Source organism: uncultured Roseobacter sp., from assembly GCF_947496515.1.
In the GTDB taxonomy this organism is placed as follows: domain Bacteria; phylum Pseudomonadota; class Alphaproteobacteria; order Rhodobacterales; family Rhodobacteraceae; genus Roseobacter.
Genome location: NZ_CANMDB010000002.1, coordinates 452842 through 565977 on the forward strand (window position 1 = coordinate 452842; position 113136 = coordinate 565977).

Here is a 113136-nt window from a genome sequence, read left to right on the forward strand (position 1 = left end):
CCTGGAAAATATCGCTGAGACCGAACGTGATGTGCCCTGGGGCAATGGCAATAGCCGTCGCCTGCTCATCCAGAAAGACAACATGGGCTATTCGCTGACCGACACCGTCATCAACGCGGGCACGGAATCGCTGCTGGAATACAAAAACCACCTGGAGGCCTGCTACTGCATCGAAGGCGAAGGCGAGGTCGTGGACACCACCACCGGCGAGACCCACAAGATCACCCCCGGCACGATGTACGCACTCGACAAGCACGAGGCGCATTGGCTGAAAGCGAGCAAGACCATGCGGCTCGTCTGCGTGTTCAACCCCCCACTGCGCGGCGACGAGCGCCACAGTCTCGGAGGCGGCAGCTCCGCCTACTAAGGCGGACAACCCTCTCCACACTTGCCAAAGGTGCGTCTTTCCATGTCAGATACCATCATCATATCCGGTTCCATTGCCGACCTTCCTCAAACGGCTTCTCCCACCGTGGCAGGATACCCGGCAGCGACCGATGGACAGACCGCCTTTGGCTTTTCTGGTCTACAGTTTCTCGACCACACGGACTTCGACGCGCTGCCAGCGCGCCAGCGTGGCCGACTGACCCGACCCTACGCACGGCTGAGCCAGATGATCAGCAGGTTGCTGGCCCAGACTGGTCTGTCCCCTTCAGACATCGCAGGGCAACGGACCGGGCTCGTCTCGGGCTCCATGTTCGGGTGCAGCCAGGTCTACGAGATCCACGCAAGGCTCCGCCATCTCGGTCCCCGAGGCGTCGATGCCATCCGCTTTGCCCAGGCCACCCACAGCTACCCCATCTCGGCCTGCGCCATCGACTTTCAGATCCAGGGACCCTGCTTTGCGGTGGTCAACACCCAGGCCGCCAGTCTTCAGGCGCTGCTGTGCGCCTGGGACTGGCTGCGCGATGGTCGCTGCGACCGCGTCCTTGTCGCGGCCTATGAGGACTTCACCGCACCGGTCAGCACCCATCTGGCCCACCGCGCCCGCGCAACCCCCGGGCTGGTGTTCGGCGAGAGCATGGTGCTCGTGATGCTCGAACGGGACAGCCTCGCCACAAGGGCAAAGAGCGCCCCGGTTCTGCTGGATGTGGCAGCGGGCCAGCCGACCGACAGCGCGCGCGCCTGCGGCACCATGGCGGTCGACCATCTTGGCGCCGAAGGGCTGCTGGCCCTGCACCGGTCGATAAGCATACCGGAACCCGCGCCGGATGGCGCGCAGATCCGACTACCGGCCTGCCCGGCTGGCATCGCGGTCACACTCGCCTTTAACGCAATGGAGCTTTGCTAATGGACCGCCGCGTCGCCATCACCGGTATGGGCGTCATCACCCGCGACGCGCCCGATCTGGATGCCTTCCGTCAGGTGCTGGGCCAGGGCGGCAACCCCCCCGGGCTTCCCTGCCAGTTCGACAGCACGGCCTTCCGCTCGAAACTTGGGTATCCCACCGATCCCGAAAAGACCGCGCGTCTGCTCGATGCCGCCCTGCGGCGGCACGGTGAGGTGCTGGCGGCACAGCCCTCCGACGCGGAAGCCGCCTGTGCTGCCAACGGCCTGTTGGCCGCCCTCGATGCGGTGGCCCGCGCCGGGCTTGACGCCGCCACACTGCGCGGGGCGGGCTGTGCGATCGGCACCACGTCCGGCGGGATGATGGACAGCTTTGCCGACCTGATGGAGACGGACAGCCCCGACGCGCTGGCCCAGGTCGTGGCACCGGCCAGTGCGGTCGACATCCTCGCTCGCGTGCTGGGGTTGAGCGGACCTTTGTGCAGCTTTTCCTGCGCCTGCATCTCGTCGCTGGCCGCCCTCTCCTACGCGTTTGCGCGGATCCGGTCGGGCGACGTGGACATCATGCTGGCTGGCGGCTCCGACCGCATGCGTGAGGCGGATTTTGCGGGCTTCAACGCCCTGCGCGCCATGGACCGCGACAGCTGCCGACCCTTTGACGAAACCCGCAACGGGATGATGATCGGCGACGGTGCCGCCATCCTTGTGCTGGAGGAAGAGCAGGCGGCGCGGGCGCGGGGGGCAACACCCCTGGCGTGGCTCTCCGGCATGGGGCTTGCGACTGATTCCCACCACATCACCAGCCCCAACCCCCACGGTCTGACCCGGGCCATGCAACAAGCGCTGGCCCAGGCACGGCGCGCACCGGGCGACATCGATTATGTCAACTGCCACGGCACGGCGACGCCGCTCAACGATGTGGCCGAGGCAGAAGCCTTGCGCGCCGTCTTCGGCAGCCACCGGCCACGGCCGATGATCAGCTCCACCAAAGGAAGCACCGGGCATCTGCTGGGCACCGCCGGTGCCATCGAGACGGTGGCGACCGTTCTGGCGCTGCAAACCGGCGATGCTCCCGTGATGACCACGACCCATACCCCGCTGGAGACAGGATTTCCCCTGCCGCTCAGCGGCGCGGACCGACGCATTGGCGGCAGGATCGCCATGAAGAACTCTCTGGGGTTCGGCGGGCTCAACGCCAGCCTGATCCTCGAACGCTGCCCAGAAACGGAGGCCCGCTGACAGATGCGCATCTATCCCCAAATATCTCTGGCCACGCCCGGCGACAGCTTTCGCGCGGATCTGGTGCAGACCCTGACGGACGGGCTCTCCCGCTGGAAGGACGCGCTCAACGCCGGGTGGATCGAGGATGACCAGCAAGGCTGCTTCGGAACCGGCCGCTGGCAGGCGCTGGTGGACGCAGGCCTGACCGGGCTGGTGACATCCGAGGACTTCGGCGGCATGGACCTCGCCGCCGCCGAACTGGCGGAGGTATTGGAGCATCTGGGCTACATCTGCGAGGATGCGGGCCTTGGCTTTTCGCTGGCCACGCATCTGTGCAGCACCTGTGTACCGCTGAAAACCTTCGGCTCGGACGCGCTGCGAGAGGAGCTGCTGCCAGATCTGGTCTCCGCTTCCCGCGTCGGCGCCCACGCCATCACCGAGGCGCACAGCGGCTCCGACGCCTTTGCGATGAAAACAACGGCTGTCCGGGACGGCGACGCCTATGTGATCTCGGGCGACAAGTGCTTTATCTCCAACGCGCCCATCGCGGATATCTGCGTGATCTACGCGCGTACCCACCCGACAAAGGGCGCGCTTGGCGGCTTTTCCGCCTTTGCGGTTGATTGCGACAGCCCGGGTTTCACCATCGGGAAACCCCGCAAAAAGATGGGCCTGCGCACGGCACCGATGGCAGACCTCTACCTGTCGGACGTTCGCGTGCCCGCCTCTCGCCTGATCGGGCGGGAAGGGCAAGGCTTCGTCATGCTCGACGCAGTCATGCGGTGGGAGATCCTCTGCGTCTTCGCCATTCAGGTGGGCGAGATGCGCCGCCAGTTCGAGGCCTGCCTCGCCTACGCCAAGGAGCGCCAGCAATTCGGCGCGCGCATCGGCTCCTTTCAGGCGGTCTCGCACCGCATTGCCGACATGCACATGCGCCTGCAATCGGCGCGCAGCTGGCTGGCGCGGATGGTCGCGGCGCTGGAAGGCGGCGGCCAGGCCTCGCTGGAATTCGCCGGTGCCAAGCTCGCCATTTCCGAAGCGCATGTGGCCAACGCCATGGACGCCGTCACCCTGCACGGCGGCACCGGCTACATGAGCGAGACAGGCATCGAGGCGCAGATGCGCAACGCCATGGGAGGGCTAATCTACTCCGGCACCTCCGACATTCAGAAAAATCGTATCGCCGCCATTCTCGGCCTGTGAGGACCAGCAGATGACCCACCACCCCCTTCTCGATCAGACCGCCCAACCCGGCATCCGCGGCCCCCGCGCCCTCTTCGAGGCCATTGCCGAGGCGATCGCGGCAAGGCCCGCTGCCACGGTCATCAGCGCGGGCGGCAGGCGGCTCAGTCACGCCGACCTTCTGGCGCGCGCGCGCGATGTGCAGGGGTGCCTGCCGCAACCTGTCGGTACGGGCGAAGATGTGGTGGCCATCTGCACCGAAAAGACCCCCGAGGCGATCGCCGCAATCCTCGGTGTGCTGGCCTCGGGTCGTGCCTACGCGCCGCTCGATCCGACACATCCCGGCGCGCGTCTGATGGGGATCCTGAGTGATCTGCGCCCCGCCGCCCTGATCGTCGATGCGGCCACCCGGGCCACCCTCGCGCCCTGGGCCGAAGGCGCCGGAGTGCCTCTGATTGATCTGGCCCGCGGGCCCGCCCCCGGCACAACCGGTCAGCTCTATCCACCCTCCGCGCAGGCTCTATGTGCCGTGCTCCATACGTCAGGCTCCACCGGCAAACCCAAACGGGTCGAGATCTGTGCCCCCGCCATCGACGCCTTTCAGGACTGGGTGACGGAGGCCTTCCGCATCGCACCGAGCGACTGTCTGGTGAGCCACGCGCCGCTGGCGTTCGATCTGTCCTTTCTCGATCTCTTTGTGCCCCTGATGACGGGCGCCGATCTCGCCCTTGCCGATGCCGCCTGCGCCCGCAACGGCGGCGCGCTCCTGCGGATGCTGGAAGCGACCGAAGCCACCGTCTGGCACTCAGCCCCTTCGGCATTGACCCTTCTGGCCCAGGCGGGCCGAAACACCCAGCTGCCCCATATGCGCCGAGTGCTCTTTGCCGGCGAGCCGATGCCCGCGCACACGCTGCAGGCACTCTTTCATCTCTTTCCGAACGCGCGCTTTGTGAACATCTACGGCTGCACGGAAACAAACGACACGTTCTATTATGAGGTGCCGCGCACCAATCCACCCGATCCGCTGCCGCTGGGACACAAGCTGCCCTATGTAGATTACCTGATCGTGGACGCCGCCGACCAACCGCTGGGGGGCCCCTGCGAAGGCGAGCTGTGGGTCACCTGCCCCACCATGATGCGCGGCTACGCAGATCCGCAGCTGACACGCAAAGTCACGGTGCGGCACGGCGGGCAACTCTACTACCGGACCGGCGACATCGTCGTGCGGAACGACGCGGGCCTGCTGACCTTCATCGGCAGACGCGATGCGGTGGTCAAGCTCAATGGCGTGCGCGTCGATCTGGGCGAGGTGGACCGCGCCCTGCAAGGTCATCCTCAGGTGAGCGAGGCCGCGACCTTTCTGTTTCCCACGGCGGCGGGGCTGGTGCTCTATGCTTGGGTCACGCCGGAAGATGCCAGCCTGAACAGCCTTGATCTGCGCCAGTATCTGGCACAGCTGCTGCCCGCCGCCGCCCTGCCCAAACGCTACATCCTCGATGACGCAGGGCTGCCCAAGAATTCCAATGGCAAAGCCTGCCGCCGGCAACTCGTCCAGTACGCAGCACAACATGCCAAACCCCCTGCCCCGGCAGACCCAACCACCTCACCAAGACCCTGAAGCAAAGGAAAGACCATGTCCTACCCCACATTGCGCACCTTCATCGCCGACGAATTCGCGATGGATCTGACCCCGGATCAACTGACCGACGATCTGGACCTGATTGAAAACGGCATCATCGACAGCCTCGGCGTGCTCAAGCTCATCGCCTTTCTCGAAGGCGAGTTCGATCTGATCATCACGCCGGATGAGCTCGACCCGGACAACTATCATACGATCTCGATGATCGAGGACATTATCCGCGAAAAGCACAAAACAGCCGCCTGAGCCCGGCCACGGAGGACCCGCCATGACACTCGATGATACAGCCAAAGCCCTTTTGACCGGCGAAGAGGCCTCCATGGCCGATCTGCAGTCCTATTGGGCCGCAGTTGATGTGGGCGCCCGCCCACGCGAAGAAATCATCGGTGTTCTGGCGGTTCTGGGAGCGGGGCCGTCCTGCTCGCTGCGGATGCAGAGCTTTGTGCGCTATGTGCGCAGCGCCTATCCGCCCGCGCGCCTGCCTGCCGCCACCACTGCCGTCAACATCGTCGGCACCGGGGGCGGGCTGTCGACCTTCAACATCTCCACCACGGCAGCCATCGTCACGGCGGCTGCGGGGGGCCGGGTGCTTAAATCCGGTTCCTCCGCCTATTCATCCTCCGTGGGCTCGGCCGACATCATGCAGGCGCTTGGCCTCTCCCGCGCCACATCCGACAGCTATGTCGATGCGATGTTGAGCGAGGTTGGCCTCGCCTTTGCCGCCCCGCAGCGCTACGCCGCCCTGTGCAAACGGCTTGCCATCGCGGCGATGCCGCTGAATTTCAAGATCGTCGGTCGCTTTGTGAACACACTCGGGCCGTTGATCTGTCCCTATGACGTCCGCGCCAGTGTCATTGGCGCCTCCACGCCGGAGCGCATGCGTCAGCTGACCGGGATCGCGCGCACGCTGCAGATCCCCGCGCTCATGGCGCATTCAGAACTGGGGGTGGACGAGTTTCTCAGCATCGGCTGTACGCGCTGGCAATGGGCCGACGCCGCCGAGATGCGCCGCTTCTGCGGCAGTGAGATCGGTCTGTCAGACGGGCCGGTCGAAGCGCTTGCAGGTGGCACGCTGGACGACAATCTCACCACCATGTTGAGGATTCTCAGAGGCCGCGGGCCGCGGCTCGCTACCCAGACCGTCGCCGTGAACGCGGGCGCGGCCCTGTACGCGGGGGGCATTGCCCGCGACATCGCCGAGGGCACGCGCCGCGCGCTCGACTGCATCCGGAGCGGTGCCCCCTTCGACACGCTCGAAGCGGCCCAGGCCTTTGCGAAGAAGAACACCGGCAAAGCCCGCGCCAGCCTGCAAAGAGCGCTGGCGTGAAGAGGTCCTTTCACCGCGCGCTGGACGAGGCTGCCGCCCCGCTGATCGCCGAGATCAAGCCAAGCTCGCCCAAGGTAGGTGCCCTGCTGGCGACACGCACGGTAGACCAGATCGCACGGGACTACGCCCGCGCGGGCGCGCCGTGCCTTTCTGTGACAACGGGCCGCTGGCACCAAGGCTCGCTGGAGATGATCGCGCAGATGCAAGGCGCCGGCCTGCCGATCCTGCGCAAGGATTTCATCACCAGCACTGCCGCCCTTGAGGCCTCACGCGATGCGGGTGCCTCCGCGGTCCTGCTGACCTGCAAGCTGATCCGGCGCCGTGACCTCTTGCGCCTCGCAGAACAGGCCCTGAGCCGCGGGCTAACCCCTTTCGTCGAAGCAGCCACGCCCGAAGAGCTGGACGGGCTGCGCCTGCCGGAAGGGGCCGTGCTGGCCGTCAACAACCGCGATATCGCCATCCGGGAAACGGATGATGGCGGCGTCGAGAACAGCCAGGCGCTCTATGACGCCGCGCGCGCTGCACATGCGGGATCGCTGATCAGCGCCTCCGGTCTTCTGACGCCCGATTGCGTGCACGCCGCGCGGCAAACCGGCTTCGATGGCGTGCTGGTTGGCACTGCGCTACTATCGGGTCCACAGCCCGCCTTTGAGACGACCCGCGACTTCATCGCTGCGGCAAAGTACAAAACACAGAAAAAAAGGCACTCGCGTGAGCACACACAGACCTCTACCGCCGGTGGGCGGCGAAACCATCGTGATATACAGCACGTCTGACACCCGCGGAAACCTCCTGGAAATCCAGCTTGACCGATGGGGTTTCATGCCTCTGCGCGCCGCGCGCCGCAAACAGGTCTACCGCCTGTTTGAGCACGCGATGATCAGCGCCGTCATCATCATGGCCGACCGCAAGCTGCGCAAGACCCGGGCGCTGTGTCACCGCCTGCGCAAGCTGTCTACGACCCTGCCCATCCTGGTGGTGCTGGGTGCGGCACAGGAGAGCGGCGGGATTGAGCTGCTGGAATCCGGCGCCGACCACTATGCCGTTGAGCCACTGGAGGTCGAGAAGCTGCTAATGTCGCTCACCGCGATCAGTCGCCGTCAGCCCGGGCGCACAAACCCCAACCGGCATCTTTCAAGCTAGATCTGCCATGAGGCGGCGGTGCCCTCAGGCCGCGCGCTCCCACAGCCAGCGGCCCGCGGGCCGCAGCGACGCCCCGTAGAGATACAGCAGCAAAGCCAGCGCACTCAGCACGGCAAAGGCAGCAAAGGGCGCACGCGGGTCAATCGCACCGACACTCGGCGCGAAAAAAGCGGCCAATACCTGCCCGGCATAGAGCGCGGTCGCAATCAGCCCTGAAAGCCCGTGCGCGGTCTGCGGTGTGCTCCGCGCCATGATTGCAGAGATCAGCACCGGCAGCAGCGCGCCGAAGGCCACGCCGATCAGCACCGCAGCCAACAGATACCCCGGCAGAGACCCGACAAGGCTGCAGATCGCAAGACCGGTCAGCAGCAGCACAAGGGCCCCGGATCGCACGGCCCCCGGCGCGTGTCCCGCGCGCGAGGCAACGATCAGCGACGCGATTCCGCTGGCCAGGGTTGCGGCTGCGATAACCAGACCGGACTGCACCGGCGCCTCGCTCAAGGCCGGCACAAAGGGCACCTGCACAGGCATCAGGTAAAACGCGCCCATCGCCATCACCAGCAACCCGAGCTCCAGCAAGATCGGACCCAGCGGCACCGCGGTCTGTTGCACGGTACCGGGTGACCGCCAGCTGCGTCCCGCCACGAGAACAGCCACCGGAACAGCCAGCAGATAGAGCACGAACGGCGCCTGCCAGGCGATCCCCGCCAGCGCCCCGCCGCAGAGCACAAAGATCACGCCGCCAAAGGTATTGACCGCGGCCTTCCGCCCGATCACCCGCCCGCGCTCTGCTCCCTGGTAATGCGCGGCGATGGCCGCCGTGGCGAAACAGAGCACCGCCGCCGTTGCCAGCCCGAGCCCGACCCGGCTCAACAACAGAAAACCGTAGCCGGACGCCAACCCACCGATGACGCCAAAAAAGGCCAGCGCACAGAGCGACAGGCAAAACCCAAGCCTCTGATCCACGCGGCCGGTGAGCCGCCCCATGACGACACCTGACAGCATGATCACCAGCGCAGGCATAATCAGCGCGGCCCGCGCCAGCAGGGGGGCAGGCTGGCCTTCGGCAACGAGCCCGGCTTCCAGCACCGGGATTGCCGGCGCGATGGCCGCACCGCTCATCACAGAAGACGCACCCGCCGCCCATATCACGACCGCCCGCGACGGACGCCGCTTCAGACGCGCCAGGTTCACGCCGCAACCCGCGCGGCGTCGGGCACGCTGCCCGCAAGCCGTTCAACTGCCAGTGCGGCAGACGTCAGGCAGCCTTCCATGGTGTGCCCTTCCAGATAATCGCCCGCGATTTCCAGCCCGGCGATCGTGTCGATGGCCCGCAACATATCGCGCTTGACGCCGCTGAAATGGGGCGCGTACCCGCAGATGCCACCGGGATGCCGCGCCACATGGACCGCCCGGCGTCTGGCGCGGATCGGCAACCGTTGCGAAAAGGTCCGCTCCGCGATGTCGATCAGCTGCGCGTCATCGCATTCAAGCACCTCCCGCGCGGCCCGGCCCGACAGGGTGAAGCGCACATGCTCCGGCGTGTCGAGCCTGTTGGCAGAGCAGTGGCCCAAGGGCGATCCCGGCTCGAACATGATCGAATGGACCCCCTCGCGGAAAATCGGCGCGTCATAGACCGCGTTGATCAGCGCCAGCGGGAAATAGCGCAAACGGTCAAAGGCCACCCTGCCGAAAGCAGGCAGATCGACCAGGCGGCGCAGCACATGCCCAGGCACCGCCGAGATCACATGGCGCGTAGGGATCACCCGGGTGCCGGTACCAGCGGCAACGCGCAGCCCGGTGACCCGACCGTCGCGGGTGACAATCTCGGTGATGCGGGACCCAAGGCGGATGTCCTTGTCCCGCGCCAATCCGTCATGCACCCGCCCGAGGCCACCGGCCACAGCATGGTGCGAGCCCTTCCCGAAACCGGAGGCGAAATTCATCATCAGCGAGGGGTAGAGCTCATCCGGCTCCGCCGCGCCCATGATGATGGAAAAAAGCCGCAGCGGCCCCGCGTTGAGCGCATCGGTAAAGTGATGGCTGATGGGCGCGTGATCCCACCGCTGCTCGATGGTCTCGATCAGGCCGGAGGTGTAGTTGATCTTGTCGCTGTGCTGCTTGGCGAACCCGATGAAGTTGCGGAACTGCAGCGCCCCCCGCAAACCAAGAGCACGCGCCAGCCGCAGATCCCCCGTCAGGGTCTTGGATTTCTCCAGCGCCACCAGTTGATCGTTCAGGACGATGTGAAAGCCCGGATGCTGGTCCTGAAACTCCCGGATCGCGAACTCCTCCAGCAGGGCATTGAACCGCGGCCAGCCGCTTGAGAAATTCTTGCCACCGATCTCAAACGCATGACCGTCGTGCTGCAGGCAGGCCGCACGACCGCCCACATAGTCGCCCGTCTCGTGAATGACCGACGGTATTCCGCGCTGTGCCAGGTAATGCGCGGCCCCCAGACCGGAGACGCCTGCGCCAATGATGTGAACCGGATCCATGTGGATTACCCCCGTGATGAATGAAGTTTTACGCGCGATTGCAATCGCGCCGTCTCGATGCTGCAGTGACCAAAGGGCCGTTCACCGATCAGCAGATCAGCCCCCCGGGCGACCTGCCCATCCGCCCGGGTCCGCATCGCAAGACCACCGCGCAGGGTGACGTCACCAACACCGCAAAGCGGTGCCTCCTGCGTGATGCGGATGCCGGTCAGGATATCGCGCACCCGGGCGGCCCCGTCGCGCGTCGCGTTCAGGAAGCGCTGCAATTGCATAAACGCCTCCAGCAGGTAGAGCGGGTGGACCGTGCTTTCGCTGTCAGCCAGCAGACAGTCGGGGGAGATCGGCAGCAGCGCCGCGCCAACCGTCTCGCCATCGATCACCGGTGTGGTGATCAACACATTCTCCGCCCGCCGCTTGTTCAGCAGATCGCCAGCACAGGGGCGCAGATCATCCCGCGGCGCCACAGTCGTGCGCGGCGCACATACGGGGGCGAGGCCCACGGTGATGCGGGCACGCACCCGACCGGACTGCACCAGCGTGACCTCCACGCGGTGCCGCGCCCCGTCCTGCTGTTGGCTTACCTCCAGTGTGACCGGCGCCTCAAAGAGGGCGAATTTGACGAAACGCGCGTAGATCTCCTCCACGAAACACGGCACCGCCGCGACATCCTGCGCGGCCTGCACCGCCCCTTCGAGCAGCAGGAGCCCGGGGATGTGATCCAGCGGGTGATCAAAGAAGAACGGATGCGTCCGGTCCACCACGAGAGTGGGCGCGCCCGCGTTTTCCGGCCCGTAGCGCAACACCGCGTTGCGCTTGTCCAGACGTCTGTCCAGCGCGGTCATCGCGGGCACCGGTCCTGCAGCGCTCCGATGAAGTCACCGGCCCGGCGCACGGGATCCTCGCCCGCGGCCAGCGCGGCCTCGATCTCGCCCGAGATGGCGCTGCCGACGATGGCGATGTCGCAGCCCGCGGCAAAGGCCTGGGCCACATTCTCGGGCGTGCGCAGTCCAAAGCCCAGGGCAACCGGCAGATCCGTGTGGGAACGCAACGCTTCGATCTGATTTTGCAGCGCTTCGGGGTCCGCCGCGCCACCGGACCGTCCGTAGCTGGTGACCAGATAGATGAAGGCCGTCGCCCGCTGCAGCACCGCCTGACGGGTCTCGACCCGCGCATTGGCGTAGATTGTGCCCACAACGGCCAGACCCGCCGCCATCGCCGCGGCGTGAAACGGCACCGCCATCCGCGGCGGCAGACCGTGCGGCAGCACCCCCGCCGCACCGGCGCGCGCAGCCCCCTGCAACACACGGTTTAACCCGTGGGGGCGCAGCGTATGGCTCGAATCAGCCAGCAGAACCACGCGAATACGGTCACTGACCGAGGCAATCAGGTCGAAGTAATCCTCCAGCGAGGCTTCGTCATGCAACCCGCGGGCGTGCGCTTTCTGCAGTGTCTCACCGTCGGTAAAAGCGTTGCGAAACGGCAGGCACAACTCCACCATCGGGACACCGAGCGCGATGCAGCGTTCCAGCAGCGCTTGCGTACAATCGAGATCGGGATCCCCCGCCATGATCAAGGGGCAGAGCCCACGACGCCACACCGGCGTGCCGGTCTCCAGACTGCTATGTAAGGCCTGAACCATGATCACACTCCAATCTGATGGGCGGGGGCGGTGGCCAGCACCAGCATCCGCGCGGCTTTACGCTGGATCGCCCCGCCCTGGCGGCGCGCCGCGGTATCCACGTCGACGGTTTCGATGCCCGGGCTTTCGGCAAGATCCGCAATCCGGTCCGCGGTCAAACCACCGGCCAGCCAGACACGCTGTCCCGTCAGCCGGTCCCGCCAGTTTTGCAAGGTGTCCGGTTCCAGTTCGACCCCGCTGGAGCCGATGGCCTCGGTTCCGCCGAAGCGATCTATCAGAAAGATGTCGCACCCCGCATCTATATAGGGGTCAATCAGCCGCTCCGCCGGGCAGTTGCCATCATCGCCGACGTGGATCGTCTTGATCAGTGTCACGCCGCGGTCCTTGAGATAGCGCACGTCGCTGGGCCGGTTGAAGCCGTGCAATTGCACATGGCGCACGCCCGAAAGCTGCAACAGCTGCCACAGATCGCTCACCGGGCGCCGCACGCAGACCGCCACCGGCGTGACGCTCTCGCAGAGCTCCACAAGCTCGATGAATTTCGCGTCCGTCAGGTTACGCGGGTGACCGTCGATGCCGGTCCAGAGCCCGGCATATCGCGCCCCTTCCTGATTGAGGATCTCCAGTTCTTCCGGTGTTGTGACACCACAAATTTTCAAATCCATCTTCATCTCCGCGTCAGCTGAAAAGGTGTAAATCCTCCCCAAGCCTAGGCAGCAGATGCGTCACAGTGTGTTTAGAGTTTCGCTATAATTTTCGATCAGACACACAATCGTTCACATTTCGTAACCAAACGAAATGAAGCGCGAAAAAATACGTATACTACTGTTTTCAAATATTTTTATCAGAGACCGTACCGGGTTTTCAGCCGCTACAGCGCAAATATACCAAATAATGCTCTGTCTTGCGTCACACAGAAAATCAAACGTGGGAATAATCCAAAAATTAAAACCAAACGCGTTTTTGCGTTTAGCCAAACACCAGCCACACTGCAGGCGGGATGAAGATTCCAAGCCCAGTGCGCTCGACATGCTCACCACGTGCTCAACAAAAATTCTGAACGAAGGACAGTAACATGACGTTTAAAACCAAATCCACCTTTCTGGCCTGTGCCCTCGCGGCCCTGCCGTTTCTCGGATCGGCAGCACAGTCGGAAACGGCGGCCCCCCTGCTCGAAGCCGCGACCCCCACATCACCGACAATGACCAATTGCCGGCAGGTGATGGAAGGCGTGCAGAACCGCTACAACGGCTATGACAGCTGGCGCATCGTCCACATGGAAATCACCGACGAGACGGGTGCCGTCAAAACCCGCTCGATCTCGGCCGCGCACCGCAACAGCGGCATCAACCGCCACCTGCGGTCTTTCGTGCACGACCCCGCGGAACTGGCCAATGTGGAAAGCTACGTGCGCGACAGCTTCACCGACGGCATTCCCGACAAGGTCTGGGTGCATCTGCCCTCCGCCGACAAGATCATCGACGTGAAATCCGAGGATCTGTCGCAGCGGCTCTACGGGTCTGATCTGGCGGTGGGCGAGATGCTGATCCGGCAGGCCAAGGACTATGACTGCAAGATGCTGGGCACCGGCGTCTACCGCGGCTACCCGGTCTACAAGATCTACGTGAATCCCAACACCGAAGATGAGGTGATCCGCCTCGGCCTGCGCGATGGCGAGCTTTGGGCCGATACCGAAACCTTCATGCCGATCTACTCCAGCTTCAACGCCGATGCCCCGAACGAGCAGCGCGTGCTGGAAACCCTGGACCTGCGGTGGGTGGACGGTGTGTTCGCACCCGCGCGCTACCGTGTCTCGACCATCAAGGAAGGGCGTGTGGTGTCGTTCTCGAACTTCGAGACCGAAGGCGAGCGGTTCAACATCGGTCTGCCTGCAGAATGGTTCGAATTTGACGATCTCGGCAATCCCAAAAGCGGCTTCAAGGACTTTCGCGCCGAGCAGCCTGCCTCGCACTGATCGCCACCCCGAGCGGATGCAGCCCATGGGTGGCTGCATCCCCGATAGCCAACCAAAGGAACCGGACCTATGACTTTGCTTGCACTCCTTCGCGGGGGTATGACGCGCGCGCTACAGCTCGTCTACAGCCACCGCATCAAGGCCTTCGCCCTGCTACTTGCCGTCGTCGCGGGATATGTCGTGACACAACTGCCCACCCTGCAAAAAGATGGCCGGGTCGAGGCCTTCATGCACGAAAACGACCCAGCACTCGATACCTACTACGCCATGCGGCGCGAGTTTGGTCAGGACAACCGTGTCGTGGTCGCGGTCACCTCGGATCAGGTCTTTAGCACTGAATTCCTGACCAAATTCTCGCGGATGCACCGCGAGCTCGCCGACAATGTCCCTTACGTGTCGGAGATCTTCTCGCCCTACAACATCCCCTTCATCGAGCATGAGGACGGCGGTGTGTATCTGGAGGAACTGGTCCGCAACCTGCTGGTGCGGGGCCGCGACCCGGTGGAACTGCAGGACCGTATCCTCAGCACGCCGCTGTATCGCAACTTCATCATCTCCGCCGACGGCACCACCGCCGCCGTGGTGATCGAGCCCTACCGCTACGCTCCCGGCGCTGCGGACTGCGTGCCGGATCCCGCAACCGGTCTCACCTGCCCCGTGGTCTTTACGCCACTGGAGGACCGCGCACTGCTCGGCGCACCGCAATACGCCGAAATGACCGCCGCCGCGCGTGAGATCGCCGCCCGCTACGAGGGTGAGGGCTTCGACATCCACATTGCCGGCGCGCCTGTGCTTTCCACCGAGATCATCAAGATGATGGAAGGCGACATGCCGCGCTTTACCCTCGCCTGCGTGATCGTCACCGTGTTGAGCATGCTGATGCTGCACCGCAGCATTCTGATTGCGTTCGGGGCCTTCCTGTCTTTCGTGACGGCCATCTTCTCGACCCTCGCGACGGTTGCTGCCACCGGTGTCGCCATGACCCCGCCGACGCAGCTGCTCATCCCGATGACGTTGGTGGTGGGATTGTGCACCTACATCCACTTTACCGCCACGCTGCTCAAGGTACGCAGCACGATCAAGGACGGACGCACCGTCATCGCCGAAGCGCTCAAGCGCGCAAATACCCCCATCGTCTTTACCGCGCTCACCACAGCGGGCGGGCTGATGGGTCTGGCGGCAGCACCTTTGGCACCGATCTCCGCGCTCGGGCTTTTCGGGGCCGTCTCTGTGGCGCTCTCCTACGGGCTGGCAATGATCTGGGCCACGCTGGTGTTCCGCACGCTGCCCGAACGCTACCTCGATCGTCAGACCAGCGCACCGGGCCACGTTGCTGCGGTGATGGCCAAAGGCGCCACGCTCGCCGCACGGCATCCGCGCCGCACGCTCGGCGCCGCCTGTGCGATGCTGATCGCGGCCAGCGCCGGGATCCTGCAGCTCAGCTACTCGCACAACTCCCTGCTGTGGTTACCCACGGGTAACGATGCGCGCCAATCGACGGAGTTCATCGACAACACCTTTGAAGGCACCGTGAACCTGGAATTGGTCATCACACCGACCGAAGGCACCGATTTCCGTGACGAGACGCTGCTGAAAACCGTCGAGGCCACCGCCCGCGGGTCCTACGATGCGGTCGATATTCCCATCGGGCGTCACACCAGCATTATCTCCTTTGTCGAGGAGACCAATCAGGCGATCCACGATGGTGATCCGGCGGAGCTGCGCTTGCCTGAACAAGAGGCCATCTGGGATCAGATCTTGCTGCTGGAAGGTCAGGGCATCGACGATATGAAGCGCTATGTCTCCATGGATTACGGCTCTGGCCGCGTGTCGTTCCAGACCCCCTGGCTGGAGGCCACCAAGTACACCGATGTGATCGAGACGATCGAGACACGCTTTGCCACGGCCCTGGGGTCTTCGGCAGAGGTCGAGGCGACGGGCCTCATCGCGCTCCTTGCCGTGACCTCCGCCAAGGTGCTCGACAGCATGACGATCTCCTACACGCTGGCGCTCTTGCTGGTGACGGCGATGATGGTGCTGGCGCTGCGGTCGGTCGGTCTGGGGATGGTCTCGATGGTGCCCAATGTGGTGCCCTTCGCGCTGCTGCTCGGGCTGATGGGCTATCTGCGCATCCCGCTTGATACCTTCACTGTTCTCATCGGTGGCATCATCACCGGGCTGATCGTGGATGACACGCTGCATCTCTTCCACGGTGTACGCAAACGGCTCGATGCGGGTCAGGAGATGGAACACGCCATCACCGAGACGATGTCCGACATCGGTCGTGCGCTCTTCACGACGACCGTGGTGGTCATGGCGGGCTTTGCGGTCTTCACCCTGTCGTCCATGAACAACATCCAGAGCTTCGGGCTGCTGATGGCCTGTGGCGCCTTCATCGCGCTGGTGTCGGAAGTGTTCGTGGGCCCTGCGGTGCTGTCGCTCTACGCGCGTGTTCATGCGCGCGACCGTGCCCCACGCGCGCCATTGGCAAACGCCGATGTCCCCGCTTGAGGCACCTATCCCTCTGCGTCTGGCGCGCGATCTGCGCGCCGCGCTCTTTGCACTCGGTCCAGCGCCGTCGGACCGGGTGCGTCACAAATCCGGGCTCGACCCGGATGCAGCTGCGGCGGATTTCGCCCGGCATCACGCCGGGATCCCTGCCCGCCCGCGGGCCGGGGACGAGCCCGCGGTGCTCTACGATCAACCCGGCGGACCGACGCTCGTCATGGGTCTTTACGGATCAGACACCAGGCTGCGCCAGTGGCTGCCTGGGGTGCGCGACACAGCGCTGCCCGCCGCGGCCCGGGCGCTGGTGCCACTGCCGCCGGAACCCGTGTTTGAGAGTGATCACCGCGACACCGAGCCCCGGTTGAGCCAGCTGCCCATCCCCAAGGTCAGCCCGCGGGACGCGGGCCGCTACATCTCCATGGGGTTCATCGCAGCGGGCAGCCCCCGGGCGGGACTGGCGCTCTCCGCGCACCGGATGCTGGTGCTGGATGACCGGCATCTGGGCGTCTCCATGCTGTCGAGCCGCCATCTGCGCCGCATGGCCGAAGCGGCCTGGGCTGAAGGCCGCGACCTGCCGGTCAGTGTCAATATCGGCGTGCCGCCCGCCGTTGCCGTGGCGGGGGCCACGTCCACCGCGCATCTGCCGGTGGAATTCGACAAGCTGTCGCTCGCGGGCGCGCTGGCGGGCGGGGCCGTCACGCTCCACAATAATGCGGGCACCGTCTGCCTGCCGCAATCGGAGGTGATCCTGCACGGGGTGCTGACCGCCCGGCAATGCGCCGAGACCCGGGGCGCGCGTCCGCCCGGCGTGACCATGCCCGAATTTCTGGGCTATGACGGACAGGCAGGCGCGCCGCTGCAGATCATCCGCATCGACCGCATCACGCAAAGACCGGGCGCGCTCTTTCACTCCTGCCTCGGTCCCGGCCGCGAGCAGTCAGCCCTGCTGAACCTCGGCGGCGCGCTGACCCAGGCGCTGAAACTGCGCAACGACCCTCGCGCGAAGGATATGACCGATCTGCACTACAGTGCCTCTGGCGGGGGGATGCTGCTCTTGCTCGTCGGGTTGCGGGCCGGTGCCGCGCCGGACAAGGCACGGCTGGCACGCGATCTGGTCGCGACCATGCCTTTTACCAAAACGGTGGTATTTCTGGACTCGGATATCGACCTCAGCGTCGAAGCAGATGTGCTCTGGGCCATGACGACGCGGTGCAACCTGTCCGGTGATACACATGCGCTTGAGGGGTTTGCGCCGTTGCGCATGGATCCCTCGCAGCAGGACGACTGGGCGGTACCGGGCCGCGGCGCAGCGGGTCGCTGCTGGATCGACGCAACTACCCCGGCTGCAATGTCGGTCCCCCGCAGCTTTGCGAAGGAGGCTGCTCAGGTGGCCTCCTAGCATCGCAGACTACTGAACCGGTAGGCGTATAGCCGCCGTCTCCACCCGCGTGTCCGGCGCAGCCGGACAGCCCCCTATCCTCCTCGATGGAGGTGAGGGGGCTCCCCCCGCCTCCCGATCACAGCGATTGGCCGCCGTCCGGACCGCAACCGCAGACCGGTCAAAAAAGATCGTAGCTGCCACTCCCCAGTTGCCAGAACGCGACCCTCTCTGCCAGATGATCCACCTCCGCATCCAGCGACTGCTCCTCCTGCACCTGAATTGCGACGCCGCCGCGCCCGTCATCGCGCATGCGCAGGGTCGCGGTGTTGATCCCCTGAAGGCTCTGCATGTCCGCCAGCAGCACGGAACCGGCATCTGCGTCAATGCGGGTAAAGCCATCGCCAATGCGCGCCATGCCTGCCGCGGCATCCGCCGCCGGATCCAGCGCCAGATAGAACACATCCGCTGCCGTTTCCTGACCGCGCAGCGCCTCTTCTGCCTGTAGCGTCAGATCGAACCCATCGGCGCCCACATTGCTGATCCGGTCGGTGAGAGGCACGCCGCCGGCCACATCCTGCGTCTGGGCAAAGACAAGCGGCGCGGCAGAAAAACCCTCCAATGTCACACGCCCCGCACTCGCCGCGCCCAGCGAGACAGTGCTGCCATCGACCATCTCATACCTGCCCGCAGGGCCCGCAACCCAGGAGACAGCCTCCGGCAGATGCCAACCATCGAGATAGGCCCATTCCTCGATCTGGATCTCGAACCCGGTCTCCGTCACATTGCGGATGTTCACGGTCAGCGGCTGCTCACCCTGCTTTGTCGCGGGGCCCGCGATGACCACCGCATCCTTGATTGGCGACCCAAACGCCACATCCGTCCAGGTATCCCGCGCGGTCTGGGTGATCTCGACCGATCCTGCCTCCAGCCGGCCTGCAGGCTGCTCGACCGGGGTTCCGGGACCTTGCTGCGCGGCGAGATACCCTGTCGCATAGGTCATGTCGGCGATCCCCTGCTGCACCGTATACTCGGCGGAGGGCACAAAGAGGTAATAGCCGTTGAAGCTCTCGTGCACCGGGGCCTCGTAGGCATTGGGAAAGATCTCGTTCCACACGGTCTCATAGGCCGGGTGCTGACCGTAGTCGTAGATGTTGTAGTCACCGTAAAGTGTGATACCGGGCGGCGGCGTGCCCCCGGCACTGTCCGCATCCGCGTTGAGCACGATCTCGGGGCTGCGGACACCCTCCACCCCGGTCAGGTAGGACATGTTGAGCGGGTTGGCGCCCAGCCCGTATTGTACGTCACCGGCGATGGCGTCGAGATAGCGGGCCTCGCCCGTCAGATCGTGCAGACCGACCATGAACTTGGCCGCATTGAAGGGTTGGGATGCAGTGATCCCCCAGCCGTAGGGCGCGTAGGGATCCGCGATGATGCCAAAGCCGCCGTCGCTGCCGCGATCCAGAAGGAAGGCCGCCTGCGCCTCCAGCGCGGCAAAGCCACGCGCCGCCGCGCCCGGATCCGTTGCCGCATCGGGCAGGCGGTTATAGGCAATCGTGGCCTCATACTGATGTTCGTTCCAGGCGATGCTGGCACCCGGATCAGTGTAAACGGACGTACCAAGGAAGAGATCGTGCCAGCGGGTCGCCCCGGTCGTGGCGTAAAGCTCGACCGCCGCCAGATTGCGGGAGACCGACTGCTCCGGGTCGATCTTCGCAGGGACCCGTGCCTCGGCCCAGGTCATGGCCCGCTCGGCGCGCTCTACCCAGGTCGCCGCCGCCCCGGCGTCATAAGGGGCGATCACCCGTGCCATCTTGGCCGCGCTGGCGGCGAATTCCCATGTGGTCCAGGTGTCCGGAGCATAGGCGTAAAGCGTGTGCACCTCTTCGGCGGAATTCGCACCATAGCCGCGATAGTCATCGCCTTCGATCCCGCCGCGCACACCGCCTGCCGCCGTCTGCATCCGCGCGAAGAACTCAAGGTTCCACAGCGCCTCATCCAGCAGATCGGGCAGCCCGTTGGTGTTCTCGGGGATCTGAGCGCGGGCGCTCTCCGCCCACTCGGGCGCCATCTCCACCAGATCAGTCAGCTTGCGCGAGGCCTCCAGATGCTGGGTCCGCCGATCCCAATCCCCGGCGTCGTGCCAGCCGCCCCAGGCACCCGGCAGCACCTCATCCGTGGCCGCCGCGACCAGCGGGCCGAACTGATCGGGCTTGCTGCTGTCATAGCTTTCGTCTGTCTCGGTGATGGGCAACGTGGTGGCGTAGACGGTCACCCGCCCGTCGTCGGGATGCAGCGCGCGATCCCTCGTCCAGTCGGTAAACCGGGCCTCAAGTGCAATGCCGGAGCGTTGGTGATAGAAGCCCGAAAAGGACGTCTGGAACACATCGCTCCACACGTCGTTTTCCACATCAAAGCTCTGCGATCGGCCCACGCCATCCACGGAGATATAGTAGCGGCCTGTTTCGGTGAGGCCCGACAGGTCCATCTCCCAGACGTCCGTCAGCGAAAAATTTCTTTCGAAATCAGTAGGCTGATCGGCAGGAGTCGCCAGCGTCGTGGTGCCCTGCAGTGCGGTGGCGCCAGTGTCCGCATGGATCACCCGGAACCCGAGCGGCGCGTCATACACCTGCGCCACCGTCTCGCCTTCGGTTGGCGACCAGCCGTTCCAACTGCTCAGATAGGCGGTCTTGCGGCTGTCGTCGAGATCATAACCGGTGAGGTTGACGTGGATCGCCTCTGACACCACTTGCTCGGGCGCAAATGTGGCTGTGATGGCGCTGAAAGTGGGATCGTCAAAGGTAATCTCGACCCTGTCGCCGCGGGTGAGAGGCGCGTCGAGGTCCAAAAACACATTCTGCACCGTCCGGAATTCATACTCACCCCAGCCGACAGTCGCGGTGTCGAGGATGCTGGATTTGCGCGACAGTCCCGCGAGCGCAACCTCCTGCCCGTTGACACGTATGCTCCAGCCGCTGAGCGCGTCGACCGCCGCCAGCCGGGCCGTTGTCTCACTGCCCGGTGCATCGAACAACGGATCAAGCGGAGACGCCAGATAGGTATCAACCGGCATGAAGGTCTCACCGCTCAACTGGACACGGCCGATCCAGCCGTTGTCCCAGATCCAGCCGTGATCGGGATCAGCACCGGGCGGCACCACATCGGTGGCGACCGCATCCGCGATGGCGCCCAGTTCAAAACGCAGTTGCACCGTGGTGCTGTCGGTAAATCCGGTTGTAACGGTGGTCGTTTTCACGTGCCCCTCCTGAATGGCGCTTTTGGCAATTGCCATCAGCCAACGAAAGGACACCCGCATCGGTCAACTGCGACGGACAGTACGCAGGGGAATGGGCGCCCTATCGCTCAAACATCGCCTTGGTCCCGTTGCGGGTCGCAGTCGACGAGACCGGGTCAGGCAGGACGGCCGCGCGCCTTTTGTATTGGAAGCGGTCGGCGCCGGGCTAGGCCGGATCGGGTGTCTCGTTTTGCCAGTCGGCGCCCATGGCCACTATGCAGGACGTGCCGTTGGCGTAACTTTGCACCAGCACCCAATCGCCGGTCTGGCGGGTGACCCAAACCTCCAGGAGGGTATCCGGATCGCGCAAACCCATGCCGTGACGTTCCGCGCCGATCACCTGCTGCAACGTCCGGGTCAGGCGGGCGGTGTCATCACAGCTGACATCACTGATCCGGGCCTGGCCTGCCATGGGCAACACCAGCGTGGCAGACAGCAGAACAAGAGCCCGGCAAAAGCGCATGAGGCGACATTACCCGCTCGCCTCGCCAATTGTAACGCTTTTATGACGCCTCAGAACCCGAGCGCTGTGCCATGTGCAAACCCGCGTAATTTGGCGGGACCAGCGCTGCGGGACGGCGATCCTGTCACATTTCTTTTGCCTGACTGTTGTCAAACCGACGCGAAATTGTCGCAAACCTGTCGCCTCCAGCCTCTAGGCGCCTTGAATGCAAGGAGGCGCTATGCTGCAGATCAACGCTTTGACGAAACGGTTCGGGGAAAAGGTCGCCGTTGATGCGGCCAATATCTCGGTCAGCAAACCCGCGATGATCGGGATCATCGGACGGTCCGGCGCAGGAAAGTCCACGCTGCTGCGCATGATCAACCGGCTGAGCGATGCGTCCGAAGGCACCATCACCTACGAGGGTCAGGAGATCACCGCCCTGCGCGGTGCGGCCCGGCGGGACTGGCAATCGCGCTGCGCGATGATCTTTCAGCAATTCAATCTGGTACCGAGGATGGATGTCGTCTCCAACGTGTTGCACGGCACGCTGAACAAGCGCTCCACCCTCACGACCCTGTTCAATCTCTATCCGCAATCGGACATTCACCGCGCCATCGAGATCCTTGACCGGCTCGGCATCGCGGAGCAGGCGCCCAAACGGGCCGAGGCCCTCTCGGGGGGTCAGCAGCAGCGCGTCGCGATTGCGCGGGCGCTGATGCAGGACCCCAAAATCATTCTCGCCGATGAGCCCATCGCCAGCCTTGACCCGATGAACGCGCAGGTGGTCATGCAATCGCTGCGCACCATCCACGAAGAGGATGGCCGCATGGTCATCGCGAACCTGCATACGCTGGATACCGCGCGCCGCTACTGTGACCGGGTGATCGGGATGCGCGACGGGCGTATCGTCTTTGACGGCACACCCCTGCAGCTGACCACGGGCGTTGCGCGCGACATCTATGGCGCGGGTGCCGACTTTTCCGAGGCCGCGACCTCCACAGAAATCGAGACACTGGACAGGCCGGTAGTGCCCGCCTGAGCCAGCGACCCTCCCGCAGCTTTGCGGGATCCATCACTGACCTGCCTGCCCGTCAACCACAGGGGCGCAGGCGAAAGAAACCGGAGAAACGAATGACCAAAACCATCGCACTGGCGCTTGCCGCTACGACCATGCTCAGCACATCCCTGCTGGCCGACGACATCAGCGAGTTCCGCATCGGCATCCTTGGCGGGGAAAACGCGCAGGACCGGCTGAGCAACAACGAATGCCTTGCCGACAAGATTTCCGAGGCACTGGATGTGCCGGTCAAGATGTTCGCGCCCGCGGACTACAACGGTGTGATCCAGGGCATCCTGGGGGGCAGCATCGATCTGGCGCTGCTGGGCCCGTCCTCCTACGCGGCATTGCACATCGCGGACCCGGAGGCCGCCTCGCCGATCCTCGTCAAGGTGAACCTGGATGGCTCCATCGGCTATCACTCCATCGGCTTTGCGCGGGTGGACAGCGGCCTCTCGAGCCTTGAGGACGTAGAGGGCAAAACCTTCGGCTTTGGCGACCCGAACTCGACCTCCGGCTATCTGATCCCGTCGATCGAGATCCCCGACATCACCGGTGCCTCCATGGAGAGCGGGGATTACTTCGGCGAGGTGAAATTCACCGGCGGGCATGAGCAGACCATTCTGGCGGTCAAGAACGGCGACATCGACGCCGGCGTCACCTGGGCCGATGGTCAGGGAAACTGGGAAGACGGCTACAACTTTGGTGCGCTGCGCAAGGCGGTGGATGCGGGTCTGGTGGACATGAACGATCTGGTGGAGATCTGGCGCTCCAAGCTGATCCCCGGAGAGCCCATCGTGATGCGCAACGCGCTGCCGGATGACGTGCGCGCCAGCGTGACGGAGATCATGGACACCCTGGGCGAGACGGATCCCGAATGCGCCTACGGTGTCGGTGGAGGCGAGATCCAGGGTTTCGATCCGATCAGCCACGACGCCTATACCTCCATCGTCGGAGCGCGCCGGGCCAAAATCGGCGGCTGATGCGCTTGCGCTGATATCTCCGGCGGCCCTGCGGGGCTGCCGGTCCTTCTTTCGGGGATCACGGTGACAGAGACAGTATTCGGCACAGCGCCTGCACCAGCGGCGGTGGAGCGTATCCAGGCGACCTATGTGGCACAGGTGCAGCGGCGCAGGCTCTACGGTGGGCTGACGCTGCTGGTGTTCGTGCTGCTGATGGCCTCCGGTTTCACGGTTGCGGACAGCCGCAACGCGGGCGGTTTCTGGGAGGGGCTGCACCAGATCGGCGACTACCCCGCCGAGGTGCTGGCCGAGGCCTGGGAGAACCGCGCCGAGTTGCCCGGGCTGATGGCCAAATACCTTCCCGCCTTGATCGAGACTGTCAATATCGCGGCCGTCTCCACGCTGATCGGAGCCGCGGCGGGGCTGATCCTGTCGTTGCTGGGCACCCGCGGGCTGGCGCGGTGGCCACGGCTGATCCCCCTGTTCCGGCGCCTCTCGGACATCCTGCGCGCGGTGCCGGAGATCGTCATCGCGCTCGTGCTGATCTTTGTGCTGGGCGGCGGTCCGGTGCCTGCGATGATCGCCATCGCGCTCCATACCGCTGGCGCCCTGGGCAAGATGTTCTCCGAAGTGGCCGAGAACGCGGATCTCAAACCCGTCGAGGGGCTTGCCTCCACCGGCGCCACCTGGTCGCAGCGGATGCTGTTGGGGGTGCTGCCGCAGGTCGCGCCGAACTACGTGAGCTACACGCTGCTGCGGTTCGAGATCAATATCCGCGCCTCCGCCATTCTCGGCTACGTGGGCGCAGGCGGGCTGGGGTATGAGCTGCGCAACGCCATGGGCTGGGGTCAGGGGCGTTTTGACGATGCGGCGGCGATCTTTATCCTGCTGTTCGGCACCATCGTGTTCTTTGACCAGCTCTCGGGCCGCTATCGCACCCAGCTGAGCGGAGGGGCGGGCGCATGACCGCAACGGATCTTGCCGATGCCAAGCACGCGGCCGCGACGCTCTTTCGGCGCAAGCGGATGATGTGCTTTGGCATCCCGGCGCTGATTGCCGCCTATCTGGTCTATATCTTCTTTGCCTTCGATGTGCCCGGTCTGGCGCAGCGGGCCAGTCTGGACAATGCGCTGACGCTGGCCTCTGACAGCTGGTCGCACAAGGTGCATGTCACCCGCGACAACAGCAGCGGTGCGGTCACCTACTCGGTCGAGGGCGAGCGCAAGGGCCGTTACCCCGACGGTCAGCGCCCGGACTGGGTGAGCGGGACCGAAACCCTGACCATCGACCTCGGCGCTGGACATATGGTGCGCTATCTGCCCGGCGGCAGGACAGAAATCGCACTCCCCGACAAGCCGCTGATCACGGCGCAGAGCGAGGGACGCCGCGTGATCACCAATCTGCCCGACGACCTGCCCGACTGGATCTCTGCCTCCGACCGGCGTGTCACGATCACCACACCGGAGGGGCGCATCACCCTGACCGGGGCAAGGACAGAGGTTTTCAATTACTTTCCGGGATGGGAGCTTTTCTGGTTCACCCTCGACAGCCCCTACCACGGGCAGAGCCTTGCAACGATCCTCTTCGGTCCGCGGCTGGACCCTGCGCGGCCCAACATCACCGGAGCGGTGTCGGACTGGTGGCACAACGACATGTGGCGGCACAAGGACGTGGCCTGGGCCATCGGCGAGACGATCCTCATGGCCTTTCTGGGCACAATGGGGGCGGCGATGATCGCCCTGCCGCTGGCGTTTCTGGCGGCGCGGCGGTTCTCGCCCCTGCTGCTCGTTCGGGCCGCGACGCGGCGGCTCTGTGACTTTGTGCGCGGTGTGGATGCGCTGATCTGGACGGTCGTGCTGGCCCGCGCCTTTGGTCCGGGACCGCTGACCGGCGCGCTGGCCATCCTGATCACGGACACCGGGACCTTTGGCAAGACCTTCTCCGAAGCGCTGGAGAATGTGGACAGCAAGCAGATCGAGGGCGTCGCCTCCACCGGTGCCAAGCCGCTGCAGCGCTACCGCTTTGGCGTGATCCCGCAGGTGGTACCCATCCTGCTGGCGCAAGTGCTCTATTTCCTGGAGTCCAACACCCGCTCCGCCACCATCATCGGTGCGATCACCGGGGGTGGCATCGGGCTGATGCTGACGCAGGCGATCCAGACCCAGAAAGACTGGGAAGAGGTCGCCTATTACATCGTCCTGATCGTGCTGATGGTGATGCTGATGGACTGGTTGTCGGGCTGGTTGCGGGCAAAGCTGATCGGGCGCAAGGAGTGATGGCGCGCCTCTCGGCGGAGGCCGCCCTTGTCCACCCCGAGTGCGAGATCACCGACAGCAGTTTTGGCGCCTACGTCGAGATCGGGCGCGGGAGCCGCGTGGCCCACGCGCATCTGGGTGATTACAGCTACTGCGACCGCTACGCCGATATCGCCAACGCTGAGGTCGGCAAATTCGCCAATATTGCCGCCTTTGCCCGCATCGGGGCGACGGACCACCCGCTGCATACCGCAGCCTGCCACCACTTCCTTTACCGCTCGAATGACTACTGGGACGACGCAGACCGGGACGAAGAATTCTTTGCCCACCGCCGGTCCCGGATCGCCCGTATCGGCCATGACACCTGGATCGGCGCGGGCGCCATGATCAAACCCGCGGTCACGCTGGGCCACGGTGCCGTGGTCGCGGCGGGGGCTGTGGTAACAAAGGATGTCGCCCCCTACACTATCGTCGCCGGCACCCCCGCCACGCCTTTGCGCCCGCGCCAGCCACCCGACCTCGCCGAACGTCTGATCGCCCTCGCCTGGTGGGACTGGTCCCACGACCGGCTGCGCGCGGCGCTTGAGGACTTCCGGACGCTTGAGGTCGAAGCGTTTCTGGAGCGGTACGACGGATGATGTGCGCTGGCTCGGGTGGACATCAGACAGTCTGGAACAGACGCGATCCGTGCGACCGGCTTTTTGCAGCACGGGCGGTAGCGTGGATCGGTGTCGAGGCCCCGGGGAACGATTTGGAGATTTGCGTCGTTAATCCATATGAAACGCATTTTATTGGCTTCGCTCCTCGCAATAACGGTTCTGCTGATCGGCGCCGTCGCCTTTGTTTTTCTCGTTCCGGACCGGCATCTGCGCAGCTTTGTGGAATGGGCAGGCTCCCGCACCCTGGGTCTGGAGGTCTCGATGGACGGCCTGACAACGACCCGAGGGCTGTCCAGTACAGTCGACATATCCGGGCTGACCCTGACCGAAGAAGCCAGCGATACGCCGCTGGTAGCTGCCGACACTGTCACCGTTTCATTCGACCTCTTTGACGTTGTCAGCACGACGCCCCGGCTGGACCAAGTCACCATCAGCCGGGCCGACATACACCAGATCCTGAATGCCGAGGATGGCGCGTCCGAGGTCACGGCGCTTCAGACGGTGATCCCGGTGGCCGTCGAGGACATTCAGGTGAGTGACCTGCACATCGAACGCTCGGCGCGTGCCGCCAACCAGGATCTTGTGACACTCTTTGAGCTGTCCGTCGAGGAGGCTGGGGGATCTGTTGTTGCCAGCGAAGCCATCGAAATGGAGGGGCAAGGCACGTACCAAGGTGCGCCCGTCCAGTTTCGCCTCGCGGCACCTGATACCGCTGACTTTGCGACCCGCGACGCGATCCCCATCGAGACGGAAATCTCAGGCGCAATCGACGCAAGCGCCTCTTTCAGCCTGTTACGGTCCGGCGGGATCTCCCCGATTGAATTCGACGTTTCCGGGCCCACGGTTGCGGCACTTGCCGCTTTCGTCCCGGTCGCGCTACCCGAGACGCCACCCTTTTCACTCACGGGAACGGTCGAGCTCGGCGAAGAGGCCTATGAGACGTCAAACCTATCCGGCAGGATTGGCGATAGTGATGTCTCAGGCGATCTCACGATGGATTTGAGCGGCGAGCTGCCCGCCGTGCGAGGCACTTTGAAGTCCCAGACGCTGGACTTCGACGACCTTGGAGGTCTGATCGGCGCGCCGCCCGACGTCACCGAGACAGCCTCGGATGCGCAGCGTGATGAGGCCGCGTCGGCGCCCGTCATCCCCGATACCCCGTTTCCGGTCGGTGCCCTGCGCGCCGCCAATGTGGATCTGCAATTCATCGCCGAAAATGTCAGCGCCCCGGTGGCCCAAATCGAAGCCATCGATGCCACCATTCGACTGCAGGATTCGAGGTTGGAGATCAACCCACTCGACCTGGTCGTGTCTTCTGGACGCGCGACAGGCGAAATCGCCCTGAATGTCCGCGAGGAAGTGCCATCGGCAGATATCGACATCTCCTTTGCCGATGTTTCGCTCAACAAGTTCTTCGCTGGAAGTCAATTTGCACAGGAGATGGGCGGCCAGATGTCGGGATCTTTCTACTTCCTCGGGACGGGTGCCTCGCTTGACGACATGTTCGCGACAATGCGGGGGGACGGCCGGTTGTTTTTGAATGACGGATCGCTGAGCGCCCTTGTTGTCGAGGCCGCTGGTCTGGACGTTGCGGAGGCTTTGGGGGTCATCCTGACAGAGGATGATGCCATCGCCATGCCCTGCGCGGGCATTTCAGTGACGGCCAATGATGGCGAGGTGGAAATCCTGCGTGCCGAAGCAGTCACCACCGATAGTCTGATTGCGGCCAAGGGGCGGGCAAATCTTGATGATTTGTCTTATGCCGTGGTCCTGCAGGCCGAAGCCTGGGACTTCAGCCTGCTGGATCTGAATGCGCCGGTTCAGATCAGCGGCGTAAAGTCGGATTATTCACTCAGTATCGGCGAGATAGAAGGCATCCCATTGTTCGCCCAGGGGGCGCAGGTTTCCCAGGACTGCGATGCGCTGGTCGATCGGTTGAATTCGCAGTGATCAGGCTGGCCTGCACGTCCCAGTTGAGGACGGCGTGGCGTGCTGGCTCATTCAGCTATTTCCGAAACCTCACATAGACTACTAATCCCACACGGCTGCAAACGCAGCTCAACCATATTCACCGGAGACGTAAATGACCCATAAGACAGGAATAGTGACAGCAACGGTCTGCGCTCTGATGGCTGTGAATGCAAAGTCGGAAGAGGTCGGCAGCGTTGATGTGGATTGGCTCGGAAACGACATTATCATTGAGGCTTTCAGTGACCCGGAAGTCTCCGGTGTCACCTGTCATGTGACCTATTTCGAGAGAGGCTTGATTGATCGGCTGCAAAAGGGAGACTGGTTTGAGGATCCGTCGAACTCATCAATTGCGTGCCGCCAGACGGGGCCGATAACAATCGGGGACATTGACAGATCTGACGAGGGCGAATCCGTTTTTTCCGAACGCCGTTCTATCATCTGGAAAACGATCAAGATCACCCGGATACTCGATGAGAAAAACGACACACTGATTTATCTTGCACATGCGAGGGACGTGCAGAATGGCTCTGCCAAAATGTCCATTTCCACCGTTCCTTTGTATCTTGCGACCGCCGAATAATTTGGACTTTCAACTTGTTGTCTCCGGTGACTGCGGTCGTTCAAACACTGGCCCACCCCGTTCTTTATTCGGGAGTCGACCTGTCGCTGCCCGGGTCGTTAATTCGAGCCCAAGGCGAAGTGGCATGCTTCTGGGATCGAGAAAGGCCCCATCGCAACGTATTTTTTGCCGTGCCTTTGCGCGCCGCCCTATTGACCAGCGCACCACCGTTGCAGAGCATTTTTTTTACCCGACACATGAGCTGGAGCAGATTTTTGGAGTGTCTCAACCTGCGGCGTGCCCCACATACATCGAAGCTCTTAACAAGCTTTTCGGTATGGTCAGCCAGCTCTGTTACGATGTCGCGAAAAGCCCGGCACAGATGGCGTTGGACAGGCACCCTGTTTGATCATGGACAGTCTCTCATTCGGCCTGATGCAGGTGGGTCGCGTCCTGCAGTGGGAAAATCGCACCCCGCCCCTGCTTTCCATCGGACAGTGAGGGGTTACCCTCACCGGTAGACAAATCGTCCCTCGTTGATTTGAAACTCATTCTCCCGCTCGCGGCGGTGGGTGGCCGATTGATCGGCCCAGATCTGTTTCGGTAAAATTGAAGAACATCTCTGCTTCGGGCGTATGGCATAGCAGTTGATGCTCGCTTTCCAGAAAGACCGTCGCGACCCAGGGATTTTGGACAAAGTTGTTTCAATCGACATTGGCCCGATTGAGCACGCGTAGTCTTTCCTGAAGCTCGTTACTAATCGTCGTGCGCTCCTCGTTTGCGGACTGCAATTCCTCGTTAGAGTTCTTCGACGATCGTGCACACGGACTGCTTGGCTTCGTCAAGCTACCCTTCCGGCAGCCGGGCGTAGATATCGCTCCGGGTGCCGAAATCAGCACTGTGACGGCTTTCCCTGGAATTCGAATTCGACCGTCGCGCTAGGCGTCACTTCACGCCGGAGTATTGCCTTCAGTTCGGGTTTGATGATGTCATAGAGATGTGTCGTTACATTGCCCGGTCGGATGACCAGATATTTGCTCGCAGTCTTTCACGTGTAAAGAACATCGTTTTCTGCGTCGACTGGCAGAGCAGCGGGGGGAATTCGTCTAGCCAGACAGGTTCGGTGATTACAACGAGCGCCATCGGTTGCGGTGCGTCCTGCAACTTGCGGCGCTTGGGCACCGGCGGTGCTTCACTCCTCCAGTGTCAGGGTCACACGGTCCCCTGCGAACCACGTGCGGCCATACTCCACCGGACGCGTGTCCTGATCGACATTGACACTGGAGGACCTCAGCAGCGGGTCGCCCTCGGCCACGAGCAAATGCAGCGCCTGCATGGCCGTGGCACGTACAGCCGTCAGGCGGGTCGAGGCGCGTGTGTAGTCGAGCACGCCGACCGCGCGCAGCGCCTCTGTCACGCTGCTGGTCTGCGCCAGCGCATCGGCAATGCCCCCCAGACGCACGGCGGGAAACACACTTTCGAAAACCGCGATTGGCTGACCATCGGCGAGAGACAACCCGTGGTAGACACAAACGCGCTCACCCGGCGCAATTTTCAGCGCATGGGCCTCGCCCGCGGTTGTCGTGCGCTGCTCCACATCGAGGACGCGCTTTTCCGGCCTGCGCCCGGCAGCGATCAGGTTCTCGTGAAACCGCACCCGCTTGCCAATGGGGTAATCCGTCGGCGTCGCGGAGACGAACGCTCCTGCCCCGCGCCGGGTCCGGATGAGGCCGTCCGCCACCAGAGCGGAGATCCCGTGTCGTACTGTGTGACGGTTGACCCCAAACCGTTCTGCCAGCGCGGCCTCCGTGGGCAGTTTGTCCCCCGGTGCATAGCGACCTTCGGCCAGATCACTGCGCAGGCTCGCCGCGATGGCCTGCCAGATGGGAGTTTTGCCAGCCCTGTCACGCAATTTTCACAAATTTCCCCTGTCGCCGCCGCGCAGCTGTGATAAGATATGTATAGTTGTATAGGAAAGCCGATAGTTGTCGAGATGAAAGACACCGCCCAAACAGAAAATCCCCGGCAGATTTGGATGAGCCTGCTGGCCCGCGCATCCGAAGGCCGGATCGCGGCACTGCTCGACGCGGCGCTTGACCGGCCCGGGTTCACCTGGTTGCGCGCGCCGGAGATCGGCAGCACCATGGTCCGGGGTCGCGCGGGCGGCACCGGCGCACCCTTCAATCTGGGCGAGATGACCGTGACCCGCTGCGCGCTGACGCTGGAGAGTGGCGAGGTCGGGCATGCCTACATTCAGGGACGCCGGAAGGCGGATGCAGAGGCCGCGGCCCTCATCGATGCGCTGATGCAGACGGAGGCGGCGGATCACATCCACGCGCGGGTGCTGGACCCGCTGGCCGCGGAACAGGCCGCCACCCGGGCCGCCCGCGCGGGCAAGGCAGCCGCGACCAAGGTCGATTTCTTCACGCTGGTCCGAGGAGAGGATTGATGCAGGCGGATATCCTCACCGGCGGTTTTGCCGATCCCGCGCATCAGTCGGCGCAGGCCTTTCGCCACGTGATGGAGGCCATGGCCCGCCCCGGCACGATACACGCATTGGCAGGTGCCGTCCCCCCTGCCCCTTTGTCGCCCGCCGCGGGCGCGCTGTTGCTCATGCTCTGTGACACGGAAACGCCGCTCTACCTTGCGGGTGAACTGGACTGTGAGGCGGTACGGGCCTGGATCGCCTTTCACACCGGCGCGCCGTTGGTGGCGCCTGGGCAGGCGCTCTTTGCCATTGGCACATGGAATGCGCTGATGCCGCTTTCTGCCTACCCTATCGGCACCTCTGACTATCCCGACCGCGCCGCCACACTGATCGTGGAGTGCCATCATCTGACCGCCTCCGGTGCCACACTGACGGGACCGGGGATTGAGAAGACCGCCAGCCTGTCCCTGCCGGACCTGCGTGCGTTTCAGGACAATCACGCGCAGTTCCCGCTTGGGCTCGACTTTTTCTTTACCTGTGGTGACCGGCTCGCCGCCCTGCCCAGATCCACGGAGGTGCGCTGATGTATGTGGCGGTCAAAGGGGGTGAGCGCGCCATTGAGAACGCGCATGCCTGGCTTGCCGAGGAGCGCAGGGGCGATACCACGATCGCTGAGCTTAGCGTTGCGCAGATCCGTGAACAGCTGAGCCTCGCGGTCAACCGGGTGATGGCGGAAGGATCGCTTTATGATCCCGACCTCGCCGCGCTGGCGATCAAACAGGCCCGCGGGGACCTCATCGAGGCGATCTTTCTGATCCGCGCCTATCGCACGACGCTGCCGCGCTTTGGCGCGTCAGAGCCGGTGGATACCGGTGCCATGGCCTGCGACCGGCGCATCTCGGCCACGTTCAAGGATCTGCCGGGCGGGCAGATCCTCGGGCCGACCTTCGACTATACGCACCGGCTTCTGGATTTCAAACTGGCTGCCGACGGCGAGGTCCCTGAGGCACCGACGCAAGCCGCGCAGACCTCCGAAGTGCCCCATGTCACCGGCTTTCTGAACCGCGAAGGGCTGATCGAGGAGGCGCTGCCCGACGACACCCCGCCCCCCGATCTGACCCGCGCGCCGCTTGAGATGCCCGCGGACCGCGCCTTGCGGCTACAGGCCCTCACCCGCTCGGACGAAGGCTTTACCCTCGGGCTGGCCTACTCGACGCAGCGCGGCTACGCGCGCAACCACGCCTTCGTGGGAGAGCTGCGCATCGGCACCGTGCCAGTAGAGATGGAGATCCCCGAGCTTGGCTTTGCCATCGAGATCGGCGAGGTGACGCTGACCGAATGCGAGACGGTCAACCAGTTCACAGGCTCCAAGACGGAGCCGCCGCAATTCACCCGCGGCTACGGTCTGGTCTTTGGTCAGACGGAGCGCAAGGCCATTTCCATGGCGCTGGTCGACCGCGCGCTGCGGTGGGAAGAGCTGGGCGAGGAGAACGTAGGCGCCCCTGCTCAGGACGCAGAATTCGTGCTCTACCATGCGGATAATATTCAGGCGACGGGTTTTCTGGAGCATATCAAGCTGCCCCATTATGTCGATTTCCAGTCAGAGCTCGAACTGGTGCGAAAGCTGCGCCGCGAGGCCGGTGCCGATGATGCCAAAGAGGCCGCGGAATGAACCGACAGCTGATCTTTTTGACCCATGCAGAAGTGGAGATCGACCCCGCGGTCGCAGTCACCGACTGGGGGTTGTCCGAGACAGGCCGCGCGCGGCACGCCAGTTTCGCGCAAACGGACATCGTGCAGCGGGTCACGGGGCTCTATACCAGCGCGGAACGCAAGGCACGCGAAGGGGTGAACCCACTGGCCGCGCGCCTGGGTTTAAATGCGCGGGCGCTGCACGCTCTGGGCGAGAATGACCGCTCTGCCACCGGCTTCCTGCCGCCGGAGGAATTCGAACGCACGGCGGATGCGTTCTTTGCCAATCCTGACGACAGCATCCGCGGCTGGGAACGCGCACGCGCAGCACAGGCGCGGGTGGTCGCGAGCCTGCGCACGATTGCGGACCTCGACACGACGACAGGCGATCTCCTGATCGTGGCGCACGGGGCGGTGGGCGCTTTGCTGCGCTGCTGGCTGAAGGGGATCGAGATCACTCGCGCGGAGGATCAACCGGCGGGCGGCGGCTGCTATTTCATCACCGATCCAGGTCTGAGCGTGCCGCCCGACGACTGGCAGCGCATATGAGGACGCAGACATGACGGACTACAACTTCGCCTATCTGGACGAGCAGACCAAGCGGATGATCCGCCGCGCGATCCTCAAGGGGCTGGCCATTCCTGGCTATCAGGTGCCCTTCGCCAGCCGCGAAATGCCCATGCCCTATGGCTGGGGGACGGGCGGGGTTCAGGTCTCGGCGGCGGTGCTGACGCCACAGGATACCTTCAAGGTGATCGACCAAGGCGCGGATGACACCACCAACGCCGTCTCCATCCGGCAGTTCTTTGAACGCACCGCGGGCGTCACGACGACCACGAGGACCGCAGAGGCCACGGTGATCCAGACCCGCCACCGCATCCCCGAAGAGCCTCTGACCGAAGGCCAGATCCTCGTCTATCAGGTCCCGATCCCGGAACCGCTGCGCTTTCTCGAACCACGGGAGAGCGAGACGCGCAAGATGCACGCGCTGGAGGAATATGGGCTGATGCATGTTAAGCTTTATGAGGACATCGCGCGACACGGGCATATCGCCACCTCCTATGCCTATCCGGTCAAGGTGGAAGGGCGCTATGTGATGGACCCCTCGCCCATCCCCAAGTTCGACAATCCCAAGCTGGGCAATATGGCCGCGATCCAGCTGTTCGGCGCCGGGCGGGAGCAGCGGATCTACGCGCTGCCACCCTACACCGAGGTGGTCAGCCTCGGTTTCGAGGATCACCCGTTCGAGGCGTCGAAGGCTGACCACCCCTGCGCGATGTGCGGGGCAACGGACAGCTACCTCGATGAGGTGATCGTGGATGATACCGGCGGACGCATGTTCGTCTGTTCCGATACCGACTACTGCGCGACCCGGCAGGCAGCGGGCCACCGGGGGAGCGAGGCCGCATGATCAATCAGCTGCGCATCTACACCGTGCCCACAGACAACCGGCAGCCATTTCTCGCGCGTTTTCGCGATCACGCCGCGCGCATCATGACGGCCCATGGTTTCGCGATCCAGGCCATGTGGACAAACGAGACGGAGGGGGATCCGCGCTTCGTCTACCTGCTGGCATGGCGGGACGAAGACCATATGCGCACCTGTTGGGAGGCTTTCATGGCGGATCCCGACTGGGCACGGATCAAGCAGGAGACCGCCGCAGAGCACGGCACTTTCGTCCTGGGGATCGAGGATCTCACGCTCACGCCCACCGAGTTTTCCACCGCGATCGGAGCCATGTCATGACCCCGCTTCTGTCCGTTCAGGCGCTGTCGAAACACTACGGCGCGCATATCGGCTGCGCGGATGTGTCCTTTGATCTCTATCCCGGCGAGGTCATGGGCATCGTCGGCGAAAGCGGGTCTGGCAAGTCCACCTTGCTCAACTGCATGGCCGGGCATCTGACGCCCGACGCGGGCCGCGTCTTCTTCGACACCCGTGCGGAGGGGCCGCGCGATACCCTCACCATGTCCGAACCTGAACGGCGGATGCTGGGGCGCACCGACTGGGCCTTTGTTCACCAGCACGCGCGCGATGGCCTGCGCATGGGCGTCAGCGCGGGTGGCAACGTGGGCGAACGGTTGATGGCGGTGGGCGCGCGGCACTACGGCGACATTCGCGGCAAGGCGGTGGACTGGCTGGGCCGGGTGGAGATCGACGGCAGCCGCGTCGACGACCGGCCCACGACCTTTTCGGGCGGCATGCAACAGCGACTGCAGATCGCACGCAATCTGGTGACCGGGCCGCGGCTGGTCTTCATGGATGAACCGACGGGCGGGCTGGATGTCTCGGTGCAAGCGCGGCTGCTGGATCTATTGCGCGGCCTTGTCCGCGACATGGGGCTGTCGGCCATCATCGTCACCCATGATCTGGCCGTGGTCCGCCTGCTCGCCGACCGTCTGATGGTGATGAAATCGGGCCGCGTGGTCGAGGCAGGCCTGACCGATCAGGTGCTGGACGATCCGCAGCACGCCTACAGCCAGCTTCTCGTCAGTTCCGTTTTGCAGGTGTGAGAAATGATTGAACTCCGCGACGTGTCCAAGACCTTTACCCTGCACAATCAGGGCAGCGCCGTCATCGAGGTGCTGAGCCGCGTGTCCTTCTCCGTCGCACCGGGCGAGTGCGTTGCCCTCACCGGCGCGTCGGGGGCGGGCAAATCCACGCTGATGCGGATGATCTACGGCAACTACCTGACAGCAAGCGGCGCCATCCGCATCGGGGACGTGGATCTGGCGCAGGCCGAGCCGCGCCAGATCATCCAGCTGCGGCGCGAGGTATTGGGCTACGTGAGCCAGTTTCTGAGGGTGGTCCCTCGGGTGCCGACGCTGGAAGTGGTGGCGGAACCCTTGCGTGCGGTCGGTGTCCCGGCGGATGCGGCAGAGGCTCGGGCCCGTGCCCTGCTGAGCCAGCTCAACATCCCCGAACGGTTGTGGTCGCTGTCACCCACCACGTTCTCGGGGGGCGAGCAGCAGCGGGTCAACATCGCCCGCGGTTTCGCGCATGGCTACCCGGCGATGCTGCTGGACGAGCCCACGGCGAGCCTCGATCCGGTCAACCGCGCGGTGGTGCTGTCGCTGATCACCGAGGCCAAGGCGCGCGGCGCCGCGATCATCGGGATCTTTCACGACGCTGCCGCCCGCGAAGCCGTCTGTGACCGCGAGATTGACGTCAGCCGATTTACCCCGCAGGCAGCGGCATGACCCGCGCGCGTCTGATCGCCGTTGTGGGTCCTTCCGGCGTGGGCAAGGACAGCGTGATGGCGGGGATCTGCGCGGCACTGCCGGGGATGCACCTTGTCCGGCGGGTGATTACCCGCGCACCGGGGTTGGCGGGGGAGGCCTATGACGCCGTGACGCCCCAGCAGTTCGACGCGATGCGCGACGCGGGTGACTTTTCGCTCCACTGGCGCGCGCATGGGTTGCGGTACGGCATACCGACGCAGGAGACCCGCGCGCTGGATCACGGGACGGCGTGTCTCGTAAACCTGTCGCGCAGCGTGCTGAGTGAGGCCAATGCGGCCTTTCCCGGGCTCAAGGTGCTGAACATCACGGCGACACCTGAGACGCTGGCCAGCCGTCTTGCCGCCCGCGGCCGCGAGAACGATGCGGAGATTGCCGAGCGGCTGATCCATGCGGAAAGACCGCTGCCAGAAGGGCTGGACATCACCCCTGTCCCGAACGACGGCCCGCTCAGCGAGACTGTCGAGCATGCGCTGAGCGTGCTTGCGCCCGCGCGTGTCTCGTGAGCAGGAGGCCTGACAAAGCCGTGGTCCGGCGCGCGCCCTTTCGCGGGGGCCCGCCGCGCGACCAGCAGCGGCAGATTGAGAGATCGACATGAATTCACCCCTTCCAGCCTCCACCCTGACACCGGCCAGCGATCCCGCCGCGGGCGGTGATGTGTGCCTTGCCAATGCGCAGTTGGTGCTAAGCAATGGCCTTCTGTCCGGGTACATCACCATAGAAAACGGGCGGATTACCGAGATCACCGAAGGCGACCGGATCCCGCCCGGCGCGCTGGATTGTGCAGGCGATCTGGTGATCCCGGGTCTGGTGGAGCTGCACACCGACAACGTCGAGCGGCATATCGAGCCGCGACCGGAGGTGGACTGGCCCCATCTGCCCGCCCTGATCGCCCATGATGCGGAATTGGCCTCCACGGGCATCACCACGGTCTTTGATGCGATGCGCGCGGGCTCGATCCACAGTGGCAAGGGGCGTTACAATAACTACGCGCGTGACCTTGCGGATGAGCTGCTGGCGGCGCGGGCGGAGGGTCTGTTCAAGATCAGCCACTTTCTGCACTTGCGGGCGGAGATCTGCTCCGAAACGCTGCTGGAGGAACTGGCCGCCTTCGGCCCACAGGACCGCGTCGGCATCGTCAGCCTGATGGATCACACGCCGGGGCAGCGTCAGTTCCGCGATCTGAGCGCGCTCAAGACCTATGTGGCCAAGAAACGCGGCATGACGGACGCGGATTTCGCCCTGCATGTGGCAAACCTGCTGGACCTGCAGAAACGTTTCGGCGCTAAACACGAGACCGGTGCGGTGGCAGAGGCCGCGCGTCTGGGGGCTGTGCTGGCCAGCCATGACGATACCACGGCAGAGCATGTGGCGACTTCTGCAGCGAACGGCGTGGGGTTTGCGGAATTTCCCACAACGCGCAGGGCAGCGGAGGCCTGCCGGGCCCAAGGTATCGCCGTCATGATGGGCGCGCCCAACCTGATCCGCGGTGGCTCCCATTCGGGCAATGTGGCGGCGCGCGAACTGGCGGAGGCGGATCTGCTCGATATCGTCTCTTCGGATTACGTGCCGTCGGCGTTGCTGCTCTCCGCCTTTCAGCTTGCCGAGCTGTGGGGCGATCTGCCCCGCGCCATCGCCACCGTGACCCGCAACCCGGCCCGCGCCGCACGGCTCACCGACCGCGGTGCGCTGAAAACCGGCCTCCGGGGCGATGTGCTGCGGGTGCGCAAAGCCGGCACCACACCGCTGCTGCGCGGGGTATGGAGCCACGGGATACGGGTCAGCTGACCCGCTGCGTCGGCGCCCCCAGCGAGGAGGGCGCCGACTGGTCTCAGATGTTACCCGCGTTCATTTCACGCGCGATGTGATCTGCCTGACGGATCGCCAGCGCCACGATGGTCAGCGTCGGGTTTTCCGCACCGCCCGTGGTGAACTGGGATCCGTCCGACACAAAGAGGTTGGCGATGTCATGGGTCTGGCCCCATTTGTTGACAACGCCGTCCTCTGGCCGTTCCGACATGCGGTTGGTCCCCAGGTTGTGGGTCGAGGGATAGGGCGGCGTCGGGAAGACGCGCGTCGCACCCACCGCCTCATAGACCGCAGCCCCCTGTTTGTAGGCGTGGTTACGCATCGCGATGTCATTGGGGTGGTCATCGAAATGCACATTGGGCACGGGCAGACCCCATTGGTCCTTCACCTCCTCATTCAGCGTCACGCGGTTGCTGCTCTGCGGCATGTCCTCCCCCACGATCCACATGCCCGCCATGTTCTCATAAGCATCAAGCGCCGTGGTGAACTCGCGCCCCCAGCCGCCCGGATCGAGGAAGGCCGCCATGAACGGCAGCCCGAGCGCAAGTGTCTCCAGCTCGTAGCCGCCGACGAAACCGCGCGCGGGATCGTGGTGCGCCTCGTCCTGAATGATCCCCGCCATGGTCGTGCCGCGCCACATCTTCACCGGCTTGTCGAAGGTCGCGTAGACCGACCCCGTCATATGCCGCATATAGTTGCGCCCCACCTGATCGGAGGAGTTGGCAAGACCGTTGGGAAACATGTCAGACGCTGAGTTGAGCAGTAGCCGCGGCGATTCAAACGAGTTGCCGGCCACGCAGACAATCCGTGCCTTCTGCATCTGCAGATCCCCCGCGGCGTCGAAATACTCCACGCCGGTGACCTTGCCGCTCTCGTCGTGCAGGATGCGCGCCACATGCGCCTCGGAGCGGACTTCGAGATTGCCCGTGGCCTCGCCCTGCGGGATGTCCACGTAGCCCGCGGACCACTTGGCCCCCCATTTGCAGCCCTGAAAGCAGAAACCCGTCTGCTGGCACATGCTCCGCGCACTGTCATCGGTGCTGTTGATCGCCATGCGACCGGTGCTGACCTGGCTGTAGCCCACCGCCTTGGCGCCCTTCTCGAACACCATGTAGTTGTTGTTGCCAGGCAGGCCGGGGCGGTCGCCGGTGCGGGTCACACCCAGCTTGTCCTCCGCCTGTTCGTACCAGGGTGCCATCTCGGCACCGTCGATGGGCCAGTCGAGCAGGCTCGCGCCCTCCACCTCTCCGTAGCTGGTCGCGGCCTTCCACTCGTGGTCCTGAAACCGCAGCGAGGCCCCGGCCCAGTGCTGGGTCGTGCCGCCGACAGATTTCACAATCCACGCAGGCAGGCCCGAGAAGTCTTTGGCCACCCGCCAATCACCCGATGTGGTCCGCGGGTCCAGCCAGGCCAGTTGCCCGAAACTGTCCCATTCATCATTGATGAAATCTTCCGGCAGGTGCCGCTTGCCCGCCTCCAGTGCGACAACGCTCACGCCCTTTTGCGCCAGTTCGTTGGCCAGCACGCCGCCGCCCGCGCCCGTGCCGATGATGACGACAACGCTGTCGTCGGTGAGATCAAATGGTGCCGTCATGGTGCCGTATCTCCCCCTTAAATCCAGTTGATGTCGTCAAAGCCGCGGTCGATGTAGCCACCGTGCTCAAACGAAGAGCCCTCGTAGCCAAAGATCGGCCAGACCGCTTTCTGGTTGTAAAGCCCGGTCACCAGCCCACCGCGGACGGTCTGAAAGAACGCGTCCTCTTCCATGGAGCGCAGCACGTCCACCCGGTCCCGCTCCCAGCCGATGTCGAGGTAATTGGCGCCCTTCAGCTCCTGCGCGCGGGCATCCAGTGCCGCGATGCCGGTCGAGATCATATCGGCGCTCTCGGGCGTGTCGTAGCCCTTGACGGCGATCACGTAGTGCTCGTCCGGCACCTTGTCGTGCGGGTAGATATCGCGCGCCATCTGCACCAGCGTGGCAAAGGTCTCCGGCTTGATCGCATCCATCTGCGTTGCCCAGGCGGCGTTGGGCGCGGCAAGAAATCCCGCCCCTACCACAAAAGACGCCCCTGCCGCGCTCGTTGCTTTGAGTAAATCCCGCCGCGTCAACCGGCGCAGGCTCTCCCTGTCAGACATGTTCTGGTCTCCTCCCATGATGTCGTCCTATGTCATGTCGCGGTCATTTGAACCGCCCGCCGCGCTCCAGCACTTCGATCTGGTAGCCATCGGGGTCCGCGACAAAGAAAAACCGGGCGATGCGTTCGCCGCCCGGTGCGAATTCCACCAGCTTGCGCGGGGCCAGCCCTTCGGCCTCAAACCGCGCATGCTCTGCCTCAAGATCCGCGACCGACACGGCCAGATGGCCGTAGCCATCGCCCAGGTCATAGGGTTTCGTCTGGCTCTTGTTGATGGTCAGTTCCAGCTCGAACTCGGTCTCGGCATTCGACAGGTAGACGAGCGTGAAATCGTCAAAGTCGAGCCGGTCCGCGACCTTCAGCCCGAAGGCACGGTCGTAGAACTGAACGGAGCGCGCCTCATCAAGGACGCGGATCATCGAGTGGATCTGTTTGGCCAAAGCTGTCTCCTGCGGGTGCGAAAGCGGTAGGAGATCAGCTTAGAGGCGGCGCGCCATGGCATGGGTAGTAGCCCGATACTACCCGCCCCGGATTTTTTCGTGTATCTCCGGCGCTATTCGGCGGCGACAGCGCTTTGGTCGGCCCCGCGCGACAGCTCCAGAAACTTGAGGCACGCACAGCGCAGCAGCGACGTGAAATTCGTCGGCTCGCCGTGTTGTTCCAGCACTTCGGCATGCAGGGTGGAGATGAACACCGGCGTCGTCACACCGTCACGGCCAGCCAGCTCATCAAGCGTTTCCCAAAAGGCATTTTCCAACCGGATCGACGTGCTTTGCCCATTCAGCCGCAGGCGACGCGTGGTACTGGCGTAGCGATCAGGGTCCTGCCCCGCAAAGACTTCACACATGCGAAAACCCTCCCTTTTCCGCGTGATGTCATGGCCTGTCCTTCAGGAAAGGCCGACCGATTTCTATCCCGTCTTCGCCCCGTCGTCCAGCCAGGGCTGGGTGGGACAAACTGACCCTGCGACACCCATATGACCGCTCCGCAGATTTTCGATCCGGCGGTTGGCCAGCCATAGGCTCACGTCAGGTATCTAATCAGCACGTGGTTGAAGCCGTCGGGGTCCTCCAGATGCACGGCGTGACCGCAATCGGCAAAAACGCTGAGGCTGGTGCGCCGGATCTCTTGCCAGAGCCTCTCGACCTGTGGCCAGCGATAGGTGCGGTCGCGGTCACCCCAGATCACGAGCGTCTCGGGCGCAATCTCCGGCAGCCTCGCCTGACCGGACCAGCTTTCCATGGCGCTCAGCCCGGCGAGGATCGCCTCCAGCCCCGCATGCTCGGCAATGGCGGCACACGCCGCATATCCCGGCGACGCCTCGCTTTTGAGAAACCAGTTAGCGGCGATGCGCCGGGCGGTCGCCGCGGCCCCGTCGGCCCGCGCGCGCGCCTTGCTTTGCGCGATGGTTTCAAACCGGCCCGGCAGCACGCCGACAGACCCGGTCGCATAAAGGATCAGCCTGTCGATCCGGTCCGGCACGCGATGCGCCATCTCCTGCACGATCATCCCGCCCATGGAGTGACCCAGCAGGTGAAACTTATGCACCTCGCGGCTGTCCAATTCGGCAAGCACCCAATCGGCAAAGCCACCGATGCTGTCGATGGGGGGCAGATCAGCGTTCAGACCGAACCCCGGCAGATCGAGCGCAATCACTTCGCAGCAGTTCGCCAGTCCCGCGCGCTGCCCCTCCCATTGTGCGCTCCCGCCCATGAACCCATGGACGAGCACGAGCGGTGTCACTTGCGCTGACCCTGCACAATCCGGTCGAGGATCATCGCGCAGAAGAGGATCGCGAAGCCTGCGAGGATCCCCTGCCCCACGTTGGCGTATTGCAGCGCCTCCAGCACGTCTTCCCCCAGCCCTTTGGCGCCAATCAGCGAGGCGACGACCACCATAGCGAGCGACAGCATGATCGTCTGGTTGATGCCTGCCCGGATTGAGGGGCTCGCGAGCGGCAGATCCACCCGGGTGAGCAGGTACCACTTGTTGGCACCAAAGGAGATCGCGGCCTCTCGCACGCTATCGGGTACACCGCGCAGGCCCAGCACCGTGAGCCTCACGACAGGCGTGCCGCCAAAGATCATCGTGGTCACCACGGCAGCCGGTTTCCCGGTCCCGAAGAAGGCGATCACCGGGATCATGAAGACAAAGGCGGGCATCGTCTGCATGAAATCCATGATCGGCTGGATCGCGGCGTAAAACCGGGGCCGCCGTGCCGCGAACATGCCCAGCGGGATACCGATCAGGATCGACAGGCACGCCGCGGTGCCCAGCAGGGCGAGCGTTGTCATCGCCTTTTCCCAGAATCCAAGCAGCCCCATGTAGGACAGAAAGGCACCGGAGTAGATGGCCATGCGCACACCCGCCGTCAGCCAGGTCAGCAGGATGATCAGTGCTGCAATGACAATCCAGGGCGTGCTGACAAAGACGATCTCCAGCGCGTCCAGCACCAGCCTGATGACAAAGGTGATCCCGTCAAAAAGCGCGTCACCATTCAGCACCGCCCAGTTGAAGAAGTTCTCCACCCCTTCGATGCTGGTCAGACGGATATCCGGATCGGTCGGGAAATTACCCAGCAGATCGAACCTGCCCGGCAGGCTGTAGTGCAGCATCGCGGCGGTGACGATCAGGATCATGAAGATGGCGCTGAACACGATGTGCGACACCGGCATACCCGACCGGATGGACCTGTCAGAAACCCAGTCCGAAAACCGCGCCTCCAGCGCCCAGTTGGCGACGGTGGCCTGCGCTGCCTTGACCAACACCAGCAAACACACACCGAGCAACACGATCTGCGGGCCCTGTGCGGCAAGCGCAGCGGCCTCTTCGCGGATACCGCCGATGTTCTGCTCAAGCCCTTCGACCGCACGGCGAAAGGCCTCCACCCGGTCCGAGCCGCTCTCGATGGCGGCGGCCAGTTGTTGGCGGCGCAGCTCCAGCGTGCCTTCGATGGAGGCGATGCGCGCCATGGCGTCCGCACCCAGATCCCCGAAGAGACCGCGCGCGATCTGCACCAGCGCCAGCGCCTCGATGATCAGGAAGGGCAGCGCCCAGGACCACAGACCGCGCGCCCCGAACCAGATGGGACCGAACAGCCCCGCCATGATGTTGAAGGTGGGGGTAAAACGGGCGGAGGCGCCGATCTTGTCGAAGTTTCGGATGTAGTAATCGGGGTTCGTGCGCACGAAGGTGCGAATGTTGTCGTGCCGCTCCTTGGCATAGGTGATGGCGGCTTCGCTGTTGGGATCGTCCAACGGGTTCACTGTCCGTGCGTCCATCATGATACCTCCGTCCCTTCGATCACGGTGCGCAACAGATCCGCGCGCGTGATCACGCCAATGTCGGTGCGGCCGCTCTGCACAAGGATCGGATTTTCCTCGTCGATGGCCAGTGTGATCAGTTTGCTGAGCGTTTCTTCCCCGTCGACCCGCGGCACATCCGCGGGGATTGGCCCTTTGCTTGCCACATAGGCGTCCACCGGTTGCATCACCGCATGGGCGTGCACGACCTTGAGCCGCGAGATCCCCGCGACGAAATCCGCCACGTAGTCATCCGCGGGGTTCATCACGATATCCTCCGCGGTGCCGGTCTGCACCACCATGCCGTCGCGCATGATGGCGATCCGGTCGCCGATGCGCACGGCCTCGTCCAGATCATGCGTGATAAAGATGGTTGTCTTCTGCAGGATGGTCGACAGCCGGATGAACTCATCCTGCAACTGCCGCCGGATCAGCGGATCAAGCGCTGAGAACGGCTCGTCCATCAACAGCACATCCGGGTTGGCCGCCAGCGCCCGGGCCAGCCCCACCCGCTGCTGCATCCCACCCGACAGCTCATGGGCAAACTTGGACCCCCAGGCGCCCAGCTCCACAATGTCGAGGATCGCCGCCGCCTGCCGCATCCGTTCGTTCTTGGCCACCTGACGGATCTCCAGCGGCATCGCCACGTTGTCCAGCACGGACCGGTGCGGCATCAGGGCAAAGTTCTGAAAGACCATGCTGATCTTGCGGTTGCGAAAGCCCTGTAGCTCCTTCGGCCCGAGCGCCATCACATCGGTGCCTTCAATGGCGATCTTGCCCGCGGTAGGTTCCAGCAACCGGTTGAAATGGCGCACCAGTGTGGATTTGCCGCTGCCCGACAGCCCCATGATGCAAAAGATCTCGCCGCGGTTTACCGAGAGGCTGACATCGGCAACCCCCACCACGGCGTTGAATTCCGCCAGCACCTCTGCCTTGGTCAGCCCGCGGTCCCGAATGGCCTGCAGCGCCACCTCGGGTTTGCGGCCGAAGATCTTCCAGACGTTGGAAATTTCGACAACACGTTCGTCACCTGACGTCATGGATCACCTCACCGTAAGAGGGGTGTCGGCACGAACGAATCCGTGCCGACAGGTCAGCGTTGCGTGCGGTGCTCAGAGACCCAGCATCGCGTCAACACGGTCGGAATTGGCGTTCACCCAGTTCTTTGCGACCTCCGCGGCGTCCCGTCCCTGCGCGCTGATCTCAAACGCGAGGCTGCTCACATCGTCCGCGGTCAGCTCGAAATTGGCAAAGAACTCCGCAATCGCGGGCGACCGGTCGGCCAAAGACGTGGACCAGGCGATCTGCACCTCCTTGAGGTCGTCCTTGGAGGCGACCATGGATTTCTCATACCAGTCCGCATCATCAGACGGCTGCACCATCACGTATTTCGCAGGGTCAAAGGCCGGTTCAGTCAACATGGTCACGTCGAACATGTACCATACCGCATGGGGCTCGTAGCAGTAAAAGGCATAGCCCTCACCCTTGGCGATGCTGTCCTTGATCCGCGCCGTCTTGACGGCTTCTTCGGCGCGAACGGGCTCGATAAAGTCCAGCAAACCGTAGTCGCGGACTTTGACCTCGTTCACGTTGGCCGACGCCCAGCCGGGCGCACCGATCCACATCTCGCCCTTGCCATCGCCGTCACTGTCCATCAGCCCGGCCACATCCGGACGGCCCAGGTCGGTGATATCGGTGATGTTGTTGGCTTCGGCAAAATCGTTGGAGACGCAGAAGCCCTGATTGCCCTGATAGGGGTTCTCGGACAGGGTGACCGTGCCTGCCCCATCGACATACTGCTTGGTAAAGCTCTCCTGATTGGGCAGCCATACATCCGGGTGCACATCGATGTCACCCTCGCCCTGGTCCATCGCCTGAAAGATCGTGGCGTTGTTACCGGGGACGTATTCGACACTGCCACCGATGCGCGTTGCGACCACTTCGCCCAGCACGTGAGCGATCGCTTGGGCACCCGTCCAAGACGGCACGCCGATCTTCACCTCTTCGGCGAAGGCCGGCACGCCGATCACGCTGGCGAGGGCGGCCGCCATGAGCTTGCTCTTGAGTGTCATGTATTATTCTCCTTGTTGGTCTCGTTTTTTTTAGTCTTTCAGAGTGCCGCGTATCCCGGCAAGTCAAACGTATCGGGATAGCCGAACAAAGCCGCGCTTCCGCCGGTATGAAGGAAGACGACATTCTCCATGCCGTCAAAATAATCGTTGCGGATAAGATCTATCAACCCATCCAGTCCCTTGCCGGAGTAGACGGGGTCAAAAAGCAGCCCTTCGGTTTCCGCCAGCAGTTTGAGGGCGGCGATCATCCCGTCCGTCGGCACACCGTATCCGCCGCCGACATAATTGCAGTTTGCACGGACATCCGCGCGCGGTATCTCCACCTCGCTGCCAAGATGCGCGAGCGTCCGCTGGGCCAGATCGAACACCATGCCTTCCTGTTTTTCCTGAGGGGCGCGCACGCCGATGCCCAGCAGATGAATGTCGCTTTGCAGCGCTGCGAGACCCGCCACCAGCCCCGCCTGCGTGCCGGAACTGCCCGTTGCGTGAACCAGCGCGTCGATGTGCAGGCCCAGCCCGTTGGCCTGATCCACCAGTTCGCGCGCGCAATTGACGTAGCCAAGCGCGCCGATGGGGTTGGAACCACCGCCGGGGATAATGTAGGGCCGCCTGCCCTGCCCGCGCAGCGTCTCCGCCAGTGTCTCCATCTCTACATTCATGTCCACGCCGCCGTCACGCTTGGAGACAGTCGCGCCGTGCAGCCGGTCCAGCAGGACGTTCCCGCTCATGATGTAGCTGGGATCGTTCGACCCGGTGCGATCTTCGAGCAGGATGTGGCAGGCGAGGCCCAGCTTGGCCGCCGCCGCTGCGGTCTGGCGCGCGTGGTTCGACTGCGTGGCCCCTTGGGTGATGATGGTATCGGCGCCCTGTGTCTGGGCATCGGCCATCAGATACTCCAGCTTTCGGGTCTTGTTGCCGCCAGAGGACAGCCCCGTGCAGTCGTCCCGCTTGACCCACAACCGCGGGCCGCCGAGATGCTCGCTCAGCCGGTCCATCGGTTCCAGCGGCGTCGGCAGATGACCCAGAGGCACCCGCGGAAATCGTGCCAGCTGAACCGCGAGCGCCTTGCATCTGCTTGCCATCAGATCGCTGCCGTCCCGGTCCCGTTGATCAGCCGTTTCTTGCACCAAAGACATGCGTCCCCCTAACTTGTTTGGCCAAAGCATGATCTGGGCGAGCCCATAAAAACAGTGCTTTTTCCTATGGCTGCTCATACAGTTGCTTTGAGTGGAGGGGAAAACCCATGCATCTGCACTGGCTTGATGACGTTCTGGTTCTGCTGGAAGAAGGCAACCTGTCGCGGGCTGCCGCCCGTCGCAACATCACGCAGCCCGCGTTTTCGCGGCGGATCCGGGGGTTTGAGGACTGGCTGGGCGTGACGGTTCTGGACAGGGGCAAGAACCGGGTCGGGATCATCGAGGCCCTGAGCTCGAACGAGGGGGAGATCCGCGCCCTGATCCGGCGGCTGCAGGAGCTGCGCACAAGGATCGCGCAGTTCGACGCCCACCGGACCAGCCTGGGGATTGCCGCACAGCACGCGGCCACCTGTTCGACCTTTCCTGACATGGCCTTGCGGGCCAGATCGGCCTTTCCCGGGCTCCAGTTCCGGATCCGCGCCGGCAACCTCAACGATTGTGTGTCGATGTTTCTGCGCGGCGATGTGGCCATGCTGCTGTGCTACGAGGCCGAGAGCACGGGCATGCTGCGGTTCGGGCCGGACATTCAGCGGGGCGTCTGGGGCAACGATTACCTGATCCCGGTGGTCGGTGGCGCACTGCGCTACACGGTGCGCGACAGCGGCGAGATCGCCGCCGATACCCCCGCGGTGGTCTATCCCGATGACAGCTATTTCGGTCAGGTCCTGCGCAAGAACGACCGCGGGTTCAACGCAGCGGATGCAGGCGGCACCCCGCTGAGCGTGACCGCCTTTTCCAGCGGTACGCGGGAGTTGGTACTCAAGGGCCTCGGGGTCGGCTGGCTGCCCTTCAGCATGATCTACAAGGAGGTGGAAAACGGCACCTTGATCTCGCTTGCCAACCGCTACGGCCGCGAACCGCTGGAGGTGGTGATCTACGCCGACACCAAGAACGACACCGCCTGCGCGCTGATGGACCTGTGGGCGCGCGACGCCGCGAGCGTCTGACCGCGGCTCAAACGCCCTCTAGGTGGTGTCGCCGATCCGCAGCGTCGCGGGCAGTTCGATCTTGCGCGGGCCGGAGCTGTCATCGGCGGTCATCAGCCATTCCGCCGCCGCTTTTCCAATGTCAAAGCGCGGCGTGACGGTCGTGGTGATCAGCTTCGGCAATGCCGACAGAAAGCCCAGCCCGTTGAACCCCGCAAGCGCCACCTCATCCGGCATGGCAATGCCTTCTGCCAGACAATGCATCAGCCCTCCCGCGGCCAGATCATCGTTGGCGTAATAGATTGCCCGCGGTGCATCCCGGTGCTGCAGCACCTTCTGTGTCATGGCCCGGCCCACATCCATGGCAGAGGCGCCTTGCGATGTTTCGGCCACCACCAGCTGCGCACCGGCCTGCTGAATAATGCGCCTGAAGGCCTTGAGCCGCTTGGTCGCACGCAGATCGAGCCCACCCTGACTGCCCACGTAGGCAAAGGTCCGGTAGCCCCGCTCGATCAGGTGTCTGGCCATATCTTCGCCGGCCTTGACGTGGGAGAAGCCAAAGCACGCGGACATGGGCGCGCCGTCCGTATCCATGATCTCCGCCACCCGCACGCCGGTCTGCGCGATGATCCGTTGCAGCGGGTCGGTATGTTCCAGACCTGCGAGAATCAGGCCGCGCGGGCGCCAGGACAACAGGTCGAAAACCAGATCTTCCTCCGCGTCCAGCGAGTATTCGGAGACGCCGAAGACAGGCCGCAGCCCGCTTTCGCCCAAGGTCGCGTTGATCCCGGACAGCACTTCGGTAAAGACGCGGTTCTGCAATGTGGGCACCACCACGCCCACGATGGGATTGTCGTAAGTGGCATTGCCGCCCGCCAGCCTGTTATGCACATAGCCGATGGCACGGGCTGCTCTAACCACCTCTTTTCGCACGTCTTTCGAGATATAGCCCGTCCCGCGCATGACCCGGGAAACGGTCATCTGGCTCACCCCGGCCCGCTGCGCCACATCGTGCATCGTCGGTTGTATCCTGTCCGCCTGGGCGGAGCGCCGTTTCACCATGTGGGGGCTTCTTTCATCTATGTGCTTGACGCATGTTTACGTAAACATCTACCGTAGGCGCAATGTGTTTACGTAAACATGCGCAGCACAGAAAACGCACAGACGTGACGGCGGTCTCACCGCCCAGGGAGGAATTATGAAGAAACTGCTTTTGAGCGCGGCGATTGTCACCGCATCCGCGAGCGTTGCTGGCGCCGATACCCACCGGCCGGAATGCTTTGCACCGGCCCCCGGCACATCCAGCATTTCCTATGACGCCAAGGAAGGGCCGTTCAAGTTGGCCTTCGTGAACGGATTTGCCGGCAACGACTGGCGCATTCAGGCGATCCAGTCGGCCAAGGCCTGGGCGGCCCGTCCGGAGAATGCAGGCAAGATCGACGAATTCACCGTCGTATCGGTCGGCAACGACAGTGCGGCGCAGATCGCCGCCATCGATAACTTCATCGCGGCTGGCTACGACGCGATCACCTTCATCGCCGTGAACCCCACCGCGTTTGAGCCGGTTATCCGCCGGGCGGAGCGCGCGGGCACCGTTCTCATTCCCTTCGACAACGTTCTGGATACGGACAAGGTCGTGCAGATCAACGAAAGCCAAAAGGATCTGGGCGCACTGAAAGCGCAGACCGTGATGGACATTCTCGGCGGCGAGGCTGACAAGATCCTGATGGTCAACGGCCTGCCCGGTAACGCCACCGACCGTGACCGCCGCCTCGGGATGATGAGCGTCCTCGAAGGGGTCGAAGGCCTTGAGATCGTCGAAGTGGTCGGCAACTGGGACACCGGCACCAGCCAGAAAGTCGTTGCCGATGCGCTCGCCACCCACGGTGAGTTCGATGCCGTGGTGTCGCAGCACGGCTCTGCCGGTTCGATCAACGCCATGCAATCCGCAGGTCACCCCATCGTACCCATGGGCGTGGACGGGGAGAACGGTGTCCGCATGCTGATGGACGAACTGGACATCCCCGGCGTCTCTGCAAGCCAAGCGCCCGCCATGTCGGCGGTGGCACTCGAAGCAGCTGTGGCCCTGCTCGAAGGCAATACGCTGCCGCAGACCGTCTTTCTGCCCATTCCGCAGGTAAAGGCCGAGGCGCTGGAGGCGGGGGTGAACTACTTCCCAGATCTGCCCAAGTCCTTCAACACCGGGACGGGATACGAGGAGTGTTTCGCCCCCTTCACCCCCGAAGAGTTGCTGGGCCAGTCGCCCGACAACACCTGAGGCAAAGGCACCGCACAGCGGCGGCATGATCCCCACAACATGCCGCCGCACGCGATACGGGTGATCCCTATGGCAGACAGCCCTTCCCCCTTGCTGGAGATGCAGGACATCTCCATGCACTTCGGCGCGACCAAGGCGCTGGACGGTGTTGATTTCACCTGTAACGCGGGCGAGGTTCACGCGGTGCTGGGTGAGAATGGTGCCGGAAAGTCCACACTGATGAAGCTCATCGCGGGCGTTCTGCAGCCAACCTATGGTCAGCTGCGCGTCGAGGGGCGGGACGTCTTTCTGGGCTCGCCTAAGGCGGCGCTGGATCATGGGCTGGTCTGCATGTTCCAGGAACTGTCGCTGGTGCCCGATCTGACAGTGCGCGAGAACCTGCTGCTCGGCGCGCCGGGCGCGGGCCTCGGCTGGCTCAGGGGTCAGGGTCTGGACAAGGCTCGGGCGGTGCTGACCCGCATCGGCGGTACCGACATCCGACTGGGCGCGCGCGTCGAGGATCTGACCCTGCCCCAACGTCAGCAGGTGGAAATCGCCAAGGCGATCATGAAAAAACCCCGTCTCCTGATCCTGGATGAAGCGACCTCGGCGCTCAGCGCCTCCGTGGTGGAAAGCGTCTTTGACCTTGTCCGTGAGGAGCGCGACAGCGGCACGGCGGTGCTCTTCATCTCACACCGGTTTCACGAGATCGAAGCGCTGGCAGATCGCGTGTCGGTGTTTCGCAATGGCCAGCGTGTCGCAACCTTCATGAAAGGCGATCACGACTACGGCGCGATCATCAACATGATGGTCGGTCAGAAGATCGAAGAACTGTTCCCTGAAAAACAACCCGGCGCCCATCAGAGCGATATAGTTCTCGACGTTCGCAACTTCAGCTGGGAGGATCAGGTCAAAGACGTCTCTCTCACGGTGCGGCGCGGGCAGATTGTGGGCCTCGGCGGGCTCGACGGACAGGGACAGGGAACCTTCCTGATGGGGCTGGTCGGGCTGCTGCGCAAGACCCAAGGCACCACCGCTATCGCCGGAGAACCCAGCGAGATCACCAGCCCTAAATCCGCCAAGCACCGCGACATCGGCCTGGCCTACATCCCCGAAGACCGCAAGACCGAAGGCCTGATCCTCGATCAGAGCATTCAGGAGAACCTCGAACTTGCGGCACTCGGTCGCGCGGATCTGGATGCGGGCGATCCCACACTCTATGCCGGGTCGCTGGAGCAGCTGGCGCTGAAACACGGCGGGCTTGAGCTGCCAGTGTCGTCGCTATCGGGTGGCAACCAGCAAAAAGTGGTTCTGGCCAAGTGGCTGGCGCTCGGGCCGCGCTGCCTGTTGCTGGCGGATCCGACGCGCGGCATCGACGTCAAAACCAAGACACAGATCTACACGATCCTGCGTCAGCTCGCCGATCAGGGCACCGCAATCCTGTTGCTCAGCACGGACTACGAAGAGCTGATCCAACTGTGCGATGAGACGCACATCTTCTTCGAAGGTCGGATCGCCGCATCGCTCAGCGGCGATGACCTGACACCGCAGAACATCATCGCGGCAACCCTCAATGTCTCCGCCATACCGCAGGCCGCCCATGCTTGACTATCTCAGATCCAACCGCCGCGAAGTGATCGCGGGCGTGGTGCTGATCGCCCTGCTGGCGAGCTATCTGGGCACGCATCCGCGCGGTGCCTCCACCTATGTCCTGACGATCTGGGCCAACCAGTGCCTGATCCTCGGGTTGGCCGCCTGCGCCCAGTTCTTCGCCGTGGTCGTGCGGGGGATAGACCTGTCGGTCGGCGCGGTCATGGCGCTGACCAATTGCGTGGCCTCCTATGTGCTGGACGGCTCCGGCATCGGCATGGCCTTTGGCATGCTCGCGGTGGTCGGCGCAGGCGCGCTCTGCGGTCTGCTCAACGGGCTGATCATCGTCTACGGGCGCATTCAGCCCATTGTCGTCACGCTGGCCACCGCCTCCGTCTTCGTTGGCGCAGCCCTGCTGCTGCGCCCCACACCGGGCGGCGCGGTGAACTACGATCTGGCAGACGCCATCACGCTGGACGTCCTCGGCATCCCAACCGCGCTGATCATCACGGGCGTTGCGGTGCTGGGGTTCTGGCTGCCGTTCCGGCGCACCGGTCTTGGCCTGGGGCTCTACGCCCTTGGCTCGTCCGAGCAGGCGGCCTTTCAGTCGGGCATCAACACCCGGCTCGTGCGTCTGGCCGCCTTTACGCTGGCGGGGCTCTTCGGCGGGCTGGCGGGCCTCTTCTACAGCTTTGTGACCACCACGGGCGACGCAGGCATCGCGTCAGGGTTCACGCTCAATTCCATCGCCGCTGTGGTCCTGGGCGGGGTATTGCTGCGCGGCGGCGTGGGCTCGCTGATCGGTGCGCTCGCAGGGGCGTTCATCCTCAAGACCATCGCCTCGCTGATGTTCTTCTCCGGCATCCCGTCGCTGGCCCAACCGCTGTTCGAGGGGATGATCCTCGCAACCGCCATCGCCATCGGCGGCGCCGACATGCTGCGCGCCCGCAACAAGCTGGAGGTCTTTTCGTGATGGGTCGCGCTCTCTCCATCGACAGTCTGATGCCCTACTTCGGGGTGGTGCTGCTGATCATCGCGGGCAGCTTTCTCTTTCCGCAGGTGCTGAGCGCGGACTACCTGACGCAGCAGCTGCAAATCGCGGCCTTCCTGGGGCTGCTCGCCACTGGCGCCACGGTTGTCATCCTGCTGGGACATATTGATCTGTCGGTGCCCTGGGTGCTGACCGGTGCCGCGATCCTCTCCACCGCACTGGTGGGCTCCGGCAACCCGGTGCTGAGCGCGCTGGCCGTACCGGCAGCGCTGGCATTCGGCGCGTTGATCGGGGTGATCAACGGCATCGGCGTGGCCATCCTGCGCATTCCGTCCATGGTCTGGACACTGGCGGTGAACTCCATGCTGCTGGGTCTGGCGGTGCTGAATACCGGCGGGTTCAACCCGCGCGGCGAATCCAGCGCGCTGATGATCACCATGGCGTCAGGCGATCTGCTGGGCCTGCCCGTCAGCTTTCTGATCTGGATCGCGGTCTCCGCAGCCCTCGCCTATTTCCTGACCCGCACGCCCTTTGGCCGCTACCTGCGCGCCATCGGGTTCAACGAAAAGGCCACTTTCCTGTCGGGCGTCTCCACGCCCTCGGTCGTGTTCGCGGCCTTCGCCATCGCGGGCATGTGCTCTGCCTTGGGCGGTGTGCTGCTGGCGGGATACGCAAACCAGGCCTACCAAAGTATGGGCGATCCGTTCCTTCTGCCCACCATCGCTGCGGTCGTGATCGGCGGCACGTCGATCCTCGGCGGGCGCGGCGGGCTTTTTGGCACCATTGGCGGTGCGCTCTTTATCACGCTGCTGACTTCGATCCTGTCGGTCATGCAGATTGACGACGCCTGGCGTAACATCATCTTTGGGGTCATCATCCTCGCGATGCTGTTGTTCCAGACCTTGCGCAAGGGGGCCGCCCCATGACTGCCGCTCATTTCATCACCGTTGATCCGCAGTTCGAGGCTTTTGTCGACACGACCCGCCCACCCGAGCAGATTGCCGATGGCTGCGTCTGGACCGAAGGGCCCGTGTGGCTGGACGGTCAGCTGTTCTTCAATGACATCCCCAACAAGCGGATGATGCGCTGGACCGAAGCCGACGGCGTTCAGGTGGCACTCGCCAACAGTGAGTTTGCCAACGGCAATACGCTCGATCTGACCGGTCAGATGGTCTCCTGTGAGCATGGCGGGCGGCGCGTGATCCGGCGGCGCGACCCGCGCGATCCGCAGACGGTCGAGGTGATCGCCGAGCACTATGAGGGAGGGCGTCTGAACTCTCCCAATGATGTGGTGGTGCGCTCGGACGGTTCGGTGTGGTTCACGGATCCGCCCTACGGCATCAACTCCGATATCGAAGGTTACCCGGCCGAGAGCGAGCAGCGGGGATGTTTCGTCTACTGTGCAACGCTGGATGGTAGCCTGCATGCGGTGGCAACTGATTTCGACAAGCCCAACGGACTTGCGTTTTCCCCGGATGAACGGCGTCTCTACGTCGCCGATTCCGGTGCCATCAAGGGTGCGAGCTTTCCCGGCATCGACTATGATCTGCCCCACCATATCCGCGTTTTCGACGTGGATGGGATCACGCTGTCGAACCCGCGGGTCTTTGCCGTCATCGCCCCCGGCGTGCCGGATGGGTTCCGGGTTGATCACGAGGGGTTCGTCTGGACCTCCGCGCTCGACGGGATCCACTGCCTGTCGCCCCAGGGTGCGCTGATCGGAAAGATCTGGCTGCCGCAGCAAACCTCCAATATCTGTTTCGGGGGCGATACCGGCCAGACGATGTTCATCACCTCCTCGGACAAGGTCTACCGGGTCAACAGCACCCGGCGCGATGCGTCACATGTTCTGAGAGATCCCGGAAGGAAACCGATATGAAAACCACTGTAGCGGTCTTTGGCCTGGGCTCGATGGGCTACGGCATGGCCCAGTCCTGCCTGCGCGCGGGTCTCGATGTCTACGGCTTCGACGTCGCGGCTGAGCCTGTCGCGCGGTTCGCAGCAGACGGCGGCAAGACCGGCCCCCTTGCGGAGGTGGCGCCGACGCTCGGTGCAGCCGTTGTGGTCGTGCTGAACGCAGCACAGGTGGAAAGCGTGCTCTTTGGCTCGGACGGCATCGTGCCGCATCTGCAGGCAGGCACGGTCGTCCTGGCCTGCGCCACTGTCCCGCCGGAGTTTGCCAGGGACATGGCCGCCCGCTGTGCTGCGGCAGGTGTGCTTTACCTAGACGCGCCCATTTCCGGTGGCTCCGTCAAGGCGGCGGAGGGCAGGTTGAGCATCATGGCCTCCGGCAGCGCGGAGGCTTTCGCCGCTGCCGAAACCATCCTGAATGCCACCTCAGAGACTGTCTTTCGCCTGGGCGATGCGGCGGGCGCGGGCTCCGCCATGAAGGCGGTGAACCAGTTGCTGGCCGGTGTCCACATCGCCACCATGGCCGAAGCCCTGACGTTCGGCGTGACGCAAGGCATTGCGCCCGAGACCTTTGTCAATGTCATCACCAGATGCGCAGGCACCTCCTGGATGCTGGAGAACCGCGCGCCGCATATCGTGGCGGGGGACTACACACCCCACAGCCAGGTCACCATTTGGCCCAAGGATCTGGGCATCGTGCTGGAAACGGCCAAGGCCTCCGGCTTTCAGGCGCCCATCACGGAAACAGCGCTCGCCCAATACATGCGCGCGGTGGACATGGGGCTGGGGGGCGAGGATGACGCGGCGGTGGCCAAGGTCTATGCCGAGCAGGCGGGCGTCTCCCTGCCCGAGGGCACATCATGAAGCTCGGCTGTATCGGCGACGATTTCACAGGCTCCAGCGATCTGGCCAATACGCTGGCCAAACAGGGCATGCGCGTGGTGCAATATAGCGGCATCCCCTCTCAACCGGCGGCCGCGGATGTGGAGGCGGGCGTTGTCTCGCTCAAGTCCCGCTCCATCAACCCCGCCGACGCGGTAGCACAGTCACTGGAGGCGCTGGCGTGGCTCAGGGCGCAGGGCTGCACACAGTTCTTTTTCAAATACTGCTCCACCTTCGATTCCACACCCGCGGGCAACATCGGCCCGGTTGCGGATGCGCTGGCAGAGGCGCTTGGCGCGGACAGGGTGATCGTCTGCCCCGCCTTTCCGGGCACGGGGCGGTCGGTCTATCAGGGGCATCTGTTTGTAAACGACACGCTGCTCAATGAAAGCGGGATGGAGAACCACCCGCTGACGCCCATGACAGACGCGGATCTACGGCGGTGGATAAGCTATCAGAGCAAGCACGAAATCGGCCATGTACCCGCGCAGACGGTCTTTGCCGGGTCGGACGCCATTGCCGCCGCTCTGGACGCACAGCACGCCGCGGGCAAGACACATATCGTCGTGGATGCCATTCGCGACGAAGATCTGATGCAGATCGGGGCCGCCGCAAAGAACCTTGCGTTGATCACCGGCGGCTCCGGTATCGCGCTTGGCCTGCCCGCGAATTTCGGCTGCAGCCCGCAGACGCCCGACTGGCGGGAACAGCCGGGTCCGGCGCTGGCACTCTCCGGCTCCTGCTCCACCGCGACGCGCGGTCAGGTCGCCCGGCACGCCGCATCCCATCCGGCCCGCGAGCTCTCCGCCGCAGAGATCATCGAGGCGCGCGTCACCCCGGCAGAGGTGCTCGACTGGGCGATGGCGGCAGGCGGCGTGCCACTTGTCTACAGTTCCGCCGACCCGGACGTGGTGAAATCCGTTCAGGACCGCTTTGGCCGCGAGACCGCCGCAGCCGCGATCGAGACGTTCTTTGCTGATCTCGCCCGTCTCGCAACCGCCGCAGGCGTCACCCGGATCATCACCGCAGGCGGCGAAACCTCCGGCGCGGTGGTGGAAGCGCTGGATCTTGAGGAGCTGATCATCGGGCCCGAGATCGACCCGGGCGTGCCCGCCCTGCGCGCTGGCGCAGAGCTGGTCGTGGCACTCAAATCCGGCAACTTCGGAGCAGAGGATTTCTTTGAAAAAGCAGCCCGGGTTCTGGGCGGATGAGCGAGGCGAAGCTGCGCGAAAGCATCTGCCTGCTGGCGCGCTCGCTCTATGACCGGGGGCTGACCCACGGCTCCACCGGCAATATCTCCTCGCGGACGGAGGACGGCGGGCTGCTGGTCTCGCCCACGGGGACCAGCTTTGGCCGTCTGGATCCCGCACGGCTCAGCCGGTTCGACGCCGAAGGCCGGTTGATCAACGGCGACCCGCCCACCAAGGAGATGCCGCTTCATTCAGCGTTTTACGATACGCGCAGCACGGCGGGCGCGGTCGTGCACCTGCATTCCTGCCACTCGGTTGCGCTGTCCCTGCTCCCCGACAATGACGAGGACAGCTTTCTGCCGCCGCTGACACCCTATGCGGTGATGCAGCTGGGCCGGGTCAAGCTACTGCCCTTCTTCGTTCCGGGCGATCCCGCGATGGGGGATGCGGTGCGCGGGCTGGCGGGCAAACGGGCGGCGGTGATGCTCGCCAATCACGGCCCCGTGGTTGCGGGAAAAACAATCGAGGCCGCCTGCAATGCCATCGAAGAGCTGGAGGCCACCGCGCGGCTCGCGTTGATGATGCGCGGTCTCCCGGCTCAGGCGCTGTCACCGGCGCAGATCTCTCAGGTGGTGACGAAATTTGATGTGGAGTGGGATACATGACCCGATTTTCAGCCAACCTGGGCTTTTTGTGGAACGACCGACCGCTGCCCGAGGCGATCCGGGCCGCGCATGCCGCAGGTTTCGCCGCCGTAGAATGTCACTGGCCCTACGCAACACCCGCCGAGGAGGTCCGCGCCACGCTGGAGGCCACGGGCCTGCCCATGCTCGGGCTCAACACCCTGCGCGGCAAGCCGGGCGAAAACGGGCTCGCCGCCCTTCCCGGGCGCGAGGCCGAAGCGCGCGCGGCGATAGATCAGGCCATCGACTATGCGAATGCGACGGACACTGGCGCGATCCACGTCATGGCCGGTTTTGCCCAGGGTGAAGAGGCGCGGCATTGCTTTGAAGCGAACCTTGCCTATGCCGCAGAGCGCACGGAGCGGATGATCCTGATAGAGCCGCTCAATCGCCACGACGCCCCTGGATACTTCCTGCAGACCACCGATCAGGCCCGCGAGATCATCGGCACCGTCGACGCGCCCAATCTCAAGCTGATGTTCGATTGCTATCACGTTGGCCGGACCGAAGGCGACGTGATGACCCGGCTCAGCGATCTGCTGTCGGTGATCGGCCATATCCAGTTTGCCGCGGTGCCCGACCGCGGTGTGCCGGACCATGGCGAGCTGAACTACGCCGAGATATTCGCCCACATCGCGACGCTCGGATGGGACACGCCGCTTGGTGCGGAGTTCAAGCCCGCTGCGCCCGAGGACATCACCGGTTGGATTGCCTCCGTCACGTGACGCCGAACCGGCACGCCGACCAGTAATAATCTTTGCAGCTTTGCCGGTGTCGCGCAGGACACCTCAGCATTGCCTCCTCAGAGGCAATGCCCAACCGCACGACCCTATCCGAGACACAGTAGAACGCACCGCCACAGCGCAGCAGCCAATACCGCTGTCACCCGACCGGTTTCGGCTCTTTGCTCAACAATCTGGCGCTGGTCGAGCTGATCTAAAAATCACCCGGAGCGGACCGCCCGTGCCGCACCAAGAAGTGTTGACAGAAAATTAAATTCGCTCATATCATTCGTATACAAACAAAACTGGCCGGAGGACGTGTGAGCTTTTACAGACCTGATCATTTGTCCGATGCGCTGGAGATCGCCGCGCAGGGCCCCGGGAAGATCGTCGCAGGCGGGACCGACCTCTACCCCTCCGCCAAGCAGGGTCAGCGACCGGAGTTTTATCTGGACATCACGGCCGTTCAGGAACTGCGCAGGGTCCGTTTCACGCAAACAGGGACGCATATCGGTGCTGGTGTGACGTGGAGCGCGCTGGTCGCTGCCGACCTGCCGCCCGCCTTCGACGCGCTGAAAGCGGCGGCGCTGGAGATCGGCAGCGTGCAGATCCAGAACGCAGGCACCGTTGTCGGCAATCTCTGCAACGCCTCGCCCGCCGCAGACGGTGTACCCGCGCTGCTGGCGCTCGATGCGGCGGTGGAAATCCTCAGCACCGCGCGGGGGACCCGCATCGTCCCGCTTGATCGCTTCATCACCAATGTCCGGCAGACGGATCTGGCCGGGGACGAAATCGTCACCGGAATCCGGATCCCGCCACAACCCGGCAACATGCGGTCCGCCTTTGAGAAGCTGGGCAGCCGTCGCTATCTGGTGATCTCGATCTGCATGACGGCGGCGAACATCGCCTGCGATGATCAGGGCTGCATCGAGGAGGCGCGCATCGCCGTAGGCGCATGTTCCCCGGTCGCGCAGCGGTTGAGCACGCTGGAAGGGCGCCTGATCGGGCAGCGGCCCGCCGACATCGAGGTCACGCCCGAGGACCTGGCCCCGCTCTGCCCCATCAACGACGTGCGCGGCAGCGCTGCCTACCGGATGGATGTGGTCGCAGAACAGGTGGCGCGCGCCGTGCGAAAGGCAGCAGTGTCATGAACAAGCAGTTTGACCACGCCGCCGCGCTGTCGTTCCGCTTGAACGATACCACCGTCTCGGCCGCGCCCTATCCCGGCCAGCGGCTCTCTGATCTGCTGCGCGAGGGCCTCGGCTCGCGCGACGTCAAAGTCGGCTGCGATGCCGGTGACTGCGGCGCCTGCACGGTACTCCTTGATGGCGACCCCGTCTGCGCGTGCCTGACGCCAGCGCATCAGGTGCAGGGCCGGAGGGTGGAAACGCTTGCCGGTCTTTACGAAAGCGACGCGCAGGCACAGGCCTTGGCCCAACGCTTCCTGGATCATGGTGCTGCGCAATGCGGCATCTGTACGCCCGGCATGATCGTCTCCGCCGTGGCCTTGCTGCGCCGCGATCCGTCACCGGCTGACGACGACGTCAAGACCGCTCTGGGCGGTGTGCTCTGCCGCTGTACCGGATACCGCAAGATCATCGATGCGGTGATCAATGCACCGGGGACGGCTCAGAGTGGCGACGGCACAGTCGGCAGCTCCGTCCCCCATCTCGATGGCATGCCCAAGGTCACAGGCGCCATGGCTTACGGCGATGACATCGCACCGCAGGGTTGTCTTGAGATCCTGGTGATCCGGTCGCCCTTCGCCCGCGCGTCCTTTGTTCTGGGAGACATGGACAGCCTCACGGACCAACCGGGTGTCGCTGCGGTTCTGACGGCGGCTGACATCCCCGGCCAGAACGCCTTTGGTGTGATCCCGCAGTTCATAGACCAGCCCGTCTTTGCCGAAGGCAAGGTGCGTTTTCGCGGGGAAGCCGTGGCGGCCATCGTGGCGGAGCCTGCGTTTCTGGCGGCGTTCGATCCGAAGCGGTTTCCCGTGACCTGGACCGAGCTGCCCGCGTCGTCGGATGTCACCGCCGCACAGCAGGAAGGCGCGCCCGAGCTTCACCCGGGACGCACGCACAACGTGATGTGCGGTGGTTTCGTCAGCCGCGGCGATCCGCAGACAACGCTGGCACGGGCCGCGGTCACCGTCGAAGGCCGTTTTCAGAGCGGCTTTGTGGAGCATGGCTATATCGAGCCCGAAGCAGGCTTTGCCGAAATGACAGGGGGGCGTCTGGTGCTGCATGCCTGCACCCAGGCGCCCGTCATGGACCTGGAGGGGTTGGCGGGCATCCTCGCCATGGACCGCTCCGAGATCCGGGTCGTTCCCACGGCGGTCGGCGGCGGCTTTGGCTCCAAGCTGGATCTGACGGTGCAACCCTACCTCGCGCTCGGCGCGCTCAAGACGGGTCGACCGGTGCGCATGCGCTATTCGCGCACGGAATCGATGCAAAGCTCCACCAAGCGCCACCCCTCCGACATCACGCTGAGGATCGGCGCCGATGCGCAGGGGCGGATCTGTGGTTTCGACTTCCACGGCACCTTCGACACCGGCGCCTACGCCAGCTGGGGACCGACCGTTGCCAACCGGGTGCCGGTGCATGCGTCCGGGCCCTACAAGGTGGCGGACTACCGGGCGGCATCCAAAGGCGTGCATACAAACAACCCGCCCGCGGGCGCCTTTCGCGGCTTTGGCGTGCCGCAATCAGCCATCGCACAGGAGAGCCTGTTTGACGAACTGGCGGAGAAACTGGGCATGGACGCGCTGGAATTCCGCATCCTCAACGCGCTGGAGAATGGCGCGCCCACGGTCTGCGGTCAGGTCTTCGATCAGGGGGTGGGGATCAAACCCTGCCTTGAGGCCCTGCGCCCCGCCTGGGCGGCAGAGCGGGCGGCTGCTGCGGCCTTCAACGACAGCAACGGGGTGCGCAGGCGGGGCGTCGGCGTGGCGGGTGGCTGGTACGGCTGCGGCAATACCTCGCTGCCCAATCCCTCGACCATCAAGTCCGGCATCCGCGCCGACGGCACCATCGTGCTGCATCAGGGTGCGGTGGACATCGGGCAAGGATCGAACACCGTGATCACCCAGATCTTTGCCGAGGCACTCGGCGTGCCGGTGGGCGCGATCACGCGGGTCGGCGGCGATACAGATGTCACCCCGGACGCGGGCAAGACCTCCGCCTCGCGCCAGACCTATGTGTCGGGCAATGCCGCGCGGCTCTCGGGGGAAGCACTCCGAGCACAGATCCTGGAGAAGATCAACGTCGGCATCGACGCCCGCCTGACAATCGACGGGCCTGAGATCACCGCTGAGGATAGCGCCGGGCTCCACACGCTGAGCCTCGCGGGCCTCGCCGCGGATGAAGACGGTTTCGTGCTGCACGCCTGCGAAAGCTACGACCCCCCAACCAAACCGCTCGACGCGCAAGGTCAGGGCGCGCCCTACGCGCAGTTCGGCTACGCCGCGCATCTGGCGGTGGTGGAGGTCGATACCGCCATGGGCACGGTCACGCCCGTGAAATTCGTGGCCGCCCATGACGTGGGCAAAGCCATCAACCCCATGCTCGTCGAAGGGCAGGTGCACGGCGGCATCGCCCAGGGCCTCGGCATGGCGCTGATGGAGGAATACTTGCCCGGGCGGACCGAGAACCTGCACGACTACCTGATCCCCACCATCGGGGACATTCCGCCGATCGAGACGATCATCATAGAGGAGCCCGACGCCCACGGACCGCACGGCGCCAAGGGTCTGGGCGAGCATGTGCTGATCCCGACGGCTCCCGCGCTGCTCAACGCCATCAAGGCAGCGACCGGCGTGCGCCACCGCCAAGTGCCCGCAACCCCTGCCCGGGTGCGCACCGAAATTCTGAAGGCGCAGCCGTGAAAGACGACATCAAACCCGAAAAGATCCGCTGCGACGCCTGCCCCGTCATGTGCTACATCGCCGAGGGGAAATCAGGGGCCTGTGACCGCTACGCCAATCACGCAGGGGAACTCATCCGGCTCGACCCGCTGACCATCATCGAAGGCGGGCAGCAGCAGGTCGTCCCCTTCCTGCCCGGCGGCGGGACCGACAATTGGGACGGCGACATCATCAAGGGCAGCCGCCCCTTCGTGACCGCGGTGGGGGCCGGTACCACCTATCCGGACTATAAACCCGCCCCCTTTATCGTCAGCCAGGACATCGACGGCGTGGATATGGTGACGGTCGTGACCGAAGGGATCTTCAGCTACTGCGGCGTCAAGGTAAAGATCGACACGGACCGGCACATCGGCCACGAACGCGACGTGGTCCGCGTGGAGGGTGAGCCCATCGGCCACGTCATGACGTCTGAGTACGGCTCCAAGATGCTGTCGCTGGGCGGGGTCGAACATCTGACCGGCGGGTCCAAGAAAGAGGGTCGCGTCACCTGCGACGCGCTCATGCGGCTCTGCAACCGGGAGCCTGTCACCATGGTGATCGGCGAAGAGGACGCGCACCCGACCGAAGTGGTTTTGGAAGCAGGCAAACCGCCCATCATCAACGGCGTGACCGAGCGGCTGATGCGCGTGGGCTGCGGCTCCGCCACCATCGGGATGTTTCCCAAGAAATGGCTGGGCCACGCGGATGAGGTGGTCGTGGTCGATGACCATATCACTGGTGTCCTGTCGGAACATGAGACCGGCAAGCAGCTCGATGTCCCCCCCACGGGTATCAAGATCATCGGGCGACGCTCGACGCCAGGGCGCTATTTTCAGGTGGCTAACCCCGGCACCGGCTGGGGCGGCACGGATATCGAGGATCCGCTGACCATTCTGGGACCCTTCAACCCAAAGATCGCGTGGGAAGGTCTGCGCCTGCTGATGGTCTCCACCACCGGCGAGCAATACGCCTATTTCGAGCTGGACACGGATCTCACGCCCCAGCCGCACCCCGTGCCGGAGGCATTGCGCGCCTCGGCTGATCTGATCGCCGAGAACTGCGAGCCGTCGGTCTGTTCGGTGCTCTTCATGGCGGGGGCGGGCGGCAGCTTGCGGGCGGGCGTGACGGAAAACCCCGTGCGGCTCACCCGGTCGGTCAAGGACAGCCTGACCCATGTCTCCTGCGGTGGGGCGGATGCCTATGTCTGGCCCGGCGGCGGCATCACCGTCATGGTCGATGTGCTGGACATGCCCACGCAATCCTTTGGCTACGTGCCCACGCCTGCGCTGGTCGCCCCCATCGAATTCACCCTGCGCGCCAGCGACTACCGGACGCTGGGCGGGCATGTGGATCAGATCAAGTCGGTGGATCAGATCAATCAGGCCGAAGCGCGCAAGGTCGCGCGCAACGAGCGCGATCACGATCCGGTGGCGCAGGGCAATTTCCGCTGGGCCCGGAAACCGTGAACCACACGGGCCCCACCGCGAATATACTGCCCTGCGGGCAGCGGCTGCACCTGCAGCACGGGCCCATTGATTTGGTGATCGGCGCCGATGGCCAGCGGCAACGCGCCTTTGAGGCCGCCGTGGCCCGGTTTTCAACCGTGCTGGCCGAGCTGGTCGAAGAGCTGCCCGCGCTCCGCACCCCGCTCGGCGCGCGCACGCCGCGACCCACTGGGGAGGTCGCGCGCCGGATGCACGCCGCCGCCCTGCCCTTCCGGCCCTCGGGGTTCCTGACCCGCATGGCCGCGGTGGCGGGCGCGGTCGCGGATGAGATCCTGGCCGCCATGTGTGCGGCAGCGGTGCTCGAGCGTGCCTATGTGAACAACGGCGGGGACATCGCCTTGCATCTGACCGGTGCCGCCACCTTCACCACGGCGATGACCGATCACCGCGGCCAGATGCTGGGCCGGATCACCCTGACGGCCCGCGACGGTGTCGGCGGGATCGCCACCAGCGGCCGCCACGGGCGCAGCCACTCCTTGGGCATCGCCGACAGCGTGACCGTGCTGGCCCGGACCGCCGCGACCGCCGATGTGGCCGCGACCCTCGTTGCCAATGCGGTCGATCTGCCCGGGCACCCCGCCATCACCCGCCGCGCCGCCTCCGCTCTGGACGAAAACGCTGACCTCGGTGACCGGCCTGTCGTCACAGGCTGCGGCGCGCTTGCGGCACCCGACTGCCACTGCGCCCTCGCCCGCGGCAAGGACCGTGCCGCGGGTTTCACCAAAGCCCCCCTGATCCACAGCGCGGCACTGTTTCTTCAGGAGCACGCCTGTGTCACTGATCACAACGCCTTCGCGCTGCACCACCCCGAGGATGCCTATGCCTGAGCCAACGATCCGAAAAACCGCCTATTCCGTGGAAGAGATCTTTCACGAAGGCGGTCCTGCACCCGCCCAGAGCCTCAAACGCGCCTCCGGTATGGCGGTGATCGAGAACCCCTTTGCCGGGCGGTACGAGCCCGACATTGCGTGGTTCATGGAGGATCTCAAACCGCTCGGCCTGCAGATCGCGCAAAAGCTGGCGGATCTGCTCGGCGGCGCGGCCAACGTCCAAGGCTACGGCAAGGGCGCGCTCGTGGGTGAGGCAGGAGAGCTTGAGCACGGCGCGCTCTGGCACGTGCCGGGCGGCTACGCCATGCGCGAACTGCTCGACAATTCCAACGCGATTGTGCCCTCCACCAAGAAGGTCTGCGGCCCGGGGGGGCGGCTCGACGTGCCCCTCACCCATATCAACGCCTCCTACGTGCGCAGCCATTTCGACGCCATGGAAGTGGGGCTGAGCGACGCCCCCCGCGCCCGTGAAATGGCCCTCGTTCTGGTCATGAGCACCGGCGCACGCATCCACGACCGCGTCGGCGGGCTGGCGGCAAAGGACATCGTTGGAAAGGACGGGCTGAGATGAGTGCCAAGATCCGGAAAATCGCCGTCACCATCGAGGAAACCCACATCGAGATGGGCAAGCCGATCGACCCCGCCACCCGCAAGGCCGTCGCGGTGGCGGTCATCGAAAACCCCTTTGCGGGCAACTATCAAGAGGATCTGTCAGACCTGATGGAGATTGGCGCAGAACTGGGCGCGCTGCTCGGCAAAAAATGCGTGGAGGCCCTGGGCATCTCCCCGGATCAGGCGGAAAGCTACGGCAAATCAGCGATGGTCGGCGAGAACGGCGAGCTGGAACACGCGGCTGCCATCCTCCACCCCAAGCTGGGCGCACCGCTGCGCGCCGAGGTTGAGCGGGGCGCGGCCCTCGTCCCCTCGTCGAAAAAGATAGGCAGCCCGGGTCAGGTACTCGACGTACCGCTGGGCCACAAGGACGCCGCCTACGTGCGCAGCCACTTTGACGGGATCGAGGTACAGCTGAACGACGCACCCCGCGCGGGCGAGATCATGGTGGCCGTCGCGGTGACGGACAGCGGCAGGCCCCTGCCCCGCGTCGGTGGTCTGACCCATGACGCAGCCGAAGGCAACGACGGGCTGAGGTAGGCTTTGGCCCTTGTTCACACGCCTGCCTTGGCGGTAGGAACGGCTATGGATGCCTCGGACGCGGATGCGGCAAAACTCTCTGACTACCGGCTGGATGAACAGGTCGGCTATTTGCTGCGGCTTGCCAACCAGCGACACGCAACGATTTTCCAGCGGCTGATCTCGGAGGAGCTGACCCCCACCCAGTTCTCGACCCTGATCCGCGTGGCAGAGCAGGGGCAGGTCTCGCAGAACCATCTGGGGCGGCTCGCGGCGATGGATGTGGCAACCACCAAGGGCGTGGTGGACAGGCTCAAGGCAAAAGGGCTGATCGTCGCGCACCCCGACCCCAACGACAAACGCCGCTCCAATATCTCGCTGTCAGCCAGCGGGGCCAGGATGGTCGACGTGCTCGTGCGGGACGGTCAGGACATCACGCAGGAGACGCTCAAACCCCTGACGCAGGCAGAGCGTAACCGGCTGCTGGAGCTGCTGCAGAAACTCAGCTGACGCGGTGACACGGGCGACGGCTCACGTGATCCGCTCGGGAAACCGGTTCGCGGGCGGCGTGTTGCGGGAGCGTTCGGTGCGCACGATCCCGTCGATGATCGTCATGCCGACACCCGGCAGATTACCCTGTGCCACGCTCTCCAGCATCGTCTTGCCGGGGGAGTGCTGCGCCTGATCCAGCAGCACGAAATCCGCACTATACCCCTTTTCGATCAGACCCACATCGAGACCACGCTGACGGGCGGTATTGCCGTTGCCAAAGCAAAAGGCCTGCTCCGCCGGAACATTGCCAAAGGCCGACAGCATCGCGATCATCCGCAGGATCCCCAAGGGCTGCACCCCCGATCCCGCCGGGCCATCCGTCCCGAGTATCACCTGATCGAGCTTACCGAGCTCCCGCGCGGTATTGACCGTCAGCACCGCCGCGCGCTCGTTGCCGTTGTGCACGATCTCAAAGGCCGACTGGCAGGTCTCGCACAGGCAGATGATCTGATCGTCCGGCAAGGCGGAATGCCCGCCGTTGATATGACCGATCACATCCGTCCCCGTCTCGATCACCATATCCGCATCAATGAGCCCCGATCCGGGGATCGACGGACCGCCCGTATGGATCGTCGATTGCATCCCGTATTTGCGCGCCCAGCTGACCATCTGCCCTGCGGTCTTGCCGTCCTTGACGGTGCCCAGACCCACCTCACCCAGATACCTGACGCCCGCCCGCGCCATTTCGGCAAAGTCCTCCTCCACCATGCCCTGTTCGATCACCGGCGCACCTGCATGCACCTTGACCCCCGAGGGGCGAAAGTTCTCGTACCAGCGCTGCGCGGCAATCGACATCGCCTTGAGACCGACGATGTCCTTGGGCCTGCCCGGCATATGCACCTCCCCGGCAGAGATCATCGTGGTGACCCCACCGTGCAAGGTGCTGTCGATCCAGTGCAACTGCTGCTGCCGGGGGGTGTAGTCACCGACCACGGGGTGCACATGGCTGTCGATCAACCCCGGTGCCAGCGTGACACCCTTGGCATCCACCTGCTCGGTTGCACCCTCACAATCCAGATCCCGTTCGGCCCCCCAGTCATGGATGCGCCCGTCGATGGCCACGAGGCAATCCCCGTCAAAGATCGGATCCTCGAACTTGCCGGACAGGATCTGACCGATGTTGCGAATGACCAGCTTGCTCATGGTACGCCCCCAAAATTTGTTCGTATGCAAATGTAAAAGCGCCCCACCTGTCAAGCTGGAATGGCGGGATCCGCCACGAGCGGTAACGCTCGGATCGTCGGGCAACGCGTGCCGGCATCGCCCCGACCAAAACACCAACGGCAGATCCGTCGTCCCGCGGCGACCATGCTGACAACGACAGGGCGAAACCCGCTCGCCAGCGACGGCCTGCTACCAAGCGGGCAGCCACGTCCCCCGGACGCCAACCAGCCGCTCAACCGCACCGAATAGGACAGCATCTCCAAGGCCCTGGGCCCAGATCCCCCTTGAACACCTCACCGGGCGCTGCCACGGGACATAGCTGAACACCCCGCTCTTTCATCTTGCCAGATAAACTCCGGGGGACGGCCGCAGGCCGGGGGGCAGAGCCCCCAATAACCCCGGATCGCACTTCACTTACCGACAGCCGCCGCGCAAGACGACACCCCGGCAACAGGTGCCACGCCCCGCTAGATCAGCGCCGTCTCCTCAAAGATCAGACCTTCGGACAGCGCCAGATACCCTGCCGTTTCCGTCACGTGACGCACCTCACTGTCCTCCGAAGCTTCCTCTTCGGCGAAGAGCGCCACACCATTCGCGCTCAGCGCGTTCATGCGTACCGTCGCGGTATCCCGACCATCAAAGCTCTGCATGTCGGCCAGAACAACCGGCGCATCATCAAAGGCGGCATTGAACACGAACCAATCCGCAGTGTCGGTCAGCTGATCGCCGGTCAGGACCGCATCGCGCCCGTCCGCCGCCCCGGCCTCGACCGCAATCCACGACACGGTTTCCGCCACATGCGAGCCGAGCGCTTCTTCTTCCTGCAAGCGCAGCTCAAAACCGCTCTGATCCACATTCCTGATCCGGGTGGTGACCGCATCATCCTCGTTCACGGAGGCCACCTCCGCAAAGACCACCGCATCGTCCAGGGCTTCGCCAAAGCTGACATCCGCAAACCGGGTGCCGACGTCTTGGGTGCCGGCCACGATTGTCTGGCCACCGGACAAGGTGTGCGACCCCTCGGAGATCGCCAGCCACCCGACCGTTTCCTGAATATGCGCCCCGTCCAGATAGTTCCATTCGTCAATCTGGAACTGGAACCCCGTGTCCGACACATCGCGGACCCGCGTCGTCGCCTGCTCGACACCGTTCAGCGTGATGGGTCCCATGACGACCACCGCGTTCTCGATCACACTTTCGAAGGTCACCGTATGCCATTGCGCGGCATTGTCCTGAACCACCGTGGCTTTGCCGCTCTGCCCGATGGGATTTTGCGAAACGTCATCCACACCGCTGACCGTGACAGCAACCGCCGCCGTGTCGGATCCGCCACTGCCGTCGACCACCGTGTACTCGAATGTCTCCGTCGCTGTCTGCCCGGCGGTCAGGGACACAAAGGCGCCGTTTTGCGCGTAGCTCAGCGTGCCGTTCGCATTCAACGTGACCGCGGCCCCCGAGGCCAGCGACACCGATCCGCCCACCGCAACGGCCTGACCGTTGATCTGGGTGATGGCCAGCGCATCCCCGTCCGCGTCGGTGTCATTCCCCAGCACGTCCAGGGACAGGGCGGCCCCTTCGGCCACGCTCGCGTCATCGTTGCGCGCGACGGGTGCCGCGTTGGTGTTGCTGAAAAGATCAGCAATCGCGTCGTAGCTGTAGGTGATATCCGAAAAGCGGAAACTTTCGACCGTATCAAACACCCGGTCGATGCCCTCGCCAATCACCTCGATCGCATTGATAAAGAGCGAGAACGTATAGCTCGCAAAGGCCGAATTATAGAGCACCGTGTCAAACCCGGCCTCACCGATGAATGTGTCATTGCCCTCCCGGCCCAGAAAGGTGTCATCCCCCGCGCCACCGCGCAGGACATTGTCCGCCGCGTTGCCGATCAGCGCATCATTGCCGGACCCGCCGATCGCATTCTCGATCACGGTGCCTACCGCAAGCGTCAGGTTGCCCTCTCGACCGCCGATATCAGAGCTATTCTGCACCGTCTGATCCGCGGTCTGGATCGTCAGGTCGATCTTCTGCGCGTTGCTGTAGCCACTGAAGTCCAGCGTATCGATCCCGCCTCCGTCAACGATGGTCGAGGCCGTGCGATCCGCAAAAGACGCATAGCTGTTCCAGATCTCGCTCTGGCCCGCCGAGATCGTGGTGTTGAACCCGTAGGTCGTATCGCCCGTGAAGGCATTCGACACCCCATAGCCAAAGCGACCGTAGATCTGGTCCAGCGCCAGCCAATCCACCGCCATGGGGGTCTGCAGAAACTCACGGTCCGCCGTGATGGCGGTGTTTTCGCTCTGCGAGAAATACGACATCATGGACGCCTGCCAGCTATCCAGTTCATAGATCGCATCATTCGCGTAGCGTGCGCTGCCATTGTAGGGACCCTGATGGCCAAGACCCAGGGCATGACCGATCTCGTGCAGGATTGTCTGCAGCGTGTAGTCGTCATAGGTCGAGGTGCCCCCCGACCAGCCAGCGGCCAGATTGATGTAGGAATAGAAAATCGTCCCGTCGCCAAAACGCGTGGACCCCGCATAGGCTCCGCTGTCATTGTCGGAAAAGAAGAAATCGACAAAGCTGTCATCGGTGCTGGTCGTTTCCACGAACTCGATGCCCAGCACCGCCTCGTAGATGTCAAAGGCATCGCGGATCAACTCGGCCCGCGCGGCAGAAACGCCATTGCTGTCCACATTTCCGCCGTAGCGCAGCGAACTGTAGCCGCTCACATTATAATGCAGCACACCGTTGTTCGGGTCGCTCCCGGTCGAGCCCACATTGTGGCGCAACCCGTTGGTGTTGTTCCAGTACCCGGTTTCCAGAAAGTCGGACATTTGCTGAAGGGTGGCCTGCGCCGCCGCCGATGCCACGCCACCATCGGTCGGCACATCCGCGCGCTCGACATCATCCTTGAACCTGTCGTCAGCCATGCAGGCACTGCACATGCAGGTGGACAGATGCTCCGACAGCGGCAAATCAACCGCATCCTGATCAGATGACGTCGACTGTATAGACATGGCCGTACCCTTTTGTTGCCCTTGGCTTTTTCCTTCTGTCTAACCAGAGTGAATTGAGATGGGAACCCTGCGGACCCGGGTAAATTTTTACCTCAGACCCCGGAAATTTAATGCAATATTTACCACTCTGAGGGCGTCGCTTTTCACCCGGACCGACCCCGCTGGCCGCGAACCGCCTCCCGGCAACGACCGCCTCGCGCCTCTCACACTGCAGTGACAGCCGATCGGCCACCCGCACCGAGGTCCGTTCTCGACGGCTTGATCTCCTTGCCTCGGATGATCCCACCAGCCCCTTGAAGGGAAACGAATAATGGCCGCGAAAGGCACCGGGGATACGTCCTTCTCTGGCAGCGGGGCAGCCCCGTGAGCAGCGACCGAGACAACCGCTGGGCAATCACTCCCGCATCGCCAGTCTTATGGCGCGCCAAAAGCATCTCTTCCTGTTCCCGCGCGGGCGGCGCTTGCGTGCCCTTGGTGTCCTTGCCGCTCCAGCTTGACGTCGTGTGGCAAAGCGAAAAACCGCCGTCGGCGGTTCTAAGCCGCTGCGATGATCAACGGGTGGTTGAAGACCCACCAGAGCCGAACAGCCGCAGGGTGATCACGCCATTCACCTCAGGACGTTTCTCCGACACGCTCTCTCGCGCCTTCCCTTGGATCACATGAACCGCCATCCCCCGATCAATGGCACCAACCGGGATGGCCTCTCCGTCAGCCAGCGATCTCTCCCTCCGCAAAGCCTGCAGCAAAAGCGACCGTCCCGACGATCCGTATCGCCCGGGGGTATAGGCCTCCAACGCGGGAGAAACCCGTATCTAAGTCTCGATACACGAGGGGGTCCCCTTCCTCTAAACTGAGGCGCATAACCACCCGGGGAGGCAACGATGTCAGACTTCGAAACCGCAAAGGCATTTTTCGACGCCTGTGAAACCGGCAAAGGCTGGGCAGGGTGCGCACAGTACTGTGCACCGGATGCCGGCTTTTCCTGTCAGGCAGACGCGCTCGCCCAGACAGTGACACTGGCTGACTACTGCGACTGGATGAAAGGGCTGCTGACACCGGTACCGGATGGCCGCTACGTGCTGAAGTCCTTCGCCATGGACGAAGAACGCGGCACCGCCGTGGCAGCGGCGACGTTTCACGGCACCCAGACGGGCGAAGGCGGGCCGGTGCCCCCCACAGGCAAGGAGGTCGCGTCGGACTATACCTATGTCATGCAGTTCGACGGTGGAAAGATCTCGCATATGACCAAGATCTGGAATGATGTGCAGGCGGTGCGCCAGCTCGGCTGGGCCTGACGGGTGAACAGCCCGTTCGGGCGACGCCGCAGCTACCGCGGCGGGCTGAAATGCCACAGTAGCAAGGGTTTCCGCTCATGACAGGGTGACGCGCGCATCCCGCTGGTCTATTTTACAGCGGTGCTTCCCTGACGCAGCGCGTATTCAAGCGAAGGTTGCGCGGCGCTTTCAGTGGCTTCCTGGATCAATAACCGCCCCTCTTCGCGAGCACCCCTAATGTCCGATAATCCAAACACCTCCTGCGGCATAGGATCGACGCTGCCCTTTGTATGAATGATCGTCACTCCTCACTGGCTCAGGCGATCAGATCCAGATCATAGGCCGCAAACTTGGCGTCGGAACTGGCCAGCCTCAGACCCTCGCAGCGCGCCTGCGCGATCAGCATCCGGTCAAAGGGATCGCCATGGTGCATCGGCAAATCGGCCGCCGCCTGGGCATGTGTCCAGGAAATCGGCAAAGGACGACAGCCCGCCTCCACCGCGATCTCAAAAACCTCCGGCGGCACATCCAGCTTGCCAAGGGCGCGCTTGATCCCGATCTCCCAGACACTGGCAGAGGACAGATAGATCTCACCGTCGGAGATCGCGGCAGCCTGCGCCTTCGAGAGCCTCGGGTCATTCAAGACCGCCCACAGCATCACATGCGTGTCCAGCAGGATGCGCACTCAATGCCCGGCGCTTTTGCCAAACATCTCCGCGATCTCTTGGTCGCCGTCGGACATGTCATCCGGCAGCGTAAACGCCCCCTCCATCGCGCCGATCAGCGGACGGCCAACGCGCCGATCCGCGGCCACGATCCGCGCAACCGGGCGACCGTACCGGGTCAGCTCAATGGCCTCGCCCGCTTCGGCACGGCGGATCAACTCGGCAAACTGGGCCTTGGCTTCGGCAATGGCGATCTGCATGGCGTCTCCTTCCATCCTGACCAACATATAGGTCACCTTCGCGCCCGATACAAGCGATCCGCCGAAATCACCCCATCAACGAAGCTGCCCGACCCCGACACCAAGGTCCGCCGCGCACGCCACACGCCGCTGCCGCTGTTTCCCAGCCCAACTCAGAGGCCGGGCACCACCCAATGGCATCTCGCGCAGCCCGCTCTTTCATCTTGCCAAATAAACTCACCGGCGTGACAGACCGGTCACGCGTCCGCGCGGGGCAGTGTTGAAACGGGCCGGATCAGTAGATCGGGAACCGCGCACAAAGCGCCATGACCTCATCCCTGACCCGCGCTTCGACAGCACCGTTGCCCTCCGGACCATTGGCCTGCAACCCGTCGACCACATCCACGATCCAGGCGCCGATCTGTTCAAACTCCACCTCCGTGAAGCCCCGCGTGGTCCCCGCGGGCGAGCCCAGCCGCAGTCCGGAGGTGACCATCGGTTTTTCCGTATCAAAGGGAATGCCGTTCTTGTTGCAGGTGATATTGGCCCGCCCCAGAGCCGTCTCCGCCGCGTTGCCCTTCACACCCTTGGGCCGCAGATCCACCAGCATCAAATGCGTGTCCGTGCCGTCGGTCACGACCTCCAGCCCGCCTTTCTGCAGCCGTGCCGCCAGCGCCTGCGCGTTGCGGATCACCTGGGTCTGGTAGTCCTTGAAGCCCGGCTCCAGCGCCTCGCCAAAGGCCACCGCCTTGGCGGCGATCACATGCATCAGCGGCCCGCCCTGAATGCCCGGAAAGATGGCGGAGTTGAACTTCTTCGCCAGCGCCTCGTCATTGGTCAGGATCAGCCCGCCGCGCGGGCCGCGGAGCGTCTTGTGGGTGGTGGTGGTCGCCACATCCACATGCGGGAAGGGCGAGGGGTAAACACCCGCCGCGATGAGCCCCGCAAAATGCGCCACATCCGCCAGCAGCCAAGCGCCGACCTTATCGGCAATCGCCCGGAACCGCGCGAAATCGAGCTTCCGCGGGATCGCAGAGCCACCGGCGATGATCATCTTCGGCTTATGCTCCAGCGCCAGCGCCTCGATCTGATCGTAATCCACATCGAGCGTGTCCTTGCGCACCCCGTAGTGCACCGCATTGAACCACTTGCCCGACTGGTTCGGTCGCGCCCCGTGGGTTAGATGCCCGCCTGCATCGAGGCTCATGCCAAGGATCGTATCGCCGGGCTGCAAAAGCGCCTGAAACACCCCCTGGTTCGCTTGACTGCCGGAGTTCGGCTGCACATTGGCAAAGCCGCAGTCAAAGAGCTGACAGGCCCGCTCAATCGCCAGCGTCTCCGCCACATCCACATACTGGCACCCGCCGTAATACCGCCGCCCGGCATAACCTTCGGCGTATTTGTTGGTCATCACCGACCCCTGCGCCTGCAGCACCGCCTTCGAGACGATGTTTTCGCTCGCGATCAACTCGATCTCGTCGCGCTGCCGGCCCATCTCGCTCTCGATGGCACCAAAGAGCGCCGGATCCCGCTCCGCCAGATCCGTTGTGAAAAACCCGGCATCCCGTGTGGCTACATTCATCTCATCTCTCCTTCAGGCCACGCGGTCGCGCGGCTCATTTCCGTCAAAAAAGTCGCGCAGGTTGTCCAGCACACGGAACCCCATGGCCGCCCGCGCCTCGCGCGTCGCACTGCCCAAATGCGGCAACATCACCAGATTGCGCGTGCATTGCGCCAGCATCGGGTGAATGGCAGGCTCCCGCTCGAACACATCAAGCGCCGCCCCACCGATGGTCTCGAACATCAGCGATTGCGCCAGCGCCGCCTCATCGACCACCTCGCCCCGTGCGGTGTTGATCAGGAACGCATCCGGCTTCATCAGATCAAGCCTGCGCGCGTTGATCAGCCGCCGCGTCTCCACCCCGCCGGGGCAGTGGAGCGAGACGAAATCACACTCCGGCAACAGCGTATCCACCTCGCTCACCTGCACCGCATCGAACCGCGCCAGAACCTCCGCGTCCACGGGCGAGCGGTTGAAGACCACGATCTTCATGCCAAACCCGAAATGCGCCCGCCGCGCCACTTCCTGCCCGATGCGACCAAACCCGATGATCCCCAGCGTCTTGCCCGACACCTTGGTGCCCACCAGATGCGTTGGGCACCAGCCATCCCACTGCCCTGCCCTCAGCTCCCGCTCACCCTCGCCCGCGCGGCGCGCCACCATCAGCATCAGCGTCATGGTCAGATCCGCCGTGCAATCAGACAGCACATCCGGCGTATTGGTAATCGCCATCCCGTGGTGCCGGGCGGTCTCCACGTCGATATGGCTATAGCCTACCCCGTAATTGGCAAGGATCCGGGTCTGCGCCTGCGGCACGTCGAGCGCCTCCGCACCGATCCTGTCTGTCACCGTGGGCAGCACCGCGTCGTATTTGGCAAAGGCCTCGCGCAGCTCGCGCGGGCTGAGCGGTTTGTCGCTCCGGTTCAGCACCACCTCATAATCAGAGGCCAGTTGTTGTTCCACCGCAGCGGGCCACCGCCGGGTCACGAGCACAGATGGTTTCACCATCACGCAGCCTCCATCACAGTTGCAATTGTGGCACCGATCACGGCCGGGTTCTCCGCCACCGTGACACCCGCGGCAGAGAGGATCTCGACCTTCTCCGACGCGCTCTCCCCAAAGGCGGAGATGATCGCACCCGCGTGCCCCATGGTCCGCCCCTTGGGCGCCGTCAGCCCGGCCACATAGGCCACGACAGGCTTCGTCACATAATCGCGAATGTACTCGGCGGCCTCCGCCTCCTGCGGCCCGCCGATCTCGCCAATGAGCGCGATCACATGGGTCTCGGGATCGTTCTCGAACCGCTCCAGAATGTCCCGGAAAGACGAGCCATTGATCGGGTCGCCCCCGATACCCACGGAGGTCGACACCCCGATCCCGCGTTCCTTCAACTGGCTCGCGGCCTCATAGCCCAGCGTTCCCGAACGGCCCACGATGCCCACATGCCCTTTGAGATAGATATGACCCGGCATGATACCCAGAAGCGCCTTGCCCGGGCTGATGGTGCCCGCACAGTTCGGTCCCGTCAGCACCATGCGGCGGTCCTTTGGATAGCGCCACATATAGCGTTTCACGCGGATCATATCCTGCGCGGGGATGCCGTCGGTGATGCAGACGCAATAGGAAATGCCCGCATCCGCCGCCTCCATGATGCTATCCGCGGCAAAGGGCGGCGGCACAAAGACGAGGCTGGCCTCGGCCCCCGTGGCGCGCACGGCCTCTTCCACCGTGTCAAAGACGGGCAAGCCCTCGACGGTCTCACCGCCCTTCCCGGGCACGACGCCGCCCACTACGTTGGTGCCGTAGTCCAGCATGTCGCGCGTGTGAAACCGCGCCATCTTGCCGGTGATGCCCTGCACGATCACGCGGGTTGTGCTGTCGAGTAAAATGCTCATGACGCAGCCCTCATCTTGACGCCCTGGGCGCGGTCGTTCTGCCATGCTTGCACGGCGCGCTCCGCGGCCTGGTTGAGCGTGCTCGCCCGGATGATCGGCAGGCCGGAGGCGGCGAGGATCTTCTGCCCCGCCTCCACATTCGTACCCGCCAGCCGCACGATCACGGGCACATCCACCGGATTGTCACGCAGCACCTGAACGACACCTTCGGCCACCCAGTCACAACGGTTGATGCCGGCAAAGATGTTGACCAACACCGCCTGCACCTTCTTGTCCGACAGCACCAGCCGGAACGCCTTGGCGACCCGCTCTGGTGTGGCCCCGCCCCCGATGTCGAGGAAGTTGGCAGGCTCGCCACCGGCGAGCTTGATCGTATCCATCGTGGCCATCGCCAGCCCGGCCCCGTTGACGATGCAGCCGATATTGCCGTCGAGGCCGACATAGTTCAGACCACGATCCGCCGCACGGCTCTCCCGCGGGTCTTCCTGGCTCTTGTCGCGCAACTCGCTGATCTGCGGGTGGCGGAAAAGCGCGTTGTCATCGAATGTCATCTTCGCATCGAGCGCGATCACCCGCGCATCCTCGGTGATCACCAGCGGGTTGATCTCCACCATCGTCGCATCCAGCTCTGTGAACGCCCGGTAGCAGCCCTGCAGCGTCCGCACCATCTGCTGCACCTGCCCTGCCTCCACGCCCAGCTTGAAGGCGATCTGACGGCACTGGAATTCCCGCAGCCCCACCGCAGGCTCCACCGTGGCGCGGACGATGCTGTCGGGCTTCTGGGCCGAGATATCCTCGATCTCCATCCCCCCTTCGGAGGACGCCACGATCATCACCCGCTGCGAGGTCCGGTCGAGTACGAAACCGATGTAGATCTCCCGCGCGATCGGCACGGCAGCCTCCACATAGACCCGGTAGACGCCCAGACCCTCGGGCCCGGTCTGGTGCGTGACCAGCTTCATGCCGAACATGGTCTCACAGCGCTCGTGGATCTCCACATCGCTGTTGCAGACATGCACGCCACCGGCCTTACCGCGCCCGCCTGCATGCACCTGCGCCTTGACGACCCACCGCTCGCCGCCCAGCTCCCGCGCCCGGTAGGCCGCCTGCTCCGGGCTATAGGCCAGCGCGCCCTCGGGCACCGTGACCCCAAAGCTCGCCAGCACTTCCTTGGCCTGATATTCGTGAATGTCCATCTCTCGCCCCTCCCCTGGCCTGTTGAGTTACTCCGCCGCCATCGCCCGCCGGTAATGCTGCGCCAGCGCCGTATCGACCGCCGCACTGTCCACCGTGCCGCCCAGATCCCGCAGCGCCACCGCAAACCGCTGGACAATGTCCCGGATGGCCCCTTCGTTCAGCAGGTTCAGGATGCCGATCCGCACCTGCACCGGCTCCGACAGCGTGGGCCAGATGCCAAAGTTCTGCGCGCGGCAGTGCTGCACCAACTCCATCTCGCGGCCCGCCAGATCACCCGGCAGGTTCAGCACCACCAGCGACGGCATGTTGGAGGTCACCTCGCAGCCCATGGCCGTCACAGCGGCGCGCAGCGCGCTCTCGTGGAACGTATAATCCGCCGCGCGCTGCGCTATGGTCTGCTGCAAGCAGATCCGTAGCGCCTCGTGGAAGGCAGAGACCGCATAGGCCGAATGGGTCCGGTGATAGGTCCCCTTCTCCACATCCTTGCCGTCGATCACCCCCCAGTGCCGCGCCTCAAGGATCGGGTGGTGGCAGAACGTCCGCGTTCCGGTCGCCTTCAGCGTCTCGATATACCGATCAGTGAAAGACACCGGCGCATAGGTCAGCGGCAGACAGCAGATGCCCTTCTGCGGGCAAGAGGCCCAGCCATGCACGCCCGGATAGTCGTCAATGCGGAAATCGCCGACCCCAAGGCTCGACACCGCATCCACCAGCCCCATCGCACCGTGCTTTTCACAGGCCGCGCTGAACCCTTCGATGTCATTGACCCGGCCCGATCCCGTCTCCCAATGCGCCATCGCGGCCCATTTGGGCTTGTGCACGGCCAGCGCCGCTTCCACGATCTCGCCCGTCACGCTCTGCCCATGCGGCACCTCGATGGTGATCACACTCGCGGCCTGCGGGTCCAGCGAATTGGCCGCGAGTTCTTCCTCCGTCGCCGCCTTCATCCGCACCGTCAGACCGTCAATGCCGGAGAATGTCCCGTTGACGAACATCACCACCTTGTCGCCGGGCATCACCCCCGCGAACATCATGTCCAGCCCGCTCCACCCGGTGCCCGCCACGCCAAAGGTATAGGTGTTCTCGGTCCCCATCACCGCGCGCAGCATCTCCTTGCACTCCACCATGCCCCGCAACACGTCGCTGTGCATGTGATCGGCCAGCCCCGCGCCTGCATACCGCGCCAGCACCCGCGCATCCGTATTGCCCGGCCCGGGGCCTGCGGCGATGGTTTCGGGGATCTCAAGCTGAGGGAATGGGATGATGTTGGTCATAGGTCCTCCTTGGTGCGCTGACGCGGCTTTATTCATTGGCGGGTGACCAGCACCTCGCCCCATGGTAGAGATTTAACGAACCCTTAAGAAATAAAAACGCCCTCCTGCCCACTTTTGGGTAGCTAAAGGAATAGGACTTTCCCTATACTTTCGGATTGAATACCGCCGTATACCAATTTTACACTGCCTGAATGGGTAGTTTTTCGGGGAAAAGCCGCCATGACCCAGCCGATTGCCCAGGATGCAGCCCCCATCGACATCATGCTCGCGGACAGCAACCCCCTTGTGCTGAGCGCCCTGTCAGAGATCATCGACCGTGATCCGCGCTTTTCCCTCGTGGCCTCCGCCGCCACCGCCGAAGGGTTCCTGGGCACCGTCATGCGCGTCCCTGTGCAGGTCGGCGTGATCGACTGGAACCTGCCCGCCCTGGGCGGCGCCAAGCTGATCGAGGTGCTGCGCGAGCAGGCGGGCGCCCCGCGCATCGTCGTCTACGCCGAGGACAGCGGCGACCTGCCGCGCCTGTGCATGTCTGCCGGCGCCGCCGCCTTCGCGCCGCGCTCCAGCGATCCGGCGACGCTGCTGGATACCTGCGCTGATGTGGCCGCGGGCAAGATGGTCTTCCCCTTCCTTGATGTGCGCGAACTGCGCAACGATCCGATCCATCAGTTGTCGCGCAAGGAACGCGCCATGCTCGATGCGCTCTCCAAGGGGCTCACCAACCGCGAACTCTCTACCGAACTTGGCGTCACCATCAACACCGTGAAATTCCACCTCTCCAATCTCTACGAAAAGCTGCAGGTGAAAAACCGCGCCCAGGCCATCGCCTTCTACTACGCCTCCCGGCTCGAACCGGACCGGGGCGGCGACAGTATACATAAGTAGACCGGGCGCGGGGCTTGACATTATCCTGCGCGACTGACCTCTCTCGCGAAATATTATATCTGACAGAAAGGTCGATCCGATGTCATTCCATCCCGTCCAGCAGGCCCCCGGCCGTCTCAACCGATCCGAGCTTGCGGTGCCCGGCAGCCAGCCGCAGATGTTTGAAAAGGCGGCACAATCCGACGTCGATGTGATCTTTCTGGATCTGGAGGATGCCGTCGCCCCGGACGAGAAGGAACAGGCCCGCAAGAACATCATCAAGGGCCTGAACGAGATCGACTGGAACACCAAATCCATGTCCGTGCGCATCAACGGGCTCGACACCCATTACATGTACCGCGATGTGGTGGATGTGGTGGAACAGGCGGGTGAACGGCTCGATCTGATCATGATACCCAAAGTCGGCACCGCCGCGGATGTCTACGCGGTGGATATGATGGTCACCCAGATCGAAGACGCCAAGGGGTACAGCAAACGCATCGGCTTCGAGCACATTATCGAAACCGCTCTGGGCATGCAGAACATCACCGAGATTGCCGGCGCCTCCAAACGCAACGAGAGCCTGCATTTCGGGGTGGCCGACTACGCCGCCTCGACCCGCGCACGCACCACCATCATCGGCGGCGTGAACGAGGATTATGCGGTCCTGACAGACCCTGATACGGACGGAAACCGCGAAACCCACTGGGGCGATATGTGGCACTACGCTCTGGCCCGCATGGTGGTCGCCGCCCGCGCAAACGGCCTCCGCCCTATCGACGGTCCCTTTGGCGACTTCAAGGACCCCGACGGCTACAAGGCCGCCGCCTACCGTGCCGCTGTTCTGGGCTGCGAGGGCAAATGGGCGATCCATCCAAGCCAGATCGCGCTGGCCAATGAAGTCATGAGCCCGTCAGAGGCCGAGATCACCAAGGCACAGCGCATCCTGGAGGCGATGGCCGAGGCCGAAGCCGCCGGCAAAGGCGCGGTCAGCCTGGACGGTCGCCTCATCGACTACGCGTCCATCCGACAGGCCGAGGTTCTGGTGGAGAAAGCCAAACAGATCTCCGGCGGTTGATCCGGCCCGGGGGCCATCTGGCCCCCGCCCCAAAACAGTCTCTAAAAAGGGCTTTTTTGGGGTCGCGTGCAGCGTCTGCCGAAATGCTTGAAATGTCACACAGCACGTAACGCTCAAGGTCCTCGGTTTCAGGCAGCGTTGCGTGCTCCAGTTCGTCGCGTGAAGTTCCAAATCCGCCCGATCTTCAGACCTCAAATAAAACCTTCTCTACGGGCCCCAGCTCTCTTTCCGCCACGCGGACGAGCAAACCCATATGGTGCATCTCCACGTAGCGCTGGATAAAGCTGCTCGGCGTCTTCAGTCTCAGGACCCCGTGTGTGCAGCTTTGAAACGTCAGCCGCGCAAACCACGCCCCGTAGAGATGCGGATGCTCCGCTGCCAGAATGGCCATGACACCCGCCCAGGTGCCCGGCTGCGGCGGGCCCTCATCGGGTGCAGCCTCCGAAAGATACCTCTCTAACTTGATGATTTTCGTCTCTACGGGTCGGTATCGCGCCCGCATGCGCTGCTCGAAATCAGGCCCTACAAGGGGCCAGCAGGGCTCCGACAGTCGCGCAATCTCGGTATAATTGAGCCGGTAGGCCCCTACCCTGCCCCGCACACCGGCACGCTTACAGATCACGATGCTGGCCTCCACCAGCCGCTTGATCTCCCGCTTGACGGTCCGCTCGTTGACCGACCACATCCGTGCCATGTCGCGTTGACCCACACAGAACTCATCGGTACGCCAGTTGTACCGCGCAGTCACCAGCGCCACCAAGCGCAGCACCGACATCTGAAACGTCGCGGTACCATTGAGCCCTGCGACGGACAGCGCTGTCAGCAAATCATACTTCAACACACCGGCCTCGGGGCCGGTTAGTTTCTGGGGTTCCATCTGACCTGGAGTCCTGTTTTCTTCATGTCTGCCACCTCTCGGACCGATCTCTTGTGGATCGATTCCGTTCTGGCCTTAGCAAACTCCGAAATCCCGTACTCTGTCAACTGTTTGTGAATAACGGGATCTCAAGCGCGCTTTTTGAAAATCAAAAGAAAACCAAGGTAATAGGATAAGGGGGACAGATAGCTGACACCCTATTGTGGGTCTCGTGTCACCATATCTGTGCCTCCACCCGGATCACTGTCACCAAATATCGCTGCGGGCCCGCAAGACCACCTATTGCATGCTACATTCGCCTAAATGCGCCGTTTCTGCAAATGGGAGAATTACTTTTTGCCCAAACTGTAAAATCCCGTTATTCGTTTTGCATCAGGAAAAAACAAGAGCAGTGCGATGAGAGATCACAATGACCTTCTGACCATGAACGAACGCAGCCTCGCGCAGCAGGCCGCGGTACGGCGGGCGACCTTCTCTCCCGGAGAGGTAAAAGAGCTGCGCCCCTTCTCCATCTGGGAGATCAGCCAGTTCATGTTCGACGTCCCCGCCGACACGTTGCGCAAGAAGCTGGCGGAGGATCCCTCCCTGCCGCAGGGGCTGACGGAGGAGGACGGTCGCCAGCGCTGGTTCACTCTCCAGGAGATCAACGAGCTGCGTCGCCGGATGCGATTTCGAGGTCGCAGCCTGCAGCCGGACCGGCCCAAGGGGCGCGCCATGCGCGTTGCCGTGTCGAACTTCAAGGGGGGTGTGGGCAAGACTGTCGTCGCCCAGCACCTCGCCAATGCCGCCGCCTTGGATGGCTACCGCGTGCTCTGCGTTGATTTCGACCCACAAGCAACCCTCACCCACTCCATGGGCATTACCGAGGTCAAGGAGTGGAATACCGTCTGGGGCATCATGTGCCGCGATCTCTGCCGGGAGGCGGACCGGATCATGGGCAGCTATGACGACCCGGACGACTGCCCCTACCCCGCGTCCGATGAGCTGCCGGAGGACGTGCGGTCCATCGGCTCGCAGCGGTTTCAGGATTTCATTCAGCGAACCTGCTGGCCCACGATCGACATCATTCCCTCCTGCGCCAACGCCGCCTTCGTGGAGTTCGCCAGCGCTCAGTACCGCTCGCTGCACAAGGCATGGAGCTTTTTCGGCTGCGTCGCGCGCTATCTCGATGAGCTGCCAGACGACCAGTACGACATCATCATCTTCGACTGCCCGCCCGCCATCGGGTACCAGTCGCTGAACGCGGCCTTCGCGGCAGACATCCTCTATATCCCGTCGGGCCCCGGCTACTGGGAATACGACAGCACCACCAGCTACCTCGGCCAGTTGGGCGACGCCATGGCCGACATCTCCGACGGGTTCGCGGCGGTGGCAGCGGACGCGGGCATTACGCTGCCGAAACGCTTTTCCGATATCCGTCTGCTGATGACCCGGTTCGAAGCCGCCAACCCGCTGCATGCCGCGATGATGGAGGCGTTTCGCAACGTGTTCGGTGCGGATGTCTGCGCCAACCCCATCGAGATGACCCGCGCGGTGGAGCAGTCGGGGCGGTTCCAGATGTCGGTCTACGAGCAGGACTACCGGCAGATGACGCGCGAGACATGGAAGCGCGCGCGCCAGAGTTTCGACCGGGCCTACGGTGAGTTCATCGCGACGGTGATGACCGCCTGGAAAGAGAATGACAGCCGCAAGGAGGCCGCGGAATGAGCAGTAAGAACAAGTTCGGCTTCGAGCCGCTGGAGACGAAATCGGTGACGCCCCGCCGCGACAGGGCGCCGGGGCCGATGGGCGCTGCGGTGCGCGATGTGGCCGAGACCCTGCAGGAGACGACCGAAGCCAAAGTGGCGCAGCGCCGACAGAACGCGGAGGACGCCAAGGCGTTTCGCGCAGCGCAGGGCGAGGGCAGGGTGCTGGTGCATATTCCGCTGGAAGAGATCGCCACCGATGATCTGCCGCGCGACCGTCTGGCGCTGGAGGCGGTGGCGGCATCCGAGGAGATGGAAGAGCTTAAGGCCTCCATTCGGGAGCGGGGGCAGAAGGAGCCGGTCGAGGTCTACATCGGGCCCAGCGGCGGCTACCAGTTGAAGAAGGGCTGGCGGCGGTTCACGGCGCTGAGCCAGTTGCTGAGCGAGACGGGTGAGGCGGCCTTTGCCACGATCATCGCCCGGGTGGAGACGCAACCGGCGGAGCGGATCGCGCGCTACATCGACATGGTCGAAGAGAACGTGGTGCGAGAGGATCTGACCTTTGCCGAAATGGCGCAGGTGGCCATCGCCGCTGCGGCCGATGAGGGGATCGAGGAGACGGATCCGGCGGAGCTGGTCAACCGGCTCTACGGCGCGCTGCACAAGACCAAACGCTCCTACATCCGGCAGTTCGTCTTTCTGCTGACGGTGCTGGGTGACGCGCTGCAGTGGCCCAAGGAGGTGGCGCGGAACCAGGGCGTGGACGTGGCGCGCGCGATCAAGAGCGAAGAGCAGGTCGAGGCGCTGCGCGCGCGGCTGGCGGAGTGCGGCGGGCCGGAGGCACAGGTCCGGGTGTTGAACGGGTTTCTGGAGAGTGAAAAGAGCGGGGAGAGCGCTGTGCGGGAAGCGGTGGCACCCAAGCAGAAGTTCGAGTTCTTCCTGGGTAAGACCAAGGTGACCGCGCGCGATGGCGAATGCCGGATCGTGAGCGAGCGCGACTTCGCGACCATCCCCAAGGGGCGGCTCGAAGAGGCGGTGAAAGCCTTTGAAGAGGCGCTGCAGGGCGGTCCACGGATCCGCTGAGGAGGGTAGGGCGGTTACCCATGGGTAACCGCTGTGCGCCGGAGATGGTTACCCATGGGTAACCGCAGTGCATCTGGCAGACCACGACAAGCACCCCGGAGTTACCCACGGGTAACCAGCCGCCGTAAGGTTACCCACGGGTAACCCGGTTCTTGTGCGGGGCAGTTGGGGTTACCCATGGGTAACCATTGGGCACAATCACGTTTAGATGGAAGTGGCGGTCAAGCATGAGCGGTTACCCATGGGTAACCGCTCATGCCTTGAGATTGAAGTCAGCGGAGGATGCCACATGCCGCGGACATTCCGGGCGCATTCAGAGGTCGTCGCCCGTTTTGAGGATCGTGAGATAGAAGCGGTTACCCATGGGTAACCCTGTTGGTGGCTCTTGGTCTTGGTGCGTCACATATTCCCTAGATAAAAGCGTTTTTTTTCAGTATGTTACGTGTTTTTCTGACCGATTTGGATGAGCGAGCCGTTCATTCAGCAGGTCAGCGCGCTTCTGCGGGACCGGATCCGGTTCTCATCTGCCTTATGGCGGCCAACATCGGGCGACAGTCGTATCTATCAAAGCCAATATGTGTCTATAAACAATGGTTCAGAGACTGTTTTACAGGCTGCTGGAAAACCGGTCTGCTTGCGCTTGGCTATAGGGTGCTGCCAGTTTTGAGTTTGGTTTGGGCGGCTTAGCCTAGCCCCTGGCTGTGGTTGTGCACGACCGTTGCTTCAGTTCTGTCCCGCGCAACAATAGCTTGGGCAACCTCGCCAAATTGTTTGCCGCCCTTGTCACTGTGAATCTGGCGCGCCCTTTTTCGATCCCGCGATGTACCGTTTGGGCCGTACCACCGACGGTCTTGGCCCCGCCAAATGGCTCGTCGATCTTCTTTCGGCGCTTCTGCGAGACAGCGTAGCCGGGATGCCCGGTTGTCGGACTGTTGATGACGGAATGGCGGGCCTTCCGGGCGATATGTGGTGTCACGCAGGCCTGCCTCGGATCGGATACGAAGTCAGCGCTGTCGTATCCCTTGTCGGCGCCCGGCGGCTGACGCGGATCATGTCGCGCGCGGCCTTGCGTTCGGCGCGCCTGTCCGCATGGGTGAGGTCGGCCTGAACGATGAGACCATTGCGGTTCTCCATCAGGGTATGTCCGATGAAGCCAGCATCGCGCCCGCGCCTGACGATTTCTGGTAGAGCCGGGCGTCCCGGTCGGTGACGGATGTCTGGGTCGCAGTCAAATGCTTCTGGCCCTTGAAACCGACGTCGGGGCTGCGGGATTTGTGTTGCATCGGCGGGGTTTCGGTCGTTTCAGGCTGGCCCGGGCGGTGTCTGATCGGTGGATGGTCGTGGCGGGCCGTCCGCATCGTCATCCCCCGGCAGCACCCTTGGCTGGAAACTCTTCATCAAGGGCCGGACCTTGATCAGCGTGCCGTCGACGGAGAAGTGATCGTCCGGAAAGCAGCGGCCCGACCTCAGGATGCGTCATGATTGCGGCCATGACCTCGCGCGACATATCGGTGGTCAGCAGCCTGTCAGATCTTGGCAGCGATGTTACTCCGCCGGTTCCGCGGCCTTTCAGGGTGCGGTGCGGTAGACGAGCGGTGCGTCGTCCTGTGCGGCATGGGTGTCTGCCTGCACCTGCAGTGCGCCTTGATGCGGGGATTTGATGCATACCGGGTCGGTGGCGGCGGCATCGCCGACAATGGCCATGGCCTGACAGCGGCAGCCGCCGAAGTCGACGGTCTTGCGGTCGCAGCTGCGGCACGGCTCGGCCATCCAGTCTGTCCCGCGGTAGGCATTGAAGGCATCGCCCTTGTACCAGATGTCATGCAGGTTGCGGTCCTGCACCCGGTCGAAGGTCAGATGCGGAATGGATTCGGCAGCGTGGCAGGGCAGGACCTTGCCGTTGGGCATGACGTTCAGACCGGAGGTGCCCCAGCCGCCCATGCAGCGCTTGGGGTAGTCCTCGTGGTAGTCGGCGGGCACGTAGTCGATGACCAGCGCGCCCTTGAGCGCTGTGCGGGCCTCTGTGACGATGCGGGTGGCTTCGGCTGCTTGCGTGCGCGTGGGCATCAGCGCGTCGCGGTTCCGGAGAGCCCAGCCGTGGAACTGTACGGTAGCTACCTCGATGCGGCGGGCGCCCATCTCCTGCGCGATCTCCAGCGCGCGGGGCAGCTGGTGCAGGTTACGCCGGTGCAGCACCGCGTTGAGCGTGAGCGGAAAGCCGATCTCGCCGATCCACTGGGCCACCTGCATCTTGCGGGCAAAGCCGCCTTTGTAGCCGCCGATCTCGTCGGCCATCTCGGGCGTGGTGCCCTGTAGCGACAACTGGATGTGGTCGAGCCCCGCGGCATCCAGATCCGCCAGCCGACGCTGGCTCAGACCGATGCCGGAGGTGATGAGGTTGGTGTAGAGCCCGGCCTCGCGGGCGGCGGTGACAAGCTCGGTCAGGTCCCGGCGCGAGGCAGGCTCGCCGCCCGACAGATGCAGTTGCAGCACCCCGAGCTCGGCGGCTTCGCGGAAGACCCGGGCCCAGGCCTCGGTGCTGAGCTCCTGATCCTGGCGCGTCATCTCCACCGGGTTGGAGCAATAGGGGCAGGCGAGCGGGCAGCGGTGCGTCAGCTCCGCCAGCATGGCGATGGGGGGCGGGACGCTCATGGTGTGACGTCGAGAAAGCGGCGATTGCGCAGGGCGCCCAGAAACTCGGCGCTGTCCTTGCGGATCTCATCCACCGGCGCGCTGTAGCGATCGGCGAGGGCCGAGGTAATCTCGCCAAAGCTGCGGGTGCCGTCCACTTCGCTGAGGATGGCGTGGCCCACCTGATCGAGCGTGACAGCGCGTTCGGGGGCCAGCAGCACCCAGGCGCTGCGCACCCGGTCGTGGTGGAGCCGCACGCCGCGGGGCAGGGCGGGGATGTCGGTTATTTCCATGTCAGGAGGCCTTTTTCAGCAAGAGGCCCTGATGGGGCTGCCAGGCCCCCGGCGGGATGCGGGCGGGGGTGACATAGGCGCTGGACAGGGCGTCGAGCTGGGACCACAGCACGTCCGTCTTGAAGATGAGTGCCTCCGCTGCGGCATCCTGTTTCTCGGCCGTGTCGGCGTGATCGAGCACCCAGGCGAGGCCAAAGGCCACGTCCTTGGGCGCTTCCTTGAGGCGGTTCTTGAAATAGCTGAGCGAGCTGTCATCGGCAAAGTCGTAGTTCTTGAGCAGCCCCTGGATGCGGTTGGCGTGGATCTTGGGCGCGAAAAGCTCCGTGAGCGAGGCGGCGACGGCTTCCAGCAGGGTCTGTTCGCGGACAAAGCGCACGTAGGCGTCCACCGCAAAGCGCGTGGCGGGCAACACGCCCTGCCGTGAGGCGACATAGTCGGGGTCCAGCCCCACCGCTTCAGCCAGCCGCAGCCAGCGGCGGATGCCGCCTTCGTTCTCGGCGGTGCCGTCGTGATCCTCGATCCGCGAGCGCCAGGCGCGGCGCAGGGCGGGCTCCTCTACCCGGGACATGAAGGCCGCATCCTTCATCGGGATCGAATGCTGGTAGTAGTAGCGGTTGATCACCCAGGCGCGCACCTGATCGGGGCTGCAGTCGCCGCCGTGCAGCCTGTCGTGAAAGGGGTGCAGGTCATGGTAGCGCTCCGCGCCGATCTGGCGGAGGCGGGCCTCGAAGGCGTCACGGCTCTGGGTCATGGTCAGGCTCTCCTGTCGGTCGGGCGCGCGCAGTGGTGTCGCAGTCTAGCGGCAGCCCGGGTCGCGGTTCAAGATGCGGAGGAGGGGGTGGCGACGCAGACCAAAGTATTGGAGAGAGATCGTCTGCGACGCCGGAGAGGGAGCGCCGCGGAGCGATGCTGCGCGGCGGAGAGGAAGCAGTGTCGGCGATGAAAGGGGGCCTGTGGCCGTCTATCGCCTGTCGGGTGGCCCGGCGGGCCGGATCAGAACAGGACTTCGCGCTCTTCGTCGCTGTCGGGTCCGTACATGTTAATTTCCATGCCGCATTCGATTTCGCGGATGATCGGTTTGGTCCAGGCCATGGGGCACTCCTTGGTGAGATGGATTTATCCTGTGCAGACCGTGGCAGAGCTTGGGCCGCCGGGCTATTCTTAATTTTTAAGAGGAGGGGGGGCCATCGGGGCCTGAGGTGTCGGTCAGGACCGGAATTTGCCCGGTGACGCAAAAGCCCTTGTTCCGTACCGTCTTGATTTCGAATGCGAAATCAGACTGGCTCAGTTTGCGGCGCAGGTAGCCGATGTAGACGTCCACCACGTTTTCGTTACCGGAGCCTTCGCTGGCCCAGAGTGTGTCGAAGATCTCTATCCGGGACAGGGGGGTGTCGGGGTCGCGCATCAGGAGCGCGAGCAGCTCGAATTCGCGTTCGGTGAGATGGATGGAGGTGGTTGCTGTCTCCAATGTGCGGTGTTGCGAGTTGAGCCGCGCAGGCGCGGGGCGTTGTGCGCTGGCGCGATGCTCCTGCACGCGCAGGCGCGCCACCAGCTCGTCAAAGCTGAAGGGTTTGACCACGTAGTCGTCGGCACCGGCATCGAGCCCCGCCATGCGGTGTTCGACCTCCGACAGGGCAGAGAGCATGAGGATCGGCAGCGTGGCACCGGTGGCGCGGGCCTCGCGCACAAGGTCGATGCCGCTGTCGGCCCCCAGCATCACGTCCACAATGGCACCGCTGTGGGCGCCGCTTTGCAGCCGGTCGAGCGCGCGGTCGGCACGGTTCTCCGTCTCTGTCTGGTAGCCGTGCAGCGCCAGCCCGCGGGCCAGCGCCGAGGTGATCTCGGGGTCGTCGTCGATGATCAGCAGCTTGGTCACGGGCGCAGGTTACCGCGGTTTGACCGGCAAGCGAACCGCGATCTTGGTCCCCGGTGCGGGGCCCAGGGCCTCGGCGCGGGGCAGGGGGCTTTGCAGGGAAATCTCGCCGTCCTGAGCCTCGATCACCCATTTGGCCAGGGCCAGTCCGACGCCGAAGCCCTCACCGGCGGTGGCGGAGCCGCCCTGAGCGAAGCGGTCGAAGATGCGGGCCTGGGCGTCGGGTGGGACACCGGGGCCATTGTCGGTGACCGAGAGCGCTGCACCGCGGGCGTCAGCGCGGGCGGAGAGGCGGAGACGCCCGCCTGCGCGGGCGTGCCGGATCGCGTTGCGGATCAGGCTGACGATCACCTGCCGCACCCAGTTACGATCGCAGTGCAGGGTAACGGAGGGTATGTCGGTGATCTCCATCTCCATCCCGGCGCTGTCGATCTCTGCCTCGATCTCTTGTGCGGCTTCTGTGACTAGCTCCGGCAGCGAGACCTCTGCGACATCCAGTGCCAGCTCGCCCGTGTCGGAGCGCGCGAGCCGCAGCAGATCGTCGATGCGGCGGTTGAGCCTTTGGGCGCGGGCCTCGATGGTGGCAAAGGCCTCCTGCGCGCCGCTGTGGGCGGTCTTGCCGATCTGCGCCTCCATCAGGATGACCGTGAGGGGTGTGCGCAGCTCGTGGCTGATGTCAGCAAAGAACCGGCGACGCTTGTCGTCCGTCTCCGCCAGGGCGGCGTTGGCGGCGCGCAGCTCTTCGGTGCGGGCGGCGATGGTGTCGTTGAGGCGCGTCCATTCCGCCTCCACCTCCCGGTGCCGGGTCAGCAGGGCACCGGCCATGCGGTTGGTTTCATGCGCCAGCTGTCCGATTTCATCGGCGCGGGTGACCGGCAGGTGGATCGTGAAATCCCCCTGACCGATGCGGTGGGCGGCGCTGCGCAGATTGGTGAGCCGGGCAAACTGGGGGCGGATCAGGCCGAAGTAGAAGGCCGCCACCGCCAGCAGGGTGGCCGCGGCAATGGCCAGTGCGATGCGCGTCAGGCGCTGGCGCAGATCCTCGATGCCTGCGAGCACGTTGTTGCGAAAGAGTACTTCGGTATTGACCGCCTGGCTGAGCAGCGGATCGAACCGGGCGGCGAAACTGTCCAGATGGGCGCGCAGGGCGGCGGTGTCGTCCTCGCCGCTCAGCCCGCGGGTGGCGCCGTCGAGCGCTGCCTGCATCCGCGCCAGCCCCAGCGACTGGGTGCCATAGCGTGACTGCGCGTCCAGCCCGAGGGACCGGGCGGCGGCGACGGCGGTTTCCACATCGCTGTGCAGCTGCACGAAGGTGCGTTCCATCTGTTGCGTGACGGGGGCGAGGCGGTCCATGCGGATCTCGCGGGACTGGCCGGTCTGCACGCTTTCGGTGGCGACCACGAGAAAGGTCGAGGCTTGGGTGGAGAGGGTGGAATAGCGGGCCATGCGCGTCTCGGCGGCGAGGGCCGCATCCAGTCTGCGCGCGACCTCTCCCAGACCGGACGACAGGATCAGGGCGGTGACGATGGTGCCCGCGGCGAGCAGGCTGGCCCCGAGGGCCAGCCGCAGCCTGAGCGACATGGCGCGGCCCGGCACGGGCGGGGGCGTCGTGGTCGGGGGCGTGATGGACGGATGCGTCACGGGTGGTGCCATAATGCGGGCACGGGGCCAGGATTGTGGTGAAAAGAGCGGCAGTTGGGCGCGTCAGCGAGCAGCGGAGGGCCGATTAAGCCAACCTTTACCGACTTAAGTCTATGGTCCGGCCGTGCGCAGGAGCAGAAACCAAGAGCCGGAGAGCTAGGACCATGATTGAACTGTTGTTTGTCGCCTGCGTCGCGACCGCACCGGATGAGTGCCGCGAACGCAGCCTGATCTTTACCGATATTTCGCCCATGCAGTGCATGATGGGGGCCCAGCCGGAACTGGCGAAATGGGCGGCCTCTCACCCCAATATGGAGGTGAAGAGCTGGCGGTGTCAGACCGTTTCCTTTGCCGAGCGGGAAGCCTGAGCGCATCTGACCTCAGCCCTTGCGCTTCATCAGCCCGCGGGCGGGATCGTAGCCCCAGACGGCGATCAGCCCCAGCACCAGCGTGCTGATCGCCACCCAGGCGAGGGCCTGCCAGTTGATCTGCAGGTAGAGCAGGAAGCGGATGAGCTCGACCACGTAGGTAAAGGGGTTGAGGGCGCAGATGTCGCGCAGAAGCGGCGAGCTTTCGGCCATTTTCCATAAGGGGTAGAGGGCTGAGGACAGAAAGAACATCGGGAAGATGACGAAGTTCATCACGCCGGCGAAATTCTCCAGCTGGGTGATGAAGCTCGACAGGACCAGACCCAGGGCGCCCAGCATCAGCCCGCCGAGAATGAGCCCCGGCAGCACGGTGACATAGCCCCAGCCGGGCATGGTGATGCCAAAGAGCGCGGCGATGCCCAGAAAGGCGTAGACCTGCAGGATGGAGATCGCCGTGGCGCCGAAGAGCCTGCAAAAGAGCAGCCACCAGCGCGGAAAGGGCGAGGTCAGCAGCAGGCGCATGGAGCCCATTTCGCGGTCGTAGACGAGGCTGAGCGAGCTTTGCATGCCGTTGAAGAGCAGCACCATCGCGCAGAGCCCGGGCACGATGTAGGTCTCGTAGGTGATGTAGGTCTGGTAGGGCGGGATGATCGACAGGCCGAGGGCGGCGCGAAACCCGGCGGCGAAGATCAGGAGCCACACGAGCGGGCGGACGAGGGCGGCGACAAAGCGTTCGCGCTGGTGAATGAACCGCAGGAATTCGCGGCCCACGATGGCCCGGGTGACGCCCCAGAACCCGCTCATGCGGGGACGGGCCCGGTGCGAGCGAGAAACCAGTCCTTGAGCGATGTCTCGCCCCGGATCTCGCCTGCGGTGCCGTCGGCGATGATCTCGCCCTGGTGCAGGACCAGCAGCGCATCGGCGTCGCGGACTTCGTCCGTCAGATGCGTGGTCCAGAGCACGCAGAGCCCCTGGTCGGCCAGATCGTGCACATGGGCTGTGATCGCCTGACGGGCCGCGGCATCGAGGCCGACGGTCGGTTCATCCAGCAGCAGCACGGCGGGGTCGTGCAGCAGGGCGCGGGCAAGCTCCATCCGGCGGCGGTGCCCGCCGTTGAGATTGCGCGCACGTTCATCGCCGCGCGCGCGCATGTCGAGCCGGTCGAGGGCGGCGTCGATGCGGCCCGGCACCTCGCTGCGGGGCAGGCCGTGGAGCGCGGCGAAATAGCTCATGTTCTGCCGGACGGTCAGGTTGAGATCCAGCGTGGGCTGCTGAAAGACGACACCCAGTTTGCCGAGCGCGCGGCGCGAGCGGGTGCGCAGGTCGTGCCCGGCGATGTGGATGTCGCCTGCAGGGGCGACGAGCAGCCGGGTCAGCAGCGACACGAGCGTGGATTTGCCCGCGCCATTGGGCCCCAGCAGCGCGCAGAACCGACCCGCGGGCACGGTGAGCGAGATATCCCTCAGCGCGGTCTTGGCGCCGTAGGTAAACCCCAGATTGCGCACGGCCAGCCCGCCTTTGGCGTGTTGTTCGGATGTGCCCACGTCCCCTCCCCAAGGTGCTGCAAGTCGGGTCAGCTTGCCCCGAAAGCCCAAGGGCCACAAGCGCCTGCGCGGATCCTTTGGTCGCGGGCGCGTGCGACGTCACGAAGTTTTCATTGCCGGAAATGGTCCGGCTCGCGTAGCGTTGGGCGGGATAATGGAGGAGGACGGACCCGTGGAGGTCACACGACGCGGCACGCTCATGTCAGGCGCATCCCTGCTGCTGGCGCTCGGCCTGCCGGGTGCGCTGCGTGCGCAGGACGTGACCGCAGAGCAGGCGGTGGCGGCCTTTGCGGGCGGTGCACCGCTGGTGCCGGGCGGCGTGAGCCTGCGCCTCGATCCGGTGGCCGAGGACGGCTTCAAGGTGCCCGTGGTCGTGGCGGCGGAAGGGGCGGAGGCACTGATGATCGTGGCGCCCCGCAACCCTGTTCCGGTCATTGCGCTGGCGCGGTTCGGGCCGCTGGCGGTGGCGCCGATGCTCTCCACCCGGATGCGGCTTGCGCGCACCCAGGAGGTGATGGCGCTGGCGCGGATGGCGGATGGCACGGTGCGGCAGGTCGCACAGCGCGTCGAGGTGATCGTCGGCGGTTGCGGCGCGTGAGGGGGGGAGCATGGCAAGCGGCGTGAAATCCCGGGTGAAGCTGCCCAGGCGCGTGACGGCGGGCGAGGTGATCCCCATCAAGACGCTGATCACCCACCGGATGGAGAGCGGGCAGCGCGTGGATGAGGCCGGTGCGGTGATCCCCCGCGCGATCATCCACCGCTTCACCTGTCATTTCGAGGACGAGGCGGTCGTGGACATCGAGGTACATCCCGGCATCGCCACCAATCCCTTCTTTGAGTTTCGCGCCCGCGTGCCGCGGTCCGGCGTGTTCCGCTTTGCCTGGTACGACGATGACGGTGCTGTCTACACGGACAGTCAGGCGGTCGAGGTGGTTTGAGCCCTGCGTCGTCGAGCCCGGGCGCGCGCCGCAGACGCCGACCAAAGTGGGCCTGTGCCCGCGGCAGGGGCTGCGGGATACTGACCGCCATGGCAGAGGGAAAGCGGCTCATATGCGGCGGGCTGGTTGCGGTGCTCTGCGGTGGTGCCGCGGCGGCCGACGCGCTGTGTTCCGACCCGGTGTTGCCCGCGGGGGACGCGGCCTACGGTGCCTATCTGGCGGGGTCCTGTCGCAGTTGCCACGGGGCCGGTGATCCGGGGGCGATCCCGGCGATTGCCGGTATGACACGGGAGGATTTCGCAGCGGCGCTGATCGGCTATCGCTGTGGCCGCCGGACCCATGCGGGGATGCAGGGGGTGGCGCGCAGCCTCGGGCCGCGGGAGATTGCAGCGCTCGCGGCCTATTTCGCGACAGGGGCCGAGGACTGATCCGGGGAGGGATCGAGATGGCGTTGAACAGACGAGGGTTTCTGGGGGCCGGGGCAGGCGTGCTCGCCGCCCCTGCCGTATTGGCGGAGGGGCATGCGCGGCCCCGTGTGCTGGTGATCGGCGGCGGGGCAGGGGGGGCCACGGCGGCGCGCTACCTCGCCCGGGACGGTGCGGGCGCTGTGGCGGTGACGCTGGTGGAGCCTTCGCGCGTCTATGTGTCGTGCTTTTTCTCCAACCTTTATCTGGGCGGGCTGAAAAGGATCGAGGAGATCGGGCACAGCTACGGCGGGCTGGCGCGCGGCGGGGTCAATGTGGTGCACGACTGGGCGGTGGCGGTGGACCGTGCGGCGCGGGTCGTAACGCTCGCCGGGGGCGGGGAGCTGGGCTATGACAGGCTGATCCTGAGCCCCGGGATTGATTTCGTGGAGGGCGCTGTGCCGGGCTGGTCGCTGGCCGCGCAGAACGCGATGCCGCATGCCTACAAGGCCGGATCGCAGACGGAGCTGTTGCGCGCGCAGGTGGCGGCGATGCCTCAGGGCGGCATCTTTGCCATGGTCGCGCCGCCCAATCCCTACCGCTGCCCGCCGGGCCCCTATGAGCGGGTGTCGATGGTGGCGCATGTGCTGAAAGAGACGAACCCCACGGCCAAGATCCTCATTGCCGATCCCAAGCCCAAATTCTCCAAGATGTCGCTCTTCGAGGAAGGCTGGGCGGAGCATTACCCCGGCATGATCGACTGGGTGGGCGAGGATTTCGGCGGCGGTGTGGTGCGCGTGGATCCGGATGCCATGACGCTGAGCATCGACGGGGAAGCGACGCGCGTGGACGTCTGCAACGTGATCCCGGCCATGAAGGCGGGCCGCATCGCGCAGATCGCGGGCGTGACAGAGGGCAACTGGGCCCCGGTGCACGCCGCCGATATGAGCAGCCGGGTCGATCCCGACATCCATGTGCTGGGCGATGCGGCGGCCCAGGGTGATATGCCCAAATCGGGCTTTGCCGCCAACAGCCAGGCCAAGGTCTGTGCCAATGCGGTGCTGGCGGCGCTGACCGGATCGGCGCAGTTTCCGCCGCGCTATGCCAATACCTGCTGGTCGCTGATTGCTCCGCAGGACGGGGTAAAGGTCGGGGCCACCTATGAGGCGACAGCGGAAAAGATCGCCCGCGTGGACGGTTTCATCTCGCAGCCCGGAGAGACAGCGGCGCTGCGGCGCGAGACCTATGGGGAATCCGAAGACTGGTATGCGGCGATGACGGCGGACATGTTTGGCGCGCCGGTGACCTGAGCGCTGCGTGACAATTCCGTGGACGGGCAGGGGGCGGCGACCTAGCTTTGCGCTCATGCGATGTCTGATCGTTCTTTTTGCCTGCCTTTGGGTTCAGGCGTTGCCCGCGCTGGCGGACCGCACAGCCTATCTGGATCTGGCGCGGAAGGGATGGAACTATCAGCTGCGCACCACGATGATCGGACGCGATCTGTCCATTCCGGTGCATATCAACGGGCGCGATCTGGCGGGGGCGAGCCTGTGTCTGGTGGGCGAGCGGCCGCATGCCAACTCGCTCGAGGTGATCAATGCGTTTCGGGATCTGGCGGCCCATGTGTTCGGCAAGCCGGTGACCATGCGCTATGCGGGCGGCGAGGCGGCGCTGTGCGGATCGGGGCGCACGGTGGTGCTGAGGCTCTATTCCGGGCATCCGCCCAATCAGGCGCTGTCGGCGGATCTGAGCTGGATGAACGGCATTTACGATCTAGGGCTGCCCGCGCGGCGGTTCTTTGTTGCGACCTCGCCTGCCATGGCGCAGACGTTTTTCGGGCGTCGCGGTCAGGGCACCCATATCATGGTCAAGCAGCCGCGGCCTGGCCAGGTGGGCGGGCTGGAGCGGTCGTTCTACAGATCCATTCTGGTGGAGGAGCTGTTTCAGTCCTTCACCTTCGGGATGGACATTCTGCTGTTTGACCGGGCAGCGGCGTTTCAGTCCAAGCTGCAGGAGCGGCCCATGGTGCTGGACCGGCTGCCGTGGGAATCGCGTGATTTCATGCGGGCGCTTTTGCGGTCGAACCCCGCGGGGCTCTGTGCGTTTGATCTCTTCATGATGCACGCGGTGGCCGAAGCACCGGTGGATCAGACCGTTGAGCCCGCGTTCATCGAGTATATCGACCGTGAGTATGACGCGCTGCTGCGGCGGGCCGAGGAGACGATGGCGGATGGTCGGTTCGCGCCGCTGGTGGCCCCCGGCTGTCAGCGCGCCCCGGGTTGAGGGCCGGGCGCGCGGGGTAGATGCCGCCCGCGTCAGGGTCGCGGGTAATACTTTCGGGTGTCTTTGCGGAAGATGCGGGCGCGGCTACCGTGGAGATCTCAGGCCTGTCGGGCCGCGGGGGGAGAGCGCATGGACACACGACCTGACCCGGCCCAGCCCGGGGTGGCGGCACTGGCGTCCTATCTTGGCAAGGGATTGGTCGGGCACGATGTTCTGGTGGAGCGGCTGCTGGTGGCATTGCTCGCGGACGGTCATCTGCTGGTGGAAGGTGCGCCGGGGCTCGCCAAGACACGGGCGGTCAAGCGGCTGTCGGACGCGGTGGAGGGGCGGTTTGCGCGGATCCAGTGCACGCCCGATCTGATGCCGTCTGACCTGACGGGCACGCCGGTTTACAAACCGCAGGACGGGACGTTTGAATTCGTGCCGGGGCCGGTCTTCAACAATCTGGTGCTGGTGGATGAGATCAACCGCGCCCCGCCCAAGGTGCAATCGGCGCTGCTGGAGGCGATGGCGGAGCATCAGGTGACCGCCGGTACGACTACGCACCCGCTGCCTGATCCGTTTCTGGTGGTCGCGACGCAGAACCCCATCGAACATGACGGGACCTTTCCGCTGCCCGAAGCACAGCTGGACCGGTTTTTGCTGCATGTGGTGCTGGCGCTGCCGGGGCTGGAGACCGAGCGGCAGATCCTCGATCTGGTGGAGGCGGAGGCGCAGGGCGCGCCCGCGCCGCAGCAGGCGCTGACGCTGACGGAGCTGGGCGCGGCCCGGGCGGCGGTGCGCGCCGTGCATCTGGCGCCGGAGTTGCGGGATTTCATCGTGCGGCTGGTACTCGCGACCCGGCAGGGCGAACTGGCAGCCGACATCGAACACGCCGTGTCGCCGCGCGGGTCGCTCGCGCTGGCTGCGGCCGCCAAGGCACGGGCCTATCTGCAGGGGCGCGACTATGCCATGCCGGAGGATGTCGCGGCTCTCGCCGGTGATGCGCTGGCGCACCGGATGGTGCTGAGCTGGCGGGCGGTGGCCGACGGGCGCAGGCCGCGCGATGTGGTGGCGGAGATCCTGGCCGCCACGCCCCCGTTGTGAGTGCGGCGCTGGAGGCACCGGGGGTCGCGCTTGGTGCCGCGGCGCTGATCGCCCTGCGCCGGGTGGCGCTGACGGCGCAGGCGGATCCGGTGCTGGCAGCCCTGCCCGGCGGCTTTGCCACGCGGCGCAAGGGCCACGGGCTGGAGGTCGCGGATATGCGCGAATACGTGGCCGGTGACGATCTGCGCCATCTGGACCGCGGCACGACGGCGCGCACGGGCCGGTTGCACGTGCGGCAGTTTCAGGAGGAGCGGGACCGGGTGAGCCTGCTGGTCGCGGATTTCCGGCCATCGATGTTCTGGGGATTGCGCCGGGCCTTTCGCTCGGTGGCGGCGGCCGAAGCGCTGAGCCTTCTTGGCTGGCGCATCGTCGAAGGCGGGGGCCGGGTCGGGCTGCTCGCGCTGAGTGCGGCGGGGACGGTGATCGTGCCGCCGCGGGGGCGCAGCCGGGGGATGCTGGACGTGATCGGCGGGCTGGTGCAGGCGCATCGCGACGGTCTGGCGGCGATGGTCTCCGGCGATGGCAAGGAGCCACCGCTGGACACGGTTCTGCCGCGGGCCGGGCGGCTGGTGCCGCCGGGCTCGGAGATCGTGATCGCCTCCGGCTTCGATGCGCCGGGGGCTGGCCTTGGTGATGCTCTGACGGCGCTGGCGCGGCGGCGCAGCCCGCGGCTGGTGCTGGTGACGGATGCGCAAACGACGGCGATGCCGCGGGGCCGGTATCCGGTGCGGCTGGCCGATGGTCGGCGGTTGCGGTTGCGGCTGGGGGGCGCGCCGCCAGCGCAGGACCGCTTTGCCCCGATTGCCGGACGCGACGCGCTGATCCTCGACGCAGGCGAGACGGTGGAGCAGACCGCGCGGCGGCTGGTGGCGGGCTTCGCGGAGGCCGGGGCCCCGTGACCGACCGCGCCATCAGCGAAGCGGCCATGCTGGCCAGCCTGCGCGACATCCGACTGCCGGAGATAGCGGCGGGCGGCACGCTGGCCGAGGTCGCAGCAGTCATCGGGCTGGCGAGTGTTGCGGCATTGCTGCTCGTGGGGGTGATCCGGCTGTTGAGCCGCGAGAAGCAGCCGCAGGCCACCGGGTCGGAGACGGGGCTGGCGGCCCTGGCGCATCTGACCGGGGCGGAGCGGCGCGTCGCCTTGCTGCACCTGCTCCGCGCGCGGGCGCCGGAGCGGTTTGCGGCCATCAAAGGCGAGATCTACACCCCCGGCGGCGGTATCGATCTGGAGACGCTGGAGCATGAGGTGCGGCGCTGTGCTTGAGCTGGCCGATCCCTGGGTGCTGTTGCTGTTGCCGCTGCCGTTTTTGGCGCGCCATCTGCTGAGCCCGGATCAGCTGACCGGTGGTGCGATGCGCGTGCCGGACCGGATCGGGGCTGTCTTGCTCGCAGGCGGGCAGGGGCCCTCGGCCAGTGCGGGGGCCGGTGCTACCCGCGGGTTGCTCTGGGCGGTCTGGGCGCTGCTGCTGCTGGCGGCTGCCGGGCCGCGCGATCTGGCCCCGGTGTCGGCGCTGAAAGTGACGGGGCGCGATCTGGCCATCGTGCTGGATCTGTCGGGGTCGATGGTGCGCGATGATTTCGACCTCGACGACCGCCAGATCAGCCGGCTGGAGGCGGTGACCACCGTGGGCGCGGATTTCGCCCGGCGGCGCGGCGGGGACAGGGTGGCGCTGATCGTCTTTGGCTCGGAAGCCTATTACGCGGCCCCCTTTACCTTTGACGTGGAAGCCGTGGCCCGGCGGATCGAAGGCGCGACCATTGGTATCTCGGGGCGGGCCACCAATATCTCCGACGGTCTGGGGCTTGCCATCAAGCGGATGACGCAGAGTGCGGCGGCCAGCCGGGTGGTGATCCTGCTGTCCGATGGCATCAACAACGCGGGTGCGACGAACCCGCGCGGGGTGGCGGAGCTGGCCGCGCGCGAAGGGATCCGGGTGCATACCATTGCGCTCGGGCCGAAGGATCTGACCACGGCGGAGGCGGGCGAGCGCGGGGTGGTAGATGCGGCCACGCTGCAGGCCATTTCCGAGATCTCGGGAGGCGAGAGTTTCCGGGTGCGGACGACCGATGATCTGGTGGCAGTGTCCGAGGCGCTGGACCGGCTGGAAGCCACCGACAGCGACGGTCTGGCGGCGGAGGTCTTTCGCGACTACTGGTTCTGGCCCGCGGCGCTGGCGGCGGGTCTGGGTCTGTGGCTGGGCTGGAGGGAGCTGACATGAGCGCGGCCGATGTCACCCTGCTGCGGCCCGGATGGTTGCTCGCGCTGCCCGCGCTGGCGCTGGTGGGCTGGTGGCTGTGGCAGCGGCGCGGCGGTCTGGGTGATTGGCAGCGCGCGAGCGATCCTGCGTTGCTGCGCGCCATGGCAGCCCTCGGCCGGGTGGATCAGGGTGCGAGCCGGGCGCCGCTGGTGGCGATGCTGGCGGCACTTGGGCTGATCATCCTGGGGCTTGCCGGTCCGGCGGTGGAGCGGCGCGATACGCTGTCCTACCGCAACCTCGACGGTGTGCTTTTTGTCATCGACGCCTCGCCCAGTGTGACGACACACGCCCGCTGGTCGCAGTTGCAGGCCATGGGGCGGTTCGGTCTGGCCGCCCTCGGCACCCGGCCCGGGGGGCTGATTGTGTTTGCGGGCGATGCTTATGTGGCGACGGATATGACGCGCGATCATCTGCAGCTGGGGCAGACCCTGTCGCTGATCGGGCCTGAGACGGTGCCCGACCCCGGGTCGCGCCCCGAACGGGCGCTGGCGCTGGCCGAGACGGTGCTGGCCGAGGCCGGTGTGCTGGCGGGGGATGTGGTGGTAATGACCGATGGAGCCGGGCTGGGGCCATCGTCGCTGCAGGCCACGGGGGCTATCGCCGCGCGCGGCGCGCGGGTCTCGCTGGTGGCGCTGGAGGGGCTGACGCCCGCCTTCGAGACCCACGCCGCGGTGGGGCAGGGCCGGGTGTTCACGCTGGGCGAGACCGGCGCGCTGACCGACTGGCTGACCGAGGCGGCGCGCAGCCGGTTGGAACGGCAGCAGACGCCGCTGCTCTTTTGGACGGATCTGGGGCGGTATCTGCTGCTGCTCGCGCTGGTGCCGTTGCTGACCCTGTTCCGGCGGTCGGCGGTATGAGGGCGCTGGCGGTGATCGCCGTGGCCGCGCTTGGGCTGGCGGTGGCTTTGGGCGGTGCGGCCCCCTTTGGCCGGGTGCTGCTGGCCGCCGGGTTGCCGGCGTTGGCGGAGCGGTTTTTTGCGGATCCCGGCTGGCGCGGTGTCGCGCGCTACCGCGCCGCAGACCCGGAGGCAGCGGCAGCGCATTTCGCCGACGCTGGCGCGCTCTTCAACCTTGGCAACGCGGAGGCGCAGGCAGGGCGCCATGCCGCAGCACTGGAGGCGTTTGACCGGGCGCGGGCGGGCGGGGACGCGGATGCGCAGGCCAATTTCGACGTGGTGGCGGCCTACTACGCGGGGCTGGGGATCGACCCGGAGGCTCTGGGGCTTTTCCCCGAGCGCAAGGAGGGACCGACGGAGGAGAGCTTTGTCGCGCGGGGCAACGGACGGGCGGCGGGCACCGGCAGCGATGTGACCAACACCAACACCATGCTGGGGCTGGCGGAGCTGCAAAGCCGCGGGACGCTGGGGGTGCGGCGGATCTTTGACGATCGGTTCATGGTCGCGGACGCGCGCTGGTTGCAGCAACTGTCGGACGTTCCGGGCGACTACATGGCCGCGCGGATCGCGCAGGAACACAAGCGCCGGGTCAAGCTGGGACTGGCGCCGCCCGATCCGGAGGATCCGCGATGAGGTGGGTTGCGCTGGTGCTGTGTCTGCTGATCCCGGCCGCGCCCGCGGCGCAGACCCGCAGCGTGGCGCCGAGCGACGCGGTGATCTGGGTCGAGGTCGAGGAGACCGAGCACATACCGCTGGTCAAGGAGATGGTGCTGATCACCATCCGCGGCATCTACCGTCGCCACATCACCCGTGAAAAGCTGGTGCAGCCGTCGTTCGACGGGTTCAGCTGGACCCAGCTGGGCGATGATACCTGGCGCGAGGAACGGCTGGAGGGTGCTCTGGTCAAGACCTTCACCCGGCGGATGGCGATCTATCCCGACCGGGCGGGCACGCTGGAGATCGGCGCGTTTGCCCATAACCTGACCCTGACGGACGAGCGCGACAACTGGTTCGAGCATGCGGTCAGCTCCGCGCCGGTGCGGATCGAGGTCGCCCCGGCACCCGACGGGCCGGACTGGTGGTTCCCGGTCCGGCAACTGCGGATTTCCGATCAGTGGTCCAACGCGCCCGACCAGCTGACCCGAGGCGAGGGGGTGCTGCGGGTGGTGCGTATCGAGGCTCTGGGCGTGACGCCGGAGATGCTGCCGCCCATGCCGGAGCTGACCTCGCCCTCGGGCAGGATCTTTGCGCACCCCGAGCAGCGGTTTGTGGAATTGTCACCCTGGGGGCCGCAGTCCTTTGCGTTCTGGCGCTGGACCATCCAGCCGGGCAACGACACGTCGACCATCGTGGAGCCCATGGGGTTCGACTATTTTGACACAGTGAACCGGGTGGCGCGCAGCGTCACGATTTCCGCGCAGCGCGTGGCCTACGGGAGCGTCGTGCCGCAGGGCGCGCCGGTGCCCGAGCCGGTCTCTTCTGCGGTGCTGCCCGGCTGGTCACTGGCGGTTCTGGGCGGGCTGATCTGCATCGGGGGAACCCTGTGGGGCTGTCTGGGGCGGCGGTTGAAGGGCTGTGAAGCGCTGTCGCGTTTTGGTCCGCTGGACCCTTTGACGCGGGGTTTGCGGCGGGCGGCCCGGCAGGGCGGTGCATCGGATCTGCGCCGGGCGGCCACGGCGCTGATGCGGCGCGATGGGCCCTCCGCGCGCCGCATGGATCTGCTGAAAACGCTGGATCGGTCGGTTTTCGCGCCGGGCGCGGCGCGGCTTGACCTGCGGCATTTCGCGCGGGAATTTCTCAAGTCTGGGTGAGATCTACTGGCCGCCCCACAGCGCCGCGGACCGGATGATTTGTACTAGCAGTTGAAAATGAGACCAGTCCGGGTACCATGCACCCGGGAGGAATTGGAATGGAACACTCAAGTGCGCTTGTTAATCAGGATGCTGTCTCCGACATCCTGATTGTTGACGATCACCCTTTGTACAGCGACGCTCTGGAGCAGGCGTTGGAACTGGTTTTCTCCGAGGCCCACATTCGAAAGGCCCGAACGCTCGGGGCCGCGCTGCAGGAAGTGGACGACGGTTTTGCCCCTGAGCTGGTGATGTTTGATCTGAAACTGCCCGATGTCAGCGGCATCTCCGGTTTTGTGAGTCTGCGGCAGAAACTGCCCCACGCCAAGATCCTTGTGGTATCCTCGCTGGCCTCTTTTGATCTGGTGCAGTCACTGCTGAAGGAAGGCGCCTGCGGGTTCCTGCCCAAGGATACCTCGGCCCGGGGGCTGCGAGCGGTGCTGGCCGATATCGTCGCGGGGCGCACCTATGTGCCCAAGGATTTCCAGACGCCGGAGGACTGCGAGACCGAACAGGTTTTTGACCATCCCAAGCTGGCGGACCTGACACCGCAGCAGAAACGGATCATGCAGCTGATTTGCCGGGGCAAGCCGAACAAGCAGATCGCCTATGAGCTGTCGCTGGCCGAGGCCACGGTCAAGGCGCATATCACGGCGCTGCTGCGCCGGTTGGGGGTCCGGAACCGGACGCAGGCGGTTGTCATGGTGGAAGGTGTGATCGCCTCGCAGCGCGGGGCCGAGCCGGAGGCCCGCGCCTTTCTGATGCACTGATGGCACCTCAGCGAGACGGCGGAGCCTTGCGGAGGCGCCGGGGGCCGAGCGATGCTGGATGACCGCACGAGCCCCGGGCATGTCGCGGTCGCGGTATCGCGCGCCGGTGACGAACGGGCAGCCGCGCGCGAGGTGGCGGCCCAGATCAACCAGCGGGCAACCTGTTTTCTGCTGGCCTTCGTGCCGGGGCGGTTCAGTGGCGCGCGTATGGCCGCAGCCCTCGAAGAGACGCTGGAGGGTGTGCCGGTCTTTGGCTGCTCCACCGCGGGGCAGATCACACCGCAGGGCTACGAAACCGACGCGCTGCTGCTGCTGGCCTTTCCCAAGGCGCATTTTCGCTGTTCCTCGATCCTGTTCGAGCCGCTGACGCCCCTGTCCAGCACGACGATTGCCACAGCCGCGCAGCGGCATGAGAAGACATTCTCGCACACCGCCGGTTGGCAGCGTCTGGGTCTGCTGTTTGCCGATGGTCTGTCAAAACAGGAAGACGTGCTGATCTCCATGCTGGAGACGGTGCTGGCGGATCTGCCGCTCTTTGGAGGGTCGGCGGGCGATGCGCTGCGGTTCGAGCAGACCTACGTGATGCATCAGGGTCACTGTTTCAGCAACGCGGCACTCTTGTTGCTGCTGGAGACGGATCTGCCGTTTCAGGGGGTGGGGTTCGATCACTTCCTGCCAGGCGAGACGCAGCTGGTCATTACCGATGCGGACCCTGATGAGCGCAAGGTGTTCGAGATCAATGGCGCGCCAGCGGCACCGGAATACGCGCGGCTGGTGGGCTGCGCCGTCGAGGATCTGTCGCCTCAGATCTTCGCCGAGAATCCGATGCTGATCGAGTATAAGGGCCAACATTATGTGCGGGCCATCTGGGGCGCGGACGACACGGGTGCGCTGTCGTTCCTCGCGGCCATCGACGACGGGCTGATCATGCGGCTGGGTCGCGGTCAGGAGATCGTGCGCACCCTGCGCAGTGGTCTCGACATCCACGATGCCGCCGGTCGCAGCCCCGATTTCATCCTCGGGTTCGACTGTGTGCTGCGCAAACTGGAGATCGAGCAGAAGCAGCTGAGCGACAGCGTCTCTGAGGTGCTGGCGGGCGCGCGGGTCTTCGGGTTCAACACCTACGGCGAGCAGCACTGCGGTGTGCATATGAACCAGACGCTGGTGGGGGTGGCGTTTTTCGCCCCGGATCAGAGGAAGCTCTGGTGAGCATGATTGATCCAGAAGACCCGCTGGCGGTGCAGGTGACCAAGCAGGCGCGGATCATTGATGCGCTGATCCGCCGGGCTAACCGGCAGGAGGATGTGGGGCCGTCCGCGTATCGTGCGTTTCAGTCTGCTATTGACCTGCAACAGACCGTGGCCGAGCAGACCATCGAGCTGGAAAGCGTGCGCTACGAGCGTGAACGCACCCGCAAGACCCTGGCCGAGGCGCTGGCCAGCATGGAGGAAGGGCTGGCGCTGTTCTCCGATGGCAGTCTGGAGATCTGCAACGATCTGTTCCGCGGGCTGTTGCCGGATGTGTCGGACAAGATCGTGCCCGGGCTGACGCTGGACCGGTATTTTCAGCTGATGGGGCGCAGTGCCTATCTTGTGTCCACTGACCGGAAACTCTCCAAGATGCGGCGTCACCTGCACAACCGGCGCGCGGCGGGATCGGTCGTGTCGCTGGTGGCGGAGGTGCCGCGCGACCGCTGGTACCAGTTGAGCGCGCAGCAGACCTCGCCCGAGAACACGGTGCTGCTGCTGACCGAGATCACCACGCTGGTGCGGCACAACCGGCGCGAAAAAGAGCATCTGATCGACCGGCAGTCGGACTATCTGCAGGCGGTATTCCAGAACATGAGCGCGGGCGTGTGCACTTTCTCGGCGGCGGGCGAGATGATGATGCACAACGGGCGCTTTCGCGATCTGCTGGGGGTGCCCTTGTCGCGGGTACAGCCAGGGACGCCCTTGCTTGACTTGCTGGATTTCATGCGCTCGCGCGGTCTGATCGATGCGGCGTTGCTGGCCAAGGTGGAGCCGTGGCGCGAGAAGCTGATGCGCCGCGGATCGCTCACCAGCCGGGTGCCTCACGGGGTGGACCGGGTGCTTGACGTTCAGGTCAACGTGCTGCCCGACGGCGGGTTTCTGGTGGAGCTCAAGGATGTGACGCTGGAGACACGCTCCACCGAGATGCTGGAGAACCGGGTGATGGCGCGCACGGCGCAGCTGACCCGGGCCAACGAGCGTCTGACAGAGCAATACGAGGAAAAGGCGCGCGTGGAGGAAGAGCTCCGCCTTGCCAAGGAGCGGGCGGAGGCGGCGGTCTCCTCCAAGACGCGGTTTCTGGCCGCGGCGAGCCATGATCTGTTGCAGCCCATCAACGCGGCCAAGCTGATGATCTCGTCGCTGCAGGAGACCACCCACGACACCCGGTTCCGGCCCATGGTCGACCGGCTGGGCGGCGCGTTTGCCTCGGTGGAGTATCTGCTGCATTCGCTGCTGGACATCTCGCGGCTGGAGAGTGCCGATCCCGATACGGTGACCGAAACGGACGTGGGTCTGCGCGGTCTGATGGAGGGCGTCCGGGCGGATCTGGGCGTGCTGGCCGCCGAGAAGGGCGTGCAGCTCGATGTGGTGCCCTGCAGTGTGATCGTGCGGTCGGATCCGGTCTATCTGCTGCGGTCGATCCAGAACCTGGTGGTCAATGCGATCCAGTACACTGACGCGGGCGGGCGGGTGCTGCTGGGCTGTCGCAGGCGGGCGGGCCGGGTGCTGCTGGAGGTCTGGGACACCGGCATCGGGATCTCGTCGCGCGACCAGCTGCGCATTTTCGACGAGTTCACCCGGGCAGAGAATGTGCCCATCGGCTCCGGCGTGGGGCTGGGGCTGTCGGTGGTGGACCGGGCCTGCCGTCTGCTGGATCATACGCTGACGGTGCGGTCAGCGCCGGGGCGCGGCTCGATCTTTCGCATCGGGATGCAGGTCGTGGACCGGGAAACCGCCCATCCCCAGCGGCCCGAGCCCGTTCATGAGAGCGTCAACGGGACGCTGGATTGCATCGCGCTGGTGATCGAGAACGATGCGGATGTGCTCTATGGGGCCACGCAATGGCTGGAGCTGCACGGCGCGAGCGTGCTGGCCGCGCGTTCGGCGGGCGAGGCGCTGACCCATGTGGCGGATATGGGGATCCCGCCGGATATCATCCTGGCGGATTACCAGCTTGACGGGGATGAAACCGGGGTGCAGGCGACGCTCGATATTCGCGCGGCCACGCAGACGGCGGTGCCGGCGATCCTGATCACGGCGGACCGCAGTGAGACCGTGCGGCGGCTGGGCGTGCAGAACGACATGTCGGTGCTGACCAAACCGGCGGAGTTGACCAAGCTGCGCCCGCTCATTGACTGGAAGATCCGCAGGGGCGCCAATGGAGACACAGACAAAAGTCGGCAGTGACTGCCCGGGCAGCGCGCCGCAGACTTGGCCTTCGGGAGGAGACGGGAATGATCAGATTTTCTGCGCTAGGATTGATTTTGGCTCTGGTGGCGGGCGCTGCCTGGGCGAACCCGCTGTCGGGAGAAAAAACCTATGACCTGCTGTTCCGCATCGGAACCCTGGACCGGATCGACCGGGGGTCGGAACTGGTCTACCGCCGCGACGTGCGCAATGCGCTGAAACCAGAGGCGGCGGACCGGGACAGCGGGCAGATCGCGCTCAGCTTTCGCGATGGCGAGGCCAGGGTGGCGCTGCTGCAGTTCCGCAAGGATGAGAAGTACCGCGCGCTTGGCTCCTTTCCGGCCAGTGTGGGCAACCCGATGATCATGTATTTCTATGAGACCGTGGTGCGTGACATGGCCGAGGCCGCGGGCGGCAGCCCATACTATATCCGCAACCGGGTGAAGGATGCGCTGATCCAGAACGCTGAGATCGAGGAGGGCGAGGCGGTGCTGGGCGGCAAGACAATTACAACCCAGACCATCCGGTTGTATCCCTTTGAGGGCGATCCCAACGGTGCGCGCATGCAGGGGTTCGGGGATCTGGAGTTGCGGGTGACCATGTCCGACGCGGTGCCGGGCTGGTACATGAGCCTGGTGGCGGAGGCATCGGGGGGTGATGTCTACCGTTCCGAGCTGATGTTCGACCGGGTGGATGCGGCGCAATGAGGCGCCTGCTGGCCATGCTCGGCCTGATCTGTGCCGGTCCCGTGGCCGCGCAATCGGTGGCCGAGCAGTTGAATGACTATCCGACGGCTGCGCGGGCGGATTATGTCTTTGCCTGCATGGTGACGAACGGGCAGTCGCGCGAGATGCTGGACCGCTGTGCGTGCTCCATCGACGAGATCGCCTCGATCCTGCCGTACGAGCGGTATCTGGAGGCGGAAACCGTGCTGTCCATGCGTCGGGTCGGTGGCGAACGCATGTCGTTTTTCCAGAGTGCGGCGATGGCGGAGAACATGGTCTCCGATCTGCGCCGGGCACAGGCGGAGGCGGAGATCATCTGTTTCTGAAGGTCCCGTGGGCGGCAGGCAGGAAAGCCACCTCGCCCCCATCGAGGGGGCCTCGGTGGCTGCCCGGCCCGAGGGCCGGGGGCGCGGGTGGCGCGAGCCTGGACCTTGATCAGCCGCTGACGGATTTTGGCAGATCACGCTCGAAGCTGTTGCCATCGGTGTCGGTCGCCTTGACCGTCAGGGTGGCCGCGCCATTGTCGTTATAGGCGAAGCGGAACACTGGGTTTTCCGAGATCGAGATGCCGCCATCCATGGTGAAGAGCAGCTCCTCCCCTTGCCAGACTTCCATATGGTCGATGAAATGCGCGGGGATGAACAGCTGTGTGATCTGGTCGCGCTGCAGCCCGGAGTAATTGGGATGACGGATCATGATCTGCGCTTCGCGGCGGGCCGTGGACATCTGGGCCGCCCCGTCGAAGCTGCGCAGTTTCATCTTGCCCATGCTGGCCAGTGCCAGCTCTGGATCCTTGGTGGCGGGCGCGGAACAGCCGCCCGACGCTTTGACGAAGCGGCCCGCCATGTGCAGGCCCTTTGGTGTCTCGGCGATGACGCGGACGTTGGAATACTGGTTGACCCGCACGCGGAATTCGAAATCGAGCATGCCCATGGCCGGTGTGAAGCCGAAGACCGCCGCGACCGGGGCCGGGTTTTCGTCGATGACCACGGTTGCCGCGCTGATGGTCGCGGCCCCGTCCGTCTGCCTGAGCACGATGGGCACGGTGGCCGCGTCATGGGCGCGGTAGGGTGCGTCGATGGAGAGCAGCGTTTCCGCCGAGCCGATGGGGGCATCCCCTACCACATCGCCGCGCAGATCGTTCCAGGTCTCGCTTTCGGTCAGCGGGTTTTTCACCGCATCGCCCGACCAGACCGGCCCCGATAGGCACACCAGAACGGCTGCCCCCAAGATCCACTTCCTCGCCATCTCCGTCTCCTCCTCAGCGGATGATGCGGCATTCTGACACGGATGGATTGAAAAATATACACAGACCTATGGCTGATTGGGCCGCCGGTTGGTCCTGTGACAGGGTGCCCGCGGGGAGGACGCCGCCATGCTCGAAGCAATCATTACCCTGTGCCTCGGCCTCTCCGAGGGGCCGTGCCGCGACCATCTGTTGCCCGGCTATGAGGCGCCGACGCAGGCCGCGTGCGAGGCTGCTTTGATCGCCCGCCCGCCGGATCTGACGGTTTTCGGGGATCTGGTGGCACGCGGGGCGCCGCACTGCGCGCCCGTGGGCGTGGCGCTGGATGTTGCGCAAGTGGCGCCCGGTGTCTTTGTCCACAGGGGCGCCATAGCCGAGCCCGATGCGGAGAACCGCGGTGACATGGCCAATCTGGGTTTTGTGGTGGGCGCGCAGAGCGTGGCGGTGATCGACACCGGGACCGCCCGCTGGATCGGCGAGGCGCTGTGGCGCGCGGTCCGCGTGCAGACCGACAAACCCGTCAGCCACGTGGTGCTGACCCATATGCACCCCGATCACGTTCTGGGCGCGGGCCCCTTCGCGGAGGCAGGTGCGGCGGTCGTGGGACACGCGGATCTGGCACGGGCGTTGGCGGACCGGCAGGCAAATTACCACGAAAGCCTCGGGCGGTTGCTGGGTGCGGAGGTGATGCTGGGCACCCGCGCCGTGGCGGTCGATGTCCCCGTGGCGGAGACGCTGGAGATCGATCTGGGCGCGCGGGCGTTGCAGCTGCGCGCCTGGCCCGCGGCCCATACCGGCACCGATCTGACGGTGCTGGACGCGGGAACCGGTACGCTCTTTACGGGCGATCTGATCTTTGATCTGCATACGCCCGCGCTTGACGGCAGGTTGCGGGGCTGGCGCGCGGTGCTGCAGCAGATGCAGGATATGGATGTGGCGCAGGTGGTGCCGGGGCACGGTGGCCCTGTGCTCGACTGGCCGGGCGGGGCCGCGGATATGGCCCGCTACCTCGGGGTGCTGGAGGCAGACACGCGGGCCGCGATCGACGCAGGCCAGCGTCTGGGCGAGGCGGTGGAGAGCATCGCGGCCAGCGAGGCCGGGCAATGGCAGCTCTTCGAGGCCTATAACCCGCGCAATGCCACGGTCGCCTTTACCGAATTGGAATGGGAGTAGGGTCGCGCGGCTCAGCCATCATCCGCGACCCGCTGTCCCAGCATCTGCGCGATGCTGAAGAGCCGCCGCTCGATCAGGGTGGGTGTTTCGCACAGGTAGGTGATGTTGCGCTGGCGGTCGGTATAGATCACCTGATCCCAGTCCAGCCGCTCCTCCAGCGCATCGACCTTGTCGAAATCAGGCTCGGCGGCAGCGAGGATCGTGGTCATCTCGCCGCGGACCTCCTCGATCTTTTCGGCGAGGGCGATCTGGCCGAGCGAGAAATCCGCGATGCCGTCGATGATCCGCGCGCGGCGTTTCGACAGCGTGTCAAACACATCACCAAAGACCAGACCGAGCGCTTTTGCATCGCCGTCGTAGGCCTCTGCGAACTCGGTGACACGGGGCTCAAGGTCTTCTAGCGGCACCCGCCGCAGCGACAGATACCCCGCAAGCTCGGCGATGTCCTGACCCATCGCTTCGGTCCCGGGCGCGGTTTCGGGGTCGAGCGGGTAGGGCCACATCAGACCGGGTGAGAGGCTTTCCACCTTGCGCTGAACGCAGGGCCAGGTTGGGTCGGAAAAATCCGCCGCCTGTGCAGGCGCTGTCCACAGCGCGACGGCAAGACACATGGCGAGAGGTCTGAGGTGGGTCATCATGCGTCTCCTGTCAGCGAGGTAGCAGAACTATGCGCGCAAGCGCCCGCGGCTGTCTAGCGGAGCTGATACCCACCATTGTCTTAGTTGTTCTGCGCGCGGGGCGCCGCGCATAGTTGCGGGGTTCGCGATGCCGATCCACCTGGGTTTGGACGCGTGGGGAGGACGATATACGATGATGAAGACGCGCGCTGCGGTTGCGGTATCTGCGGGGGCACCTTTGGAGGTGATGGAGGTGAACCTTGAGGGTCCGCGGGCGGGCGAGGTTTTGGTGGAGATCAAGGCGACGGGTCTGTGTCACACGGATGAGTTCACGCGGTCGGGCGATGATCCGGAGGGGATCTTTCCGGCGATCCTCGGCCATGAGGGCGCGGGCGTCGTGGTGGAACTGGGCGAGGGGGTGACGAGCCTGGAGGTGGGCGATCACGTGATCCCGCTCTACACGCCCGAATGCCGGGAGTGTGAATACTGTCTGAACCCCAAGACGAACCTCTGTCAGAAGGTGCGCGCCACGCAAGGCCAGGGGCTGTTGCCCGATGGTTCGACGCGGTTTTCCATGCTCGACGGCACGCCCATTCATCACTACATGGGCTGCTCGACCTTCGCCAACCACACGGTGGTGCCCGAGATCGCACTGGCCAAGGTGCGAAAGGACGCCCCCTTCGACAAGATCTGCTACATCGGTTGCGGCGTGACCACCGGCATTGGCGCTGTGATTAACACGGCAAAGGTTGAGATTGGGTCAAGAGCGATCGTTTTCGGCCTCGGCGGGATTGGTCTCAACGTGATCCAGGGGCTGCGGCTGGCGGGGGCGGATCAGATCGTGGGCGTGGATCTGAACGACGACAAGGTGGAGATGGGTAAACACTTCGGGATGACGGATTTTGTCAATCCATCCAAGGTTGATGGGGACATGGTCGCCCACTTAGTTGAGATAACGCAAGGGGGTGCGGACTATACCTTTGACGCCACCGGCAATGTGAACGTGATGCGCACGGCGCTGGAGGCGGCGCATAAGGGCTGGGGCGAGAGCATCATCATCGGTGTGGCGCCCGCGGGGGCGGAGATTTCCACGCGGCCCTTCCAGCTGGTGACGGGGCGGATCTGGCGCGGCACGGCCTTTGGCGGGGCCAAGGGGCGCACGGATGTGCCGCGGATCGTGGACTGGTACATGGATGGCAAGATCGAGATCGACCCGATGATCACCCACAAGCTGACCCTCGACGAGATCAACCACGGCTTCGAGCTCATGCACGAAGGCAAGTCCATCCGCGCCGTCGTGGAGTTCTAGGGCCAGTTTCGCATACCACCGGTAAAATCGACGATCCACGCCGTCAACGGTTGGCGCGGTAAAGGCTGCGGTCGGGTTAGACGATCATCATGGCGGAGCGCAGCGCGCTTGCCGGGAGATTTACTTCCAGGCAGATGCGCTATGCTTGCAACAGACCCAGGCCCGAGATTTCGCGCAGCGCCCGGATCACTCCCGGAACGCCCCGCCCATGCCTGAGGGCTGTGAAGAAAAAGGGCCGTCCGGCCCGCATCCGCGCGGCATCGCGCTCCATCACCTCCAAAGACGCGCCCACATGAGGGGCCAAATCGGTCTTGTTGATGATCAGGATGTCTGACCGTGTAATTGCCGGGCCACCCTTGCGGGGGATTTCCTCGCCCGCGGCGACGTCGATCACATAGAGGGTCACATCCGCCAGCTCAGGGGAAAACGTTGCGCTCAGGTTGTCGCCGCCGCTCTCGATCAGGATGGCTTCGATCTCCGGATGGCGAGATTGCATCTCGGCGACTGCTGCCAGGTTGATCGACGCATCCTCGCGAATGGCCGTATGGGGGCACCCGCCGGTCTCGACCCCGATCACCCTGTCCTGCGGGAGGATCTGCAGCCGCATCAGCGCTTCTGCATCCTCCTGAGTATAGATGTCGTTGGTGATGACGCCGACGGAGTGCTCGGGGGTGAGCGCGCGGGCGAGGGCGGCGGTCAGTGTGGTTTTACCCGCCCCGACGGGGCCGCCGATGCCGATACGAAGAGGGCCGTTCAGTTTCATGTGCGAAAGACCTTTGAATAGAGGGTTTCGTGCTGCATGGCTGCGATGTCCGCGGCAAAGCAGGCGGAGGTGAGGTCGGTCAAGGGTGTGCCCATCGCGTCGTCCACAGTCTGCGTGACCAGCGGGGCCATACGGGCCAGCAAGTCCTGCCCTTCGGTCTGGCCGAGGGGGATACGGCGCACTGCCGCAGAGACCAGATTTGCCGCAAAGGCCTGCAGGTAGAGCGCCGCCGTCAGGTCGAGCGACAGGTCGCGCTCACTTGCCGCCCGCCCCACGGCAACAGGGTAGCACAGCGCACCGAGGCGCGTGTGCCAGATCGCATCGACGGTCCGGCAAAAGGCCTGTCCCTGATCCGCGGTTTCGCGCAGACGCCCGGCACTGGCCGCAAAGGCGCGGGCTGTCGCGTCGATCACGGGCACGTCTTCCGGTACCGCGCGGTAGGCAGCCCCGAGCAGTACGATATCTGCCCGTCCGCCACCGAACGCCACGAGATCGTGCAGCCACGCTTCGAAACTGCGGACGCTGGCAATCCGACCGTCGGCAATGGCAGTCTCCAGCCCGTGCGAATAGGCAAAGGCACCGACCGGAAACCCCGGCGACAGCCATTGGGTGAGGGTCAGGACGTCAGTGCTCATGCGTATGCGCGCCGGGGCCATGTTCGGCGCTGTGATCATGACTATGCGTGCGTCCGTGCCCGTAGGCGCCCCCTTCGGGCGTAAACGGCGCGGTAACCTCGGTGACAGTTGCGCCAAGCTGCGCCAGCATGTCCGCCATGACGTGGTTGCGCTGGATCAGCAAACGGTCCGCTTCGATCTGGCACGGGGTGTGCCGGTTGCCGATGTGCCAGGCGACCCGGTGCAGATCGTCACCGGTGATCTGCAAGAGTGGCTCGGGGGCTGCGCGAATGCCGATCCGCGTGCCCTCGCTGGTTTCCAGCGCGTCGCCGGCGTTGAGCGACGTCGTCTTGGGCAGATCCACCAGCAGCTGCGCGCCCCCGTCGGTGGTCAGAACCTTTCGTCGCAGAAAGCGCGCGTCATAGTCGAGCGTGACGTGGTCGTCAGCGTCACGAGCATGGACAACCTTCTGGGCAAGCCACCCGGTCACGCGCTTCCTGCCCGGTCCGGCAACGCGCCCAATCTGTCGCGCGTCGTCTTGAGCATCGTGTCGAGCACGAGAAACGGCATGGGGCCGGTCATGTGATCCTCCATCCTC

The 113136-nt window shown here is 64.6% G+C and carries 114 protein-coding genes and 2 pseudogenes (2 of these 116 cut by a window edge); 72 read left to right on the top strand and 44 right to left on the bottom strand.

The window, feature by feature from the left end; all coding sequences use genetic code 11:
- The 9 genes in view from Q1A53_RS05795 to Q1A53_RS05835 are tightly spaced (at most 46 nt apart) and all read left to right on the top strand, a layout consistent with a single transcriptional unit that may run on beyond the window.
- Positions 1-367, top strand: the 3' portion of a protein-coding gene (locus Q1A53_RS05795) for an ectoine synthase (RefSeq protein ID WP_299963923.1). 14 nt of this gene lie to the left of the window's left edge; 367 of the gene's 381 nt are visible here — the last part of the coding sequence; its start codon lies beyond the left edge, outside the window; its stop codon occupies positions 365-367.
- A gap of 42 nt (positions 368-409) precedes the next feature.
- Complete coding sequence (locus Q1A53_RS05800; protein WP_299963926.1) at positions 410-1291, top strand: beta-ketoacyl synthase N-terminal-like domain-containing protein; 882 nt, start codon at positions 410-412, stop codon at positions 1289-1291.
- Positions 1291-2526 carry a beta-ketoacyl-[acyl-carrier-protein] synthase family protein gene (locus Q1A53_RS05805; protein ID WP_299963929.1) on the top strand — a complete coding sequence of 412 codons (1236 nt, stop codon included), beginning with the start codon at positions 1291-1293 and terminating at the stop codon, positions 2524-2526. Before Q1A53_RS05800 ends, Q1A53_RS05805 begins: the two co-directional genes overlap by 1 nt.
- A 3-nt stretch (positions 2527-2529) precedes the next feature.
- The gene (locus Q1A53_RS05810; RefSeq protein WP_299963932.1) at positions 2530-3711 is read left to right on the top strand and encodes an acyl-CoA dehydrogenase family protein; all 1182 of its coding nucleotides are present in this window, start codon (positions 2530-2532) and stop codon (positions 3709-3711) included.
- Between the two features lie 10 nt (positions 3712-3721).
- A complete protein-coding gene (locus Q1A53_RS05815) occupies positions 3722-5308 on the top strand; it encodes an AMP-binding protein (protein WP_299963940.1) in 1587 nt (528 codons plus the stop codon).
- A gap of 15 nt (positions 5309-5323) precedes the next feature.
- Complete coding sequence (locus Q1A53_RS05820) at positions 5324-5575, top strand: acyl carrier protein (protein WP_299963942.1); 252 nt, start codon at positions 5324-5326, stop codon at positions 5573-5575.
- Between the two features lie 22 nt (positions 5576-5597).
- The gene (locus Q1A53_RS05825; RefSeq protein WP_299963945.1) at positions 5598-6656 is read left to right on the top strand and encodes a hypothetical protein; all 1059 of its coding nucleotides are present in this window, start codon (positions 5598-5600) and stop codon (positions 6654-6656) included.
- Complete coding sequence (locus Q1A53_RS05830; RefSeq protein WP_299963949.1) at positions 6653-7432, top strand: hypothetical protein; 780 nt, start codon at positions 6653-6655, stop codon at positions 7430-7432. Before Q1A53_RS05825 ends, Q1A53_RS05830 begins: the two co-directional genes overlap by 4 nt.
- Positions 7433-7478: 46 nt before the next feature.
- Positions 7479-7799, top strand: coding sequence for a hypothetical protein (locus tag Q1A53_RS05835; RefSeq protein ID WP_299963952.1), 321 nt, complete (start codon positions 7479-7481; stop codon positions 7797-7799).
- 24 nt (positions 7800-7823) lie between these two features.
- Here Q1A53_RS05835 and Q1A53_RS05840 read toward each other — a convergent pair whose 3' ends face one another.
- Genes Q1A53_RS05840 through Q1A53_RS05860 form a run of 5 tightly spaced genes read right to left on the bottom strand, consistent with a single transcriptional unit; the run spans position 7824 to position 12601 of the window.
- Positions 7824-8993 (bottom strand): MFS transporter, encoded by a 1170-nt coding sequence (locus Q1A53_RS05840; protein ID WP_299963954.1) that lies wholly within the window; start codon positions 8991-8993, stop codon positions 7824-7826.
- A complete protein-coding gene (locus Q1A53_RS05845; RefSeq protein ID WP_299963956.1) occupies positions 8990-10297 on the bottom strand; it encodes an FAD-dependent oxidoreductase in 1308 nt (435 codons plus the stop codon). The genes Q1A53_RS05840 and Q1A53_RS05845 overlap by 4 nt, the downstream gene beginning before the upstream one ends.
- 5 nt (positions 10298-10302) lie before the next feature.
- Positions 10303-11139 (bottom strand): AfsA-related hotdog domain-containing protein, encoded by an 837-nt coding sequence (locus Q1A53_RS05850; protein ID WP_299963958.1) that lies wholly within the window; start codon positions 11137-11139, stop codon positions 10303-10305.
- Entirely contained in the window at positions 11136-11936 is an 801-nt protein-coding gene (trpA, locus tag Q1A53_RS05855; protein ID WP_299963960.1) for a tryptophan synthase subunit alpha, read from the bottom strand. Before trpA ends, Q1A53_RS05850 begins: the two co-directional genes overlap by 4 nt.
- A 2-nt stretch (positions 11937-11938) precedes the next feature.
- Complete coding sequence (locus Q1A53_RS05860; RefSeq protein WP_299963962.1) at positions 11939-12601, bottom strand: hypothetical protein; 663 nt, start codon at positions 12599-12601, stop codon at positions 11939-11941.
- 410 nt (positions 12602-13011) lie between these two features.
- Between Q1A53_RS05860 and Q1A53_RS05865 the strand changes: the two genes are divergently transcribed.
- The 3 genes from Q1A53_RS05865 (at position 13012) to Q1A53_RS05875 (ending at position 17818) form a co-directional block, all read left to right on the top strand.
- On the top strand, positions 13012-13911 hold the full coding sequence (locus Q1A53_RS05865) for an outer membrane lipoprotein-sorting protein (RefSeq protein ID WP_299963964.1): 900 nt from the start codon (positions 13012-13014) through the stop codon (positions 13909-13911).
- A 99-nt stretch (positions 13912-14010) separates the two neighbouring features.
- Positions 14011-16422 (top strand): MMPL family transporter, encoded by a 2412-nt coding sequence (locus tag Q1A53_RS05870; protein WP_299963966.1) that lies wholly within the window; start codon positions 14011-14013, stop codon positions 16420-16422.
- The gene (locus Q1A53_RS05875) at positions 16409-17818 is read left to right on the top strand and encodes a UbiD family decarboxylase (RefSeq protein ID WP_299963968.1); all 1410 of its coding nucleotides are present in this window, start codon (positions 16409-16411) and stop codon (positions 17816-17818) included. Before Q1A53_RS05870 ends, Q1A53_RS05875 begins: the two co-directional genes overlap by 14 nt.
- A 160-nt stretch (positions 17819-17978) precedes the next feature.
- On the opposite strand, the gene Q1A53_RS05880 is transcribed toward Q1A53_RS05875, so the two are convergent.
- Both Q1A53_RS05880 and Q1A53_RS05885 read right to left on the bottom strand, forming a co-directional pair.
- On the bottom strand, positions 17979-21053 hold the full coding sequence (locus Q1A53_RS05880; RefSeq protein ID WP_299963970.1) for a glycoside hydrolase family 9 protein: 3075 nt from the start codon (positions 21051-21053) through the stop codon (positions 17979-17981).
- A 205-nt stretch (positions 21054-21258) separates the two neighbouring features.
- Complete coding sequence (locus Q1A53_RS05885; RefSeq protein ID WP_299963973.1) at positions 21259-21504, bottom strand: hypothetical protein; 246 nt, start codon at positions 21502-21504, stop codon at positions 21259-21261.
- A 271-nt stretch (positions 21505-21775) separates the two neighbouring features.
- Here Q1A53_RS05885 and phnC point away from each other — a divergent pair, with 271 nt between their 5' ends.
- The 8 genes from phnC (at position 21776) to Q1A53_RS05925 (ending at position 29409) form a co-directional block, all read left to right on the top strand.
- A complete protein-coding gene (gene phnC / locus Q1A53_RS05890) occupies positions 21776-22576 on the top strand; it encodes a phosphonate ABC transporter ATP-binding protein (RefSeq protein ID WP_299963976.1) in 801 nt (266 codons plus the stop codon).
- Positions 22577-22668: 92 nt separating this feature from the next.
- A complete protein-coding gene (gene phnD, locus Q1A53_RS05895) occupies positions 22669-23577 on the top strand; it encodes a phosphonate ABC transporter substrate-binding protein (protein ID WP_299963979.1) in 909 nt (302 codons plus the stop codon).
- 63 nt (positions 23578-23640) lie between these two features.
- Entirely contained in the window at positions 23641-24522 is an 882-nt protein-coding gene (gene phnE, locus Q1A53_RS05900) for a phosphonate ABC transporter, permease protein PhnE (protein ID WP_299963981.1), read from the top strand.
- Positions 24519-25832 carry a phosphonate ABC transporter, permease protein PhnE gene (gene phnE / locus Q1A53_RS05905; RefSeq protein ID WP_299963983.1) on the top strand — a complete coding sequence of 438 codons (1314 nt, stop codon included), beginning with the start codon at positions 24519-24521 and terminating at the stop codon, positions 25830-25832. The genes phnE (Q1A53_RS05900) and phnE (Q1A53_RS05905) overlap by 4 nt, the downstream gene beginning before the upstream one ends.
- A complete protein-coding gene (locus Q1A53_RS05910) occupies positions 25832-26449 on the top strand; it encodes a DapH/DapD/GlmU-related protein (RefSeq protein ID WP_299963985.1) in 618 nt (205 codons plus the stop codon). Before phnE (Q1A53_RS05905) ends, Q1A53_RS05910 begins: the two co-directional genes overlap by 1 nt.
- A gap of 138 nt (positions 26450-26587) precedes the next feature.
- Entirely contained in the window at positions 26588-28420 is a 1833-nt protein-coding gene (locus Q1A53_RS05915) for an AsmA family protein (protein WP_299963987.1), read from the top strand.
- Between the two features lie 178 nt (positions 28421-28598).
- Positions 28599-29021, top strand: coding sequence for a CreA family protein (locus Q1A53_RS05920; RefSeq protein WP_299964463.1), 423 nt, complete (start codon positions 28599-28601; stop codon positions 29019-29021).
- Positions 29022-29145: 124 nt separating this feature from the next.
- Entirely contained in the window at positions 29146-29409 is a 264-nt protein-coding gene (locus Q1A53_RS05925) for a hypothetical protein (RefSeq protein WP_299963989.1), read from the top strand.
- A gap of 139 nt (positions 29410-29548) precedes the next feature.
- Here Q1A53_RS05925 and Q1A53_RS23390 read toward each other — a convergent pair.
- Together Q1A53_RS23390 and phnF are read right to left on the bottom strand one after the other, a co-directional pair.
- Positions 29549-29692 (bottom strand): annotated as a pseudogene (locus tag Q1A53_RS23390) (PAS domain-containing protein); the annotation flags it as partial.
- A gap of 500 nt (positions 29693-30192) precedes the next feature.
- Positions 30193-30912, bottom strand: coding sequence for a phosphonate metabolism transcriptional regulator PhnF (phnF, locus tag Q1A53_RS05930; RefSeq protein WP_299963992.1), 720 nt, complete (start codon positions 30910-30912; stop codon positions 30193-30195).
- Between the two features lie 81 nt (positions 30913-30993).
- Here phnF and phnG point away from each other — a divergent pair, with 81 nt between their 5' ends.
- The 10 genes from phnG (at position 30994) to Q1A53_RS05980 (ending at position 38147) form a co-directional block, all read left to right on the top strand.
- On the top strand, positions 30994-31449 hold the full coding sequence (phnG, locus tag Q1A53_RS05935) for a phosphonate C-P lyase system protein PhnG (protein WP_299963995.1): 456 nt from the start codon (positions 30994-30996) through the stop codon (positions 31447-31449).
- Positions 31449-32012, top strand: a complete 564-nt coding sequence (gene phnH / locus Q1A53_RS05940; RefSeq protein WP_299963998.1) for a phosphonate C-P lyase system protein PhnH — start codon at positions 31449-31451, stop codon at positions 32010-32012. The genes phnG and phnH overlap by 1 nt, the downstream gene beginning before the upstream one ends.
- Positions 32012-33100 (top strand): carbon-phosphorus lyase complex subunit PhnI, encoded by a 1089-nt coding sequence (locus Q1A53_RS05945; protein ID WP_299964001.1) that lies wholly within the window; start codon positions 32012-32014, stop codon positions 33098-33100. The genes phnH and Q1A53_RS05945 overlap by 1 nt, the downstream gene beginning before the upstream one ends.
- A complete protein-coding gene (locus Q1A53_RS05950) occupies positions 33097-33669 on the top strand; it encodes a histidine phosphatase family protein (RefSeq protein ID WP_299964003.1) in 573 nt (190 codons plus the stop codon). The genes Q1A53_RS05945 and Q1A53_RS05950 overlap by 4 nt, the downstream gene beginning before the upstream one ends.
- A 10-nt stretch (positions 33670-33679) precedes the next feature.
- Positions 33680-34531 carry an alpha-D-ribose 1-methylphosphonate 5-phosphate C-P-lyase PhnJ gene (locus Q1A53_RS05955; RefSeq protein WP_299964005.1) on the top strand — a complete coding sequence of 284 codons (852 nt, stop codon included), beginning with the start codon at positions 33680-33682 and terminating at the stop codon, positions 34529-34531.
- On the top strand, positions 34528-34866 hold the full coding sequence (locus Q1A53_RS05960; RefSeq protein ID WP_299964010.1) for an NIPSNAP family protein: 339 nt from the start codon (positions 34528-34530) through the stop codon (positions 34864-34866). Before Q1A53_RS05955 ends, Q1A53_RS05960 begins: the two co-directional genes overlap by 4 nt.
- Positions 34863-35633 (top strand): phosphonate C-P lyase system protein PhnK, encoded by a 771-nt coding sequence (gene phnK, locus Q1A53_RS05965; protein ID WP_299964013.1) that lies wholly within the window; start codon positions 34863-34865, stop codon positions 35631-35633. The genes Q1A53_RS05960 and phnK overlap by 4 nt, the downstream gene beginning before the upstream one ends.
- Positions 35634-35636: 3 nt before the next feature.
- Positions 35637-36320 carry a phosphonate C-P lyase system protein PhnL gene (gene phnL, locus Q1A53_RS05970; protein ID WP_299964016.1) on the top strand — a complete coding sequence of 228 codons (684 nt, stop codon included), beginning with the start codon at positions 35637-35639 and terminating at the stop codon, positions 36318-36320.
- On the top strand, positions 36317-36865 hold the full coding sequence (gene phnN, locus Q1A53_RS05975; RefSeq protein WP_299964019.1) for a phosphonate metabolism protein/1,5-bisphosphokinase (PRPP-forming) PhnN: 549 nt from the start codon (positions 36317-36319) through the stop codon (positions 36863-36865). Before phnL ends, phnN begins: the two co-directional genes overlap by 4 nt.
- An 88-nt stretch (positions 36866-36953) precedes the next feature.
- Positions 36954-38147, top strand: a complete 1194-nt coding sequence (locus Q1A53_RS05980) for an alpha-D-ribose 1-methylphosphonate 5-triphosphate diphosphatase (protein WP_299964022.1) — start codon at positions 36954-36956, stop codon at positions 38145-38147.
- Between the two features lie 43 nt (positions 38148-38190).
- On the opposite strand, the gene Q1A53_RS05985 is transcribed toward Q1A53_RS05980, so the two are convergent.
- The 9 genes from Q1A53_RS05985 to Q1A53_RS06025 form a co-directional block, all read right to left on the bottom strand.
- Complete coding sequence (locus Q1A53_RS05985) at positions 38191-39762, bottom strand: GMC family oxidoreductase (protein WP_299964024.1); 1572 nt, start codon at positions 39760-39762, stop codon at positions 38191-38193.
- A 17-nt stretch (positions 39763-39779) separates the two neighbouring features.
- On the bottom strand, positions 39780-40304 hold the full coding sequence (locus Q1A53_RS05990; RefSeq protein ID WP_299964026.1) for a twin-arginine translocation signal domain-containing protein: 525 nt from the start codon (positions 40302-40304) through the stop codon (positions 39780-39782).
- A 43-nt stretch (positions 40305-40347) separates the two neighbouring features.
- Positions 40348-40743 carry a VOC family protein gene (locus Q1A53_RS05995; protein WP_299964029.1) on the bottom strand — a complete coding sequence of 132 codons (396 nt, stop codon included), beginning with the start codon at positions 40741-40743 and terminating at the stop codon, positions 40348-40350.
- Positions 40744-40856: 113 nt separating this feature from the next.
- Positions 40857-41150, bottom strand: a complete 294-nt coding sequence (locus Q1A53_RS06000) for a ribbon-helix-helix domain-containing protein (RefSeq protein ID WP_299964032.1) — start codon at positions 41148-41150, stop codon at positions 40857-40859.
- A 176-nt stretch (positions 41151-41326) separates the two neighbouring features.
- Positions 41327-42046, bottom strand: coding sequence for an alpha/beta hydrolase (locus Q1A53_RS06005; protein ID WP_299964034.1), 720 nt, complete (start codon positions 42044-42046; stop codon positions 41327-41329).
- Positions 42043-43587, bottom strand: a complete 1545-nt coding sequence (locus Q1A53_RS06010) for an ABC transporter permease subunit (protein ID WP_299964037.1) — start codon at positions 43585-43587, stop codon at positions 42043-42045. The genes Q1A53_RS06005 and Q1A53_RS06010 overlap by 4 nt, the downstream gene beginning before the upstream one ends.
- Positions 43584-44645 (bottom strand): betaine/proline/choline family ABC transporter ATP-binding protein, encoded by a 1062-nt coding sequence (locus tag Q1A53_RS06015; RefSeq protein ID WP_299964040.1) that lies wholly within the window; start codon positions 44643-44645, stop codon positions 43584-43586. Before Q1A53_RS06015 ends, Q1A53_RS06010 begins: the two co-directional genes overlap by 4 nt.
- Positions 44646-44717: 72 nt before the next feature.
- Positions 44718-45677, bottom strand: coding sequence for a glycine betaine ABC transporter substrate-binding protein (locus Q1A53_RS06020; RefSeq protein WP_299964042.1), 960 nt, complete (start codon positions 45675-45677; stop codon positions 44718-44720).
- A gap of 38 nt (positions 45678-45715) precedes the next feature.
- A complete protein-coding gene (locus Q1A53_RS06025; protein ID WP_299964466.1) occupies positions 45716-46759 on the bottom strand; it encodes a D-cysteine desulfhydrase in 1044 nt (347 codons plus the stop codon).
- A gap of 161 nt (positions 46760-46920) precedes the next feature.
- Here Q1A53_RS06025 and Q1A53_RS06030 point away from each other — a divergent pair, with 161 nt between their 5' ends.
- Positions 46921-47820, top strand: a complete 900-nt coding sequence (locus Q1A53_RS06030) for a LysR family transcriptional regulator (protein WP_299964044.1) — start codon at positions 46921-46923, stop codon at positions 47818-47820.
- An 18-nt stretch (positions 47821-47838) separates the two neighbouring features.
- Here the strand turns inward: Q1A53_RS06030 and Q1A53_RS06035 are convergent, their stop codons facing one another.
- Positions 47839-48861, bottom strand: a complete 1023-nt coding sequence (locus Q1A53_RS06035; RefSeq protein ID WP_299964046.1) for a LacI family DNA-binding transcriptional regulator — start codon at positions 48859-48861, stop codon at positions 47839-47841.
- Between the two features lie 136 nt (positions 48862-48997).
- Between Q1A53_RS06035 and Q1A53_RS06040 the strand changes: the two genes are divergently transcribed.
- The 16 genes from Q1A53_RS06040 (at position 48998) to Q1A53_RS06115 (ending at position 65905) form a co-directional block, all read left to right on the top strand.
- Positions 48998-50077 carry a sugar ABC transporter substrate-binding protein gene (locus tag Q1A53_RS06040; RefSeq protein WP_299964048.1) on the top strand — a complete coding sequence of 360 codons (1080 nt, stop codon included), beginning with the start codon at positions 48998-49000 and terminating at the stop codon, positions 50075-50077.
- Between the two features lie 69 nt (positions 50078-50146).
- A complete protein-coding gene (locus tag Q1A53_RS06045) occupies positions 50147-51664 on the top strand; it encodes a sugar ABC transporter ATP-binding protein (protein WP_299964051.1) in 1518 nt (505 codons plus the stop codon).
- On the top strand, positions 51657-52619 hold the full coding sequence (locus Q1A53_RS06050) for an ABC transporter permease (RefSeq protein ID WP_299964053.1): 963 nt from the start codon (positions 51657-51659) through the stop codon (positions 52617-52619). The genes Q1A53_RS06045 and Q1A53_RS06050 overlap by 8 nt, the downstream gene beginning before the upstream one ends.
- Positions 52619-53563, top strand: coding sequence for an ABC transporter permease (locus Q1A53_RS06055; RefSeq protein WP_299964468.1), 945 nt, complete (start codon positions 52619-52621; stop codon positions 53561-53563). The genes Q1A53_RS06050 and Q1A53_RS06055 overlap by 1 nt, the downstream gene beginning before the upstream one ends.
- Entirely contained in the window at positions 53560-54516 is a 957-nt protein-coding gene (locus Q1A53_RS06060; protein ID WP_299964055.1) for an SMP-30/gluconolactonase/LRE family protein, read from the top strand. The genes Q1A53_RS06055 and Q1A53_RS06060 overlap by 4 nt, the downstream gene beginning before the upstream one ends.
- Positions 54513-55412 carry an L-threonate dehydrogenase gene (gene ltnD, locus Q1A53_RS06065; RefSeq protein WP_299964057.1) on the top strand — a complete coding sequence of 300 codons (900 nt, stop codon included), beginning with the start codon at positions 54513-54515 and terminating at the stop codon, positions 55410-55412. The genes Q1A53_RS06060 and ltnD overlap by 4 nt, the downstream gene beginning before the upstream one ends.
- Positions 55409-56641 carry a 3-oxo-tetronate kinase gene (gene otnK, locus Q1A53_RS06070; RefSeq protein ID WP_299964059.1) on the top strand — a complete coding sequence of 411 codons (1233 nt, stop codon included), beginning with the start codon at positions 55409-55411 and terminating at the stop codon, positions 56639-56641. Before ltnD ends, otnK begins: the two co-directional genes overlap by 4 nt.
- Positions 56638-57285 (top strand): aldolase, encoded by a 648-nt coding sequence (locus tag Q1A53_RS06075; protein WP_299964061.1) that lies wholly within the window; start codon positions 56638-56640, stop codon positions 57283-57285. Before otnK ends, Q1A53_RS06075 begins: the two co-directional genes overlap by 4 nt.
- A complete protein-coding gene (locus tag Q1A53_RS06080; protein ID WP_299964062.1) occupies positions 57282-58028 on the top strand; it encodes a TIM barrel protein in 747 nt (248 codons plus the stop codon). The genes Q1A53_RS06075 and Q1A53_RS06080 overlap by 4 nt, the downstream gene beginning before the upstream one ends.
- A 317-nt stretch (positions 58029-58345) precedes the next feature.
- A complete protein-coding gene (locus Q1A53_RS06085; protein WP_299964063.1) occupies positions 58346-59176 on the top strand; it encodes an FAD binding domain-containing protein in 831 nt (276 codons plus the stop codon).
- Positions 59173-61911: a molybdopterin cofactor-binding domain-containing protein gene (locus tag Q1A53_RS06090; protein ID WP_299964065.1), complete on the top strand. Its 2739-nt coding sequence runs from the start codon at positions 59173-59175 to the stop codon at positions 61909-61911. Before Q1A53_RS06085 ends, Q1A53_RS06090 begins: the two co-directional genes overlap by 4 nt.
- A complete protein-coding gene (locus Q1A53_RS06095; protein WP_299964067.1) occupies positions 61908-63395 on the top strand; it encodes a 6-hydroxynicotinate reductase in 1488 nt (495 codons plus the stop codon). Before Q1A53_RS06090 ends, Q1A53_RS06095 begins: the two co-directional genes overlap by 4 nt.
- Entirely contained in the window at positions 63392-64261 is an 870-nt protein-coding gene (locus Q1A53_RS06100; RefSeq protein ID WP_299964069.1) for a UPF0280 family protein, read from the top strand. The genes Q1A53_RS06095 and Q1A53_RS06100 overlap by 4 nt, the downstream gene beginning before the upstream one ends.
- Positions 64254-64835, top strand: a complete 582-nt coding sequence (locus Q1A53_RS06105; protein WP_299964071.1) for an amino acid synthesis family protein — start codon at positions 64254-64256, stop codon at positions 64833-64835. The genes Q1A53_RS06100 and Q1A53_RS06105 overlap by 8 nt, the downstream gene beginning before the upstream one ends.
- A complete protein-coding gene (locus tag Q1A53_RS06110) occupies positions 64832-65416 on the top strand; it encodes an amino acid synthesis family protein (RefSeq protein ID WP_299964073.1) in 585 nt (194 codons plus the stop codon). The genes Q1A53_RS06105 and Q1A53_RS06110 overlap by 4 nt, the downstream gene beginning before the upstream one ends.
- A 45-nt stretch (positions 65417-65461) precedes the next feature.
- Positions 65462-65905, top strand: coding sequence for a MarR family winged helix-turn-helix transcriptional regulator (locus Q1A53_RS06115; RefSeq protein WP_299964075.1), 444 nt, complete (start codon positions 65462-65464; stop codon positions 65903-65905).
- Between the two features lie 21 nt (positions 65906-65926).
- Here Q1A53_RS06115 and Q1A53_RS06120 read toward each other — a convergent pair whose 3' ends face one another.
- Positions 65927-67090, bottom strand: coding sequence for an amidohydrolase family protein (locus Q1A53_RS06120; RefSeq protein ID WP_299964077.1), 1164 nt, complete (start codon positions 67088-67090; stop codon positions 65927-65929).
- Between the two features lie 488 nt (positions 67091-67578).
- Positions 67579-70131, bottom strand: coding sequence for a M10 family metallopeptidase C-terminal domain-containing protein (locus Q1A53_RS06125; protein ID WP_299964079.1), 2553 nt, complete (start codon positions 70129-70131; stop codon positions 67579-67581).
- An 881-nt stretch (positions 70132-71012) separates the two neighbouring features.
- Here Q1A53_RS06125 and Q1A53_RS06130 point away from each other — a divergent pair.
- A complete protein-coding gene (locus Q1A53_RS06130) occupies positions 71013-71426 on the top strand; it encodes a nuclear transport factor 2 family protein (RefSeq protein ID WP_299964081.1) in 414 nt (137 codons plus the stop codon).
- A gap of 295 nt (positions 71427-71721) precedes the next feature.
- Here Q1A53_RS06130 and Q1A53_RS06135 read toward each other — a convergent pair whose 3' ends face one another.
- The 7 genes from Q1A53_RS06135 to Q1A53_RS06165 form a co-directional block, all read right to left on the bottom strand.
- Positions 71722-72090, bottom strand: coding sequence for a type II toxin-antitoxin system VapC family toxin (locus Q1A53_RS06135; RefSeq protein WP_299964083.1), 369 nt, complete (start codon positions 72088-72090; stop codon positions 71722-71724).
- Positions 72091-72330, bottom strand: coding sequence for a type II toxin-antitoxin system prevent-host-death family antitoxin (locus Q1A53_RS06140; RefSeq protein ID WP_299964085.1), 240 nt, complete (start codon positions 72328-72330; stop codon positions 72091-72093).
- Between the two features lie 274 nt (positions 72331-72604).
- Positions 72605-73891 carry a serine hydroxymethyltransferase gene (glyA, locus tag Q1A53_RS06145; protein WP_299964087.1) on the bottom strand — a complete coding sequence of 429 codons (1287 nt, stop codon included), beginning with the start codon at positions 73889-73891 and terminating at the stop codon, positions 72605-72607.
- A gap of 12 nt (positions 73892-73903) precedes the next feature.
- A complete protein-coding gene (locus Q1A53_RS06150; RefSeq protein ID WP_299964088.1) occupies positions 73904-74878 on the bottom strand; it encodes a D-glycerate dehydrogenase in 975 nt (324 codons plus the stop codon).
- A complete protein-coding gene (sucD, locus tag Q1A53_RS06155) occupies positions 74878-75765 on the bottom strand; it encodes a succinate--CoA ligase subunit alpha (RefSeq protein ID WP_299964089.1) in 888 nt (295 codons plus the stop codon). The genes Q1A53_RS06150 and sucD overlap by 1 nt, the downstream gene beginning before the upstream one ends.
- A complete protein-coding gene (locus Q1A53_RS06160; RefSeq protein WP_299964090.1) occupies positions 75762-76961 on the bottom strand; it encodes a malate--CoA ligase subunit beta in 1200 nt (399 codons plus the stop codon). The genes sucD and Q1A53_RS06160 overlap by 4 nt, the downstream gene beginning before the upstream one ends.
- Positions 76962-76988: 27 nt before the next feature.
- Positions 76989-78236, bottom strand: a complete 1248-nt coding sequence (locus tag Q1A53_RS06165; RefSeq protein WP_299964091.1) for an aminotransferase class V-fold PLP-dependent enzyme — start codon at positions 78234-78236, stop codon at positions 76989-76991.
- A 219-nt stretch (positions 78237-78455) separates the two neighbouring features.
- Between Q1A53_RS06165 and Q1A53_RS06170 the strand changes: the two genes are divergently transcribed.
- Positions 78456-79118 (top strand): response regulator transcription factor, encoded by a 663-nt coding sequence (locus Q1A53_RS06170; protein WP_299964092.1) that lies wholly within the window; start codon positions 78456-78458, stop codon positions 79116-79118.
- 79 nt (positions 79119-79197) lie between these two features.
- Positions 79198-80175 (top strand): CoA ester lyase, encoded by a 978-nt coding sequence (locus Q1A53_RS06175; RefSeq protein ID WP_299964094.1) that lies wholly within the window; start codon positions 79198-79200, stop codon positions 80173-80175.
- A gap of 184 nt (positions 80176-80359) precedes the next feature.
- Here Q1A53_RS06175 and Q1A53_RS06180 read toward each other — a convergent pair whose 3' ends face one another.
- The gene (locus Q1A53_RS06180) at positions 80360-81052 is read right to left on the bottom strand and encodes a DnaA N-terminal domain-containing protein (protein WP_299964095.1); all 693 of its coding nucleotides are present in this window, start codon (positions 81050-81052) and stop codon (positions 80360-80362) included.
- A gap of 396 nt (positions 81053-81448) precedes the next feature.
- On the opposite strand from Q1A53_RS06180, the gene Q1A53_RS06185 reads away from it, so the two are divergent.
- Together Q1A53_RS06185 and Q1A53_RS06190 are read left to right on the top strand one after the other, a co-directional pair.
- Complete coding sequence (locus Q1A53_RS06185) at positions 81449-82759, top strand: AAA family ATPase (protein WP_299964096.1); 1311 nt, start codon at positions 81449-81451, stop codon at positions 82757-82759.
- The gene (locus Q1A53_RS06190) at positions 82756-83820 is read left to right on the top strand and encodes a ParB N-terminal domain-containing protein (protein WP_299964097.1); all 1065 of its coding nucleotides are present in this window, start codon (positions 82756-82758) and stop codon (positions 83818-83820) included. Before Q1A53_RS06185 ends, Q1A53_RS06190 begins: the two co-directional genes overlap by 4 nt.
- A 688-nt stretch (positions 83821-84508) precedes the next feature.
- Here Q1A53_RS06190 and Q1A53_RS06195 read toward each other — a convergent pair.
- The 7 genes and pseudogenes from Q1A53_RS06195 to Q1A53_RS06225 form a co-directional block, all read right to left on the bottom strand.
- Positions 84509-85348, bottom strand: a pseudogene (locus tag Q1A53_RS06195) (IS5/IS1182 family transposase); the annotation flags it as partial.
- 41 nt (positions 85349-85389) lie between these two features.
- A complete protein-coding gene (pqqE, locus tag Q1A53_RS06200; RefSeq protein ID WP_299964098.1) occupies positions 85390-86472 on the bottom strand; it encodes a pyrroloquinoline quinone biosynthesis protein PqqE in 1083 nt (360 codons plus the stop codon).
- Positions 86469-86744 carry a pyrroloquinoline quinone biosynthesis peptide chaperone PqqD gene (pqqD, locus tag Q1A53_RS06205; RefSeq protein WP_299964099.1) on the bottom strand — a complete coding sequence of 92 codons (276 nt, stop codon included), beginning with the start codon at positions 86742-86744 and terminating at the stop codon, positions 86469-86471. The genes pqqE and pqqD overlap by 4 nt, the downstream gene beginning before the upstream one ends.
- A gap of 1 nt (position 86745) precedes the next feature.
- Complete coding sequence (pqqC, locus tag Q1A53_RS06210) at positions 86746-87495, bottom strand: pyrroloquinoline-quinone synthase PqqC (RefSeq protein ID WP_299964100.1); 750 nt, start codon at positions 87493-87495, stop codon at positions 86746-86748.
- Positions 87496-87737: 242 nt separating this feature from the next.
- A complete protein-coding gene (gene pqqA / locus Q1A53_RS06215; protein ID WP_012177128.1) occupies positions 87738-87836 on the bottom strand; it encodes a pyrroloquinoline quinone precursor peptide PqqA in 99 nt (32 codons plus the stop codon).
- 76 nt (positions 87837-87912) lie between these two features.
- The gene (locus tag Q1A53_RS06220; protein WP_299964101.1) at positions 87913-88620 is read right to left on the bottom strand and encodes a response regulator transcription factor; all 708 of its coding nucleotides are present in this window, start codon (positions 88618-88620) and stop codon (positions 87913-87915) included.
- Between the two features lie 9 nt (positions 88621-88629).
- On the bottom strand, positions 88630-90270 hold the full coding sequence (locus Q1A53_RS06225) for a HAMP domain-containing sensor histidine kinase (RefSeq protein WP_299964102.1): 1641 nt from the start codon (positions 90268-90270) through the stop codon (positions 88630-88632).
- A gap of 152 nt (positions 90271-90422) precedes the next feature.
- On the opposite strand from Q1A53_RS06225, the gene Q1A53_RS06230 reads away from it, so the two are divergent.
- A complete protein-coding gene (locus Q1A53_RS06230) occupies positions 90423-90626 on the top strand; it encodes a hypothetical protein (RefSeq protein WP_299964103.1) in 204 nt (67 codons plus the stop codon).
- Between the two features lie 12 nt (positions 90627-90638).
- On the opposite strand, the gene Q1A53_RS06235 is transcribed toward Q1A53_RS06230, so the two are convergent.
- Both Q1A53_RS06235 and Q1A53_RS06240 read right to left on the bottom strand, forming a co-directional pair.
- Positions 90639-91430, bottom strand: a complete 792-nt coding sequence (locus Q1A53_RS06235) for an ABC transporter permease (protein WP_299964104.1) — start codon at positions 91428-91430, stop codon at positions 90639-90641.
- The gene (locus Q1A53_RS06240; protein ID WP_299964105.1) at positions 91427-92170 is read right to left on the bottom strand and encodes an ABC transporter ATP-binding protein; all 744 of its coding nucleotides are present in this window, start codon (positions 92168-92170) and stop codon (positions 91427-91429) included. The genes Q1A53_RS06235 and Q1A53_RS06240 overlap by 4 nt, the downstream gene beginning before the upstream one ends.
- Before the next feature lie 172 nt (positions 92171-92342).
- On the opposite strand from Q1A53_RS06240, the gene Q1A53_RS06245 reads away from it, so the two are divergent.
- The 17 genes from Q1A53_RS06245 to Q1A53_RS06325 all read left to right on the top strand — a co-directional run bounded on the left by Q1A53_RS06245 (position 92343) and on the right by Q1A53_RS06325 (position 107142).
- Positions 92343-92768: a thiosulfate oxidation carrier protein SoxY gene (locus tag Q1A53_RS06245; protein ID WP_299964106.1), complete on the top strand. Its 426-nt coding sequence runs from the start codon at positions 92343-92345 to the stop codon at positions 92766-92768.
- Positions 92769-92778: 10 nt separating this feature from the next.
- Positions 92779-93108, top strand: a complete 330-nt coding sequence (soxZ, locus tag Q1A53_RS06250) for a thiosulfate oxidation carrier complex protein SoxZ (RefSeq protein WP_299964107.1) — start codon at positions 92779-92781, stop codon at positions 93106-93108.
- An 89-nt stretch (positions 93109-93197) separates the two neighbouring features.
- Positions 93198-93536 carry a hypothetical protein gene (locus Q1A53_RS06255; protein ID WP_299964108.1) on the top strand — a complete coding sequence of 113 codons (339 nt, stop codon included), beginning with the start codon at positions 93198-93200 and terminating at the stop codon, positions 93534-93536.
- Between the two features lie 17 nt (positions 93537-93553).
- On the top strand, positions 93554-94822 hold the full coding sequence (locus Q1A53_RS06260) for an NAD(P)/FAD-dependent oxidoreductase (RefSeq protein WP_299964109.1): 1269 nt from the start codon (positions 93554-93556) through the stop codon (positions 94820-94822).
- Between the two features lie 55 nt (positions 94823-94877).
- The gene (locus tag Q1A53_RS06265; RefSeq protein ID WP_299964110.1) at positions 94878-95795 is read left to right on the top strand and encodes a hypothetical protein; all 918 of its coding nucleotides are present in this window, start codon (positions 94878-94880) and stop codon (positions 95793-95795) included.
- 129 nt (positions 95796-95924) lie between these two features.
- Positions 95925-96881: an AAA family ATPase gene (locus tag Q1A53_RS06270; protein ID WP_299964111.1), complete on the top strand. Its 957-nt coding sequence runs from the start codon at positions 95925-95927 to the stop codon at positions 96879-96881.
- Positions 96878-97780: a DUF58 domain-containing protein gene (locus Q1A53_RS06275; protein WP_299964112.1), complete on the top strand. Its 903-nt coding sequence runs from the start codon at positions 96878-96880 to the stop codon at positions 97778-97780. Before Q1A53_RS06270 ends, Q1A53_RS06275 begins: the two co-directional genes overlap by 4 nt.
- Positions 97777-98145 carry a hypothetical protein gene (locus Q1A53_RS06280; protein WP_299964113.1) on the top strand — a complete coding sequence of 123 codons (369 nt, stop codon included), beginning with the start codon at positions 97777-97779 and terminating at the stop codon, positions 98143-98145. The genes Q1A53_RS06275 and Q1A53_RS06280 overlap by 4 nt, the downstream gene beginning before the upstream one ends.
- Positions 98138-99100, top strand: a complete 963-nt coding sequence (locus Q1A53_RS06285) for a VWA domain-containing protein (RefSeq protein WP_299964114.1) — start codon at positions 98138-98140, stop codon at positions 99098-99100. The genes Q1A53_RS06280 and Q1A53_RS06285 overlap by 8 nt, the downstream gene beginning before the upstream one ends.
- Positions 99097-99996 (top strand): VWA domain-containing protein, encoded by a 900-nt coding sequence (locus Q1A53_RS06290; RefSeq protein WP_299964115.1) that lies wholly within the window; start codon positions 99097-99099, stop codon positions 99994-99996. The genes Q1A53_RS06285 and Q1A53_RS06290 overlap by 4 nt, the downstream gene beginning before the upstream one ends.
- Positions 99993-100667: a hypothetical protein gene (locus Q1A53_RS06295; protein ID WP_299964116.1), complete on the top strand. Its 675-nt coding sequence runs from the start codon at positions 99993-99995 to the stop codon at positions 100665-100667. The genes Q1A53_RS06290 and Q1A53_RS06295 overlap by 4 nt, the downstream gene beginning before the upstream one ends.
- Positions 100664-101845: a hypothetical protein gene (locus Q1A53_RS06300; RefSeq protein ID WP_299964117.1), complete on the top strand. Its 1182-nt coding sequence runs from the start codon at positions 100664-100666 to the stop codon at positions 101843-101845. Before Q1A53_RS06295 ends, Q1A53_RS06300 begins: the two co-directional genes overlap by 4 nt.
- Positions 101846-101943: 98 nt before the next feature.
- Positions 101944-102654: a response regulator transcription factor gene (locus tag Q1A53_RS06305; RefSeq protein WP_299964118.1), complete on the top strand. Its 711-nt coding sequence runs from the start codon at positions 101944-101946 to the stop codon at positions 102652-102654.
- Between the two features lie 51 nt (positions 102655-102705).
- Positions 102706-103863: an FIST N-terminal domain-containing protein gene (locus tag Q1A53_RS06310; RefSeq protein WP_299964119.1), complete on the top strand. Its 1158-nt coding sequence runs from the start codon at positions 102706-102708 to the stop codon at positions 103861-103863.
- A gap of 2 nt (positions 103864-103865) precedes the next feature.
- Positions 103866-106091 carry a PAS-domain containing protein gene (locus tag Q1A53_RS06315; protein ID WP_299964470.1) on the top strand — a complete coding sequence of 742 codons (2226 nt, stop codon included), beginning with the start codon at positions 103866-103868 and terminating at the stop codon, positions 106089-106091.
- Positions 106092-106138: 47 nt separating this feature from the next.
- Positions 106139-106798 carry a hypothetical protein gene (locus Q1A53_RS06320; RefSeq protein WP_299964120.1) on the top strand — a complete coding sequence of 220 codons (660 nt, stop codon included), beginning with the start codon at positions 106139-106141 and terminating at the stop codon, positions 106796-106798.
- Positions 106795-107142, top strand: coding sequence for a hypothetical protein (locus tag Q1A53_RS06325; RefSeq protein WP_299964121.1), 348 nt, complete (start codon positions 106795-106797; stop codon positions 107140-107142). Before Q1A53_RS06320 ends, Q1A53_RS06325 begins: the two co-directional genes overlap by 4 nt.
- A 109-nt stretch (positions 107143-107251) precedes the next feature.
- Here Q1A53_RS06325 and Q1A53_RS06330 read toward each other — a convergent pair whose 3' ends face one another.
- Positions 107252-108064, bottom strand: coding sequence for a quinoprotein dehydrogenase-associated SoxYZ-like carrier (locus tag Q1A53_RS06330; RefSeq protein WP_299964122.1), 813 nt, complete (start codon positions 108062-108064; stop codon positions 107252-107254).
- Between the two features lie 127 nt (positions 108065-108191).
- On the opposite strand from Q1A53_RS06330, the gene Q1A53_RS06335 reads away from it, so the two are divergent.
- Entirely contained in the window at positions 108192-109235 is a 1044-nt protein-coding gene (locus Q1A53_RS06335; protein WP_299964123.1) for a quinoprotein relay system zinc metallohydrolase 2, read from the top strand.
- A gap of 11 nt (positions 109236-109246) precedes the next feature.
- Here Q1A53_RS06335 and Q1A53_RS06340 read toward each other — a convergent pair whose 3' ends face one another.
- The gene (locus tag Q1A53_RS06340; RefSeq protein ID WP_299964124.1) at positions 109247-109870 is read right to left on the bottom strand and encodes a hypothetical protein; all 624 of its coding nucleotides are present in this window, start codon (positions 109868-109870) and stop codon (positions 109247-109249) included.
- 178 nt (positions 109871-110048) lie between these two features.
- Between Q1A53_RS06340 and Q1A53_RS06345 the strand changes: the two genes are divergently transcribed.
- A complete protein-coding gene (locus Q1A53_RS06345) occupies positions 110049-111161 on the top strand; it encodes an S-(hydroxymethyl)glutathione dehydrogenase/class III alcohol dehydrogenase (protein WP_299964452.1) in 1113 nt (370 codons plus the stop codon).
- A gap of 139 nt (positions 111162-111300) precedes the next feature.
- Here the strand turns inward: Q1A53_RS06345 and ureG are convergent, their stop codons facing one another.
- The 4 genes in view from ureG to Q1A53_RS06365 are tightly spaced (each overlapping or abutting the next) and all read right to left on the bottom strand, a layout consistent with a single transcriptional unit that may run on beyond the window.
- Positions 111301-111924, bottom strand: coding sequence for an urease accessory protein UreG (ureG, locus tag Q1A53_RS06350; RefSeq protein ID WP_299964125.1), 624 nt, complete (start codon positions 111922-111924; stop codon positions 111301-111303).
- On the bottom strand, positions 111921-112559 hold the full coding sequence (locus tag Q1A53_RS06355; RefSeq protein WP_299964126.1) for an urease accessory UreF family protein: 639 nt from the start codon (positions 112557-112559) through the stop codon (positions 111921-111923). The genes ureG and Q1A53_RS06355 overlap by 4 nt, the downstream gene beginning before the upstream one ends.
- Positions 112549-113028, bottom strand: a complete 480-nt coding sequence (gene ureE / locus Q1A53_RS06360) for an urease accessory protein UreE (RefSeq protein ID WP_299964127.1) — start codon at positions 113026-113028, stop codon at positions 112549-112551. Before ureE ends, Q1A53_RS06355 begins: the two co-directional genes overlap by 11 nt.
- Positions 113025-113136, bottom strand: partial view of a hypothetical protein gene (locus Q1A53_RS06365; protein WP_299964128.1) — the final stretch only. The gene runs 398 nt beyond the window's last position; 112 of the gene's 510 nt are visible here — the last part of the coding sequence; its start codon lies off the right edge, out of view; it ends in the stop codon at positions 113025-113027. The genes ureE and Q1A53_RS06365 overlap by 4 nt, the downstream gene beginning before the upstream one ends.

Coding starts and splice junctions, on each gene's coding strand:
- Q1A53_RS05800 (WP_299963926.1), top strand. CDS start 410: ATGTCAGATACCATCATCATATCCGGTTCCATTGCCGACCTTCCTCAA.
- Q1A53_RS05805 (WP_299963929.1), top strand. CDS start 1,291: ATGGACCGCCGCGTCGCCATCACCGGTATGGGCGTCATCACCCGCGAC.
- Q1A53_RS05810 (WP_299963932.1), top strand. CDS start 2,530: ATGCGCATCTATCCCCAAATATCTCTGGCCACGCCCGGCGACAGCTTT.
- Q1A53_RS05815 (WP_299963940.1), top strand. CDS start 3,722: ATGACCCACCACCCCCTTCTCGATCAGACCGCCCAACCCGGCATCCGC.
- Q1A53_RS05820 (WP_299963942.1), top strand. CDS start 5,324: ATGTCCTACCCCACATTGCGCACCTTCATCGCCGACGAATTCGCGATG.
- Q1A53_RS05825 (WP_299963945.1), top strand. CDS start 5,598: ATGACACTCGATGATACAGCCAAAGCCCTTTTGACCGGCGAAGAGGCC.
- Q1A53_RS05835 (WP_299963952.1), top strand. CDS start 7,479: ATGCCTCTGCGCGCCGCGCGCCGCAAACAGGTCTACCGCCTGTTTGAG.
- Q1A53_RS05845 (WP_299963956.1), bottom strand. CDS start 10,297: ATGGATCCGGTTCACATCATTGGCGCAGGCGTCTCCGGTCTGGGGGCC.
- Q1A53_RS05850 (WP_299963958.1), bottom strand. CDS start 11,139: ATGACCGCGCTGGACAGACGTCTGGACAAGCGCAACGCGGTGTTGCGC.
- trpA (WP_299963960.1), bottom strand. CDS start 11,936: ATGGTTCAGGCCTTACATAGCAGTCTGGAGACCGGCACGCCGGTGTGG.
- Q1A53_RS05860 (WP_299963962.1), bottom strand. CDS start 12,601: ATGGATTTGAAAATTTGTGGTGTCACAACACCGGAAGAACTGGAGATC.
- Q1A53_RS05865 (WP_299963964.1), top strand. CDS start 13,012: ATGACGTTTAAAACCAAATCCACCTTTCTGGCCTGTGCCCTCGCGGCC.
- Q1A53_RS05870 (WP_299963966.1), top strand. CDS start 14,011: ATGACGCGCGCGCTACAGCTCGTCTACAGCCACCGCATCAAGGCCTTC.
- Q1A53_RS05875 (WP_299963968.1), top strand. CDS start 16,409: ATGTCCCCGCTTGAGGCACCTATCCCTCTGCGTCTGGCGCGCGATCTG.
- Q1A53_RS05885 (WP_299963973.1), bottom strand. CDS start 21,504: ATGGCAGGCCAGGCCCGGATCAGTGATGTCAGCTGTGATGACACCGCC.
- phnC (WP_299963976.1), top strand. CDS start 21,776: ATGCTGCAGATCAACGCTTTGACGAAACGGTTCGGGGAAAAGGTCGCC.
- phnD (WP_299963979.1), top strand. CDS start 22,669: ATGACCAAAACCATCGCACTGGCGCTTGCCGCTACGACCATGCTCAGC.
- phnE (WP_299963983.1), top strand. CDS start 24,519: ATGACCGCAACGGATCTTGCCGATGCCAAGCACGCGGCCGCGACGCTC.
- Q1A53_RS05910 (WP_299963985.1), top strand. CDS start 25,832: ATGGCGCGCCTCTCGGCGGAGGCCGCCCTTGTCCACCCCGAGTGCGAG.
- Q1A53_RS05915 (WP_299963987.1), top strand. CDS start 26,588: ATGAAACGCATTTTATTGGCTTCGCTCCTCGCAATAACGGTTCTGCTG.
- Q1A53_RS05920 (WP_299964463.1), top strand. CDS start 28,599: ATGGCTGTGAATGCAAAGTCGGAAGAGGTCGGCAGCGTTGATGTGGAT.
- Q1A53_RS05925 (WP_299963989.1), top strand. CDS start 29,146: ATGCTTCTGGGATCGAGAAAGGCCCCATCGCAACGTATTTTTTGCCGT.
- phnG (WP_299963995.1), top strand. CDS start 30,994: ATGAAAGACACCGCCCAAACAGAAAATCCCCGGCAGATTTGGATGAGC.
- phnH (WP_299963998.1), top strand. CDS start 31,449: ATGCAGGCGGATATCCTCACCGGCGGTTTTGCCGATCCCGCGCATCAG.
- Q1A53_RS05945 (WP_299964001.1), top strand. CDS start 32,012: ATGTATGTGGCGGTCAAAGGGGGTGAGCGCGCCATTGAGAACGCGCAT.
- Q1A53_RS05950 (WP_299964003.1), top strand. CDS start 33,097: ATGAACCGACAGCTGATCTTTTTGACCCATGCAGAAGTGGAGATCGAC.
- Q1A53_RS05955 (WP_299964005.1), top strand. CDS start 33,680: ATGACGGACTACAACTTCGCCTATCTGGACGAGCAGACCAAGCGGATG.
- Q1A53_RS05960 (WP_299964010.1), top strand. CDS start 34,528: ATGATCAATCAGCTGCGCATCTACACCGTGCCCACAGACAACCGGCAG.
- phnK (WP_299964013.1), top strand. CDS start 34,863: ATGACCCCGCTTCTGTCCGTTCAGGCGCTGTCGAAACACTACGGCGCG.
- phnL (WP_299964016.1), top strand. CDS start 35,637: ATGATTGAACTCCGCGACGTGTCCAAGACCTTTACCCTGCACAATCAG.
- phnN (WP_299964019.1), top strand. CDS start 36,317: ATGACCCGCGCGCGTCTGATCGCCGTTGTGGGTCCTTCCGGCGTGGGC.
- Q1A53_RS05980 (WP_299964022.1), top strand. CDS start 36,954: ATGAATTCACCCCTTCCAGCCTCCACCCTGACACCGGCCAGCGATCCC.
- Q1A53_RS05985 (WP_299964024.1), bottom strand. CDS start 39,762: ATGACGGCACCATTTGATCTCACCGACGACAGCGTTGTCGTCATCATC.
- Q1A53_RS05990 (WP_299964026.1), bottom strand. CDS start 40,304: ATGTCTGACAGGGAGAGCCTGCGCCGGTTGACGCGGCGGGATTTACTC.
- Q1A53_RS06000 (WP_299964032.1), bottom strand. CDS start 41,150: ATGTGTGAAGTCTTTGCGGGGCAGGACCCTGATCGCTACGCCAGTACC.
- Q1A53_RS06010 (WP_299964037.1), bottom strand. CDS start 43,587: ATGATGGACGCACGGACAGTGAACCCGTTGGACGATCCCAACAGCGAA.
- Q1A53_RS06015 (WP_299964040.1), bottom strand. CDS start 44,645: ATGACGTCAGGTGACGAACGTGTTGTCGAAATTTCCAACGTCTGGAAG.
- Q1A53_RS06020 (WP_299964042.1), bottom strand. CDS start 45,677: ATGACACTCAAGAGCAAGCTCATGGCGGCCGCCCTCGCCAGCGTGATC.
- Q1A53_RS06025 (WP_299964466.1), bottom strand. CDS start 46,759: ATGGCAAGCAGATGCAAGGCGCTCGCGGTTCAGCTGGCACGATTTCCG.
- Q1A53_RS06030 (WP_299964044.1), top strand. CDS start 46,921: ATGCATCTGCACTGGCTTGATGACGTTCTGGTTCTGCTGGAAGAAGGC.
- Q1A53_RS06035 (WP_299964046.1), bottom strand. CDS start 48,861: ATGGTGAAACGGCGCTCCGCCCAGGCGGACAGGATACAACCGACGATG.
- Q1A53_RS06040 (WP_299964048.1), top strand. CDS start 48,998: ATGAAGAAACTGCTTTTGAGCGCGGCGATTGTCACCGCATCCGCGAGC.
- Q1A53_RS06045 (WP_299964051.1), top strand. CDS start 50,147: ATGGCAGACAGCCCTTCCCCCTTGCTGGAGATGCAGGACATCTCCATG.
- Q1A53_RS06050 (WP_299964053.1), top strand. CDS start 51,657: ATGCTTGACTATCTCAGATCCAACCGCCGCGAAGTGATCGCGGGCGTG.
- Q1A53_RS06055 (WP_299964468.1), top strand. CDS start 52,619: ATGGGTCGCGCTCTCTCCATCGACAGTCTGATGCCCTACTTCGGGGTG.
- Q1A53_RS06060 (WP_299964055.1), top strand. CDS start 53,560: ATGACTGCCGCTCATTTCATCACCGTTGATCCGCAGTTCGAGGCTTTT.
- ltnD (WP_299964057.1), top strand. CDS start 54,513: ATGAAAACCACTGTAGCGGTCTTTGGCCTGGGCTCGATGGGCTACGGC.
- otnK (WP_299964059.1), top strand. CDS start 55,409: ATGAAGCTCGGCTGTATCGGCGACGATTTCACAGGCTCCAGCGATCTG.
- Q1A53_RS06075 (WP_299964061.1), top strand. CDS start 56,638: ATGAGCGAGGCGAAGCTGCGCGAAAGCATCTGCCTGCTGGCGCGCTCG.
- Q1A53_RS06080 (WP_299964062.1), top strand. CDS start 57,282: ATGACCCGATTTTCAGCCAACCTGGGCTTTTTGTGGAACGACCGACCG.
- Q1A53_RS06090 (WP_299964065.1), top strand. CDS start 59,173: ATGAACAAGCAGTTTGACCACGCCGCCGCGCTGTCGTTCCGCTTGAAC.
- Q1A53_RS06105 (WP_299964071.1), top strand. CDS start 64,254: ATGCCTGAGCCAACGATCCGAAAAACCGCCTATTCCGTGGAAGAGATC.
- Q1A53_RS06110 (WP_299964073.1), top strand. CDS start 64,832: ATGAGTGCCAAGATCCGGAAAATCGCCGTCACCATCGAGGAAACCCAC.
- Q1A53_RS06115 (WP_299964075.1), top strand. CDS start 65,462: ATGGATGCCTCGGACGCGGATGCGGCAAAACTCTCTGACTACCGGCTG.
- Q1A53_RS06120 (WP_299964077.1), bottom strand. CDS start 67,090: ATGAGCAAGCTGGTCATTCGCAACATCGGTCAGATCCTGTCCGGCAAG.
- Q1A53_RS06125 (WP_299964079.1), bottom strand. CDS start 70,131: ATGTCTATACAGTCGACGTCATCTGATCAGGATGCGGTTGATTTGCCG.
- Q1A53_RS06130 (WP_299964081.1), top strand. CDS start 71,013: ATGTCAGACTTCGAAACCGCAAAGGCATTTTTCGACGCCTGTGAAACC.
- Q1A53_RS06140 (WP_299964085.1), bottom strand. CDS start 72,330: ATGCAGATCGCCATTGCCGAAGCCAAGGCCCAGTTTGCCGAGTTGATC.
- glyA (WP_299964087.1), bottom strand. CDS start 73,891: ATGAATGTAGCCACACGGGATGCCGGGTTTTTCACAACGGATCTGGCG.
- Q1A53_RS06150 (WP_299964088.1), bottom strand. CDS start 74,878: ATGGTGAAACCATCTGTGCTCGTGACCCGGCGGTGGCCCGCTGCGGTG.
- sucD (WP_299964089.1), bottom strand. CDS start 75,765: ATGAGCATTTTACTCGACAGCACAACCCGCGTGATCGTGCAGGGCATC.
- Q1A53_RS06160 (WP_299964090.1), bottom strand. CDS start 76,961: ATGGACATTCACGAATATCAGGCCAAGGAAGTGCTGGCGAGCTTTGGG.
- Q1A53_RS06165 (WP_299964091.1), bottom strand. CDS start 78,236: ATGACCAACATCATCCCATTCCCTCAGCTTGAGATCCCCGAAACCATC.
- Q1A53_RS06170 (WP_299964092.1), top strand. CDS start 78,456: ATGACCCAGCCGATTGCCCAGGATGCAGCCCCCATCGACATCATGCTC.
- Q1A53_RS06175 (WP_299964094.1), top strand. CDS start 79,198: ATGTCATTCCATCCCGTCCAGCAGGCCCCCGGCCGTCTCAACCGATCC.
- Q1A53_RS06180 (WP_299964095.1), bottom strand. CDS start 81,052: ATGGAACCCCAGAAACTAACCGGCCCCGAGGCCGGTGTGTTGAAGTAT.
- Q1A53_RS06185 (WP_299964096.1), top strand. CDS start 81,449: ATGAGAGATCACAATGACCTTCTGACCATGAACGAACGCAGCCTCGCG.
- Q1A53_RS06190 (WP_299964097.1), top strand. CDS start 82,756: ATGAGCAGTAAGAACAAGTTCGGCTTCGAGCCGCTGGAGACGAAATCG.
- pqqE (WP_299964098.1), bottom strand. CDS start 86,472: ATGAGCGTCCCGCCCCCCATCGCCATGCTGGCGGAGCTGACGCACCGC.
- pqqD (WP_299964099.1), bottom strand. CDS start 86,744: ATGGAAATAACCGACATCCCCGCCCTGCCCCGCGGCGTGCGGCTCCAC.
- pqqC (WP_299964100.1), bottom strand. CDS start 87,495: ATGACCCAGAGCCGTGACGCCTTCGAGGCCCGCCTCCGCCAGATCGGC.
- pqqA (WP_012177128.1), bottom strand. CDS start 87,836: ATGGCCTGGACCAAACCGATCATCCGCGAAATCGAATGCGGCATGGAA.
- Q1A53_RS06225 (WP_299964102.1), bottom strand. CDS start 90,270: ATGGCACCACCCGTGACGCATCCGTCCATCACGCCCCCGACCACGACG.
- Q1A53_RS06230 (WP_299964103.1), top strand. CDS start 90,423: ATGATTGAACTGTTGTTTGTCGCCTGCGTCGCGACCGCACCGGATGAG.
- Q1A53_RS06235 (WP_299964104.1), bottom strand. CDS start 91,430: ATGAGCGGGTTCTGGGGCGTCACCCGGGCCATCGTGGGCCGCGAATTC.
- soxZ (WP_299964107.1), top strand. CDS start 92,779: ATGGCAAGCGGCGTGAAATCCCGGGTGAAGCTGCCCAGGCGCGTGACG.
- Q1A53_RS06255 (WP_299964108.1), top strand. CDS start 93,198: ATGGCAGAGGGAAAGCGGCTCATATGCGGCGGGCTGGTTGCGGTGCTC.
- Q1A53_RS06260 (WP_299964109.1), top strand. CDS start 93,554: ATGGCGTTGAACAGACGAGGGTTTCTGGGGGCCGGGGCAGGCGTGCTC.
- Q1A53_RS06265 (WP_299964110.1), top strand. CDS start 94,878: ATGCGATGTCTGATCGTTCTTTTTGCCTGCCTTTGGGTTCAGGCGTTG.
- Q1A53_RS06270 (WP_299964111.1), top strand. CDS start 95,925: ATGGACACACGACCTGACCCGGCCCAGCCCGGGGTGGCGGCACTGGCG.
- Q1A53_RS06290 (WP_299964115.1), top strand. CDS start 99,097: ATGAGCGCGGCCGATGTCACCCTGCTGCGGCCCGGATGGTTGCTCGCG.
- Q1A53_RS06295 (WP_299964116.1), top strand. CDS start 99,993: ATGAGGGCGCTGGCGGTGATCGCCGTGGCCGCGCTTGGGCTGGCGGTG.
- Q1A53_RS06300 (WP_299964117.1), top strand. CDS start 100,664: ATGAGGTGGGTTGCGCTGGTGCTGTGTCTGCTGATCCCGGCCGCGCCC.
- Q1A53_RS06305 (WP_299964118.1), top strand. CDS start 101,944: ATGGAACACTCAAGTGCGCTTGTTAATCAGGATGCTGTCTCCGACATC.
- Q1A53_RS06310 (WP_299964119.1), top strand. CDS start 102,706: ATGCTGGATGACCGCACGAGCCCCGGGCATGTCGCGGTCGCGGTATCG.
- Q1A53_RS06315 (WP_299964470.1), top strand. CDS start 103,866: ATGATTGATCCAGAAGACCCGCTGGCGGTGCAGGTGACCAAGCAGGCG.
- Q1A53_RS06320 (WP_299964120.1), top strand. CDS start 106,139: ATGATCAGATTTTCTGCGCTAGGATTGATTTTGGCTCTGGTGGCGGGC.
- Q1A53_RS06325 (WP_299964121.1), top strand. CDS start 106,795: ATGAGGCGCCTGCTGGCCATGCTCGGCCTGATCTGTGCCGGTCCCGTG.
- Q1A53_RS06330 (WP_299964122.1), bottom strand. CDS start 108,064: ATGGCGAGGAAGTGGATCTTGGGGGCAGCCGTTCTGGTGTGCCTATCG.
- Q1A53_RS06335 (WP_299964123.1), top strand. CDS start 108,192: ATGCTCGAAGCAATCATTACCCTGTGCCTCGGCCTCTCCGAGGGGCCG.
- Q1A53_RS06340 (WP_299964124.1), bottom strand. CDS start 109,870: ATGACCCACCTCAGACCTCTCGCCATGTGTCTTGCCGTCGCGCTGTGG.
- Q1A53_RS06345 (WP_299964452.1), top strand. CDS start 110,049: ATGAAGACGCGCGCTGCGGTTGCGGTATCTGCGGGGGCACCTTTGGAG.
- ureG (WP_299964125.1), bottom strand. CDS start 111,924: ATGAAACTGAACGGCCCTCTTCGTATCGGCATCGGCGGCCCCGTCGGG.
- Q1A53_RS06355 (WP_299964126.1), bottom strand. CDS start 112,559: ATGAGCACTGACGTCCTGACCCTCACCCAATGGCTGTCGCCGGGGTTT.